Raw genomic sequence first — 108,660 nt, forward strand, 5'->3', positions numbered from 1 at the left:
TCGTGGTGCCTCACTGTCAAGTCCCCGGATAGTGGGGGGCCGTGCCTCACATAGTTTTCCCCGTGTAACGGGTTAGCTGGCTCGGGTCTTGAGGACACCGGGGGTGGGTGCTTTCCAGGTGATCTGGTCTTGGAGTCGCCGTGTTTTCCCGGCGGCGAGTCGGGTGAGTTCGTGTTGGATCTCGGTGATGGCGCGGGCGATCGCGGCGGGTTGCAGGGTGGCTTTGTAGGCGGCGAGTTCGGCTTCTTGGGCGGAGCTGAGGACGCCGGCGGCCAGCAGCCGCTGATACGGGGAGCGGGGCTGGTCGTAGAGCCTCTTGCGTCGCCCGATGGTGTCGGTGGACCAGCCGACGGGTTTCTTGGTCGGGGTGAAGAAGTTGAGTCGGTCGTTGACCAGGGTCCAGAGCTGGTTGAGCAGCGTCAGCTCGGTAGGGGTGTCGTAGCGGTGGTAGAAGCCGTAGCGGCGCACGAGGTGGTTGTTCTTCGACTCGATGGTGGCCTGGTCGTTCTTCTTGTAGGGCCTTGAGCGGGTGAAGAACACGTCGCGTTGGCCGGCCCAGTCGATGAGTTGGTGGTTGATGAACTCAGAGCCGTTGTCGCTGTCGATGCCGGTCACGGCGAACGGTACCTGGTCGATGAGCAGGTCGAACGCGCTCCGGATGTGGATGTGGGCGTTGTTGCGGATCGCGTGGGTGAAGGTCCAGCCGGTGTGCATGTCGGTGAAGTTGACGCTGCGGGCGAACTCTCCTTGCAGGGTGGGGCCGCAGTGGGCGACGGTGTCGACCTCGAAGAACCCGGGTTCGGCTTCGACCTCGTCACCGGCTTTGCGGATCTGGATCGAGTTGCGAAGCAGGCTTCCCTGCCTCGTGGCGGACTTCCCGCGGAGTGGGTCTGTGGCTCGGGCAGGGGCCAGGTAGCGGTCGATCGTGGCCGGCGACATCGACTCGAGTTCGGCTCTGACCTCAGCGCTGTACCGATCCTGGCCGGAGACCAGGGAGCCTTCGGTTTCCATTGCGTCGAGCCAGTCGGTCATCGCAACAGCGAGGTACTTGCCGCAGCTGCCCCCGGCAGTGGCCCAGACCAGTTGAAGGACCTTGATCGCATCGTAGGAGTACTTCCGCGGTTTGGTCTTGCGGCGGTCGATCACTGCGACGGTGGCAACCGCCCGACCGGGGGCCTGTTTCAGCCGGGCGACCAGCTGTTGACGGGCGTGATCACGGTTCCAGCCGGTGACCTCGACCACGTGGTCCAGGATCACGCTCTTGCCCTTCCTCGGGGCCGCGGCGTAGGCCTGGGCGTACTTCTTCGTGACTTCGAACCGGGCTGCCATCGACAGCTTCTCCTCAACCTCCACACCCCATCGTGGCCAGCCTCCACGTTCGCGGGGAAAAGTGTGTGAGGCACGGCCCCTACGTACGCGGGGACTATGTGTGAGTCTCGTCGCGATTTGGTTTGTCCGCAGACATTGACCTATAGTTGGTCGAGCGACGCGGGGTGGAGCAGCTCGGTAGCTCGCTGGGCTCATAACCCAGAGGTCACAGGTTCAAATCCTGTCCCCGCTACCACAACAAGGATCCGGATCGGCCATCAGGCCGGTCCGGATCCTTCGTCCCCCCGGAGCGCACCATGGATCGGGCCTCGCGGTTGAGGGCACTGGTCACCTCGCAGGCATCGTTCCCGGCCGGGTGCATCGCCCTACCTGCCGGAGGTCACCGAACCCTGACGCCGACCGCCCTCCACGCGTAGGCTGGAACGAAGCCGATACAAGGAGGATCACATGGATCTGTTGACCCGTTCGGACATCCAGTCGCTCGCCGTCTCGGAGGTTGACGGCATGCACGTCTCCCTTCTCATGCCGACGCACCGCTACGGCAGCGGCGTCCAAGCCGATCAGGTGCAGTGGAAGAACCTCGTCAGTGGCATGGAAGCCCTTCTCCTGCAGGAGATGCGTCGCCCGGACGTCGACGCACTGCTAGCTCCGGCCCGCGAACTGCAGGGCGACGGCCTGGCCTGGCAGTCCATGGGCGACGGTCTGGCGATGTTCATCAAACCCGGCCAGCACCGGATGGTCCGCATCCCGGCGTCGCTTCCCACGCTCGCCACGGCAGGCGACCGCTTCGTCACGGGCCCGCTGATGCGGCTGCTGTCCGGCGACGCCCACTTCCTGCTGCTCGCCATCAGCCAGGGCCACGTGCGCCTCATGGACGGCAGCCGGCACACGGTGCGCCAGATCGAACTCGACGATGTGCCCACCCAGATCTCCGACGTGGTGGAGCCCGAGGGTCCACGATCCGATGCCATGGCGCGCTCGCTCAGCGGGGGCCGCGGAGGGCGCTCCGTGTTCTACGGACACGGGGCCGGCGACGACGACGCCAAGAAGGACGACCTGATGCGTTTCCTCCGCGAGATGGCCGCGGGCCTGCACGACGTGCTGGCCGGCCAGACCGCGCCGCTGGTGCTCGTTGGGTTGGAGCAGAACGTAGCCGCCTACCGCGAGGTCAACACCTACGCCAATGTGCTCGACGAGGCCGTCCTGCGCAACCCCGACGACCTGTCGGGTGACGAGCTGCACCAGCTGGCGTGGCCCATCGTCGAGGCGCGGCTGCGCGCCGAGCGCAGCGCCACCATCGCCCGCTACCACGACATGAGCGGAGGGGAGCGGGTCTCCGACAGCCTCGAGCTGATCAGCGATGCCGCAGCCCAGGGCCGCGTGGACACGCTGTTCATGCACACCAACCCCTGGTGCTGGGAACGGGTGGCGGGGAGCGAGGTGCCGGTGGTGCGGCTCGGCCAGGACGACCGCTTCGCAGACTGCGAGACGGAGGACAAGGCGGCGGCGGACACTCTCGCCTTCGGGGGCATGGTGCACGCCACGTCCCAGGAAGTGTCGGAGGGCGCCGAGGTCGCGGCCATCCTGCGCTTCTGATCACTGCCCTGGGGTGTACTGCCAGTGCCTGGTCCGACAGGCACTGTTGCGGTACGTAGCGCGCCCGTAGCCTGAGGAACACCCCTGACCTCATCTAGGAGAAACGCATGTTGACACGCACTCTGGGCACCGGCCTGACGGTGTCCGCCCTCGGTCTCGGCTGCATGGGCATGAGCCAGAGCTTCCCGCCGTTCCCGCCGCACGACGACATGGTCACGATGCTGCGCACCGCCGTGGACCGCGGAGTGACGTTCTTCGACACCGCCCAGGTGTACGGGCCGTTCACCAACGAGGAGCTCGTCGGCGAGGCCCTGGAGCCTGTGAGGGACCAGGTGTCGATCGCCACGAAGTTCGGCTTCGAGCTGTCCACGGGGCAGGTGACCGGCCTCGACAGCCGGCCGGACACGATTCGTCGCTCGGTCGACGACTCGCTCGCCCGGCTCCGCACGGATCACATCGACCTGCTGTACCAGCACCGCGTGGATCCTGATGTTCCCATGGAGGACGTGGCCGGGGCGGTGAAGGAGCTCATCGAGGCGGGAAAGGTGCTCCACTTCGGGCTGTCCGAGGCCGGCGCCGCCAACATACGTCGCGCGCACGCCGTCCAGCCCGTGACGGCGCTGCAGAGCGAGTACTCGCTGTGGTGGAGGGAGCCGGAGGACTCGGTGCTGCCGACGCTGCGGGAGCTCGGCATCGGCTTCGTCCCGTTCAGCCCGCTGGGTAAGGGGTTCCTCACCGGCGCGATCAGCGACGACAAGGAGTTCGAGGCGGGTGACTTCCGCAACTCCATCCCGCGCTTCACGGACCCGGAGGCCCGACACGCCAACCGCGCCTTCGTCGAGCTGCTCGGCAGGATCGCGGAACGGCACGGGGCCACCCCCGCGCAGGTGGCGTTGGCGTGGATCCTCGCACAGGGCGACTTCATCGTGCCCATCCCAGGCACCACGAAGCTGCACCGGCTGGAGGAGAACATCGCCGCCACCGAGCTGGCGTTGAGCGACGACGACTTCAGTGAGATCGCCGGCGCCCAGCTCAGCGCCGTGGGGGACCGCTACTCGGAGGCCCAGCAGCGCCAGATCGACCGGTGAACCTGCGAATACACCAGACGCTACGCGAGCATGCGGCTGCCGCTGGGCGTGACCTCGTGTCGGTAGCCCGATGGAACTCGCGATCCAGGCCGAGCAGGATGGCCTTCTTCAACCGCACCGACGGCACGTACTGGTCCTCGGGCGGCATGTCGGGCAGGTCGATCACCGGCTGCACCGTCACGTCCAGGCCGGTCAACAGCTCGGCGAGCAGGGCGGTGGTGATGTGGCCGGCCTTCTCGACCCGCGCCACCCCGCTCAGATCTCCGACGGCGTCGGTGTGAATGTGGACGGCGAGCTCATCCGCCGCGGCATGCGGGAGGGTCGGCCAGGCCTCCGGCGGGTGTCAGATCGGTAACGATTCCTCCGGATTCGTTGACACCCCTTTCCGCAGGGTTGGACCATGGCGGCTACCTTGAACGATCAACGGAGGCCCGATGAAGAAGCCGACGCTCGCCAGCCTGGCGGCGGAGCTCAAAGTTTCGCGCCAGACGATCTCGAACGTCCTCAACTTCCCGGAGCGCGTCCGCGCCGAGACCAGAGCCCGCGTCCAGGACGCCATCGAAGCCTCCGGGTACCGCCCCTCGGCGGCCGCGCGCGCCCTGCGCAACCAGCGCGCCATGACGCTCGGGCTCAGGCTCAGCAACCCCCGCAACGGCATCTCCGGCTCGTTCATGGGGGACTTCGCCCGCGAGCTGATCACCGCCGCTGACCGGCGCGGCTACCGCGTCGTGGTGTTCCCGGCCACGTCGAACGAGGAGGAGATCGACACGCTCGTCGAGCTGCGCCGTACTCTCGCCATCGACGGGTGCGTCATCACCGACACATGGCCCGACGACGACCGCCCCGCCCGCCTGGCCGAGGCCGGGGTGCCGTTCTCGGCATTCGGACGGCCCTGGACCGGGCCGGACCACGGCCTGTGGGTCGACGTCGACGGCAGGGTCGGGGCCGCTGCCGCCGCACGCTTCCTCCGCCGCACCGGCCACGAGCACATCGGTTTCCTCGGCTGGTCGGACGGGTCGCCCGTGGGCGCGGATCGGCGCGCGGGCTGGCAGCAGGCGCTGGGCCTCACCGATGACGAGGCGGCGAGGCTCACCGTCGATGGGGAGGACACGGTCGCGGCTGGGGAACTTGGCATGGCGGAGCTGCTTGCCCGCGGAGCAACGGGGGCGGTGTGTGCGTCGGACAGCCTGGCGCTCGGCGCCTTCACCGCGGACAAGTCGGTGGCGCGAGGCGACGTGGTGGGCTTCGACGATACCCCCGTGGCCAGGGCCATCCGTCTGCCGAGCGTCCGGCAGCCGGTCGACGAGGTGGCCAGGATCGCGCTCGAGATGGTGTTGGCGCAGCTCACCAAGGCCGCGCCCCACGCAGGTGGCGGAGTGCTCGTGCACCCGATCGTCGAGACGCGGGAGGCCTGACAGGTCGACGGGCCGCTCAGTCCATGTCGGGCACCGCGTCGCGCGCGTCGGTGTAGTCCTCGCCGCAGAGCTCCATCAGGTCCACCAGCATGGACCTGACCTGCGCCAGCACCACCGTCGACGACAGTCTCGGCAGGATCGGCATGTGCGCCGAGCGCTCCGCGAGGGCACGCAGGTCCGCCAGCTTCGCCGTCGGCCTGCGCCGGGCGAACAGCTCTGCCGCACACTCGTCGGTCACCTGCGCGAACTCTGTCAGCAGCGTCAGGTACTCCTCGGGAACCTTCTCGTTCCGGTAGGTCGCGACCGCACCCCGCCGCGCCAGGACGCGCAGATTCCGGATCAGCCGGTCCAGTGGGACCACGAGATCGGAGATCTGCAACGCCTCGTCGCGGTGGCGGCGCAGGAACGGCGAGGACCGCACGACGGCGATGCCCTCCGACGCCGCCGTCAGCAGCGAGGACAGCTCGTCCTCCGTGGATCGCGCGCGCTCCAGGATCTGCTCGGCCGCGTCGACGTCACACGTACGCAGCGCGCCCACCATGGCGCGAACCGTCAGCGCCGCCTCGTGCAGGACCTTCGCGGCGATCATCCGGGGCCGGTCGATGGGGGTGGTGGGCGCCACCGTCGCGAAGAGCAGCGCCACCGCGCACCCCACCAAAGCGTCCTGCCACCGCGCGACCCCCGTGTCCGCGCCGGGCAGCACCGTCAGGACCGCGGCCGCCTGCACCGCCGCCTGCGTCACCATCAAGGTGCGGGCACCCATCCACGTGGTGATGGACATGGCGATGGCCACCACGAGCACGATCTGCCACGCCCCCGTGCCGAAGAAGTGCACGAACACGTCACCCAGGAACACCCCGACGGTGACCCCGACGGCCACCTCCGCCACGCGCCCCAGCCGCTGGCCGAACGAGAACCCCAGGCAGATGATCGCCGCGACCGTGGCCAGGAACGGCGCCTCATGCCCCAGCACATACCGCGCGATCCACCACGACGCTCCGGCCGCCAGCGAAATCTGCAGGATCATGAACAGCCGCGAGCGCCACCTCCCGACGCGCCGCTGCTGGGAGCGCCAGCCGCGCCGCGCGGTGCGCTCCGAGAGGTCGAACGCCCGGATCGACGCCCGCTGCAACGCCCTGCCAGTGCCGTGCCACGAGAAGCCGTGCCGGTGATCCTCTGTCATGGCGCCCATCCTGCCCAATCACGGCCGATTACGCCCCTCGTGAAGTGAAGGGAAAGGCGGAGGGTGCCGACGGGTACACTGAGCGGGCCGTTGACCGTTGCCGGAAGGGAACCGAAGAACATGCGCCGAGCCCGCACCCTGGGGATCGTGATGGTCCTCCTTCTGTCGGTGGCGTTGGGTGCGTGCACGCGCCCCCCGGCTGAGGGCGAGGAAACGCGAACGCTCAACATCGGTGCCACGGGGGAGCCCGCCGGCCTGGACATGATCACCGTCTCCGGCGCCGGCACCCCCTTCGTGCTGCTGTACAACGTGTACGAGACGCTCGTGAAGCTCGACGGCGAGGGCACCATCCGCCCGCTGCTGGCCTCCGAGTGGGTCGCCTCTGCGGACAACACGGTCTACACCTTCACCATCGATTCGGGCGCCCGCTTCTCGTCCGGCACGGACGTCACCGCGGAGGCCGTCGTCGAGAGCTTCGAACGCAACCGCGGCGCGGAAGCCACGGACCAGATCTCGGGCAAGTGGGCGGTCGTGGACACCATCGAGGCTGTGAACGAGAACACCGTCGAGGTCACCCTCACCCAGCCGTCGAACCAGTGGCTCTACGAGATGACCGGTCCCGCCGGCATCGTCACGGACCCCACCGGCGCCGCCAATCTCGACACCCAGCCCGCCGGCTCCGGACCTTTCCAGTTCGTGCAGTGGGAAGAGGGCTCCTTCGTCGAGCTGCGGGCGGACACCGGCTACTGGGCCACCCCCAGCCGGTTCGAATCGGTCTTCTTCCGCTACTACGCGGACCCCAACGCGATGAACACCGCCATGCTGGCCGGCCAGCTGGACATCGTGTCCAACCTGACTGTCCCGCAGGCCATCGAGCAGTTCGCCGACGAGGAGCGCTTCACCGTCCACGAGGGCACCACGGACGGGGAGGTGGTGCTCGGCTTCAACCATCGCACTGCCGCCCTGCAGGACCTCAGGGTGCGCCAGGCGATCAACCACGCCATCGACCGCGAGGCCCTCATCGACGCCGCGTGGGGCGGCAAGGGCACCCTGATCGGCTCCATGGTGCCGCCCACGGATCCCTGGTACGAGGACCTTGCCGACACCTACCCCTATGACCCGGACAAGGCTCGGGAGCTGCTCACGGAGGCCGGCCTGGCCGCCGGGCTCACCCTGAGGCTGCGCGTGCCCAACCTGCCCTACGGCCCGCCCGCCGGCCGGTTCATCGCGGCCCAGCTCAAGGAGGTGGGCATCGACGTCCAGCTCGACGAGCTCGAGTTCCCGGCCCGCTGGCTCGATCTGGTCTACACCCAGTACGACTACGACATGACCATCGTGGCCCACGTGGAGCCGCGCGACCTCGGGGCCTTCGCCAACCCCGAGTACTACTGGGGCTACGACAACCCGCGGTTCCAGCGTCTCGTCACGGAGGCAGACGCGGGCACCCCTGCCGAGCAGGTAGAGAAGCTGCAGGAAGCGGCCCGGATCCTGGCCGACGACGCGGCCGCGGACTGGCTGTTCCTGCTGCCCAACATCGTCATCACCACCCCCGAGATCTCCGGCATCCAGGCCAACCAGATCAGCCTCGCCTTCGATCTCACCACGATCGCCGCCAGGGGCTGACCCCCGTGGCCCTGCGCCGGGTGGGCGCGCGGGTGGGTTGGCTGCTCGCCAGCCTCCTGCTGGCATCCCTGCTGATCTTCGCGGCCACCAACGCACTCCCTGGCGACATCGCCCAGGTGATCCTCGGCACGAACGCCTCGCCTGGCGAGGCGGCGCGGCTGCGCGCGGAACTCGGGCTGGACCGGCCGTTCCTCACGCGCTACCTCGAGTGGCTGTGGGACGCGGTCCGGTTCGACTTCGGCGAGTCCTACCTCAGCCGCCGGCCCATCGCGCCCCTGATCGCGTCGCGGCTGGAGGTCTCGGTCTGGCTGATCCTGTTCGGGATGATCGCCGCCATCGTCATCGCGCTCCCGGTGGGGGCCTACGCGGCCGTGCGGCGCCGCCACCTCGACGGCGTGGCCGTGTCCGCCCTCTCGCAAGTGGGCCTTGCGGTGCCCGCGTTCTGGGCCGGCATCTGGCTGGTGGTCCTCTTCGCCGTCCAGCTGCGCTGGCTGCCCGCCGGCGGATACGTGTCCTACTGGGAGTCCGTGGGCGAGTGGATCCGGCACCTCATCCTGCCCGTGACGTCGCTGGCCATCGTGCAGGCCAGCGTCATATCGCGCTACGTGCGCAGCTCGGTGCTCGAGGTGCTCCATGAGGACTACTTCCGCACCGCCCGCGCCGTGGGATGGTCCCGCACCGGGGCACTGTGGCGCCATGGGCTGCGTAACACCGCCATCTCCCTGCTCACCGTCATCGGGCTGCAGCTCGCCACCCTCCTCGTCGGTGCCATCATCATCGAGCAGGTGTTCGCGCTCCCCGGACTGGGCTCGTCGCTGCTGCTGGCGGTGTCCCAGCGCGACCTCGGCGTGGTCCAGGCCATCGTGCTGCTGCTGGTGTGGGCGGTGCTGGCCATCAACTTCATCGTGGACATCGCCTACCAGGTGATCGACCCGCGCCTGCGCCGCAGCGGGGAGGCGCGATGAAGCGCGGCACCCTCTACGTGGGCGCGACCCTCATCGGGCTGGTGGTACTCATGGCGCTCGTCGGGGCCTTCTGGACCCCGTTCCCGCCGGACGCCGTCGTCTCCAGCGGGCTCCAGCCGCCCGGCTGGCCCTACCTGCTCGGGACAGACGGGCTCGGCGGCGACATCGCGTCGCGGGTGCTCAGCGGAGCCCGGATCATCCTGCTGGTGGGTATCGCCTCCGTGGCCGTGGCCGCCGGCATAGGGGTGCCGCTCGGCATCCTCGCCGGCATGGTGCGCGGCTGGGCCGGGGAGATCCCCGCGCGCCTCGCAGACATCCTCTACGGCTTCCCCGCCCTTCTGCTGGCCATCCTGTTCGCCGCCGCCCTCGGCGGCTCCACGTGGACGGCCATGATGGCCATCTCGCTGGCCTCCATCCCCGCGTTCGTGCGGATCTCGCGCGCCGCCACGCTGCAGGTGATGAGCCAGGGCTACGTGGAGGCGGCCCGCCTCAGTGGCATCCCGTACCTGGCCGTCGCATGGCGCCACGTCCTGCCCAACATCGCGCCTGTCGTCGGCGTCCAGGTGTCCGTCAGCATCGGCATCGCCATCCTCGCCGAAGCGGGGCTGTCCTACCTCGGGCTCGGCTCCGGCCCGGACTCGCCCACCTGGGGCCGGATGCTGCGCGAGGCGCAGGGCCACATCTTCAGCGACCCGCAGCTGGCGCTGTGGCCGGGGCTGGCCATCGCCGTGGCCACCATGGGGTTCAACCTGCTCGGCGACGGTCTCCGCGACCTCCTCGACCCGCGGCTGAGGGAGATCCGATGAGCTACCTCAAGGTCACGGACCTGCACGTCTCCTTCGGCCGGCGCCAGAAGCCGGCCCTGCGCGGGATCAGCTTCACCGTCGACGAGCGCGAGCGCCTGGGCATCATCGGCCAGTCCGGCTCCGGCAAGTCGGTCACCGCCCTCGCCATCATGGGCCTGCTGCCCGCGCACGCCCAGGTGACGGGCAGCATCCGGCTCGGCGGCCGCGAACTCGTCGGCCTCCCCGAGCGGGACCTGCAGAAGCTGCGCGGCGACGAGGTGTCCATGATCTTCCAGGAGCCCATGACCGCGCTGGACCCCACGATGAAGGTGGGGAGGCAGGTGGGCGAGGTGGTGGCGCTGCACCACATCGAGCGGCGCGGCACCATCCGCGACGAGGTCCTCACCTGGCTCGGGCGCGTCGGTATCTCGGAGCCCGAGCGGATCGCCGACTCCTACCCGCACGAACTCTCCGGCGGTCAGCGGCAGCGCGCGCTCATCGCGATGGCCCTGGCCAACCGGCCAGGCCTGGTGCTGTGCGACGAGCCCACCACCGCCCTCGACGTGCTCGTCCAGCGTCAGATCCTGGAACTCCTGGCCGTGCAGCTGGCGGACAGGGCGGCGGTGTTCGTCTCGCACGACCTCGCGGTGGTGCGGCAGGTGTGCCAGAGGGTCGCGGTGATGCTCGAAGGCGAGATCGTCGAGCAGGGCGCCATCGACGAGGTCATCGCACACCCCCGGCATCCCTACACGCAAGGGCTCATCGCGTCCGCCCGGATCGACCGGGTGCCGGTCGGGCAGCTGCTGCCCAGTGTCGCGGACTACTACCCGGGGGTCTCCGCATGAGCCTCGTCGAACTGCGCGACGCCGAGGTCACCTTCCGCCGGGCAGGCAGGCCGTTCGTCGCCCTGCACGGCGTGGACCTGGTGGTGGAGCATGGCGAGCGACTCGGCATCGTCGGCGGATCCGGCTCCGGCAAGACGACCATGGCGCGGCTGATGCTGGGGCTGCAACCCCCGTCGCGGGGGGACGTCCTGTTCGACGGCCGCTCCATCGTCGGGCTGCCCGAGAAGCGTCGCGGCTTCCTCCGGGCTTCGGCGTCCATGGTGTTCCAGGACCCCAACTCCTCCCTCAACCCGCGGATGCGGCTGCAGGACATCGTCGCGGAGCCGCTGCGCTCACCGGTGCTGCGGGGTCGCGGCGACATCCCCGAACCCACCCGCGAGGTCATCGCGGGAGCGCTGCACGGCGTGGGCCTGGCGGAGGAGATGCTGGACCGGTTCCCGCACCAACTCTCGGGCGGGCAAAGGCAGCGCGTGGCGATCGCCCGCGCGCTCATCAGCGACCCGTCGCTCCTCGTGGCCGACGAACCGGTCTCCGCGCTGGACGTCTCGGTGCGCGCGCAGGTGCTCAACCTGTTGAGCGGCGAGGTGCAGGAGCGGTCGCTGGCTCTGGTGCTGGTGTCGCACGATCTGGCCATCGTGCGTCACATGTGCGAGCGGGTGGTGGTGGTCAACGCCGGCCGCATCGTCGAGGAGGGCGACGTGGCCGCTGTACTCGGCTCACCGCAGCACCCGTACACCAACGCCCTCGTCGAGGCCACCCTCAGCCTCTGACCCGGGCACCGTACGCCGCTAGCGGACGCGTGCGGGCGCCGCCGTCGCGCAGCCGTAGAATGTCGCCTCGTGAAGGCACTGCTACTTGAGAACATCCACGCCGATGCCGTGAAGGCCCTCGAGGCCAAGGGCTACGAGGTCGACACCCGGGCGGGTGCGCTGGCAGAACGGGACCTCATGGCCGCGTTGGAGGGTGTCGACTATCTCGGCATCCGCTCGCGCACCCACGTGACGCGCCGCGTTCTCGATTCGGCGCCGCAGCTCAGCGCCATCGGCGCCTTCTGCATCGGCACCAACCAGATCGATCTCGATGCGGCCACGGACCACGGCGTCGCGGTGTTCAACGCCCCCTACTCCAACACCCGCTCCGTGGTGGAGCTGGCCATCGCCGAGATCATCTCCATGGCCCGCCGCCTGACGGACCGTAACCGCGACATGCACGCCGGCATCTGGGACAAGTCCGCCATCGGCTCGCACGAGGTGCGCGGCCGCACGCTGGGCATCATCGGCTACGGCAACATCGGCTCGCAGCTGTCCATCGTCGCGGAGGCGCTCGGCATGCGTGTGCTCTACTACGATCTGGTGGACCGCCTGGCGCTCGGCAACGCCCGCCGCGTGGACTCGCTCGAGGAGTTGCTGGCGCAGTCCGAGACCGTGTCGCTGCACGTCGACGGCCGGGCCGAGAACAAGGGCCTGTTCGGCGCCGAGCAGTTCGCGATGATGCGCCCGAGGTCCCTGTTCCTCAATCTGTGCCGCGGCGGCGTCGTGGATCTCGACGCCCTCTACGACAACCTCGTCTCCGGCCACATCGCAGGCGCCGCCATCGACGTTTTCCCGTCGGAGCCCAAGGCCAAGGACGAGCCGTTCGTGTCGAGGCTGCAGGGTCTCAGCAACGTGATCCTCACCCCCCACGTCGGCGGCTCGACGCAGGAGGCGCAGGTGGACATCGGCCGCTTCGTCGCCGGCAAGCTGCACGACTACGAGACCCTCGGCTCGACGTCGATGAGCGTGAACCTGCCCGAGGTGCCCGCGGGCCCCACCACCACCGCCCGGATCGTGCACCTGCACCACAACGTGCCCGGTGTGCTGGCGAGGCTCAACCAGTTGTTCGCCTCGCATTCGATGAACATCGGCTCCCAGACGCTGGCCACGCGCGGCCCGCTCGGCTATGTGGTCACCGACGTGCAGGGCGAGAAGTACGACGGTCTACTCGCCGAGCTCGAGTCCCTCGACGAGACGGTCCGCGTCCGCGTTCTCTAGGCGGTGGGGGAGCGGAGGTAGTCCAGGACGGCCTCGTGGAGGAGGCCGTTGGTGGCCACCGCCCCGGGGCCGTTGACGCCGTCGGCACCGTCGAGGTTGGTGAACCTGCCGCCCGCCTCGCGGACGATCACGTCCAGGGCGGCCATGTCGTAGAGGGCGAGGTCCGGTTCGCACGCCACGTCCACGCTGCCCTCCGCCACCAGCATGTAGCTCCAGAAGTCGCCGTAGGCTCGGGTGCGCCACGAGTCGCGCATCAGGTTGATGAACCCCTGCCCCCGGTCCGTCTCGACCCATTCCGCGATGTCCGAGTAGGACAGCGACGAATCCGCCAGGTCCGCCACGCGGCTGACCCGCAGCTCAGTGGCGCTGAGGATCGAGCGGCCCGTGTAGGCGCCGCCACCCGTGCTGGCCCACCAGCGGCGGCTGAGGGCGGGCGCCGAGACCACCGACGCCGCGATCCGCCCGTCCACCTCGAGGGCGATCAGCGTGGCCCACACCGGCACGCCCCGAAGGTAGTTCTTGGTGCCGTCGATCGGGTCGATGATCCACCGCCGTGACGACTCCCCGGTGTCGCTGAACTCCTCGCCGTGCACGGCGTCCCGCGGGCGGGTTCGCGCCAACGTGCGCCTGATCGCTTCCTCGACCGCGGTGTCCGCCTCGGTGACAGGGGTGTTGTCCGGCTTGCTGCTGAAGCGCAGGTCCTGCGCCTTGAACCTGTTCATCGACAACGAGTCCGCGTCGTCTGCCATGAGGTGCGCCAGGCGCAGATCGTCGGTGAGGTCCTTCGAGACAGCCATGGTCACCAACCTACCGGGTCGGCGCCGCGGTTCCGGCGAAGGCCCGGCCCATGCGGCGGAACGACGCCAGCCTCTCGGGCGCGAGCTTCCCCTCGGCGACGGCGTCGTCCAGCGCGCATTCGATGACGCCGGTGTCGTGCCGGCAACCGCGCGGACACCCTTCCGCCAGCTCCAGCAGGTCCGGGAACGCCCCCAGGATGGAGGTGGTCTGCACGTGGCTGATCCCGAAGGAGCGCACGCCCGGAGTGTCGACGATCCAGCCGCCGCCCGGCAGTTCCATCGCGATCGCCGAGGTGGAGGTGTGCCGACCCTTGCCGGTGAGCTCGCTCACCTCCGCGACGGCGCGGCCAGCGCCCGGGATGAGCCGGTTGACCAGCGTGGACTTGCCCACGCCCGAGTGACCGACGAACACCGTCACCCTGTCCTTCAGCGCCTCCCGGATGTGGGTGAGGTCCGCCTCCGGGTCCGTGACCAGGATGGGCACACCGAGCGGCTCGTAGGCGATGCGGAGCTCCTCCGGGCTGGCCAGATCAGCCTTGGTGAGGCACAGCACCGGGTCGATCCGCGCGTCGAACGCCGCCACCAGGATGCGGTCGATCATTCCCACCCTGGGGGGCGGGTCGGCCAGGGCCGTGACGATGAAGAGCTGGTTCGCGTTGGCCACGATCGGACGCTCGAATGTGTCCGCGTCGTCGGCGGACCGGCGCAGCACCGTCGAGCGCTCCAGCACCTCGACGATGCGCGACAGCGTGCCCTCCTGGCCGGTGCTGTCGCCATCCAGGCGCACGCGATCTCCGACGAGCACCCCACCCTTGCGGTCGATCAGCCGCCCCCGCACCGCCGTCACGTCCTGGCCGTCCAGCGTGCACCGGTAGCGGCCGCGATCCACGGAGATGACGCGCGCCACAGGCAGAGCCGAGTAGTCCGGGCGCTCCTTCGTGCGGGGCCGGGTCCGACGCCGTGGGCGGTCGAATCCGCTGTGGTCATCCTCGCGCAGGGACTTCACGGGCGCCTCATGGGCCGACGAGCCCGCGCCAGTCCCGGGCGAAGTGCGGCATGGTCTTGGACACGCACTCCAGATCCGTCACCGCGATCCCGCGTACCCGCAACGCCAGCAGCGCCGCGAAATGCACCATGCGGTGATCGGCGTAGGTGTGCAGGACCGCGGGCCTGAGATCCCCGCCCCCGACGATGCGCAGCCCGTCCTCGGTCTCCTCGGCCTCGGCACCGAGGCGGCGCAGCTCGGTCACGAGCGCCGCCAGACGATCCGTCTCGTGCCCGCGGATGTGGGCCACCCCCCGGACGGTGGTCACCCCCTCGGCCAGCGCCCCCAGGGCGGCCACCACCGGCGTCAGCTCGGAGGCCGTCGTCAGGTCCACGTCGATCCCCGCCAGCGAGCCCGGGCCGGAGACCGAGACGCGGTCCGGGGAGTGCTCGACGGTGGCGCCCATGGCCTGGATCACGTCGAGGAACAGCGCCCCAGGTTGGAGGCTGCGGGCCGGCCAGCCGGGAACCGTCACCCGGCCGCCCGTGACGGCAGCCGCGGCGAGGAAGACGGCCGCGTTGGTGAGGTCCGGCTCGATGGTGTGGCTGCGGGCCGCGATGCGCCCGGGCGACACCTGCCACGTGCGGTCGTCGAGCTCCGCCACCTGGACCCCGACGTCGCGCAGCATGGCGGCGGTCATGGCGATGTGGGGACGCGAGGGGAGCCGTTGCCCGGTGTGCCGAAGGGTCAGGCCACGAGGGAGCCTGGCGCCGACGAGCAGGAGACCCGAGATGAACTGGCTGGAGCCTGACGCATCGATGTTGGCGGTGCCGTGTGCCTCACGGGGCGGGGTGACCGTGAAGGGAAGCGCCTCGCCGGAGACCTGTGCGCCGAGTTGGCGCATGCCGTCGATCAGCGGCGCCATCGGCCGCTCGCTCGCGTGGGGATCCCCCGTGAAGGACGACGGGCCGTCTGCCAGCATCGCCAGGGGAGGAACAAAGCGCATGACCGTGCCCGCCAGACCGCAGTCGATGGAGGGCGCTCCGCTGAAGCGCTCGGGCGGCGTCACCACGACGCTGTCCCCGCGCTCGACCACCTGCACCCCGAGCGCTCTCAACGCGCCGATCATCAGCGCCGAGTCGCGCGATTCCAGGGCGCCGGTGAGGGTGCTGGGAGCGTCGGCGAGCGCGGCGATGACGAGCGCCCGGTTGGTCTCCGACTTCGAGCCGGGCACGACCACCTCGCCCCTGACGGGCGCCTGTGTGAACGGGAGCGGACTCGTCATCAGCTGACGGTTGCCTCGATCTTCCTGGTGAACGCCTTGGCCGACCTGCGCGCCTTCTTCGACAGCTGCCGGGCCTGCTTCTCGGCACGGGCGGCGGCCCGGTGGGCGGACCGGCTCACGTCGTCACCGATGGCCGCGGCCTTCTTCTCCGTCACCTTGGCGGCGTGATCCGCGCGCCACGACAGGCTGGGCCGGCCCTCGGTGTCCTGGGCCGCGAGCACAGCGGCGCCCAGCAGGGCCGCATTGCGCAGCACCTCGGGGCGCGAGGCGTCCTTGGCCACGGAGGAGGCTCCCTTGTCCGGCAGGGCGATGGCGAGATTGAGTACCGAGGCCTTGGCGAGCAGCAGCGCGCCGAGGCGCCTGCCGATGCCGGTGGCGTACATGGCGCCGCCGACGATCTGCGCGACACCCGAGATGCGCACCCACGTCTCGGCGTTCTCGGGGACATACGAGGCGATATCCGCGGGGACGACGCGCTGCAGGAGCGGGGACACCGCTGAGGTGAAGCGCTCCGCGTCGGGCGCGCTCTCGGCGGGCTTGGTGACAGCCTTGACGCCCTCCGCGATGAAGTAGCTGGCGAACAGACTCCGGGCAACGAACCGCAACAGACTCATGTCGTTACACTACTAGGCTTTGTGCATGTGCGGACGATACGCAGCCACCGCGAACCCTGACGAACTGGTGGAGGAGTTCGAGATCTCCTTCGTGGCCGACGAGATGGCCGAGGTGGCGCGCCCCCGTTTCAACATCGCCCCCACGGACCTCGTTCCAGGCGTCCTCGAGCGCGCATCGGGCGACGACGGTGTCACGCGGAAGCTGGTGCCGCTGCGGTGGGGCCTGGTCCCCAGCTGGGCGAAGGTCCCCGGTTCGACCATGATCAACGCCCGCGTCGAGACCCTCACCGAGAAGCCCGCCTACCGCAAGGCCGCCGCGGCCCGCCGCTGCCTGCTGCCCGCCGTCGGCTACTACGAGTGGCGCGCCGAGACGCCGGAGGGCGCCCCCAGGCCCGTCAAGCAGCCCTACTTCCTGTACCCGCAGACGGGGCTGTTCGTGATGGCCGGACTCTACGAGTTCTGGAAGGGTCCCGAAGGCTGGCTGTCGTCCACGACCATCATCACCACGGAGGCCACCGACGAACTCGGCTGGGTGCACGACCGGATGCCGATGACCGTGCCGCGCGACGCCTGGGACGAGTGGCTGGACCCGGGCCTGACGAACGCGACGGTGGCTGTGGCGCTGCTGCGGACACCCATCTCCCTGGGGCATCGGCGGGTTTCGCGCGCCGTGAACTCGGTGCGCAACGACGGACCGCAACTGATCGAACGGGAATAGACCCCCGGGGGTGTGTGTTGTCACGGGCATGAAGCCCGCCGCGCCAGCCCGCCTCCTGCACAGCGATTCGTCCGCTGCGCTGGCCTGCGCAGAGGCGATCGTGGACCAGGCGCTATTCTCTGTCCTGATGGACAGCGAGCTTGCCGCGGCCGAGGGGGCCGCCGAGATCCTCGACGCCGATGCGGAGGCGTTCGAGGAGGAAGCGCTGAGCCATCTGGACCGTCTCTTCGCCGCCGCCCTGCGGATGACCCGCAACCCCGCCGACGCGGAGGACGTGGTGCAGGAGACCTACGCCAAGGCGTTCGCGTCGCGGCACACGTTCACCCCCGGCACCAACCTCAAGGCCTGGCTGTACCGGATTCTCACCAACACCTACATCAACGCCTACCGCAAGGCGCAGCGGTCCCCGAAGTCCAGCGGCGACGAGGAGGTCTCGGACTGGCAGCTCGCCCGGGCCGCCTCACACGACTCGGCGGGCCTGCGCAGCGCTGAGATGGAGGCACTGGACCAGACGCCGGACGGCATCGTCGCCCAGGCCGTGGCCCAGCTCCCGGAGAACTTCCGGATGGCGGTGCTCCTCAGCGACGTGGAGGGATTCTCCTACAAGGAGATCGCCGAGATCATGGGCACCCCGATCGGCACGGTGATGAGCCGGCTCAACCGCGGCCGCGCGCAGCTGCGTGATCTTCTGGCCGAGTACGCGCGGGACAACGGCATCGGACGACGGAGCGGGGGACGGTGATGGCAGATCCCGACATGTACTCCCACGAGCACGACGAGATGGACGAGTGTGTACAGGCCCTGTCCCAGGTGCACTCGTTCCTGCACAACGAACTCCTGGAGCGCGACGCCGATCTCATCCGGCTCCACCTGCACGCCTGTGAGCGATGTATGGAGAACTTCGAGATCGAATCCACCATCACGGAGATGATCCAGCGCAGCCAGCCGACGGCACCGGCGCCGTCCACCCTCACCGCGCGGATCCAGACGCTGCGCGTGATGCACCGTCTCTGAAAGCCCCCCCGCATGCAACAGCCCCCGCAGAGAACCGCGGGGGCTGATTTGGCGTGGGCCTCGGTCAGGTGTTGGGACGCTTGCCGTGGTTGGCCTTGTTCTTGCGGCGAGCGCGACGCTTGCGTCCGGTCTTGCCCATGAGGATCTCCTTGTAGTTCAGTAGCTGCAGGACACCACATTGTGCCAGATCGACCCCCGCGCATGCTAAAGCCCATCCATGGCAAGCTGGGCCCGTGATGCGAGACCTCGGAAAGCTGACCGACGACGAGTGGTTGGACGCGTTCGTCACCCAGTGGCACCTCCTGGCTGACCTCAGCTTTTCCGACCTTGTGCTGTGGAAGCCGCTCACGGAGGAGGGCGACGTGTTCGCCTGCACCGCCCAGGTGCGCCCGGTGACGGGGCCGACGGCGCTGGAGGAGGACATCGTCGGCGAGCTGATCGAGTACGAGCCGGACCATCAGGTGACGGTGGCGTTCATGACCCACGCCATCGCCGAGACCAGCGACAACGAGATCGGCGCGGGCATCCCGGTGGACGTCTGGGCCATCCCCGTCCTGCGCCACGAGCGGCCGATCGCGGTCATCGAGCGGCACACCAACCAGATGGGGATGCGCGCCACGGGCGCGCTGGAGGAGAACTTCATCGAGGCCGCCGAGATCCTCACGCAGATGCTGATGCGCGGCGAGTTCCCGCTGGTGACGCCGTCGGACAAGGCGCTCGCCCCGCGTGCCGCCGACGGGGTGCTGCGGGTGCAGCCGGACGGCGTGATCTCGTATGCCAGCCCCAACGCCATCACCGGCTTCCGGCGGCTCGGCGCCGTCGGCGACATCGAGGGAGAGCACTTCCGCGACCTCACCAGGCAGCTGCGCACCGGCGTCGAGTCCATGGGGCAGACCGTCGACGCGGACCTCAACGGCCGGCTCACCCTGGAGTTCGACGTCGAGGCCCGCAACGCGTCCATGCGGTTCGTGCTGCTACCGCTGTGGCTGGAATACTCGTCGGCCGGCATGCTCGTGCTCTGCCGCGACACCACGGACCTCCGTCGCCGCGACCGCATGCTGGTCACCAAGGACGCCACCATCAGGGAGATCCACCACCGGGTGAAGAACAACCTGCAGACGGTCGCGGCGCTGCTACGGATGCAGTCGCGGCGCTTGTCGTCACCGGAGGGCAAGGAGGCCCTTCGTGACGCCACCCGGCGCGTGTCGTCGATCGCGATGGTGCACGAGACGCTGAGCTACAGCCTCGGCGAGGCCGTGGCCTTCGACGAGGTGTGCGACAAGATCCTGGACATGGTGGGGGATCTGGCCGCGTCCCACGGCACGGTGAAGGCGCGGCGCCGCGGGACCTTCGGGGTGATCCCGGCGGACATGGCCACCTCGTTGTCGATGGTGATCACCGAGCTGTGCCAGAACGCCGTCGAGCACGGCATGGACAGTTCCTCCGGCAACGTCGAGGTGCTGCCCGAGCGCGACGGGGACCTGCTCACCATCCGCATCGTCGACGCTGGGCACGGCCTGCCGGAGGACTTCCGGTTGGGCAACCAGACCTCGCTGGGCCTGGCGATCATCTCCACGCTCATCAAGGACCTGCGCGGGACGCTGACCATCGAGAACCGGGCCGACGCCCAGGGCGCCGTCGCCACCATCGCGCTGCCCGTGCCGCCTGTGGTGATCTGACGGCCGCGGTGCGCGCCTGAGTCAACGCAGCGGCACGAAGCTGAAGCGGCCCTTCGCCTGCCTGCGGGAGAGGGCGCCGTCAGCGGCGCGGTCCACGACCACCATGACGTGATCCGCGGGGATGACCATACGCCCACCGGGGGCGAGCTGATCCTCGAGGCCACCGGGGACGGCGCCGCCGTCGGCCGACACCAGGATGCGGTCGAAGGGGGCCGCCTCCGGCCACCCGAGAACGCCGTCGGCTCCCAGCTCGATGCGTACCCACGGCCAGCGCCCCGCCAGGTTCTCCCGGCCCATCGCCACCAGGGCAGGCACGATGTCCACACCGATCACCTCACCCGCCGGCCCGACGAGTTCCCCCAGCAGCGCGGTGGTCCAGCCCGAGCCGCTGCCCACGTCCAGCACGCGGTGCCCGGGGGCGACGTCCAGCAGGTCCAGCATGTAGGCCACCGTGGAGGGCTGCGAGTTCGTGGCGCCGTGACCGATGGACAGCGGGTAGTCGCCTGCCGCGTCGTAGCGCAGATCGGGGGGGAGGAACTGGACGCGCGGGACGGCGTCGAATGCAGCCTGAACCCTGATGGTCATGGGTCCAGTGTGCCGCGCCCGCTCAGGAGTTGCGCAACCGCGAGCGTGCCGCACGGCGCTTGATGGCGCGCCGCTCGTCCTCGCTCAGGCCGCCCCACACGCCATGGTCCTGGCCCGCCTCGAGGGCCCAGGACAGACACTGCTCACGCACGACGCACCGCAGGCAGATCTTCTTCGCTTCTTCGATCTGCTGCAGAGCGGGGCCCGTGTTTCCGACTGGAAAGAACAACTCGGGATCCTCCGTGAGGCAGGCGGCCTTATGGCGCCAATCCATAGTGGGGGCTCCTTCGTGTGGGGACAGGTCGAGGCAAGAATAGCCAGCAAGCTCAAGAAGGCTACTCCCGCGCTCCACCTTAGGCAATCAGGGCGCGTGGCGCGGGATCCACGCCCAAGGTTGACCCCAACTTTGCGTGAGAACTCCGCGTGCGGCAGGCTCGGGGGGTGCAAGCCGTCCTGCGTCGTCCCCTTCTCGCCATCTGCGTGGTGCTGACCGCCCTGACAGGCCTGGCCGGCATCGGGCTCGGAGCCGCGACACTCGTGGCCAACTCGAGGCTCTTCGGCGTCGGCGTCGCGGCGGTGCTGGTCGCCTACGGGGCCGGTCTGGTGCTGATCGCCTGGCTGGTCGTCCGGCGCGTGTCCTGGGCGCTGGGGCTCGTGGTGGCGTCGTCCCTGCTGCACCTCATGGTGGTGGGCAGCTTCCTGACCACGACGGACAGGGCGCAGTTCATCGGCAGCCTGATCGTGGCGCCGTTCGTGCTCGCGACGGTGGTCACCGCCGTCCTGGCCGTGGGCCGACGCGAGCTCGAACGCCTGGGCTGAGCGAACTCAGGCCTCGATCAACCGACCCGCGCCGGGGGCTGGGGTGGCGGAGAACCATTCCGGGGCCCCGTAGCCGGCTTCGGCGAACTCCGCCGCGATGGACCGGCCGATGCCGTCCGACTCCCCGGCGCGGGTGAGCGCGATGATGCAGCCGCCGAACCCGCCACCCGTCATGCGGGCGCCCAGGGCCCCGGCGCGGCGGGCAGCCTCCACGGCGAGGTCGACGGTGGGGGCAGTGATCTCGTAGTCGTCGCGCATCGAGGTGTGGGAGGCGTCGAGCAGGGGAGCCAGACCGACGAGGTCGCCGGCCTTGGCCAGCTCGAAGGCGTGCAGCACCCGCTCGTTCTCCGTCACCACGTGACGGACGCGACGGCGCAGCGTGTCGTCGTCCAGGCGGGCCAGGGCGTCGTCGAGGTCCGTGACGTCCCGCAGGGCGGGGACGCCGAGAATGGCGCACGCCTCCTCGCAGGAGGCGCGGCGCGCTCCGTACTCGCCGTCGACGTGGCTGTGGGGGGTCTTGGTGTCCAGCACCAGGATCTCGTAGCCCTGGTCCGCCATCGGCAGCGGCACCTGCTGCGTCTCGAGGGTGCGGCAGTCCAGGAACAGGCCCGAATCCTCTTCGCACAGGGTGCTGGCGGCCTGGTCCAGCAGCCCGGTGGGGGCGCCGACGTAGCTGTTCTCGGCCACGCGGGCCAGCTTGGCCCTGTCGATCTTGGCGATCTCGAGGCCGTAGAGGTCCGCCAGCGCCGCGACGGTGGCGCATTCGATGGCTGCCGAGCTCGACAGGCCCGCGCCCAGCGGCACGTCGGAGGTCATCACGAGCGTGGCTCCGCCGACGGGGTGGCCTGCCTCGCGCAGCGCCCACGCGACGCCGGCCAGGTAGGACGCCCACCCGTCGGTGCTGGGTTTCAGGTCCGCCAGCGCGACGTCCACCTCGTCGTCGAGTTCCAACGACACCATGACGAGACGCTCGTCGTCGCGACGGCCGGCGGCGATGACGGCCTTGCGCTCCAAGGCGAACGGCAGTACGAAGCCGTCGTTGTAGTCCGTGTGCTCCCCGATGAGGTTCACCCGCCCGGGCGCGAACCACAGGCCCTCCGGCTCGGCACCGGTCAGGTGCCGGTAGCGCCCGGTGAGCGCGTCAAGATCGAGCATCAGTCGTCCTCCTCGTCGTCGAGCCTGGCCAGCCAGGAGGCGAGCCGCTCCACCGGAGTCTCGAACTCCGGGTTCAGATCCACAAATGTGCGCAGCTGTTCGGCGAGCCATTCGAAGGTGATCTCCTCGTGGCCGCGCCGGTCGACGAGCTCCTCGAGCCCACGGTCGGTGAAGTACACCGGCTCAGCCTAGCGCCGCGTCGAGGAGCGCTTCCTCCTGGGTCTTGTGGACCTTGAGCGACCCGACCGACGGCGCTGACGACCACTCCCGCGTGACCCGCGTCATGCGCAGGTCGTACTCGGGGAAGTGGCGCTTGACGTCCGCGGGCAGGTGCGCGGAGAGGAACGGCCACCCGCCCTGGTTCTCCGGCTCGTCCTGCACGAAGCGGACGTCGGTGACGTGGGCGTACCGCTTGAGCACCGCGGCCAGTTCCTCGCTGGGGAGCGGGTACAACCGCTCCAGCGAGACGATGGCAACCTTGCCCGCCAGGCCCCGCTTGTCGCGGCTGGCCACCAGGTCCCACCGCACCTTGCCGGAGCAGAGGATGAGGCGATCCACCGTGGCCGGGTCCTCGACGGTGGGGTCGTCGAGCACCGGATGCCATGCCCCGGAGGTGAAGTCCTCCGGGGTGGAGGTGGCCAGCTTGTTGCGCAGCATGGACTTCGGCGTGGCGATCACCACTGGGCGGTGGAAGTTGACATAGGCGTGCTGCCGCAGCAGGTGGAAGTAGCTGGCCGGGGTGGACGGCTGGCACACGGCCAGCGCGTTCTCGGCGCAGAGCTGCAGCCACCGCTCGAGGCGGGCCGAGCTGTGATCCGGACCCTGCCCCTCGAAGCCGTGGGGGAGGAGCAGCACCACGCCGGACTTCTGGGTCCACTTGGCGTTGCCCGAGGCCACGAACTCGTCGGAGATGATCTGGGCACCGTTGACGAAGTCACCGAACTGCGCCTCCCACATCACCAGGGCGTCCGGCCGGGCCACCGAGTAGCCGTACTCGAAGCCCAGCGCCGCGTACTCGCTGAGCAGGGAGTCGAACACGTCGAAGGTGCCCTGGTCCTCCGTGAGGTGCTTGAGCGGCACCCATGCCTCGTTGGTCACCCGGTCCACGATCGCGGCGAACCGCTGCGAGAAGGTGCCCCGCCGCGAGTCCTGGCCGGCCAGCCGCACGGGGCGACGCTCCATGAGCAGGGAGCCGATGGCGATCATCTCCGCGGTGGCCCAGTCGATGGGGCCTTCCAGGATGGCCTGGGCGCGGCGCTCCAGCTGGGGCATCACCTTGGGGTGCACCATGAACCCGTCCGGGAACTGGGTGTGCACGTCGGCGATGGTCTTCAGCATCTCCTGCGTGATCTCGGTGAGGCGCGCATCCGGCTTGGTGGGGTAGTACGGCACCTTGCGGTAGTCGTCGTCCGCCTCGGTGCTCTCGCGGACCTCGCGGAACACGTTCTCCAGCCGCGACCGGAACCGGTTCATCACGTCTTCGGCGTCCGCCATCGAGATGTCGCCACGGCCGATCAGCGATTCGGTGTACAGGCGCCTCGTCGAGCGCTTCTGCTCGATGAGGTCGTACATGTTGGGCTGGGTGAAGCTGGGGTCGTCGCCCTCGTTGTGCCCGCGCCGGCGGTAGGAGATGAGGTCGATGACGACATCCTTGTGGTACTTCTGCCGGTAGTCGAAGGCCACGCGGGCCGCCCGGATGCAGGAGTCCGGGTCGTCGCCGTTGACGTGCAGCACAGGTGCGGAGATGGACTTGGCCACGTCCGTGCAGTAGGTGGAGCTGCGTGACTCCGTGGGCGCGGTGGTGAAGCCCACCTGGTTGTTGACCACCACGTGGATGGTGCCGCCGGTCTTGTAGCCGCGCAGCTGGCTCATCTGCAGGGTCTCGAACACCACTCCCTGGCCGGAGAAGGACGCGTCGCCGTGCAGGGTGAGGGGGAGCACGGGGTAGTCGTCCGCCCCGAGGGTGTCCTGTTTGGCCCGCGCAATGCCCTGAAGCACCGGGTTGACGGCCTCCAGGTGAGAGGGATTCGCGGCCACCGACGCCTTGATGGTGGCGCCGTTGGACGCCACGAACGTGCCCTCAGCACCCAGGTGGTACTTGACGTCGCCGGTGCCGCTGCGGTCCACCTGCCCGTCGAACTCCTTGAAGATGGAGGCATACTTCTTGCCCACCACGTTGGCCAGCACGTTGAGCCGGCCGCGGTGCGGCATGCCGATGCACACCTCGTCGAGGGAGTCGTGGGCGGCGCGCTGCGCGATCTCGTCGAGCAGCACGATGAGGGACTCCCCGCCCTCCAGCGAGAAGCGCTTCTGGCCCACGAACTTCGTCTGGAGGAAGGTCTCGAAGACCTCGGCCTCGTTGAGCTTGTCCAGGGCGTGCATGTGCTCCTCGTGCGTGAGCGGCTGGTGCGGCCGCTCCATCCGCTGCTGGAACCACTCCCGCTGGCGCGGGTCCGCGATGTGCATGTACTCCACGCCGACGGTGCGCGTGTAGGAGTCCTGCAGGATGCCGACGATGTCGCGCAGGGGGAGGTACACCCGCTCCTTCCCGCCGAAGGTGCCGACGGCGAACTCGCGGTCCAGGTCCCAGATGGACAGGCCGTGTGCCTCCAGCCGCAGGTCCTCGTGCGATCGCTGGCGGTACTCCAGGGGATCGGTGTCCGCCACGAGGTGGCCGAAGGTGCGGTACGCGTTGACCAGCTCCAGCACGCGGGCCGTCTTGCTCACCTGCGAATCGCGGTGGGCCGACACATCGGGCGACCAGCGCAGCGGCTCGTAGGGGATGCGCAGCGCCTCGTAGATCTCGTCGTAGAAGCGGTCCTGCCCGAGCAGCAGCTCGTGCATCTTCTTGAGGAACTCGCCGGAGGTGGCGCCCTGGATGACCCGGTGGTCGTACGTGCTGGTCAGCGTGGTGACCTTCGACACGCCCAGATCCGTCATCCGGGAGGGGCTCATGCCCTGGAACTCAGCGGGGTAGTCGATGTTGCCGACGCCGAGGATGACGCCCTGCCCCGTCATGAGGCGGGGGACCGAGTGGTTGGTGCCGATGCCGCCGGGGTTGGTGAGCGACGCGGTGGTGCCTGCGAAGTCGCTGACCTGGAGCTCGCCGTCGCGGGTCTTCTTGACCACGGACTCATAGGCGGACCAGAACTGGAAGAAGTTGAGGTTCTCGCAACCCTTGATGTTGGGCACCAGCAGCTGGCGGGTCTCGCCCTTGCGGATGTCGATGGCGATGCCCAGGTTGATCGACGGGTTCTCGATCAGGTTGGGCTTGCCGTCGATGATGTCGTAGGCGTTGTTCATGGACGGCATGGCCGCCAGCGCCTTCACCATCGCGTAGCCGATCAGGTGCGTGAAGGAGACCTTGCCGCCCTTGGAGGTGCGCAGGAAGTTGTTGATCACCGTGCGCTGGTCGATGACCAGCTTCATCGGCACGGAGCGCACCGAGGTGGCGGTGGGGACCGTCAGCGAGGTCTCCATGTTCTTCGCCGTGCGCATCGGCGCGCCGCGCAGGACGGTGTACTTCGGTGCCACGACCGACGGGGCGGGGCGCAGAGCCGGGTTGGGGGCGTTGGCCGACAACGTGGACCCGGTGCCCGGGTTGGCCGGGGCGTCGCCGCCCTTGCGCACGCGCTCCACCTGGCTCTTGGTCGACTTCGGGGCGTCGGGCGTCGTGGTCTCCGCCCTGGCTGCGGCTGGTTTCGGTGCGGACGGCTCCGCAGCCGCCGGTCTCGCTGGTGCCGGCTTCGCCTGCGGCGGAGGGGTGGGTTCCGGCGCGCTGGCCGGCGGCGGTGCCGCCGGGGCATCGTCGGTGGCGAAGAGTTCCCGCCACTCCTCAGCGACGGACTGTGGGTCCTCCTCGTACGCCTCCCGCATCTCGTCGATGAGCCAAGAATTAGCCCCGAAGGCGTCAAGTGAGTCAGGTGCTGACATGTGTGAGTGGCGGAGGCCACGATCCCCTCTGTGAGTCCTGGTGGCCGCAGACGTCTGCGGCTGCTCTTGGTGGCAGCTTACCCACATCACCGACGAGGTGCCGCCGACAGTCCGGGGCCCCGGCTCGCCAGGACGGTCAGGCCGAACGCGTAAGCGGTCAGGGCGACAAGCGCCATGTTGCGTAGCAGCAGCACGGATGTCTCGGGCCCGGACCCCAGGGGGATGGCCATGATGCCGTAGGCGCCCCAGGGGTAGGTGAGTTGGGTGAGCAGGCCCACTGCGATGAGGGACCCGGCGAGCACGATGAGGTGGCTGCGCAGCCATGCGCTCGTCTTGGCCACGAGCAGCGCGGCCACCGGACCGCCCAGCCACAGGACGTACTGCGGGGACAGGGTCTTGTTGGCGATCACGGTGGCAAGCACGATCGTCAGGATCGCCAGGAGGATGGCTTCGTGGAGACGCTCGTCATCGTCATGCAGGCGGCGCATGAGGCGGTAGCTGAGGAAGACCGCGGCGAGCAGTGAGAGCACCGTCAGCACCGTGGACACCGTGAGCAGCCCGCCGACGTAGGGTCCCTGCAATTCCAGCGCGTTGTAGGGCGACAGGAAGATGTTCCACGACGGATTGTCCGTGAAGGTGCGCAGGAACATCAGGGGTGACGCCGGTACGGACTCGATCTGCAGCCCGCGCTGCCCCTGCCAGGTCAGGGGGGAGGCGGACCGGGTCCATCCGCTGGTGACGAGCGAGGCGACGGCCAGCCCGAACCCCACCACGGCGAAACCGATCACTCTGCCCCGGGCCCGCGTGGAGCGCCAGGGGTGCGGCGAGAGCATGGGCCCGATGAGGAGCGCCGGCCACAGCTTGATGGCCGCGCCCAGGCCCACCAGGCCGCCGGCGAGCTTCGGGAACCTGGTCACGAACAGGCACGCCCAGGCGACGAGGGCGGCGGGAATGAGATCGAAGCGGTACCAGACGATCGGCCCCTGGACGCCGGTGAACAGGATCCAGAAGAGCGCGCCGGCGGCGTTGGAGCGGCGGTACAGGGTGATCGCCACGGCGGCGTCGAGGAGCACGAAGACGGCCACGTAGACGGCGGTCCACGTCTGCCAACCGCCGCCGAGCCGGTAGATGCCCTGCAGGATCCACACGGCAGGCACCGGGTACTCGGCCATCACGCCGGGTTCCCCTTCGTCGAGGCGGAAGAGGTGGTAGCCGTAGTAGGACACGTCGTTGGCCACGAAGGCGACCTGCTCCAGGCCCAGGATGAGGAAGGACACGGATCGCGTGAGGACAAACAGCGCGATGAGGCCAACGGCAGCGGGCCAGCGCGTGGGGGTGTCGGCAGCCGCCGTGAACCTGGTGTGGGTCATCGTCGGTCTCCTGCCAGCCGGCGCGAAGCGCCCCCGCGAGGATTCGAACCTCGGCTCCCGCCTCCGGAGGGCGGTGCTCTATCCCCTGAGCTACGGGGGCTGGACCCGGAAAGGTTAGCACCTCCCCGGGGACACCGTGATCCCCCGCTACGGTGGCCTGGTGCGCACGATCCTGTCCGCCGTCCTGGCCGTTGTTCTCCTCACCGCCTGCGTGGCGCGCCCCGAGCCCGCCCCCGCGGAGATGCGGCAGAGCCCTCCGCCGTGGGACGCGCCGCGCGACGCCGTGTCCTACATTCGCGCGGCAGGTCTGCCCGAGCAGCCGCTGGGCACCGACACCGACCCGTGGGTGCTCACGCTCGTCGTCACCGTCGAGGGTGAGCGGGTGGACATCCCCGCCTTCATCGGGGCGGACCGGCTGCGGGCCGTCCAGGCCCCGGTGCACACCCACGACCCGGGCGGCGAGGTGTGGCTGGAGGGCGACGGCAACCCTGAGATCACCCTGGGGGAATTCTTCACGCTCTGGGGCGTCCGGTTCGATGACGAGTGCCTCGGAGCAGTCTGCGGCGGGGTGAGGGTGACCGCCGACGGGGTCGAGGTGCCGGACCCGACCTCGCTCGTGCTGCGGGGCCTGGAGAGCGTCAGCGTCTCGGCCTGACGGCGCCGATGGCGCCGGGGCGCGGCGCTCTGGCAGGCTTGCGGCATGACGCACATGCACATCGCCGGGTCGATCCACGCGGACGCGGCGCACGGCGGGCCCCAGTGGCTCGACGTGCCCGCGGATCTCAACGCGCTCGACCTCAAGCTCTGGCCGCGCGGCACCTACCGCGACGACCAGGGCCGCATCGTCGTCGCCGGGCTCCCGCTCACCGAGATCGCCCACGAGCACGGCACCCCCGCCTACGTCATCGACGAGACGGACTTCCGGTCCCGCGCCGCGGACTTCCGCACCGCGTTCCCCGGCTGGGACGTCTACTACGCGGGCAAGGCGCTGCTGACCCGCACCGTCGCGCGGTGGGCCGCGGAGGAGGGCCTCAACCTCGACGTCACCACCATGGGCGAGATGCGCATCGCGTTGGCCGGAGGCATGCCCGCGGCCCGGCTCGGGCTGCACGGAAACAACAAGTCCGACGAGGAGATCGTGTTCGCGCTCGAGCAGGGCGTGGGCCGGATCATCGTGGACTCCTTCGACGAGATCGCCCGGCTCGAGCGCGCGTGCGCCGACGGCGGCCACCGCGCCCGCGTCATGGTGCGCGTCACCACCGGCGTCGAGGCCCACACGCACGAATACATCGCCACCGCCCACGAGGACCAGAAGTTCGGCCTGTCCATCACCGGCGGGCAGGCCCTCACCGCGCTGGTGCGCTGCCACAGCTCGCAGTACCTGGACCTGGCCGGCATCCACAGCCACATAGGCTCGCAGATCTTCGACACCCACGGCTTCGAGGTGGCGATCCGGCGCACCATGCGGCTGGCGTCGCAGTTCCGCACGGCCACCGGCGTCGAACTCGCGGAGCTGGACCTCGGCGGCGGCTTCGGCATCGCCTACACCTCCGCGGACACCCCGACGGCCACCTCGGACATCGCCGCGGCGTTCGAGGAGATGATCGAGCACGAGTGTCGCGGCTTCGGCCTCAAGCGTCCGCACCTGTCCATCGAGCCCGGCCGCGCCATCTGCGGTCCGGCCGGCGTGGCCATCTACCGCGTGGGCACCGTCAAGATCGTGGACCTGGAGGCCAACAGATCCCGCGTCTACGTCAGCGTCGACGGCGGGATGAGCGACAACATCCGCCCCGCCCTCTACGCCGCCGAGTACTCCGCCGCGATCGCCAACCGCAACTCGACGGCGGAGCCGGTCCTGAGCCGGGTGGTCGGGAAGCACTGCGAGGGCGGCGACATCCTGATCCGCGACGTATTCCTCCCGGCCGACGTGGCCATCGGCGATCTGATCGCCGTGCCCGGCTCGGGCGCCTACGCGCGCAGTATGGCCAGTAACTACAATCAGATCCCGAAGCCGCCCGTGCTCTCCGCCAAGGACGGCGTCACCCGTGTGATGCTGCGCCGCGAGACTCTGGAGGACCTGATGAGATTGGACGTGGGAGAGTGAGCAAGCCGCTCAAGGTGGCGCTGCTGGGCGCCGGTGTGGTGGGGTCGCAGGTGGCCCGCATCATCCTCAACGAGGGCGCCACGCTGGAGTCACGCATCGGGCGCCGGCTGGAACTGGTCGGCGTCGGCGTACGGCGCGCGGACACGCCGCGCCCGGGCATCGACCCCGCGCTGCTCACCACGGACCTGGAGGCGCTGGTGGCGCGCACGGACCTGGACATCGTCATCGAACTGATCGGCGGCATCGAACCCGCGCGGAGCCTCCTGCTCACGGCCATCGCCAACGGCGCCTCCGTCGTGTCGGCGAACAAAGCGCTCCTCGCGGACGACCTCGGTGAGCTGTCGCGGGCCGCGGACGCCAAGGGCGTGGACCTGTACTACGAGGCTGCCGTGGCTGGCGCCATTCCCATCGTCCGACCGCTCCGCGAGTCCCTCGTGGGCGACGACATCACGGCCGTGATGGGCATCGTCAACGGCACCACCAACTACATCCTGGACAAGATGGTCACCGACGGGAGCACCTTCGACGAGGCGCTCGCCGAGGCCCAGCAGCTGGGCTACGCGGAGGCGGATCCCACCGCGGACGTCGAGGGTCACGACGCGGCCGCCAAGGCAGCCATCCTCGCCGGGCTCGCCTTCCACACGGAGGTCAAGCGCGACGAGGTGTTCTGCGAGGGCATCACGGGGGTCACCGCCGGAGACATCGCCGCGGCCGAGCAGATGGGCTGCACCATCAAGCTGCTCGCCATCGCCAAGCTCACCGACGACGGCAGGGTGATCGTCAAGGTCCACCCCGCCATGGTGGCCAACAAGCACCCGCTGGCGTCGGTCTCCGGCGCCTACAACGCCATCTTCGTCAACTCCCGTGACGCCGGTGAGCTGATGTTCCTCGGCCAGGGGGCCGGCGGGTCGCCCACCGCGAGCGCCGTCATGGGCGACGTGGTGACCGTGGCGCGCAACCGGCACCGCGGCACCGCGAGCCATCAGGGATCCAGCGCGCTCAACCGCGTGGTGGCCCCCATCGGCGAGTCGCAGGCGCAGTTCTACGTCAGCTTCGACGTGGTGGACCGCCCGGGTGTCCTGGCCAAGTGCGCGGCCATCTTCGGCGAGCACGGCGTGTCCCTGCGGGTCGTGCAGCAGAGCTATCGCGAGGGCGGAGCGGCGGAGGCGGACTTCGCGGCCAGGCTGGGCGTGATGACCCACCTCACCAGGGAGAGCGACCTCGCGCTGGTCACCGAGGAGCTGCGACGGGCGGAGTTCGTGGGCTCCGAGGTTCGCGTCATGCGCGTCGAGGGCTTCTGACCCATGCGCCAGCTCACGGTCCGGGTCCCGGCCACCACCGCAAACCTGGGCTCGGGGTTCGACTGCGTCGGCATGGCGTTCGACTGGTACGACGAGCTCACCCTCGACCTGCTCGACGAACCGGGCCTCGACGTGGTGGTGACGGGTGAGGGCGCCGGCGACGTCGCGCTGGACGAGCGGCACCTCGTCGTCTCCTCGCTCCTCGACGGCCTGGCCGCCTTCGGCGCGAGCCGTCCCCCCGGCATGCGGCTGACCTGCCGCAACACTATTCCGCATTCCCGCGGGCTCGGCTCGTCCGCGGCGGCCATCGTCGCCGGCCTGACGCTGGCGTGGGGTGTCGCGCGGCCGGGGGAGCCCGTGGACCGAGCGTCAGTGACCAGGATGGCCACGCAGGCCGAGGGGCACCCGGACAACGCCGGCGCGGCCGTGTGGGGCGGCGCCATTCTCGCGTGGGCGCGCGAGGGCAAGGTGTCGTTGGTCCAGCTGCCGCTGCCGGTCGGGTTCCAGGCGGTGGCGTTCGTGCCGGATTTCGAGTGCCGCACCGACGAGGCCCGCAGGGTGCTCCCCGCGACGGTGGCCCGCACGGACGCCGTCGCGCAGGCGATCGCCGCGGCCGCGTTGCCGCTCGCGCTGACGCTGCGCCCGGACCTGCTGCTCGACGCGACCGCGGACCGGTTGCACCAGCGCTACCGCGCGGACCTGATGCGCCCGGCCTACGATCTGATGTCCCGCCTCCGCGACGCGGGCGTGCCGGCGGCCATCTCGGGGGCCGGGCCCACGGTGATCGCCGTCGGCCTCCCGGAGCAGCTGGCCGGGGTGGGTGCGGTGACCACCGACGGGTTCGCGATCCACGCGCTGCGCCCCGCCGGCGGTGTGGAACTCCTGGCCCGATGATGGCCATTCTTTGGCCGTGACCCGAACAGTTGCTAATGTGGTGACTGGTTTACCCCGAGGCGCCGCCGTGGCGATCCATTACACACCGGCTTTCTGGCGCTCAGTACTCCATCACTTATGACGCCGTCGGGCGCGCTACGTCAGCTGCCCCCACGGCTCCATGGAAGGAACTTTTCGTTGAGCCAATCCACTGACCTCTCCACCATGAAGCTGGTCGAGCTCAAATCCGTCGCCAGCAGCATGGGCATCAAGGGGGTCTCCGCGATGCGCAAGGGAGACCTGGTCAACGCCATCCAGGGCGGCAGCGCGCCGCAGGCTCAGACCCAGGCCCCGCCGTCGGCCTCCGGCGGCGAGCAGCCCGCCCGGCGCCAGCGCCGTCCCCGGCAGGAGGCGGCCGATCAGGCCCAGTCCGCGCCGCAGGCCCAGCCCCAGCCAGAGCCCCAGGCGCAGTCCGGGCAGCAGGTCCAGTCGGAGCAGCAGCCGCAGCGCGACGACGCAACCCGCGATCAGCAGGAGGGCGGCCGCAACAACCGTCGCCGCCGCAATCGCGAGCGTGGCCCGCTCCCGGAGACCATCAACGAGGTGGGCGAACTGCTGGAGGCCGCGATGGGCGGTGGCTCCAGGCCCGCAGCCACCACGACGGCCGCCCCGGCCGCCGCGGCCCCCTCGACCTCGGTGAGCATCGACCCCGGCACCTACGACGACGACCAGGGCAGCGGACGGCGCAGCCGCCGTCGGCGTAACAACCGCGACCGCCCGGAGCGTCAGGACCGCCAGAACCGCCGCCCCGTCCGCGGCGGCCAGGGCATGGAGCGCATGGAGGCCGAGCCGGTGGTCGGCGAGGGCGACGTGCTCGCCAACATCTCCGGCATCGTCGACATTCAGGACAACTACGCCTTCGTGCGCACCACGGGCTACCTGCCAGGGTCCACGGACGCCTACCTGTCCATGTCCACCGTCCGCCGCTACGGCGTGCGCCGCGGCGACGTCATCACGGGCGCCATCCGCACCCAGCGGGAGGGGGAGCGCAAGGAGAAGTACAGCCCGCTCGTCCGGCTGGACACGGTCAACGGCGAGGATCCCGAGAAGGCCAAGGGGCGCCCCGAGTTCGCCAAGCTCACCCCCCTGTACCCGCAGGAGCGCCTCCGCCTCGAGACGGTCCAGACCAACATCACGGGACGGATCATCGATCTGGTCTCGCCCATCGGCAAGGGCCAGCGCGGGCTGATCGTGTCGCCTCCGAAGGCCGGCAAGACGATGATCATGCAGACCATCGCCAACGCCATCGCGGCCAACAACCCCGAGGTGCACCTCATGGTGGTCCTCGTGGACGAGCGCCCCGAGGAGGTCACGGACTTCCAGCGCACCGTCTCCGGTGAGGTGATCGCCTCGACGTTCGACCGCCCCGCCGAGGACCACACCATGATCTCGGAGCTGGCCATCGAGCGGGCCAAGCGGCTGGTCGAGCTCGGCCACGACGTCGTCGTGCTCCTCGACGGGATCACCCGCCTGGGTCGTGCCTACAACCTGGCTGCACCCGCGTCGGGACGCATCCTGTCCGGTGGCGTGGACTCCGCGGCGCTGTACCCCCCGAAGAAGTTCTTCGGCGCCGCCCGCAACATCGAGAACGGCGGTTCGCTGACCATCCTCGCCACGGCGCTCATCGAGACCGGCTCCAAGATGGACGAGGTGATCTTCGAGGAGTTCAAGGGCACCGGCAACATGGAGCTGCGCCTGCGCCGCGAACTCGCGGACAAGCGGATCTTCCCGGCCATCGACGTGGACGCCTCCGGCACCCGCCGCGAGGACCTGCTGCTGGGCCGCGACGAGCTCAACATCATCTGGAAGCTGCGCCGCGCGTTGTCCGGCCTGGACGACCAGCAGGCACTGGAGACGCTCAAGTCCCGGATGACCAAGACGGGCAGCAACCACGAGTTCCTGCTCAGCGTCATGAAGACCACGCCCGCGTCGGACGGCTGACCCGCGGACTTGGAATTGGTGGGCCGGCGAGGCACAATTGGGGGTCGCGCCGGTTCACGCACTCTCCAGGTCCATCCGGACCAGCGACCCGGCCACTGAAACGAGGAGTTCCACCATGAAGCAGGGCATCCACCCTGAATACGTTGACACCCAGGTGCACTGCACCTGCGGCAACGCTTTCACCACCCGCAGCACCAGCAAGAAGCCGATGAGCGCGGACGTGTGCGCCGAGTGCCACCCGTTCTACACCGGCAAGCAGAAGATCCTCGACACCGGTGGCCGCGTGGCCCGCTTCGAGAAGCGCTACGCCAAGAAGCCCTAGCTTCGCACTCGGGCGTCGGGACGGGTATCCACCCGCCCGGCGCCCGTTTCGTTTGCCGCCACCCAAGGGAGCACCGCCATGTTCGACAACGCCCAACCCCTCGTCGACGAGTTCCGGGACCTGGAGCGGCAGCTGTCGGACCCGGACCTGCACGCGGACCTGGCCCGGTCCCGGAAGGTGGGACGGCGCTACTCGGCGCTCAAGCCCATCGTCGAGGGCATGGACCACTACCGGCGTCTCCTGGAGGACCGGGGGGCGGCGGCGGAACTGGCCGCGGACGAGCCGTCGTTCGCCGACGAGGTGGCGGACCTGGACGCCCAGCTCGAGGTGGCCACCGCCCGGCTCAGCAAGCTCCTTGCCCCGCGTGACCCCAACGACGACGCAGACGCGCTGCTGGAGATCAAGTCCGGGGAGGGTGGCGACGAATCGGCGCTGTTCGCCGCGGACCTGCTGAAGATGTACTCGAAGTACGCCGAGCAGACCGGGTGGAAGATCGAGGTGCTGGACTCCCAGGAGACGGACCTCGGCGGCTACAAGTCCGTCACAGTGGCCGTCAAGGGGACGGCCGCGCTGGAGTTCGGCCCCTACGGCCGGCTCAAGTTCGAGGGCGGCGTGCACCGCGTCCAGCGGGTGCCGGTCACCGAGTCCCAGGGCCGCATCCACACCTCCGCCGCCGGAGTGCTCGTGATGCCGGACGTGGAGGCCGACGAGGTCGAGATCAACGACGACGATCTCCGCATCGACGTGTTCCGCTCCTCCGGTCCCGGCGGGCAGGGCGTCAACACCACGGACTCGGCCGTGCGCATCACGCACCTGCCCACGAACACCGTCGTGTCGTGCCAGAACGAGAGATCGCAGCTGCAGAACCGCGACTCGGCGATGCGCATGCTGCGCGCCCGCCTGACGGCGCTGGCGGAGGCCCAGGCCGCGTCGGCCGCGTCCCAGGCCCGCAAGTCGCAGGTGCGCACGGTCGACAGGTCAGAGCGGATCCGCACCTACAACTACCCGGAGAACCGGATCACGGACCACCGCATCGGATACAAGGCGCACAACCTGGACCAGGTCCTCGAGGGCGCCCTCACCCCGCTGCTGGACGCCCTCGCGGAGCAGGACCTCGCCGAGCGCCTCTCCGGGGTGGGCGGGTGAGCGAGGCCGCCTTCGAGGTGGCGGGCCGACTGGCCAGGGCGGGATCGCCCAGCCCCGGGCCGGAGGCGCGCCAGATCGTCGCCCACGTCCTCGGTGTCGAGCCGTCGCAGCTCATCCTGGTCGACGGCGTCACGCCGGCCCAGCGCGCGGCCATCGACGACATGGCGCGGCGCCGGGCCTCGGGCATCCCGCTGCAGCACCTCACGGGGGTGGCGCACTTCCGCCACGAGACGCTCAAGGTGGGCCCAGGGGTGTTCATCCCGCGGCCGGAGACCGAGGAGATGGTGGGCTGGGCCCTCGCGCGCCTCGGCGAGCGGGGCGTGGGCCGGCGACGCGTCGTGGAGCTGTGCGCCGGATCCGGCGCCATCACCGCGGCGATCGGCCACGAGTTGGGTGGGGTGGAGCTGCACGCCGTGGAGCTGTCAGGCGAGGCCCTGCCGTACCTGACCCGCAACCTCGCCGGGCTGGTCGTGGACGTGGTGCACGGCGACATGGCCGGCGCCTTCACCCACCTCGACGGCACCGTCGACCTGGTCATCGCCAACCCCCCCTACATCCCCGAGTCCCATCGGGGACTCCTGCCCAGCGACGTCGTCGACCACGACCCTGGGATGGCGCTGTTCTCCGGGGCGGAGGGACTCGACGCGCTGCGCGTGGTCGTGAGGGTCGCGGCTCGGCTGCTGCGCCCGGGCGGGCTGCTGGCCACCGAACACGACGAGAGCCACGCGGCCGCCGTCGTCGCGCTCGTGACCTCCGCGGGCTTCGCCGATGTGGTGTCGCGGCCGGACCTCACCGGGCGCCCCCGGTTCGTCACGGGCGTGCGGCTCCCGACTAGTGGCAGGATTGCCCCGTGACGACAGCGTTCAACCTCAACACCCACAGGGAGGCCGGCCTCACGGAGGCCGTGACCGCCGTCCGCGCCGGGCAGTGCATCGTGCTGCCCACGGACACCGTCTACGGGATCGGCGCGGACGCCTTCGACGCCGCTGCGGTGCAGGGGCTGCTGGACGCCAAGGAGCGCGGCCGGGACATGCCCCCACCCGTGCTGATCGCGGAGCCGTCGATGCTGCGCGCCATCGCCGAGGAGGTGCCCGCTGCCGCGGCGGCGCTGGCCAAGGCGTTCTGGCCGGGGGCCCTCACCCTCATCCTCAAGGCCCAGTCCCGCTCCGGCATGTCGCTGGGCGAGACGAAGGGCACGGTGGCGGTCCGGGTCCCGGACCACGACGACGCCCGCGCCCTCCTGCGGCGCACCGGCCCGCTGGCGGTGAGCTCCGCCAATGTCTCAGGTCAGCCGGCAGCGCTAACCTGTGACGAGGCGGTGGCGCAGCTGGGAGACCGGGTCGCGGTCTACCTCGACGGCGGAGCGGCCGGAGGCGGAGTGGCCTCCACCATCGTGGACTTCGCCTCCGCACCGGAGGGCCGGGTCCTCCGCCTCGGCGCTATTCCCCTCGACGCGCTGCGCGAGGTGGCCCCGGAGATCGAAGCCCGGGGCTAGGCCGCGGATGCGCGAATACCTGCTGGTACTGCTGGTCGCCGCCGGCACGACGTATCTCCTCGCCGGCCCGGCCAGGAGCGTCGCGGTGCGCACCGGGGCTCTGGCTCGGGTCCGCAGCCGTGACGTGCACACCCAGCCCATCCCCTACTTCGGTGGCGTGGCCATGTTCGGGGGGCTGGCCGTGGCGTTCCTGCTGGCCCTGCAGATGCCGTTCCTGGGCCGCTACACCACCGTCGAGCACGACGCCTGGGCCGTGCTCTGGGCCGGGCTGGTGATCTGCGTCATCGGGGTTCTCGACGACATGTACGACCTGCCGGCCATGGTCAAGCTCGGCGGGCAGGTGCTCGCGGCGGGCGTCGCGGTGCTGCAGGGCGTGCGGATCTACTGGATCCCGCTGCCCACCAGCATCATCGCGCTCGACGACGCCAGCAGCATCCTCATCACCGTGTTCTTCATCGCCCTGTGCGTCAACGCCGTCAACTTCGTCGACGGCCTCGACGGGCTGGCCGCGGGCATCGTCGCCATCGGCTCCGGGGCGTTCTTCAGCTACACCTACGTGCTGGCCTACGAGCAGGAGCTGGTGCGCGCCACCACAGCCAGCCTCATCACGGTGGCCACCTGTGGCATCGCCATGGGCTTCCTGCTGCACAACTTCCATCCGGCGAAGATGTTCATGGGAGATTCCGGGGCCATGCTGCTGGGGCTCCTCATGGCCATGAGCGCCATCTCGTTCACGGGCCAACTGGATCCGGGCGCCACGGACCACCGCGACGGCAACCTGTTGCCGGCGCTGCTGCCGATCCTGCTTCCGCTCGCGGTCCTCGCTCTTCCGCTGCTGGACCTGGGCCTCGCCTGGATCCGCCGGACCTGGAACGGGCAGCACGTGTTCCATCCGGACAAGCAGCATCTGCACCACCGGCTCCTGGCCCGTGGTCACTCGCACTGGGGCGCGGTCCTGCTCATGTACGGCTGGACGGCCGTGGTCTCGGTGGGGCTGGTCGTCATGGCGCTGTCCAGTTGGCCGCACACCGGATGGGTGGTGGGCCTGGCTCTACTGCTGGTCCTGGGGCTGACGGTGCGGCCGGTGCGCCACGCGCCCTCGTCGCTAGGACCGGATCCAGACGTCGTCGACGGGGCGGGCCGTGGCTGAGCGCAGGCTGACGCCCGCCACGCGCCGCGCCCGGCAGATGATGCTGGGCGGCCTGGTCGGGGGCCACCTCGTCGGCGGCCTCATCATCCTGGCCGCCGCTCTGGCCGGTGGCGGAGGTGCCGTCCTCACCGCCGTGCTCGGGTTCGCCGCCGTCGTCATCTTCTACTCCGTTGGGCAGGCCATCGAAGTCGTGGCCTCGGAACTGGCCGACTTCCAGGGCATGGCGCTGGTGCTGGTCAGCTACGCCGTGCGCGTGGTGGGGATCGCGGCGGGGCTGTGGTTCATTCTCGGGCATCCGGCGGTGGCGCCGCTGGTCAGCGACGGCTGGCTCCTCCTCAGCGTCGCCGGGACGGTGCTGGCCTGGGTCACCGGCGTGGTGCTCGTGGCGTCGCGGCAGCGGGTCCCCATCTACGACACGGAATACCACCCCCCGGGTGAGGGCTGAGGGTCAGACAGAATATGATTCGCCGTCCCATTTCCGCTAGGCTCACACACGACATGGGCAACTCACCGTCAGAGAACGCGCCAGAAGGACCTGGGAGGCGCTCCGACGACGGCATGCTCGTGCTCAGCTATCTGCTCAGTGGGATCATCTTCTACGGTGGCCTCGGCTGGGTGGGGGACTACTTCCTGAACACCTCATGGATGTTGCCCCTGGGCCTGATCCTGGGCCTGGTGACCAGCATCTACATCATCATCAAGCGATACGGGAGCGGTACGTGACACTTGGACTACTTCCGATGGAGATCGACGGCGGTAGCGAATACCACCCCCCGGGCACGGAAGATTTCCTCTGGTACTCCGTCTGGCCGGGTGTGCTGCCCGACTGGGTGAACCGGCCGCTGGTGCAGGCGGTGATCGGCGCGGCCCTGGTGATGCTTCTCTGGTGGCTCGCCTCCCGCAACCTCAAGGTCAAGCCGTCCAAGGCGCAGTTCTTCGGTGAGTACGTCTACGAGTTCGTGCGCAACGGCATCGCCCGGGACATCCTCCACCACGACTTCAAGAAGTTCCTGCCCTACCTGCTCGCACTGTTCTCCTTCATCCTGGTCAACAACTGGTTCGGTGAGCTGTTCGTCTTCATGTACCCCACGTTCTCCAACGTCGGATACGCCTACGGCCTGGCCATTCTCTCGTGGCTCGTCTACGTCGGCGCCGGATTCGCCAAGTGGGGTTTCGGCGGCTTCCTCAAGAAGTCCCTCATCCCCGACGGCGTCCCCGGCTACCTGCTCGTCCTGGTCATTCCGCTCGAGTTCCTGGCCACGTTCATCACGCGCCCGATCACGCTGGCGCTGCGTCTGTTCGCCAACCTGTTCGCCGGCCACCTCGTGGTCATGGTGTTCGTGGTGGGAGGCGGCTACCTGATCTCGCAGGCGGACAACCTGTTCTACAACGTCGCCGGAGCCGTCTCGCTGGCGTTCAGCCTCATCATCCTCTGCCTGGAGCTGTTCATCGGCGCCCTGCAGGCCTATATCTTCACGGTCCTCACCGCCCAGTACGTGTCCACCTCGATCGCCGAGGCGCACTAAGTCAATCCGACTCCTTAGAAACAAGCCCGTTCTAAGAAGCCATCCGAAAGGAAAACAATGTCCCTCCTCGAAATCTCCGGCTCGCTGAACATGATCGGCTACGCGATCGCGACGATCGCCCCGGCCCTCGGCGTCGCCTGGATCTTCGCGTCGGTCATCAACGGCACCGCCCGTCAGCCCGAGGCCCGCGGCGCCATGATGGGCACCGCCTTCATCGGCTTCGCCGTCGTTGAAGCGCTCGCCATCATCGCCATCGCCCTCGCCTTCGTCCTCTGAGCAGCATCATGACCCCCTTCACCGGGGCGCTTCTCGAGATCGACCTGGGGCCGCTGATGCCCCACTATCTCTCGGAGATCGTCGTCGGCATCCTGTTGATGCTGCTGATCTACGCTCTCATGCGCAAGGCTGTGGTTCCGGCCTTCGAGAAGATGTACGAGGAGCGCTCGAACAAGATTGAGGGCGGCATGCAGCGTGCGGCACTGGCGGAAGCCAAGGCCGAGGCTGCGCTCGCCGAGTACAGCGACCAACTGGCCGCTGCCCGCGAAGAGGCCGCGCGCATCCGCGAGGATGCCAAGAACCAGTCGGCCACGATCGTGGCCGAGGCCCGCGACAACGCCGCCAAGGAATCCCACCGGATCCTCGAGGCCGGGCGCGCGCAGCTGGAGGCCGAGCGCTCGCAGGTCATGCAGGATCTGCGTGGCGAGGTCGGCGGCATGGCCACCGTCCTGGCGGGCAAGATCGTCGGCGAGTCCCTGAGCGACGACGAGTTCGCGATGCGGACCGTGGACCGGTTCCTGGCTGAGCTCGAGTCGGCAGGTCAGGCCCGATGAGGGCCCGCGACGCTGCACCCGCCGGGCTCGACGGCGCCGTGGACTCCATCGTCACCGATGCCACGACCGCCAGCGAGCTGTTCGCCGTCGTCGACCTGATCGACGGCCAACCGATGCTGCGTCGTTCCCTCTCAGACCCCTCCGCCTCGGTCGAGGACCGGTTGGGCCTGGCCGCCAGGCTGTTTCGGGGGCGGGTCTCCGAGGCCACGCTCACGGTGATCACGGAGGCCGTCAAGGCCTCGTGGAAAACTGGGGCGGACATGGTGGCGGGCCTCGAGAGGCAGGGCATCCGGCTGTCGCTCCAGCATGCTCACCGCGCCGGCGTCATCGACGAGGTGACGGATCAGCTGCACTCCCTGGCCTCCGCCATCGAGGGCAACAGGGAACTGGCCGCCACGCTGCGCAACCAGACCTACCCGGTCGCGGCCAAGCAGGAGCTCGTGGACACGCTGATCGCGGACAAGGTGGCACCGGCCACCCGCACACTCGCCGCACGCGCAGTCCGCGCCCGCCGTCGCAACATCGCTCAGACGGTGGACATCATCCTCGACATGGCCGCGGAGGTCTCGGGCGAGAAGATCGCCCGTGTCACCGTGGCCCGTCCGCTCGACGAGGCCCGCATCGCACGTCTTAAGGCGGCACTGGAGGCCCAGATCGGCCGCACGGTGTCACTGCAGATCGACGTGGACCCCTCCGTCCTCGGCGGCATGAATGTCGCCATCGACGATGACGTCATCGAATCCACCGTTGCCGCTCGGCTGGACCACGCCCGCCGGCAACTCTCCACCCTGTAGACGAAAGTAGAAACGCAATGGCTGAACTGACCATCAGTCCGGACGACATCCGCAGTGCGCTGGACGACTTCGTCCAGTCTTACCAGCCCCAGGCTGCCTCACGGACCGAGGTGGGCACCGTCGTGACCTCCGGTGACGGCATCGCCCGTGTCGAGGGCCTGCCCTCGGCGATGGCCAATGAGCTGTTGCGATTCGAGAACGGCACCCTGGGCATCGCCCTCAACCTGGACGAGCGCGAGATCGGCGTCGTCGTCCTCGGGGACTCGGAGGGCATCGACGAGGGCTCGCTGGTGCACGGCACCGGCGACGTGCTCTCGGTCCCGGTCGGAGACGGCTACCTCGGCCGCGTGGTGGACGCCATGGGCAATCCCATCGACGGACTCGGAGAGATCAGCGGCATCGAGGGACGCCGCGCTCTCGAGCTGCAGGCCGCCGGCGTCATGGACCGCCAGGAGGTGCGGGAGCCGCTGCAGACCGGCCTGAAGGCCATCGACGCGATGATCCCCATCGGCCGCGGCCAGCGTCAGCTGATCATCGGCGACCGCAAGACGGGCAAGACCGCCATCGCGATCGACACGATCATCAACCAGAAGGCCAACTGGGCCTCCGGCGACAAGAAGAAGCAGGTCCGCTGCATCTACGTCGCCATCGGCCAGAAGGGCTCCACCATCGCCGAGGTGCGCAGCACGCTGGAGGCTGCCGGCGCCCTGGAGTACACCACCATCGTCCACTCACCGGCCTCGGACCCGGCGGGCTTCAAGTACATCGCCCCCTACTCCGGGTCGGCCATCGGCCAGCACTGGATGTACGCGGGCAACCACGTTCTCATCGTGTTCGACGACCTCACCAAGCAGGCCGAGGCGTACCGCGCCATGTCTCTGCTGCTGCGCCGGCCCCCGGGCCGCGAGGCGTACCCCGGTGACGTCTTCTACCTCCACTCCCGCCTGCTGGAGCGCTGCGCCAAGCTCTCCAACGAGCTCGGCGGCGGGTCGATGACCGGCCTTCCGATCATCGAGACGAAGGCCAACGACGTGTCGGCCTACATCCCCACCAACGTCATCTCCATCACCGACGGCCAGATCTTCCTGCAGTCGGACCTGTTCAACGCCAACCAGCGCCCGGCGGTCGACGTCGGCGTGTCGGTCTCCCGCGTGGGCGGCGCCGCGCAGGTCAAGGCGATGAAGGCGGTGTCCGGGTCGCTGAAGATCAACCTCGCGCAGTACCGGGACATGCAGGCGTTCGCGATGTTCGCCTCGGATCTCGACGCCGCGAGCCGTCGTCAGCTGGATCGGGGTGCGCGTCTCACGGAGCTGCTGCGTCAGGGCCAGTACGCGCCCTACCCCGTCGAGGATCAGATCGTGTCCGTCTGGGCGGGTATCGAGGGCCACTTCGATGACGTCCCGGTCGACGACGTGCTGCGCTTCGAGCAGGAGTTCCTGGACTACCTGCGTCACAACTCCACCGTTCTGCAGTCCATTGCCGACACCTTCCTGTTCGGCGACGACCTCAAGGCCCCGACCCTGACGGCCCTGGCCGATTTCAAGCGCGTGTTCCGCACGTCCGAGGGCAAGCTGCTCGTCGGCCGCGAGGAGCACAAGCCGCTCGAGGACCAGGAGATCGGCCAGGAGACGATCGTCCGCCAGAAGCGGGGCTGATCCATGGCTAGCAGTCTGCGGGAGCTTCGCGAGCGCCGGAAGTCGGTGAGCACGACGAAGAAGATCACCCGTGCCATGGAACTGATCGCTGCGTCGCGGATCATCAAGGCCCAGCAGGCGGCCCGCTCGGCGGCGCCCTACGCTCGTGAACTGACCCGGGCCGTCTCGGCCCTGGCCAGCGCCCACGACCTGGAGCATCCCCTCCTGGTGGACGTGGAGGAGCCGCAGCGTTCGGCCATCCTGCTGATCACCTCTGACCGGGGCCTTGCGGGCGCCTACTCGGCCAACGTCATCAAGGCGGCCGAGCAGCTCCACACGAAGCTGAAGGGCGAGGGCCAGGACGTGGCCATGTACATCACGGGCCAGAAGGGCGTGGCGTACTACGAGTTCCGGAAGCGGCCCATCCAGCAGAGCTGGACGGGTTTCTCGGACCGGCCCAGCTACGCCGAGGCGCGGGAGATCTCCGACGTGTTGCTGAAGAAGTTCCTTCAGCCCACCGAGGAGGGCGGGGTGGACCAGCTCCACGTCGTCAACACGCGTTTCGTGTCCATGCTGACGCAGACGGCCGTGGCTCGCCGCCTCCTCCCGCTCGTCGTCGAGGACGCCCCCACGGATCCGGATCCGGATCCGGACCCGGAGGAGCTCAACCCGTTCTTCCGTTTCGAGCCGGACATCTCCACCGTGCTGGACTCGCTGCTGCCGCTGTTTGTGGCCAACCGCATCCACAGCGCGCTGCTGCAGTCGGCTGCCTCGGAGCTGGCCAGCCGTCAGCGGGCGATGAAATCGGCCACGGACAACGCACAGTCGCTCATCGAGGAACTCACCCGCGAGGCGAACCAGGCCCGACAGGCCGAGATCACCCAAGAAATCACTGAAATCGTCGGTGGCGCCTCGGCGCTGTCCGAGTAGCCGTCAAACGAATGAGGAACTAATGACTGCCACTGTTAGCGAGACGCAGCCGGCCACCACCGGTGGCGTCGGTCGAGTTGCCCGCGTCATCGGCCCCGTCGTGGACGTCGAGTTCGCGGCGGACCAGATCCCCGGCATCGGCAACGCCCTGCTCGTCGAGACGGAGGTGATGGGCGAACGGCGCACCATGACCATGGAGACCGCCCTGCACATCGGCGACAACCTGGTGCGCGCCATCGCGCTCAAGCCCACCGACGGCATGCGCCGCGGCGCCGAGGTGCGCGACACCGGTGCCCCCATCACGGTGCCGGTCGGCGACGTCACCAAGGGCCACGTGTGGAATGTGACCGGCGACGTGCTCAACGTTGATCCCTCCACCGTCGAGATCACGGAACGGTGGCCCATCCACCGCGCCGCGCCGAAGTTCGACGCCCTCGAGCCCCGCACCGAGATGCTGGAGACCGGCATCAAGGTGCTGGACCTCCTCACCCCCTACGTCAAGGGCGGCAAGATCGGGCTGTTCGGCGGCGCCGGTGTGGGCAAGACGGTCCTGATCCAGGAGATGATCTACCGCATTGCGCACAACTTCGGTGGCACCTCGGTGTTCGCCGGTGTGGGCGAGCGGACCCGTGAGGGCAACGACCTCATCAACGAGATGGAGGAGGCCGGCGTCCTCAAGGACACCGCGCTGGTGTTCGGCCAGATGGACGAGCCCCCGGGCACCCGTCTCCGCGTCGCCCTCTCGGCGCTGACCATGGCCGAGTACTTCCGCGACGTGCAGAACCAGGACGTGCTGCTCTTCATCGACAACATCTTCCGGTTCACCCAGGCGGGCTCCGAGGTGTCCACCCTGCTCGGCCGGATGCCGTCCGCGGTGGGCTATCAGCCCACCCTGGCGGACGAGATGGGGCAGTTGCAGGAGCGGATCACCTCCACCAAGGGTCACTCGATCACGTCGATGCAGGCCATCTACGTGCCCGCTGATGACTACACCGACCCGGCGCCGGCCACCACCTTCGCACACCTGGACGCCACGACGGAGCTGTCGCGTGAGATCGCCTCCCGCGGCCTCTACCCGGCCGTGGATCCGCTGACGTCGTCGAGCCGCATCCTGTCGCCGCAGTACATCGGCCAGGAGCACTACGACACCGCGGTGCGCGTGAAGCAGATCCTGCAGCGCAACAAGGAGCTCCAGGACATCATCGCCATCCTCGGCATCGACGAGCTGTCCGAAGAGGACAAGATCATGGTGAACCGCGCGCGTCGTCTGCAGCAGTTCCTCTCGCAGAACACCTACATGGCTGAGAAGTTCACCAACATCCCCGGCTCCACGGTCCCGCTGGCCGACACCATCGAGGCGTTCCAGATGATCACCCGCGGCGACGTGGACCACATCTCGGAGCAGGCGTTCTTCAACGTGGGCGGCATGGACGACGTGATGGCCAACTGGTCGAAGATCCAGAAGGAAAACTGATCGTGTCCCGACCCCCGCTCCACGTCGAGGTCGTCGCGGCGGACCGGCTGGTCTGGTCCGGCACGGCCATCAACATCATCGCGCGCACTGTAGAGGGCGACGTCGGCATCCTGCCCGGCCACGAGCCACTGATGGCGGTCCTGGTGCCGTGCGTCGTCGAGATCGTGACGGCAGACGGCCGCAGCGAGGCACTGGCGGTCGACGGCGGCTACATCTCCGTCGCCAACGGCCGGGTCTCCGTCCTGAGCCAGAGCGCGACGCTCGGTCACGAGGTGGGCCTCGAGGAGGCGCGCCGTGAGGCGTCCACGCTCGAGACCAAGGCCATGCATGGCGACGCGAACGATGACGAGCTGCATCACCTGCGCATCCTGCAGGCACAGATCCGGGCCGGTGAACGGGCCACGACCTAGCACGACGAACCGCTCAGGGCGGCTCTCCCTCATGGGGGAGCTGCCCTGAGTCGCATAATGGCTCAGGAGCCCAGGAGGGAGTGACCGGCAGATGGTGTGGCAGTTCGCGGTGACGACCCTGGTGGTGGTCGGTCTCCTACTGCTGCCCTTCGTGCTGCTCTACCTGCGCCGCCGGTGGCTCACGGGCCAAGGTGGCCTGTTCGACTGCGCGCGGCGGGTGCGCGACGATGCTCCCGGTGTGGGCTGGGTGCTCGGCATGGCCCGCTTCAGGGGCGAGAGCCTGGAGTGGTTCCGCTCGTTCTCGCTCGGGCTCTCCCCACACCTCGTTCTGCAGCGGGCCAGCACCACCTACCTGCACCAGCGCTCGCCGGAGGGCATCGAATCGATCGCGCTGTTCGACAACTCGCTCATCGTCACGGTGAAGGACCGCGTGACCGGGCGCGTCCACACGCTGGCGATGGCCAGCGACGAGGTGCTGGCCCTGATGAGCTGGCTGGAGTCGGCGCCGCCCGGGAGCCACTACATCCCCAGCAGCGCCGACTCGCCGCGCTAGTTCGACGCGCGGCCAGGCTTGACCCGGTCCGTCCCCGGTACCCACAGGATCTCGCCGTCGGTGCCGTTGGCTGAGCGGGACATGATGAACAGCAGGTCCGAGAGCCGGTTGAGGTAGGTGATGGCCAGCACGTTGACGCCGCCCTCGGGATCCGTGCCGTGGGCCTCCACGCAGCGCCACGCGGCCCGCTCGGCCCGCCGCGTCACGGTGCGGGCCACGTGCAGCTGGGCACCCGCATGCGTGCCCCCGGGGAGGATGAAGCTGCGCAGCACGGGCAACGTCTCCTGGAGTTCGTCACAGAAGCCCTCAATCCGGTCCACGGATGCCTGCTCGATGCGGAGCGGTGGCCAGGCGGGAGACGGGTTCAGGGGCGTCGAGAGGTCCGCCCCCACGTCGAACAGTTCGTTGCGGATCAGGGCCAGCATCTCCACCAGCCGCTCCGGCAGCCCTCCGACGGCCACGGCCACCCCGATGACGGAGTTGGCCTCGTCGACGTGACCGTACGCCTCCACGCGGAGGTCCGTCTTCGGCACCTCCGAGTTGTCGGAGAGCCGGGTGGTGCCGGCGTCGCCGGTGCGGGTGTAGATCTTGGAGAGTGTGACCATGCGCCCAATCTATGCCAAGCTGTCCTGCGTGCGCACACGACCCCTGACGCTCGTGACCGTCGCGGCGATGGTTGCCCTCGGCGGCTGCCAGAACGCCAACGAGTCCAACACCGGCCCCGTCGAGGCGGCCAGCGGAGTGACTTGTGAGTACCCCTCCGACGGCCAGCCGGCCCGCCCCGTCGACCCGCCGCCCAGCGGCAACGTGTCCGATCAGGGCACGGTCGGGGTGACGCTGCACATGACCGCCGGTGACGTGAACCTGACGCTGGACCGGGCCACTGCGCCCTGCACGGTCAACTCCTTCGTCTCCCTCGCGGAGCAGGGATACTTCGACGACACCGCCTGCCATCGCCTGGTGGACTACGGCATCTTCATCCTGCAGTGCGGTGACCCCACGGCCACCGGCACGGGTGGCCCCGGCTACACCATTCCTGATGAGCTCGTGCCGCCGCCCACGTATCCGGCGGGCACCGTGGCCATGGCCAAGCGGCAGCCGCCGGACACGGGGGGCTCGCAGTTCTTCCTGGTCTGGGCGGACACGCCGCTGCCGCCCGAGTACACCGTGTTCGCCTCGATGGATCAGGCCGGCCTGGACGTGGTGGCGGGCATCGCGGCGCAGGGCGTCGACGGGGGAGACCTGACCTCGCCGATCGCGGAGGCGCGGATCTCCTCGGTCACGCTCGGCTGATCCGGGGTCAGCGGCCGTCGGTGAGGAAGTGGCGGGCCACCGTCACGAATCCGTCCGGGTCGTCTGAGTGGACCCAGTGCCCGGCGCGCTTCAGCGTGAGCTGCAGCACCCGCGGGAAGAGTCGCCGCATGGGCTCGAGGTGCTCCGGCAGCACGTAGGGGGAACGTCCTCCGTTGACCCACAGGACCGGGCCGTCGAAGGTGCCCTCGATGGGGGGCCAGCCGCCCACGGCGTGGAGGGAATCGCCCAGCAGGTCCAGGTTGGCCTGCCAGGACCAGTGCGCGCCCTTTCGCCTGAGGTTCTGCAGGAGGAACCGGCGTACGACGTCCGAGGGGATGAGCTCGCGGAGCTCGTCGTCGGCTTCGGTTCGGCTGCGGACCGTGTCCAGGTCCAGCGTGCGCAGGGCCGCCACCAGGTTGACGAACTGGGCCGCCGCGACGTTTCGGGCCGGCGAGATGTCCAGGACCATCATTCGGTCCACCAGTTCGCTGCGGCGCAGCGCCAGCCGCATCGCGATCTTGCCGCCCAACGAGTGCCCGATCAGCGCCACGGGACCTTGGAACCGGGACTCGAGCCAGCCGGCGACCACGTCCGCCTGGCCGTCCAGGGAGAACTCCTCGGTCCAGGACGAGCGGCCGTGGTTGGGCAGGTCGACGAGGTGGCAGGTGGCCACGTCCCCGAGGCGGGCCGCGACGGTGCCGAAGTTCTTCCCCTGACCGAACAGCCCGTGGAGGAACACGGCCTCCACGGGGCCCGAGCCGACGACCATCTCGTGCAGGGTCATCGGAAGGACGTCCAGCAGTGCGTGTGCCAATGCCGTCGGACCTCCAGCCCGGAATCGGCGCCCAGCGGAGGCGTGTCAGGCCACGCCACGATGTGCGCCACACCCACCGGGATCCGCTGCTGGCAGCCGGGGCAACGGTAGTCCTTGGTGGCCCGTTGGGCGGACACGTCGCGTGCGATGTAGTCCGTCCCCGCCTTCCTGACCCGGCGCTGCGCCCCGCCCGCCAACAGTGGCCGGGGGGCGCGCAGGTGCTTGGAGGGGCGCCTGGCCACTAGAAGAGCCGCTCGTCCGAGTTGTCCAGGCCGCGCAGGGCGTCGTAGTCGATGAGGCGGCAGTCGATGCCGCGGTCCGTGGCCAATGTCCGGGCCTGCGGCTTGATCTGCTGCCCGGCGAAGATGCCCCGCACCGGAGCCAGGTGGGGGTCGCGGTTCATCAGGTCCAGGTAGCGGGTGAGCTGCTCCACACCGTCGATCTCCCCGCGGCGCTTGACCTCCACGGCCACATAGCCGCCCGCCTCGTCGCGCAGCAGCAGGTCGACGGGGCCGATGGGGGTGAGGTACTCGCGCTGGATGAGGGTCAGCCCCCGGCCGAGGGTGGCCGGGTGCTCGGCCAGGAGGGCCTGGAGGTGGGCCTCCACGCCGTCCTTCTGCAGGCCGGGGTCCACACCCAGGTCGTGGGCGGAATCGTGCAGCACCTCCGCCAGCGAGATGCGCAGCGTGTCTCCGTCCCGGGCCCGCACCTGCCACACCTCGGTGACGCCGAGCGCGTCGACGGCCTCGGCATCCGGGTGGTCGACGGTGATGGTGCAGGGCGGGCTCATCCAGTTGAGGGGCTTGTACGCCCTGTCATCGGCGTGCACCGACACGGACCCGTCGGCCTTGACCAGGATCAACCGGGTGGCCATCGGAAGGTGGGCCGTCAGCCTGCCGACGTAATCCACCTGACACTTCGCTACCACCAAACGCACTGGGCCAACATACCGTGGTCTCAGGCGGCGTCCAGCGCCGGCTGAGCGATCTCACGGTAGAGCAGCAGCATCGCGGCCGTCGTCGGGATGGCTATCACGGCCCCGATCACCCCGAAGAGCATGCCTCCGATGATGGCGGACAGGACCACCAGCGCGCCTGGCACCTTGACGGTGCGCTTCAACACGGTGGGGTAGAGGACGTAGGCGTCGAACTGCTGGTAGATGAGGAAGTAGATGATGGTGGCGATGCCGATCGCGGGGTCCACGGCGAACGCCACGATGGCCACGGATGCCATCGCCAGCGACGAGCCCACCAGGGGGATGAAGCAGAACAGGGCCACGACGAAGGCCAGCGCCAGCGAGTAGCTGCCCAGCCCGGCGAGGTTCATGAACACGAAGGCGCAGACGGAGGCCACGGACACGATGACGAACATGCCGGTGATGTAGCCGGAGACACCGCGGAAGATCTCGTCGGCGAGATACCTCGTGCGGGCCCGCCGGCTCCTGGGTGAGAAGGCGTAGAGGGTTTCCTTGATGGTGGGAAGCGAGGCCAGGAAGTAGATGGTGAGCACCAGGGTGACGATCACGGAGAACACCAGGTTGGCCACCAGCCTGCCCGCCCCCCACAGGCCACCGAAGAGGTTGTTGAGCAGCGCGCCCGAGGAGAAGAACTCCGTGATGGTGGCGGTGATGCCGTACTGCTCCTCCCAGGCGGCGATCTGCGGGTGCCGGGCGAGGTTCTGCAGGAGTCCGGGCATGTTGCGGGTGAGCGTGGCGGTCTGCTCGGTCAGGACCGGCACCAGGGCGGTGACGCCGAGCGCGATGACCGCCAGTAGGCCGATGGTGATGATCGTCACGGCCAGGGGGCGCGGCACCCGGCGCCGGGTCAGGAACTCGACGGCGGGGCTGAGCCCGAGGGCGAGGAACAGGGCCATCACCACGAGGATCAGCACGCTCTGCACCGTGATGACCGCCTGGGCGAGCGCGACGGCCACCAGGACTCCGAGGGCACCCATGAAGCCGAACATGAACGGCGAGGGCCACGGGGACCGGTCCTGCGGGTCCAATGGCGACGGCGGCACCGGTATGACGACGGGCTCGGGGGTGGGGGTGAGGATGCTGCGGGCGCCGCGGGCGACGGAGCGGGCGCCGCGCAGAAGAAGGTGACGACGCCTGGGGGTGCGAGCGGGAGCCGGGGCCGGCTCCTGGAGTTCGTCGGGGGGTTCGGTCACTGGGGCGCGTCATCCTTCCGGATCACGGTGGTGATGTCGTCCTCGAAGCGGCTGGACTCCTCGGCGAGCGCCCGGAGGTTGCTCAGCTGGGCGAGCGCCGTGGTGCGGCGGCCCTCCAGCGCGGCGATCTCCCGCTCGAGCTGCTCCTTGCGCCAGGCGGTCTTCTCCTCGAGCGCCGTCTCCGCCTCCTGGGCCCGGGCACGCATCGTGGCGATGGTCTCCTCGCTCTGACGGGTGGCCGCGAGGCGGATCTCCTCCGCCGACGCGATCGCCTGCGCCCGGATCCGCTGCGCCTCGTCGCGGGCCTCCGCCGCACGCGCGGCCGCGTCCGAGGACTCCTTGTCCGCCTGCGCCAGCCGCTCCACGACGGCCTTCTCGGATTCCCGCGCGGTGGCGGAGGCGGCGGCGAGCGTCTCCTCCGCGGAGCGCTCAGCGGCGAGGCGGATCTCGCCGGCGGCGCGTGCCGCCTCCTGGGCGCGGCGGGCTCCCTCGATCTTGGCCGATTCGAGCAGCGACGTGGCCTGCAGCTGGGCGGCCTCGACCAGCGACGTGGCCTTCATCCGCGCGTCGGCGACGATGAGGTCCGCGTCTCGCCGGGCCATCTCCAGCGCCGACTTCCCCGCGTCCGCCTGCTGTTGGCGCAGCTCACGCAGGCCGGCCAGGCCGGTGAGCCGCACGTCGTCCGCCTCCTGCTGGGCCGATTCGCGAAGGGTGGCCGCGGTTCGGCGGGCCTCGGCCTTGATCCGCTCGGCCTCCTTCTGCGCCTGCGTGACGATCTCCCCGGCCTGGGCTTCGGCGGACCGGAGGAGCCCGGTGGCGTGGGCGCCCAACCTGGTGAAGTCCGTGGTGCCCTGCTCGGCCTTGATGAAAGCGATCTCCCGGGTGCGTTCGCGCACCTGCATCTTCAACTGGCTGACCCTGGTCTCGACCTCGCGGACGTAGGTGTCCACGGCGTGCTTGTCGTAGCCGAGCATGGAGTGCGGGAAACTCCCTGCTGCCGTGGCTCGGTCGTCGAACAGGTTGAGACCGGTCTCTTCGGTGTCGGAGTCACTGCCTGGTGCGGACACCACCACATCCTCTCGTCGACGGAGCTGTCAGGTCCGAGCGTAGTCGCTCGCACAGACAACGGAGGGCAGGGTGCGCGCACCCTGCCCTCCGTTGTCGCGGCCGGACTCAGTGCCCGGCGGGCTCCTTCGGCAGCTCGACGAGCTCGAGCAGCACGCCGCGGGCGTCCTTGGGGTGCACGAAGTTGATCCGGGAGCCGCCGGTGCCGCGCTTGGGCTCCGGGTAGAGCAGGCGCAGGCCGCGCTCGCGCAGCACCGCCGAGACGTGGTCCAGATCGGCGACGCGGTAGGCCAGCTGCTGGATGCCCTGGCCGTTCTTGGCGATGAACCTGCCGATGGCCGAATCCTCGCGCAGCGGTGCCAGAAGCTGGATCTTGGCGTTCTCCTCGCCCTGCTCGCCGGTGCCCATCATGGCCTCCTCGACGCCCTGCTCCTCGTTGACCTCGCGGTGGAGTTCGCGCCACCCGAAGGCCTCGGTGTGGAACTTGACGGCCTCATCGAGGTCCGGGACGGCCAGGCCGACGTGATCGATGCAGATGAAGAGATCTGAGTTGTCCATGGGCGCCAGTTTTCCACACCGCGGGCCATGGGAGACCGTCGGGGTCTCCCAAGATGGGGCGCCGTCGGCGCGTCGGAGGCGGTACCGCGGCGGGATGCTGCAGACTGACAGCCGACGCGAGGAGGACGCCGTGATTGGTTGGCTGAAGAAGGCCCTGTTGGTGCTGGTGGCCGCATTCGTGCTGTTCTACCTGTTCACGCGCCCGGAGGACGCCGCCCAGGCGGTTCGCACCTTCTTCGGGGCCTTCGAGGCGATCGGACGGTTCTTCACCTCCCTGGCCGCCTGAGGTGACCTTCTTCCGGAGCCTCGTGGAGCCCGATGTGCAGGGGCACCTCCTGGTGGAGGAGGGGGAGGTGATCATCGACGAGGTCCGCAAGCACTGGGCGGCCACCTTCTGGTGGTACGCCCTGGCCGCGCTGGGCATCCCGCTCCTCGTCGCCGCCCTCGGCGCGCGGGACCTCTGGCTCATCCCGGTCGTCCTGGGGGCTTCGGCTCTGGCCGTGGGCCTGTGGAAGGTGCACGTGGCGCACATGGACCGCTTCGTCATCACCAACATGCGGGTGTTCCGCGTCCACGGCGTGTTCGACCGGTCGCTGGCCACCATGCCGATGACACGGATCCTCGACATCTCGATGTACCGCTCCCTGGTGGGCCAGGTGCTGGGGTACGGCCACTTCGTCTTCGAGTCCGCTGCCCAGGGGCAAGGGCTGCGCGAGATCCGCTACGTGGGGGACCCAGACCGCCGCGACCTCACCATCCAGCGCGTGATCCAGCGCTCCGGCCTGCGGCAGACCATGCGGATGGACCCGGTCTCCCTGGACAGCCCCAATGAGGCCGACGGGATCTGACCGGGCCCACCCGCTTTCGTCAGCCGGCGAGCGCCTGATCGACGAGGACCTTGGCCTCGGCCTGCATGGCCGCCAGGTGCTCGGCGCTCTTGAGGGACTCGGCGTAGATCTTGTACTTGTCCTCGGTGCCTGACGGGCGGGCGGCGAACCAGCCGCTCGGGGTGGTCACCTTGATTCCGCCGATGGCAGCGTTGTTGCCGGGCGCGTGCGACAGCACGGCGGTGATCTCCTCGCCGGCCAGGTCGGTGACCGTCACGTCCGCCGCGCCCAGGTTGCCCAGGCGGGCCTTCTGCTCCCGGCTCGCGTCCGCGTCGACCCGCGCGTAGTAGGAGCGGCCGAACTCTGCCTCCAACTCGGCGTAGTGCTCCGAGGGGCTCTTGCCGGTGACCGCGATGATCTCGGAGGCGAGCAGGGCGAGCAGGAGCCCGTCCTTGTCCGTGGTCCAGGTGGAGCCGTCCATGGCCAGGAACGACGCGCCGGCCGACTCCTCGCCGCCGAATCCGATGGAGCCGTCGGTGAGGCCGGGGACGAACCACTTGAATCCCACGGGCACCTCGACCAGCCGGCGCCCGAGCTTGGCGGCCACCTTGTCGATGATCGACGACGACACCAGCGTCTTGCCGATGCCCGCGTCGGCCGACCACCCGGGGCGGTGGGCGAACAGGTAGTTGATCGCCACGGCCAGGTAGGCGTTGGGGTTCATCAGCCCGGCGTCGGGCGTGACGATGCCGTGCCGGTCCGAGTCCGCGTCGTTGCCGGTGGCGACGGTGAACCGGTCGCGCTGGTTGACCAGGGAGGCCATGGCGTTGGGCGAGGAGCAGTCCATGCGGATCTTGCCGTCGGTGTCCAGCGTCATGAAGCTCCACCGCGGGTCCACCGTGGGGTTGACCACCGTGATCGGCAGACCGAGCTCGGCCAGGTGCTCCCAGTACTGCACCGACGCACCGCCCATGGGATCCGCGCCGTGGACGAGCCCGGAGGCCTTGATGGCGTCGAAGTCCAGCGCGGTGGACAGCTCCTGGCAGTAGGGCGTGCGGTAGTCGTAGCGGTTGACCTCTGCCGACTCGTAGCGGCTCCGCCGGATCTCCGACGGGGTGGCCATGAGCTCATTGGCGCGCGCGGCGATGACCTTGGTGGCGTCCGAATCGGCCGGCCCGCCGTTGGGCGGGTTGTACTTGAAGCCGCCGTCGCGGGGCGGGTTGTGCGACGGGGTGACGACGATGCCGTCGGCCAGCGCGGTGTGCTCGCGGTTGTAGCGGATGATGGCCCGCGACACGGCTGGGGTGGGTGTGTACTCGTCCTCCCGCTCGGCGCAGATCTCGACGCCGTTGGCGCTCAGCACCTCGATGGCCGTCTTCCACGCCGGCAGTGAGAGAGCGTGGGTGTCCTTGCCGATGAACAGGGGACCCGTGGTGCCCTGCGCCGCGCGGTACTCGACGATGGCCTGCGTGGTGGCCGCGATGTGGAGATCCTGGAACGCGGTGTCCAGCGAGGACCCACGGTGCCCGGACGTGCCGAACACCACCATCTCGTCGGGGTTGGTGGGGTCCGGGGTGCGGTCGTAGTAGGCGGCGAGAAGTTCGTCGACATTGATCAGATCCTGGTCCTGGGCCGGCTGCCCGGCGCGCTCATGTGCCATGGGCTCATCGTAGTGGCGCGGCACCCGGACGTCCGGGGCTCAGAACAAGACGCTGGCCAGCCGCCGCCGCGCCTTCAGGACGGCCGGCTCGGCTCGCCCGGCCACCTCGAACAGCTCCAGGAGCCGCACGCGGATGGCGTCGCGGTCCTCGGGCCCGGACTGGGCCGCCAGGCCCAGTAGACGCTCGAACGCCTCGTCGTAGCGGCCGTTGATGACCTCCAGGTCCGCGGCGTCCAGCTGGGCCGCCAGGTCGTCGGGGTGCGACTCGGCGCGCTGGGTGATCTGAGCAGGGTCGAACGTGGTGCTGCGGTCCAGGAGCGCCGACTGCGCGCGCCCGGCCAACACCTCGGCGTCGCCCGGGGTCTCCTTGAGCAGCGCGTCGAACTCGCGCACCGCGGCGGCGAAGTCTCCGGCCTCGAGCGCCGCGTCGGCCTTGGCGAAGCGCGGGTTGGCGGCGGGCTCGGCCGCCGCGGCGCCGGCCGGGTTGGCCCCCGACGTGGGCTGCGCCCGGCCCGTCATGCCGTTGGCCACGGCGAGCTGCGCGATCTGGTCCAGGATCGCGGAGATCTCCTCACGCGTCTTGGTGCCCTGGAACAGCGGTGCCATCTGGCCGCCGATCACCGCGACGACGGTGGGCACCGCCTGGATCTGGAGGGCCTGCGCGAGGCGGGGCTCGGCGTCGACGTCGACCCGCCCCAGCTGGAAGCGGCCACCGGCGGCGTTGACCAGATCCACCAGCGCGGCGGTGACCCCCTGCCCCGCCGGGTCCCGGGGGGAGTGGAACTCGAGGATGACGGGATGCTGCGCCGAGCGTGCCGCCAACCCCTGGAAGTCCGCCTCCGTCACCGTCACCACGTAGCCGCCGCCGGTGGCCACGGGCTGGGAAAGGGAGGAGAGGTCCACGGCGCCGGGGCGCGAGAAGTTCACATCAGTCATGGTGCCCATCTTGGCCGCACACCAGCCCCGGTTCAACCGCGGACGACCACCGCCCCCGGGCCGCGACCCTCGGGCCCGGGCCACGAGGCCAGGATCTCGCCGCTCACGGGCACGGGCGCGGTGCCCCGGGTGGCGATGATCCGCACGTCGCCGCGGTGCAGCGCGACGGTGTCCGCGTCGAGCACCTCGACGCGGGTGGTCCCCAGGTCCGGCGAGCGGAGCGCGGGTTCGCTGCGGCGCAGCTCGATCAGCCGGCGGTACCAGGCGAGCATCCGGGCGTGGGGCTCGTCGCCGCGCTCCTCCCACCGCAGCACGGCCGAGCGCCACGTGGCCTCGGCCTGCGGATCCGGCGTGGGCGCGCTCCAGCCGGTGGCCTTGAACTCGCGGGCGCGGCCCACGGTCACGAACGGTCCGAGGTCCGGTCCGAGGTGGCTGAAGTAGGGAAACGGCGTGGAGGCCGCCCACTCCTCGCCCATGAACAGCATCGGCGTGTACGGGGCCAGCAGGTAGAGGGCGGCCGCGGCCGCCTGCAGGTCCACCGACGCGTGCGCGGCGAACCGGTCACCCACGGCGCGGTTGCCCACCTGGTCGTGGTTCTGCAGGGACACCACGAAGGAGTGCCCGTCGTAGTGCGGGCTGTCCGGGTCCACCGGGGCGCCCCAGTCCTGCCCGCGGAAGGTCGAGAGGGTGCCGTCGTGGACGAAGACCCGGCTCAGCGCCTTGGCCAGGACGTCCGCGGCGCCGAAGTCCACGTAGTAGCCCTGCGTCTCGCCGGAGAAGAAGCTGTGCAGCGCGTGGTGCACGTCGTCGGCCCACTGCGCGTCCATGCCCCTGGCCCCGGGCATCGAGCCGACCGGGGAGACCATGGCCGGTTGGTTGAGGTCCGACTCGGCGATGAGGGTCAGCTCGCGGCCCACCTCCTGGGACCAGCGGTCCGCGTGCTGCGCCAGCTCCGCCAGGAAGTGCAGGTCCGAGTCGTCGCGCAAGGCGTGCACGGCGTCGAGGCGCAGGCCGTCCGCCCCGACGTCGACCAGCCAGTGCCGGGCCGACCCGAGGAGGAAGCGGCGCACCTCGTCGCTGCCGGGGCCGTCGAGGTTCACCGCGTCGCCCCACGGCGTGGAGTGGCGGTCCGTGAGATAGGGGCCGAACTGTCCGAGGTAGTTGCCCTCCGGCCCGAAGTGGTTGTGCACCACGTCGATCAGCACGCCCAGGCCGCGCTCGTGGCACGCGTCGACGAGCCGCACCAGCCCGGCGATCCCGCCGTACGCCTCGTGCGCGGCGTAGAGCGCCACGCCGTCGTAGCCCCAGCCCCGCTCGCCGGGGAAGGCGGCCACGGGCATCAGCTCGACGGCGTCGACGCCCAGCTCGACGACGTGGTCCAGGCGCCCGATGGCGCCGTCGAAGGTGCCGGCTTCGCTGAATGTGCCCACGTGCAGCTCGTAGAGCACACCCCCGCGGAGGGTTCGGCCCTGCCACGTCGTCCGCCGGTTCAGGAGGGACGGGTCGACGACGGCGGCGCTCCCATGGACGCCGTCGGGCAGTGACAGGGCGCGGGGGTCCGGCAGCGGATCCCCGCCGTCCAGGCGGAACGCGTACCTGTCGCCGTGGGTGAGCTCCGCGGTGGCCGTGAACCAGCCGTCGCCCCTGGCGGCCATCGGCTGGTCGCCTCGCAGAGTGACCAGGTCCACGCGCGTGGCCCGTGGGGCCCACACCTGCGGCCTCATCGGGCCACCAGGAGGGCGACGGGGAGCGTGGCCAGCACCTCGGCCAGGGCGGTGGAGCCGCCGGCGAACTCGCGCCCGGTGAGGGCGTCGACGAACGCAACCTCAGGCAGGATCACCTGGTGCTCGCCCCAGCCGCCGCGCTCGGCCAGCAGGGCCGGGAGCCGGGTGGCGACGGCCACGGCGCGCACGCCCCCGTCGCTGGTGCCGCGCGCGAACGCGACGGCGTGGCCGCTGGTGCTCGGCACCGGCGCGTACGTGGCGTGCTCCCCCCGGAACGCGTCCGGGAACTCGCGCCGGACACGCAGGGCGCGGCTGGTGACCAGCAGCTTCTCCGCGTCCAGGCTCTGCTGCGTGGAGGAGTCCACGGCGGCCAACAGGTCCGCACGGGCGGTGAAGTCCACCGGGCGCCGGTTGTCGGGATCCACCAGCGACAGGTCCACCACCTCGCAGCCCTGATAGACGTCCGGGACACCCGGCATGGCCAGCTGGATGAGTTTGGTGCCCAGCACCACGCAGCGGACGGAGTCCGCGACCGTCGCGGTGAAGGCGTCCAACGCGGCGCCGCAGCGCTCGTCGGTCAGCGCGGTGTGGGCGAGCCCCAGCACGGCCTCCTCGTAGGCCGAGTCGGGAGCCGCCCACGTGGTGTGCGCCTTGGCCTCGCGCATCGCCTTGGTGAGGTACCCGTCGAGGCGCTCGGCGGTGATCGGAGCCGCCCCCGCCGCGGTGCCGGCCAGCCGCCAGGTGGCGGCGACCGTCTGCCACAGCAGGAGCTCGGTGGCGCCGTCGACGGCGGTGCGCTGCATCTCGGTGGCGGCGCGCAGCTCCGCCACGCAGGCCTCCCATGATTTGGCGTGCTCGAGCATTGCCGCCAGCCGCGCCCGCACGTCCTCGGAGCGCTTCGTGTCGTGGGTGGACAGGGTGGTCATGGTGGAGGGCCAGGTGGCGCTCATCTGTTCGCAGAAGCTGTGGAACCCGTCGACGGAGACGCCTACCAGCGTGGGCTCGCTGCCCACCTCGTTGACCCCCACGAACCGGTTCCAGCGGTAGAACGCGGTGTCCTCCTTGGACTTGGCCATCACGGGGCCGCAGGTCTGCGCGAAGCGGATCATGAACTCGGCGCGCAGCTCCGCGAAGCCCTGATCCTCCTCGGGCAGCTCGGTGGTCACCGTCGTGGCGCCCACGGGTGGCAGGTCCTCGGAACCGCCGGGCTCCCCGGGGCGGATGTCGCCGCAGGCCAACGCGACGACGAGGTCCAGGGTGGCCTGCTCGTCCGCGGTCAGATCCGGCCGGGCGCGGTCCGCGGCCTCCGTGATCACCGCGCGCTCCTCCGAGGAGGCCGGCAGGCCGGGTTCCACGTAGGCGCGGTAGCGGTCCATGTTGACCAGCAGCGCCGTGATGGCGTGCTCGAGCTCCCGCCGCGTGTGGTCGCGCAGGGCCACGTCGGATTCACAGATGGCCACCGCGATTGACACCAGGCGGTTCACCTCGGCGAACAGCATGGTGCGCACCACCTCGTCCTTGGCCTGCTGCAGCGTTGCGCCGAACCAGCCCTCGGCGCCGGCGACGCGCTCCCACAGCTCGTTGAGCCGTGGGAGCTGACCGGGGTCGTGGAACAGGCCGGCAACCCGCAGGAGTGCGTCGTAGCCGGTGGTGCCGGCGCAGCGCGAGCCCGCGGGCAGCGTCTCGTGCGGCTCGAGGATCTTCTCCACCACCACCCAGCAGCCACCGGTGGCGCGCTGCAGCTTCTGCAGGTAGCCGCGTGGTGTGGCGAGGCCGTCGGGGTGGTCGATCCGGAAGCCGTCGATGAGGCCCTCGTCGAACAACCGGATGAGGAGGGCGTGGCTGGCATCGAAGACGTCCTGGTCCTCGACGCGGATGGCGGCCAGGGTGTCGACGTCGAAGAATCGTCGGTAGTTGAGCTCCTCGTTGCCCACCTTCCAGTACGCCAGGCGGTACCACTGCTGATCCAGCAGCTCGCGCAGCGGGAGCCCCTCGGTGCCGGGCCGGATGGGAAACACGTGGTCGTGGTAGGCCACCACCGGCTGCGGGCGGCCGTCGATCTCACGCTCCGCCAGGGCGATGGTGCCCTCGGCCAGCTCGTCACCGATCCGGCGCCCGAGGACGGGCATGAGGATGGCGCGGTCGCGGCTGAGGTCGATGTCGAACCAGCCGGCGTGCGCGGACTGGGGGCCGGAGCGGAGCACGTCCCACAGGGCCCGGTTCAGCCACAGCGGGGTCGGTACCGCCATGTGGTTGGGCACCACATCCACCACCAGGCCGAGCCCGTGTTCCTTCGCCGCCGTCGCCAGGCGCCGGAAGCCGTCCTCGCCGCCGCACTCCTCGGAGAGGCGGCTGTGGTCCACCACGTCGTAGCCGTGGACCGAGCCGGGAGCCGCCTGGAGGATGGGTGAGCAGAAGAGGTGGCTCACCCCCAGCGTCGCGAGGTAGGGCACCTGCGCGGCGGCGTCGGCGAAAGTGAAACCGGCGTTGAGCTGCAGCCGGTACGTGGACACGGGAAGTTCAGGCACGTCGTCCACCCTAAGCGGTGGTCAGGGAGAGCGTCGACCCCGAGCGGCGCCGCGTCGGAGGATCTTGACGGCCTCCTCGAATGCCAGGACGGTCGCACCCGCGGTGAGAGCGAGTGCCCAGTGCTGCCACCCCAGGGCCACCGTTCCGAACGCGTGCTGGAGGAACGGCACGTAGACCACCAGCACCTGGGCGAGCGCGGCCGCGCCCAGCGACAGCCACAGCCAGCCGTTGGTGAAGAGGTGATCGAAGGCGCTGAGGAGATCGGAGCGGCTGTTGAGCGCGTTGAACAGCTGCATGGCCACCAGCGCCGTGAAGGCGGTCGTGCGCGCGGTGGCCAGCTGGGTCCGGGCAGGGGCGAGATGTTCCAGGCCGCCGATCAGGCCACCGGGGAGGGTGAGGTCGAACACCACCAGGCTGAGCACGCCCATCAGCGCGCCGATGAAGACGATGCGCTGCCACATGTGCGCGTCGATGATGCGGTCGTCGTGGCGCCGCGGCGGGCGGGCCATCACGTCGTCGATCTCCGGGTCCACGCCCATGGCCAGCGCCGGGCCGGAATCGGTGACCAGGTTGATCCACAGGATCTGCGTGGCGAGCAGCGGCACGACGGTGGCCGCGGGATCGGCAGGATCCGCCAGGCCGATGAACATGCCCAGCGTCACACCGAGGAACACGGTGGCGATCTCGCCCATGTTGGAACTCAGCAGATAGCGCATGAACTTGCGGATGTTGTCGAAGATCACCCGGCCCTGGCGCACCGCGGCCACGATCGTGGCGTAGTTGTCGTCGCCGAGAATCATCTTCCCGGCCTCCTTGGTGACCTCGGTGCCGGTGATGCCCATCGCCACGCCGATGTCGGCGGACTTCAGGGCGGGGGCGTCGTTGACGCCGTCGCCGGTCATCGCCACGATGTGCCGGTCCGCCTGGAGGGCGTCGACCACCTGGAGCTTGTGCTCCGGGGCCACGCGGGCGTAGACGCGGGCGTGCCGGGTCGCGGCGGCGAGGTCCCCGGCCTCGATGAGGTCCAACTGTTCCCCGGTGACCACCACCGGCTGGTGGCCCTCCTCGGCGATCCCCAGGTCCGCCGCGATGCGGGCGGCCGTGACCGGATGGTCTCCGGTGATCATCACCGTGCGGATGCCGGCCCGGTGGGCTTCGGCGATGGCGGCCGCGGCCTCGCTGCGGGGCGGGTCGATGATGCCGACGATGCCGCCGAACGTGAGGTCGCGCTCGGCGTCCTCGTCGAAGGTGTGGTGCTCGGAGGGGTCCGCGTCGCGCCAGGCCACCGCCAGCGTGCGGTAGCCCTGGCCGCTCAGCTCCACGACGGCGTCAGCGAGCTCCACGCGCCGGGCCTCGGTCAGCGGAACCGCGTCGCCGCCCACCTGTTCGGCGGTGCAGCGCTCCACCAGCACGTCGGGGGCGCCCTTGGCGAAGACCAGGTGTCTGGGGCGATGCGTGGGGTGGCTGGTGAGGACCGACATCATCTTCCGCTCGGAGCTGAACGGCACCTGCGCGGTGCGGGTGTAGCCTTCCGTCGGCTCACCCCCGGTGAGCTTGCGGGCCGCGACGAGGAACGCGGCCTCCGTGGGGTCGCCCTGGATCTGCCAGGCGTCGTCCACGAGGGCCAGCTGCGCGTCGTTGGCCACCGACCCGCCCAGGAGGACGCGGCGGGCCTCGGCGAGGGCAGTGTCGCGGCTTCCGTGGACGGTCACCTCACCCTCGGGCGCGTAGCCGGTGCCGCCCAGCACCACTCGCCCGGAGGCGGTGACGATCTCGCGCAGCGTCATCTCATTGCGGGTGAGGGTGCCGGTCTTGTCCGAGCAGATCACCGAGACCGACCCGAGGGTCTCCACGGAATGGAGATCCTTCATGACGGCGTTGCGGCGGGCCATGGCCTGCACGCCGATGGCGAGGACGAGCGAGAGGATGGCGGGGAGTCCCTCGGGGACGGCGGCCACGGCGAGAGAGACGCCCATGAGGAGAATGTCGACCGCGCCGTCGAGGGTGTCGACACGGTTGACCAGTGCGGTGGTCACCATCACGATCACGGCGATGGCCACCACGAGGAGGCCGAGCGTCGTGGAGATCTTCGCGATCTCCACCTGCAGCGGCGAGGGTTCGGCCTCGGTCTCGTCGAGCAGGGTGGCGATCCGGCCCATCTCGGTGGCCATGCCCGTGGTGGTGACGACGGCGCGGCCGACCCCGTGGGCCACGGCGGTGCCCTTGAACACCATGTTGGCGCGGTCGCCGACGAGGGTGGCCTCCTCCAGCGCGGCCGGCGACTTCTCCGCCGCCTCCGACTCGCCGGTGAGGGAGGCCTCCTGGACCCGCAGCGACGACGCGGTGAGCAGCCGCGCGTCGGCGCCGACGGCGTCGCCCTCGGCGAGGACAAGCACGTCGCCGGGGACCAGCTCGGCGGAGGGGACGACGGTGAGGAGGCCGTCGCGCAGAACGGTGGAGCGGGTGGCGGTCATGTCCGCCAACGCGGCGACGGCACGCTCGGCCCGGTTCTCCTGCACGTACCCGATGACGGCGTTGGCCAGCACGATGACCGCGATCACCAGCGCGTCGACCGGCACACCGGTGGCGCCCTCCACCGCCCACGCGACCACGGAGATGACGATGGCGGCGAGGAGCAGGTAGATGAGCGGATCGGCGAACTGTCGCACGAGCCGTCGCCACGCCGGCTCCGGGGGAGTGGAGCGCAGCTCGTTGCGGCCATAGAGGTCCTGCCGTGCCGCCACCTCGCCGGCGCTGAGGCCCGAGGCAGGGTCGACGCCCAGTGCGAGCGTCACTTCGTCAGCAGGGAGAAGTGTCACGTCGCGCACAGCGTCGGCCATGTGTCCATTGTGTCCCTCCGCCTACCCCCGCCGCTGACTCATGTCGGGGTGGCGGGAACTTCGGCAGGGGTCAGGGGAGGGGGGCCACCGGGTGGCCGTTCTCGGTCATGCCGCGGTAGCCGGCCAGCATCAAGGCGATCCGGCGGGCTGAGAGCTCCGTGACGTGCAGGGCGACGCCCTCCGGCTCCACCCAGTGGATGGCGCGGATCTCGCGGTCATCGGTGCCCAGCTCCGCCGCGACCTCCGGGCCCAGCGTCCCGCCGTCGAAGATGAACTCCACCGCGTCGGACCAGCCGAGATAGGGCGGCATCCAGTCCACCAGCAGCGGTTGCCCGAAGGTGACCTCGATGCCCAGCTCCTCCAGGGTCTCGCGCTCCCCTCCGGCGCGCGGCGCCTCGAACGGCTCGACGATGCCGCCGGGCAGTTCCCAGTCCTCCTTGTAGGAGGTCTCCAGCAGCAGCACGCGGCCCTGCTGGTCGCGGAACAGGGCATGCGCGATGACGCGCTTGGTGGGCAGGATCGAATCCAGCACACCGGAGAAGCCGTGCGGACCGTACACGGTGTCGACGGCGAGGCGCGAGTAGATGAGGATGTCGCGGAACACGCCGGGCTCCGCTTCCACGGCCGCCCTCAGGCGTCCCTCCAGCCGGAAGCCGCAGCGGTGCAGCGCCACCCGGGCGGCGGTGTCCCACTCGGGCAGCTCCACCTGGAGCCGGCGGAGGTCGTGGGCGAGGATGGCGTCGTCGGAGGCCAGCGACAGCGCACGCTGCAGTGTGTCGACGTCGACCTCCTGCTCAGCCCAGCGCAGCGTACCCACGCCGCCGGCGATGTCCACGGACACCTTGAAGTCGCTCACCCGGCCGACCGTACCCGGTGCCCGCCACGGCCACCACCCCGGGTGACCGCAGCGGACTGCGACGGGCTGTTATGCGTTCGTGGCGTCCTCGCCCTGGACCGGTGCCGGGCGCACGGCGGCCTTGGCCTCACGGCGCAGCCAGACGGAGCCGAGCGGCGGGACGGTGACGAGCGCGCGGGCCGGGAAGTGGCCCCATGGTTCTTCGTGGGCGGTCACCTCACCGAGGTTGCCGAACTCGCCGGACCCGTCGTAGACGGGAGCGTCGGTGTTGAGGATCTCCTCCCACGCACCGGCCTCCGGGAGGCCGATCTCGTAGTCGATCAGCGGCTCGGGGGAGAAGTTCGTCACGCACGCGATGTGGTTGTAGTCCTCGTCGTGGCGCACCCATGCGATGGTGTTGCGGCCCGCGTCGTCGGCGTTGATCCAGCTGAATCCCTTGGGTGAGTTGTCCAGCTCGAACAGTGGGCGGTTGGCGCGGTAGATGTGGTTGAGGTCGCGGAAGAGCCGCTGCAGGCCGCCGTGGCCCCACAGCTCGGTGACCCACCACTCGAGGGACACCGACTCACTGAACTCCGGCCGCTGCCCGAACTCGCAGCCCATGAAGACCAGCTGCTTGCCTGGGAAGCTCCACATGAACGAGTAGTAGGCGCGCAGCGTGGCGAACTTGCGCCAGTCGTCCTGCGGGACCTTGTTGATCATGGAGCCCTTGCCGTGGACCACCTCGTCGTGGCTGATGGGCAGCATGAAGTTCTCGGAGTAGGCGTAGACCATGCCGAAGGTGAGGAGGTTGTGCTCGTACTGGCGGTACACCGGGTCCAGCTGCAGGTACCGCAGCGTGTCGTTCATCCAGCCCATGTTCCACTTGAAGCCGAAGCCGAGGCCGCCCTCGTGGACGGGCTTGGTGACGCCGGCGAAGCTGGTGGACTCCTCGGCGATCATCAGCACGCCCGGCTCACGCTCGTACAGGTGGCGGTTGCAGTAGCTGAGGAAGTCGATGGCGTCGAGGTTCTCGCGGCCGCCGTACTGGTTGGGCACCCATTGACCGTCCTCGCGGGAGTAGTCCAGGTACAGCATGGAGGCGACGGCGTCCACGCGCAGGCCGTCGATGTGGAACTCCTGGATCCAGTACAGCGCGTTGGACACGAGGAAGCTCTTCACCTCGTTGCGTCCGTAGTTGAAGATGTAGGTGCCCCAGTCCTGGTGCTCGCCCTGCCGGGGATCCGCGTGCTCGTAGAGCGCGGTGCCGTCGAAGCGGCCCAGTGCCCAGTCGTCCTTGGGGAAGTGCCCGGGCACCCAGTCCATGATGACGCCGATGCCTGCCTGGTGCAGCCTGTCGACGAGGTAGCGCAGGTCATCGGGCTTGCCGAAGCGCGACGTGGGGGAGAAGTACCCGGAGATCTGGTAGCCCCAGCTGGGCTCGAACGGGTGCTCAGCCAGCGGCATGAACTCGACGTGGGTGTAGCCCTGCCACTTGACGTAGCTGACCAGCTCCTCCGCCAGATCCAGGTAGCTCTTGCCCTTGCGCCAGCCGCCCAGGTGCACCTCGTAGACGCTCATCGGCTCCGCGTGGGCCTTCGAGGCGCGGCGCTTGGCCAGCCACTCGTCGTCCGACCAGGCGTACTTCGACTCGTAGACGATCGACGCGTTCGCCGGCGCCTGCTCGCTGAACCTGGCCATGGGGTCGACCTTCTCGATCCACTGGCCGTCCTGCGTCTCGATGCGGTACTTGTACAGCGTGCCTTCGCCGAGGCCCTCGATGAACGTGCCCCAGACGCCCGAGCCGGGGATCAGCTCCAGGGCGTCGCCGGTCCACCAGTTGAAGTTTCCGATGACCTGCACGGACTTCGCGTTGGGTGCCCAGACGGCGAATCGGACGCCCGTGACGCTGCCACGCTCCTCGTCGTCCACCGTGACCACGGTGCTGCCGAGGCGCTTCCACAGCTCGGTGTCGCCACCGCTGTGAAACCCTTCGAAGTCCCAGCCGGTCAGTCCACCGAAGCGGTCGTGCGCCATTTTCTTGACTCCTTCGAAGCGATGTCTGTGCGCGCCAATCTAGCGTGCCGGGGGCCGCTGCGGGTGCGGACGGCCCAGTGCGGGGGATCCCGCCATCAGGGTTACGGGATCGTTATCAACGTGGCCAGGTGCTGCAGCGGCACCGACAGCAGGTGCGGACGGAAGCGCGCCTCGTAGACGGCTTCGTAGCCCGCCTTGTCCGTCTCGTACGCCGCCAGGACCGGGTCCTCCGCGTGCGGGTCGAGCCCGTAGCCGCTCAGGAACGCCTCGCGGCACCCGGCCAGCCACTGCGCCGACGCGCCGCCCGCAGCCTGGGCGTAGGCGAAGGAGCGCAGCATGCCGGCCACGTCCCGCAGCGGCGAATCCGGGAGGCGCCGCTCCGCCATGGTCTTGAGGGGTTCCCCCTCGAAGTCCACGTAGCGCCACCGGCCCTCACTGAGCAGCACCTGCCCGAGGTGGCAGTCGCCGTGCACGCGCTGCGCGGGGAGGCGAGCGTCGGAGATGGCGGCGAAGGCCGCGTCGGCGGCCTCCCGGTAGGGGGCCACCTCGGGCACCTCGTCGGCCACGGCGGCGAAGCGTGCGCGGCAGTCCGCTGCCAGTTGCGCGCCGTCGACGGTGCCCGTCGCCAGGCGCTGCGCAAGCACCGTGTGCACGGTGGCGAGCGCCTCCCCCAACGCGCGGGCGTGGTCGGTGAAGTCGCGGCCTTCTCCGGCGTACTCGCAGGCCAGCACGTAACCGTCGGTCGGCTGCGGCAGCGCCTCGAGGAACACGGCAAGATCCGTGCCGTCCCAGGTCCAGGCGCCGTACAGCTCGGCGACCACCCCGGTGCCCGCCAGTGCGGCGTGCAGTTCGACGTCCACGGAGCGCCCCGGCTCCAGGCGGCGGAACACCTTGACCAGCAGCTGGTCGCCGAAGAACACCGACGTGTTGGACTGCTCCCCGGCGTAGCGACGGGCGGTCAGGTTGTTGGCCACCGCCCGGTACCGCTCGAATCCGGGGGCCTCGTCATACAGGGCCCGCAACAGCATGCCGCCCTCGTCGCACGCGTCGATGGGGGCGCCGTCGCGGTAGAGGAGCGGCACGTGGAAGCGCTCGCGGTGCCCGTCGTCGAACTCCACCACAAGCAGCGCGGGGCGCAGCGTCGGACCGGCCCAGGGACCCAGCTCGACGTCCACCGGACGCCCGCCGCGGCCCGAGAACCAACGCGACGACACCGCCAGGTTCCACAGCTGCTGCAGGAGTGCGGAGTCCTCCGAGGTCACTGAGCCACCACGTGGAAGATGTGCGCGGGCTTGCCGGGCCACAGCTGCACCCAGGAACGCTCGCCCCAGACGTACTCCTCGCCGGTCAGCTCGTCGACCACCCGGATGTTCTCCCGGCCCTCCACGCCCAGGGCGGCGAAGTCCAGCATCACGTCCGAGGACACCGTGTTGTCCGGGTCCAGGGAGCACACCACCAGCACGGTGTCCGCGCCGTCGTTCTTGGAGAAGACGATCACCTGATCGTGCGGGGCGTGATGGAAGTGGATGTCGCGCAGCTGCTGCAGCGACGGGTGCGCCTCGCGGATCTCGTTGAGCTTGCCGAGCAGCAGGTTGAGGTTGGGCTGGGCGGTGAAGTCGCGTGGCCGGAACTCGTATTTCTCGGAGTTGAGGTACTCCTCCCTGCCCGGGGCCAGCGCCTCGTGCTCGAACAGCTCGAAGCCGGAGTAGATGCCCCACGTGGGCGCGAGTGTCGCGGCGAGGATGGCGCGGATGGAGAACGCCGCCGGGTTGCCGGACTGCAGGTGGAACGGGTTGATGTCCGGGGTGGTGACGAAGAAGTTGGGCCGGTAGAACGACGCCATCTCCTGCGACAGCTCGGTGAGGTACTCGGTGAGCTCCCACTTCTGGGTGCGCCACGTGAAGTAGGTGTAGCTCTGCTGGAAGCCCACCTTCCCGAGGGCCGCCATCATCTGCGGCTTGGTGAACGCCTCGGCCAGGAAGATGACCTCAGGGTTGGTCTCGTGCACCTTCGACATCAGCCAGTCCCAGAACTCGACCGGCTTGGTGTGCGGGTTGTCGATGCGGAAGATCGAGACGCCGTGGTCGATCCAGAACCGCACGATCCGCAGCACCTCGTGGTAGATGCCCACGGGGTCGTTGTCGAAGTTGATCGGGTAGATGTCCTGGTACTTCTTCGGGGGGTTCTCCGCGTAGGCGATGGTGCCGTCGAGACGCGTGGTGAACCACTCCGGGTGCTCCACCACCCACGGGTGGTCCGGCGAGGCCTGCAGCGCGAAGTCCAGTGCCACCTCCAGCCCCAGCGAACGGGCCTTGGAGACGAAGGCGTCGAAGTCCTCGAAGTCGCCCAGATCAGGGTGGATGGCGTCGTGGCCGCCGTCGGGCGAGCCGATGGCCCACGGCGAGCCCGGGTCCTCCGGGCCAGGCTCCAGGCTGTTGTTCTTACCCTTGCGGAACGCGGTGCCGATGGGGTGGATGGGCGGCAGGTACACCACGTGGAAGCCCATCGCGGCGGCGGCCTCGAGGCGCTCGTGCGAGGAGTTGAACGTGCCGGAGTGCCAGTGCCCGTCGTCGTCCACCCAGGCGCCCTGCGAGCGGGGGAAGAACTCGTACCACGAGGAGTACAGCGCCCGGCGGCGCTCCACGCGGATGGGGAACTCGGCCGTGGGGGAGACGAATTCGCGCGGGCCGAAGCGGGCCATGGCGCGCGTAATGGGGGCCGAGGTGATGAGCTCCAGGACCTCCTCGACGTCCGTGTACCCGGTCAGGGTCTCCGCGGCGCCGCGCAACAGGCTGGCCGCGCCCGGGACGCGCATGGCCTCCGCCTGCTGGGCGGAGCGGGTCAGAAGCTCGCGCCCCTCCATGCACACCAGGTCCACGTCCATGGCGACGGGGAGCTTCGCCTCGGCGTTGTGCCGCCACGTGCCCCACGGGTCGCTCCAGCCCTCGACGCGGAAGGTCCAGTCGCCCTCGGCGGCCATCCGAACGTAGGCCTGCCAGATGTCGAGGCCCTGTGGGTCGACCTGCTTCATGTCGACGCGGCGCTGCGTGCCACCCGGCGAGGTGAGGATGACGGAGGCGTTCACCGCGTCATGGCCCTCCCGGAACACGTTGGCCTGGATGAGGATGCGTTCGTGAACCACGGCCTTGACCGGATACACACCGCCTTCGATGGTGGGGGTCACGCCGGTCACCGGGATGCGGCCGAAGCCGCCGTCGGTCCGAACGATGCGCTTGAGGGTCATGGCTGGGATATCCGCACTCACGGGCGTCAGCCTAGCCGGACCGCCCCCAGGCCGCACCGTTCAGGACAGCAGGTCCAGCGACGACGGCTCGGCCTCGGCCTGCAGCGCCAGCAGCTCGCGGGCGCTCATGGGCACCTGCACCCGCATCACGACGACGGACCGCGCCGGCATGGTCAGCTCCGCCAGGGCCGGGAGGACGCCGTCGGGCACCTCGTCGGCATCCGCGCTGTGCCACACCACCTCGTAGCCGTAGCCCCACGGGATGGTGGGGAGCGTCAGCGGCAGGGGTTCGGCGGACGAGTTGAACCAGGTGAGGAACGCCTCCGTCTCGTTGGAGACGTACATGCCCAACAGCCGGCGAGCACCGTCGTGCCAGGCGTCGTGGCTCATCTCGCCGAACTGGCCGTCCATCCACGTGAGGTCCACGCGCTGCAGGTTCTCGCCGTCGTCGTTGATGATCTCGGTGTGGTACGCGAAGTCCACCGGCCGCAGGACCGTGTGGGACTGTCGCAGCTTGATCAGCGCCGCGATCCGGCTCTGCACCTCGAGCCACTCGAACGGGATGTCCCAGCTCACCCAGGACAGAGGTGAGTCCTGGCAGTAGGCGTTGTTGTTGCCCTTCTGCGTGCGGCCGAACTCGTCGCCTGCCGTGATCATCGGGGTGCCGGCGGCCAGCAGCTGGGTGGCCATCAGGTTGAGCACCTGGCGGCGGCGCAGCGCGTTGATCCCGGGGTCCTCCGTCTCACCCTCCCAGCCGTGGTTCCAGGAGCGGTTGTTGTCCGAGCCGTCGCGGTTGGCCTCGCCGTTGTCCAGGTTGTGCTTGACGTCGTAGCTCACCAGGTCACGCATCGTGAACCCGTCGTGGGCGGTGACGAAGTTGATGCTGGACTGCGGCGAGCGGCCGGGCTCGTCGAAGATGTCCGGCGATCCCGCGAGCCGGGTGGCCAGCTCCTGAACGCCGTGCACGGCGCCGCGCCAATAGTCGCGGATGTGGTCGCGGAAGCGGTCGTTCCACTCGTACCAGCCCGGACCCCAGGCGCCCACCTGGTAGCCGTACGGGCCGATGTCCCACGGCTCGGTGATCATCTTGACGCCGGTGAACGTGTGATCCGCGGCCACCAGAGCCTTGAAGGCGTGGTTGTGGTCCACGTGGTGGTGCTCGTCGCGGATCATCGTGGTGGCCAGGTCGAAGCGGAAGCCGTCCACCCCCATCTCGGTGACCCAGTAGCGCATCGAGTCCAGCACCAGCTGCAGCACCATCGGGTGCGAGGTGTTGACCGAGTTGCCGCAGCCGGTGACGTCGTAGTCGTCGCGGCGGTCGTTGGTGAGGCGGTAGTAGGCGTCGTGGTCCAGGCCGCGCATCGACAGCGTCGGGCCCTCGTGGCCGCCTTCTCCGGTGTGGTTGTACACCACGTCGAGGATCACCTCGATGCCCGCCTCGTGCAGGGCGGAGACCATCTGCTTGAAGTCCGCCACCTGGTTGCCGACGGTGCCGCGGGTGGCGTAGTAGGCGTGCGGGGCGAAGAAGCCCAGCGTGTTGTAGCCCCAGAAGTTGCGCAGGCCCTTCGTCGCGACGAAGGGCTCGGACACGAAGTGGTGCACCGGCAGCAGCTCGACGGCCGTGATCCCCAGGCCGGTGAGGTACTCGATGACGGAGGGGTCCGCCAGCGCCAGGTAGGAGCCACGCAGGTGCTCGGGCACCTGGGGGTGGAGCTTGGTGAAGCCGCGCAGGTGCGCCTCGTAGATGATGGTCTCCGACATGGGCCGCCGGCGCGCGATGGGCGTGGGCGGCGGGGTGTCGGCCACGACGACGCTGAGCGGGACGGCACCGAACGAATCCGACGGCGAGATGGAGAACGGGTTGCCGGGGATGTGATCCAGGATGGGGCCGCGGAAGTCCACGCCTCCGCTGATGGCGCGGGCGTAGGGATCCAGCAGGAGGCGGGCCGGGTTGAAGCGGCTGCCCGACGACGGGTCCCACGGGCCGTGTACGCGGTAACCGTAGTGCTGCTCGGCGTCGACGCGCGGCACCTCGACGGTCCAGATCCCGTGCTCGTCGCGCGTCATGTCGATGTTGTGCTGCTGGTTGAGCGGATCGATGAGCGCCAGTTCGACCCCGGAGGCGCGTGGGGCCCAGAGGCCGAAGCGGACGCCATGGGGGGTGATGCGTGCGCCGAGGGCGCTCGTATCAGGCGTGGTGGGTGGGGTCATCGTCAGCTTCCGCGGGGTTCACAGGGGGCAGCGCCCTATTGTGCCACTTTCTGGACCAAAACCCCACTTCGCTGGGGGGTTTGCCGAGGGTGCGGCGTGGCTAGCATGGACGCTGCGCCCGCCGTCGCCGGGGCGCCTGAATGCAGAAGAGGTCCGTTGTGGAGTCCGCCTATCTCGACCACGCCGCCACCACGCCGTTGCGACCGCAGGCCCTGGACGCGTTCGTCTCGGCTGCGGGTGTGCACGGCAACGCGTCGTCGCTGCATCGGCCGGGGCAGCGGGCCCGGGCTCGGCTGGAGGAGGCGCGGGAAGAACTCGCCGCGGCCGTGGGGGCACATCCGACGGAGGTCATCTTCACCTCAGGCGGCTCGGAGGCGGACACGATCGCGGTGGTGGGTGGCTGGGAGGCGGGTCGGTCGCGGGGACGGTCGCGGTGCCTGGTGTCGGCCGTGGAGCATCCGGCGGTGCTCGGTGCCGTGAGGCGGGGAGCGGAGGTTCTCCCGGTGACCGGTGAGGGCGTCGTGTCCCTGGATGCCGCTTCGGCAATGCTGGATGCCGCTGTTGCGGTGGTGTCCGTCATGGCGGTGAACAACGAGACGGGCGTTCTTCAGCCGGTGTCTGCCGTCGCGGAACTGGCGTCGGCGGTGGGGGCGTGGACGCACTCCGACGCGGTGCAGGCGTTGGGGCACGTGCCGGTGGACTTCTCGTCGAGTGGCCTGGATCTGATGAGCCTGTCGGCGCACAAGATCGGCGGGCCGGTGGGCATCGGCGCGCTGCTGGCGCGGCGCTCGGTGGCACCCGCGGCGGTCGGTCTGGGGGGAGGGCAGGAGCGCGAGGTGCGGTCCGGTACCCAGCCGGTGGCGCTGGCGGCTGCGTTCGCGCGGGCGGCGAGTGTCGCGGTGGGGGAGTTGGGTGTCGAGTCGTCCCGCCTGGCTGCGCTGCGGGACTGGGTGGCGGAGGCGTGCGTGGCGGCGGGTGGTCGGCTGAACAGCCGACCGGACGGGGCGCCGCACATCGTCAATGTGACGTTCGACGGGGTGCGGGCCGACGACCTGTTGTTCCTGCTGGACCAGCGAGGCGTGCACGCGTCGGTCGGGAGCGCCTGTCGGGCGGGGGTGCACCAGCCCAGCGAGGTGCTTCTCGCGATGGGACGGACGGCCGACGAGGCGACTCAGTCGCTGCGGTTCTCGTTGGGCTGGACCACGACGACTTCCGACATCTCACGCCTGGTGGAGGTCCTCCCGGAGGCCTTGAGCGTCGCCCGCTCCGCATTCTGACCCCTTGCTCGCTCCCTGAGGAGGCCGGCGTCGCGAAGCGACCGGCGGCTGTCTCGAAGGGTCGTGACGCAACACTGCCGCTGACCGCCCGCGGTGTTTGTGGCGCGCAGGGACGCTCAGCTGGCGAGGGCGAGCAGTGACAAGGGCGGCGTCCGGTCCGGCAGCCGATCCCAGGCGGGGTCGTCGCGGGGTGGGTCGTCTCCGCGCGGTAGAACGGGTGGGGCAGGTCCTCGGACTGGCCGGGGAGCCGAGATCCTGGTGGTGCCCTGGGAGGTTACGAGGTACTCGTACCCGGCAGGGGAGCGCCAATGGAACAGGCCCGGCTCCGGTTGGGTGAGCCGCCAACCGCCGTGAGTCTTCCCACGATGGGTGAAGCGCGAGAGCGGTCCAAGGTTGTCCGGCGACGTCTGGCCGCGGGGTCCGTCGTCGACGAAGGGCTGGGTGTGGTCCGCGTCGCATCCGCGCGCAACCCGGGTGCCGAAGGGAAAGACGTCCACCGGATTCCGCACCTCCATGGCCAGGCGCATGAGACCTGTGGGGTTGTGGTGGTCCACAGCGGGGATCGAGTTGGGGTCCAGGACGGGGCGCACGATTACGCGTGAATCGGCAAGCAGTTCCCGGAGACGATCGGTGGGGAGACAGCCCCAGCGTTCGACGCGGGCGATGCCGGTGGCCGAACCGTCGGGCAGCAGTTCCAGACCGGGAGTGGGGTCTCCGGTGAGCCAAGGATCCGAGCCGGTGATGTGGACGAACAACTGATGGGTGGGCAGGATGTCTTGCCCGAAAGTGCGTCGGGCGAGTTCCCCGACCGCGGCGGCGCGGCGGGTTTGGAGATCTGCCTTGGCGAGGGCTTCCGTGGAGAGGTCTGCCAGGAGCGGGTGTGCCGGATCGAGGTGGGCAGGCATCGCCTTGGCGATCTCGTTGATGGCCTGATCAAACGCGAGCGCATCGGCCGGGGCGAGGCGTCCCCAGATCTCGATGTGACCGTCCCGGATCTGGTTGAGCACGACCTTTCGCTCGGTGCGATGCCGGGCTTCGGCGTCAGCAGCGGTCTGGGGATCCGCGGCAAGGATCCAGCCATCGAGATTCCGCAGGACCCGGGCCCAAGGCATCAGTGCCAGGGCGTGCGCGAGCTTGCGGTCCAGCAGCGCGACGGCGGCGGCGCTGAGATGCTGGGCCCGGCCGGCTGCGTCGGCTGCCTGCCACCAGCGCACCCGCCCGGCGAGCACCGCCTCCCAGAGAGCGGGGTGGCGGTGGCGCACATTGAGTACGTCTGCGATTCGACCCATCGCCGAGAGCGGGGAGATGCCCAGAAGCGCCCCGATCTCCAACGAGAGGAACTCGCCGATACCGGGGGTGCCGTCCGCGCCGGGCTGGATCAGGTCCTCCATTCCGACCTGGACCGCGGCGTCGTCGATGCGGTACACGTCGGTGAGGTGCGCGATGGCGACCACCTCGGCGACCTCGGCTGCGACGAGGTGCTGGTGGGCGTGATCAAGCGCGGCATATCCCTCGGCCACCGTGACCGGGACCAGGGGAGCAGGCGCGTTGTCGAGCATGACCCAAGACTATTCGACCACACGGACAATTACGAGGGGGGCGCGACTGGGTGTGGATAAGTCTGACGGGCGGATCGGTAGAGTGGAGCACTGCTGAGCAGAGGGGCACGAAGTGCGCGAGGGTTGTCCGGGTGGCGTCGCGACGACGTAGTCTCGCAGCTGGAGTCGCTTCTTTTCGGGTTGGTGCCCGCCCGTCCGGACCCCACGGGGTGGGGCTGCTTCTTCGGCCAGATGTTCCACCTGATCCTGATTGGGGTGAGTCCCCATCGCAGAGCAGCCCTTGGCTCACCCCGCTGGGCACCGATCGTGCTACTTGCTGCGAGCACTCCATCAGGGATGCGTGAGACCGCGGGTCTGATGCTTCTGGCTGAGTGGTAGGCGCCCGGCCCTTGGCGAGGGCCGGGCGCCATGGCGCTATTTCTTGCCGCGGGAGAGTTGAACGGCGCTCTCGGAATACCCGTCGGCGCATTCGAGGGCTCCACAGACGAAGGCCAGGGTCAGGCTTGCTGCCTTCCCTCCGGCGAAGTAGCCGTTGTCGGAGGTCACGTAGGCCTCCCAGGGGTAGGTTCCGCCGTCGCAGTTCAGATCGGTGAGGTAGAAGTAACCCTTGATCTTCATCCGCCCCACCCGCTGGGTCAGCGTGCCGCCGAGCTCGAAGTAGTCGGCGTCCGTGCAGGTGTAGGTACCCGTGATCATCGCGTCACCGTTCTTGTACGCGGTGCCGCGGGGGTCGACAGACACGGACGCGGTCGGTGTCTCCGGCGCTTCGAGGACCTGGAGGGTGAGGTTGCCTCCCACGGGATCATCTGCGTTAGCGGTGAACGCCATGATGTAGTAGGTCACGCCTTCGGTGCTGTAGGCGGCCGTCTTCATCGGACCGCAGGCGACCAGTCCGCCGCCGGCTGCGGGGTCCCCGTCGAAGATCATGAGGCCGAGGTCGTAGTCGGTGCCGGTACCGTCGACAAGGAACCCCAAGCCCTCTGACCCATCAGAGGTGTAGGTGTACCAGACGCTTCCTCGCACGGCGGGGGCGCCGCAGTAATCATTCAGCGTGGCGTCAGTAGCCTCGGTCTGCGCGTCGGTGGTGTCCAGGCTGTAGGTCTCCCCGAGTGAGGTGGGGGTCGCCTGGTCGGTGGTGTCGTTAGTGACGGCGGCGCTTGCGGTGAGCGTTGTGACGCCTAAGAGGGAGGCGGCGAGGAGCAGGGCCAGGGAGGCCCGCAGGGACGATTTCATTCGAACTCCTTCGTTCGTCAGGCCCCGACCTGGGTGCCTTGGCATGATCAAAGCACGCGCGAGGTTCACAGGAACGAAGCCAGCTGGCCCCGCCCATGCCCGGTGACATGGACGTCCGAGTGTGGTGGCTCGGCAGGGCGGCGTTTGGTTGGGCTTGATCCTGGGCGGCGGGCCAGTTCACTGTTCGTCGGGTTGGGCTTCACCGCGCGATGCCGCCTTGCCGTGCTTGCCGATCGCTACCCCCGTGGTCGGCGAGCGCCCGCGCGAACGGCGGGTCCGGTCAGATGAGCCCCGGGACGAACATCCTTGTCTCACGCATGTATGAGCGGAACTCAGGAAGGTGCGCCGCCAGCAGTCGCTCTTCCTGCACAGCTCGATATGCCTGCAAAGCGGCAGCCAGGACCAGGATCGCCAATTTCTCCCACGACGGTGCCACCCAGACCGCTCCTGCCAGGGATGCGATCTCACCGACGTAAAGGGGGTGACGAATGAACCGGTACGGTCCCGTGCGGACCAGCGTCCGCACTTGCGGCTCCACACCGAAGCTCCGCCGGAGTACGGCGAGCGAGTAGATGGAGAAGATCAGCCCGACCGATTGAAGCGAGACGGCGGCCATGGATTGCCCGAGGCTCACTGGTTCACCTCCAGCGAAAGCCAGGAGGAACGGTGCGAAGGTCCCGGCGTACGCGGCCACCCGTGGCAAGATCCGGTCGCTCTTTGCCGTGGCATCGCTTCGGATGAGCAGCAGCAGCACCGCCAGGACGTAAAAGGCCAAGAGCATCACGCGGTGGGGGAGCCCGAGAAGCGCAATCAGCCCACCGGTGGCGAAATCGGCGCCAGAAAACAATGAGATAGCGGACGCCATGAAAAGCAGGAAAAGGATGGGGACCAGGAAGACCCGTTCCCAGTCCACCATCCTGAGCAGTTTTGATTCGCTCACAGCGGGATCGCCCTTCAGCGGTTGCGCTCACCGGGAGCGGACGCACACGGTTGCCGCAGCCTAGCCGAAAATTCTGAGAGTTCATTCGATCGAATGGGCTCAAAGACCGGACGAGGGCGGTGGCACCTGGCTGTTCGGTAGAGTGGAGGGCTGTTGAGCTGAGGAGGGGCTGTGCGTGTCTTGGCCGCGATGTCGGGCGGAGTGGACTCCGCCGTCGCCGCCGCGCGCCTCGTCGCCGCCGGGCATGACGTGACAGGGGTGCACCTCGCGCTCTCCAAGAACCCCGCGTCCTACAGGTCCGGCGCACGCGGCTGCTGTTCGTTGGAGGATTCGCACGATGCCAGGCGGGTGGCGGACAAGCTGGACATCCCGTTCTACGTGTGGGACTTCGCCGAGGAGTTCCATGAGGCCGTCGTCGACGACTTCATCGCCGAGTACCGCGCCGGCCGCACGCCGAATCCCTGCTTGCGCTGCAACGAGAAGATCAAGTTCGCGGCAGTGCTGGATCGCGGCGTGGCTCTGGGATTCGACGCCGTGGCCACTGGTCACTACGCCGACCTGCGGCGCCAAGACGACGGTACGGTCTCGCTGCACCGCGCGGCGGATGCGGCCAAGGACCAGTCCTACGTGCTGGGGATGCTCACGCAGGAGCAACTCGCCCGGTGCCTGTTCCCCCTCAACGACGTGGAGAAGCCGGTGGTGCGCGCCGAGGCGCAGGCACTCGGGTTGGGTGTGGCGAAGAAGCCCGACAGCCACGACATCTGCTTCATCGCCGACGGTGACACGCAGGGATTCCTCGGCCGATACCTCGACGATGCACCGGGTCCGATCGTCGACGCCCAAGGGGCGCTGCTGGGGGAGCACCGGGGGACGCACCGCTACACCGTCGGGCAACGCAAGGGACTGGACCTGCGGGTTCCGGCGCCGTCGGGGGAGCCCCGCTACGTGCTGCGCATCGAGCCGGTGGCCAACACCGTCGTGGTGGGCGCCAGGGAGGACCTGGCGGTCACGCACCTCAGCGGCATTCGTGCCACATGGACCGGGCAACCCGTTCGTGGTGCATGGCGGGGGCAGGCGCAGTACCGGGCACACGGCGTGCCGCAGGACGCGACGATCTCGGCCACCGACGGAGGGCTCACGGTGCGCTTGGACGAACCGGGCCACGGCGTCGCGCCCGGACAGACCGTCGTCGTGTACGACGGCGACCGCGTGGTGGGCAGCGCCGTGATCGCCGAGGCACTCAGATGCTGATCACCGCCGCGGGCTCCCTGCCTGGCACCGATTTCCGCGGCGCGCTGAGCGCCATGGCGCAGGCGCTGCCGGAGGTGTTGCCGCTGCCGGAACTGCCGGGCCGCGGGGTTGGATCGGACATGATCGGGCGGGCGCTGGGGCTCATCTCCGGCCTCGGGTTCGACATGCAGCCTGCCGGATGGCGGCTCTCGCCGCACTCTGGCGCCGAGCATCGCGCGGCCCGCGCCCAGTGGCGACGCGACCTCGACGACACCGAGGAACTCCTTCAGGGGTTCGACGGTGTGCTCAAGGTGGCCGTCGCGGGGCCATGGACGCTCGCGTCCTCCGTCGAGCGACCCATGGGGGACCGTCTCCTCGCCGACCACGGGGCCCGGCGCGAACTGGCGCAGGCCTTGGTGGAGGGGGTGGCGGGACTGCGGGCGGAAGTGTCGCGGCGGGTTCCGGGCGCCACGCTGTGGCTGCAGGTGGACGAGCCTTCGATGATGGCGGTGGCGGAGGGGCGCGTGCCCACGGCGAGCGGATTCTCCCGGCATCGGCGGGTGGACCCGCCCGGAATCGTGGAGACGCTCCGTCCGCTGGCCGACGGCGCGTGGCTGCACTGCTGTGCGCCGGGCCGCTGGCTGGACCTGGCGCGGCGGGCGGGTTTCGCCGGGGCTTCCGTGGATGCTGCCTTGGTGGATCTGGACGAGCTGGCTCAGTGGCGCGACGAGGGTCGCGGGTTGATCCTCGGGGTCGTCGACACGGCGCGCGCGCTGCAGAGCACCGACGACCTCATCCGCGCCGCGCTCAAGGTGCTGCGAGCGATCCAGGTGGACTCGTTCGATGGGTTGCTCCTCGGCACTGCGTGCGGGATGGGCGGGTGGCGGCGTGAGGACGTGGTCCCGCAGTTGGAGTCGCTGCGGAAGGCCGCTGAGCTGGTGGAGGAGTCGCTTACGCGGGGCTGACTCTCAAAGCTCGCCTAAGCTGGGACCGTGCGCATCTTCTCCGACCTCAACCTCAACGGTGACGCCCCCGTGCGGGCGCAGGTGGGTCGCGGCTCCTGGGGGCCGACGGGGGTGCCCAGCACGAGGTGGAAGAAGATTCAGCGCATCCTGATCCCGTTCGTCGTGGTCGCCATCGCGGTGGGGCTCTTCTTCCTTGGCCGGATGTTCTACCTGATTCTCACCGGGGCGTGAGGGTCGGCCGTCACCAGCCGAGGAGGTTGGCGGCAGCGGGGGCGACGAGGACGCCCAGCACCATGAAGGGTCCGAAGGCTATCTCCGCATCCCGCTTGATTCTCCTGGTGGCGAGCAGGAGGCCGCTGATCACTGCCATGAGGATGAATGCGGCTCCCAACCCGAGGAGCGCTGTCCCTAGTCCGAACCAGCCGAGTGCGGCTCCAGTACTGAGTCCTAGCTTCACGTCCCCGAGCCCGAACCCGTTGGGATTGATGTAGGCGAGTGCGAACAGGATGGCTGCGGTCAGCACAGCACCCGAGAGCGCTTGCATGAGCCGGCCCCACTCACCGGAGCCTGCAAGCCCCGGCAGTTGCAGCAGGAGGAACGCCGGCAATGGTCCGAGGGTGGTGACGTCGGGGAGACGATGCTCCACAAGGTCGACGGCAACGCCCGCCCCCCACGCCACTGAGAACGCCACGAACCCAGCCAGAGCCAACGGGGGTACTAGCATCGCCGCCCATGCGATGACGGCCAGAGCCGCAACGCTGGCCACCCACCACTCGGCACGCCGGCAGAGACGAAGAGCGAGCACGGGTGCCATTATCGAACCCATGAGTGAAACGAGCACAACCCAAGGAATCACGTCACTCGTGCCTGAACGTCCGCGCTGGCGAGGGCCAACTGTGCGACGCTCATCCGAGCGAGGGGAAGAGCGTTTCCATCATCGAGATCACCGCAGGACCGAGGATGACGATGAAGATCACGGGCAGGATGCAGAGGATCAGCGGGAAGACCACCTTGACGGGGATCTCCATGGCCTTTCGTTCCGCCCGCTGCCGTCGCGCGATGCGCATTTCGTCCGCCTGGGCATTGAGCACGTCGGCCAGCGGGATGCCGTAGGACTCAGCCTGGATCACTGTTCGAACAAATCGGCGCAAGGGTATTGACCCGGTGCGTTCCGCAAGGTCTTCATAGGCGTTTCGTCGACTCTGACCAACCTGAATGTCCTGCATGGTCCGTAACAGTTCTCGAGCCAGTATACCTCGTCCGTTCCGTGCCACGCGTAGCATGGCGGCGTCGAAACCCAGACCAGCCTGGACGGCGATGCTCATCTGGTCCAGCGTGTCTGCGAGTTCCAGGTCAACCTGCTCGCGTCGCTTCTGGTAGGTGTTGGCCAGCAGCAGGTCTGGGAGGAAGAACACTCCCACGGTGACTGCGATGCCGAGAAGGAACAAAAGCGGTGACCTGTTACCTACCCACAACAACATCCACAGAAGGCCGGTCAACAACGTCGCTAGCACCTTGACGGAGAGCAATTGATCCACTGTCCACCCCCCCGGGAAGCCAGCCCGTGCCAACGAGCGCTCCAGGCGTGACCTTCGCGGCGGGGAGTCGAGCAACCGACCGACGCGCAGGTGGCCCTGTTCGTGCCGCTGTCGAGCGCCTGCGACTGCCATCCCCCGAGAAAGATTTTCGAGCGCGCGAGATCGTATCGGATCTGGTCCGGCGCTGACGAGCCACACGAGCACTCCAAAACCCAGGGCGAAGGCAGCGAGCGCGGCCACTACGGAGGGTGTCACGGAACCACCCCTAGAACTTGATCTGCACGGTCTTGTGCAGCCAGAAGCCACCGACCAACAGCAACAGCAGAGCCGTAGCGAGCATGAGCCATCCCATGGGGCGCGTGAAGAGGAGGCTCAAGTATCCGGGGTTGGCGAAGAGCAGCAGCGCCACGATCACGAAGGGCAGGCCTATCAAGATGATGGCTGAGAGCCGCCCTTCCGCACTCAGTGCAGCGACCTGGCGGCGGAGTTGGGCGCGCTCACGGATGGTGTGAGATACGCCCTCCAAAACGTCCGCCAGGTTGCCACCCACCTCCCTGTTGATCGCCACGGCCTGGGAGATCCACGTGAAGTCCTCGCTGCGCATCCGCTCTGCGGTGTGTTCCATCGCTTCGGACAGCGGCCGTCCGACCCGAAGCTCATTGCTGATCCTGGCAAATTCCTCAGCGGTAGGTGAGGCCGCCTCGCGGCCGACCATCGCCATTGCTTGCGTGAACGAATAACCCGACCGCAGACTCCCACCAAGCATCTGCGCAGTCTCGTCAAGTTGGAGCGCGAAGGTGGTGCGCCGCCGTCCAGTCCGCACTGAGACGTACGCCACCACACAGAGCGGCACCAGTACGAGCAGCGCAATCCCGACCGCCGGCATGCTGAGCAGAAGTCCTACGATCAGGGCCACCACGGAGATGCAGATGACGAGAACGACGAGCTGCGCGGCCGGCATGGCGATGCCTGCCACGTCGAGACGTTCCGCGAGCGTGAGTCTGTGGCTCGCGAGCATTCGGTCGACGCCACGCGTGGCTGCGTCAGCTAAGCCTGACAGCGCGGTACGGCTCTGGTGATCCGCCGGTCGACGACGGTGAAGCGGTACTTCACTCGCATTAGGGCGCAGAAGCAGCATCATGAAGATGACGAACGCCAAGCCGGCCGCGATCGATGCTACGGCCAGCAGGCTCGGCGTCTGGTTCAGCATCAGCGCATCCGGAGTTCTGTGCCGAACACGCGCGGCGACAGCTGGATGCCCAGGTCGGCGAACTTTTCGGTGAACTGAGGGCGCACGCCGGTAGGCTGCACGTGGCCGAGGAAGCGGCCGTCGCGATCCACGCCGGCTGCGTAGTCGAAGAGGAACACGTCCTGCATCGTGACGGTCTGGCCCTCCATACCGTGCACCTCGGTGACCGCAACGATGCGTCGCGTTCCGTCGCGGAGTCGTCCGAGCTGGACGATGAGGTCGATGGCGCTCGCCACCTGTTCGCGGATCGCCCGCAGCGGGAGTTCCATGCCGGCCATCAGCACGAGCGTCTCCAAACGCGATAGGGCGTCGCGGGGGGAGTTGGCGTGGATGGTGGACAGAGACCCGTCGTGTCCCGTGTTCATCGCCTGCAGCATGTCCAAGGCCTCCGCACCGCGCACCTCGCCGACGATGATGCGGTCAGGGCGCATGCGGAGCGAGTTGCGCACCAGGTCACGAATGGAGACTTCGCCTTTACCCTCGATGTTGGGTGGGCGCGACTCGAGCCGGACGACGTGCTCTTGCTGCAGCTGCAACTCGACCGCATCCTCAATGGAAATGACGCGTTCGCCCTGCGGGATGAAGGACGAAACCACATTCAGCAGGGTGGTCTTTCCAGTGCCGGTGCCGCCCGAGATGAGGATGTTCAGCCTTGCTTTGACGCATGCGGCGAGAAGCTCCGCGATCTCCGGCGACATGGTGTCCAGCCGGATGAGATCTGGGATGGTGAGGGCATCGTGGCTGAACTTACGGATGGTGAGCGTCGAGCCGGTGAACGCCAGTGGCGGGATGATCGCGTTGACGCGCGATCCGTCCTCGAGTCGCGCATCCACGAGGGGAGACGACTCGTCGATCCGTCGTCCGATTCTTCCCACGATGCGATCGATGATCTGGCGCAGGTGGCTCTCGTCTCTGAAGGTCACGTCTGAGCGGTACAACCGCCCACTGTGCTCCACATAGACATTGCCCGGCCCGTTCACCATCACTTCAGTGACCGAGGGGTCGTTGAGCAGACCCTCGATGGGACCGAGGCCCAGTACATCCGACTGCACCTCCTCAACGAAGCGGCGGCGCTCGGAGCCGGTCATGGCGAGGCTCTCGCCCTCGATCACGGCAGTCAGCTCCTGCTGCACCATCTGGCGTAGTTGTTCATCAGTCAGTGAGGGGTCATTCAGCCGAGTGCCGAGTCGGTCGTAGAGCGCCTCCGTGGTGCGCTCTTTGAGCGCACGCATCGCGTCCTGGGTGGCGGCGCGTGGTACGCCTGCACGTTGCGCCAATGCTGCCGCGGAGGGCTGCGGAACAGATCCGTCGAGCTCGGCAGACACTCCCATTCCGCGCGCGGGCGCAGATGAATCCGATGGCGGCCCGTACGCGACGGCCACGGGCAGTCCCGTTGCGCGAGTTGGCTCCTGAGTTGGGCTGGGGACCTGCGTGGCAGTTGTCTCCACACCTCGCGCGGCGCGGAGACGGTCAGCTAGGCCCATCGACCGATCCCTTTCCTCGTCCAAACAGTCTGCCTCGTGCGCGTCCGGGCTCTTGGCGCTTGGCAATTCGACCGACCAGGAGGCTCAGCTGTTTGGTCAGTGGGTCTTTTCCGCCGGTCTGGAGGAGGGGTATCCCCTGGTTGACCGAGATGGGCACGAGCTTGGCGGTGGGAAGGGCCACGTCGACCTTCGCGTTGATCGTGGCCTCGACATCCGCGATGGTAAGACCTCGGGAGGCATCCGCGAAGTTGATCACGACGTGCCGAGATTCGAGCAGCAGAGAGAGCTGGTTCAGAGTCTCGATCTCCTTCCGCAGCCCCCGCACGCCCGGTACGTCTAGGCCCGTGACCAGCACCAACTCGCTTGTGAGGTCGAGTGCGGCGAGCGTGTGTTCCGACAGGCCGGGCGCAGTGTCCACCACAACGTACTCAAAGGACTGCGCCAAGGCCCGGAGCAGGGCGGTTGCGTCGTCGGGGGTCACGGCGTCCGAGGCGGCCGGTGAGTCTGACCCAGGTACGACCCAGAGAGCGGTTTCGTGCCTCGTCAAATACGGCTTGAGCGCCAAGGGGTCTCCACCTGCGGCAGGACGGATGGCGTCGGGCAGCGTGTACGGTGGATTCAGGTTGAGAGCGCTCGCCACGTCGCCGAAGTGCAGATCGAGATCCACGAGCACCACGCGGTCCGGGAGAAGTTTGGCAAGTCCGACGGCGATGTTGGTGGCCACCGTTGTCTTGCCGACACCGCCTTTGGGGGAGGCGACGGTCACGATCCTTCCGCGCTGGGACGGAGTGGTGGCTTCGACCGCCGCGGGACGGCGGTTGCGGGCGATAGCCTCACGGAACGATTCCACGCCCGCGTCGGGGGAGATCATGTCCCGAACGCCGGTCCGCATGGCTTGGAGGGCGATGGCGGAGGGATCCTCGATGACGACTACCACTCGGGCCCAATCTCCGATTGCAAGAGCGCCCTGCGGATCTGGACTCGCATCGATGATCAGTAGCTCTGGCCCGGGCTGCGCAGAGAGCGCCCGCCCCAGGGCATCCGCGTCCTCGCCGGTGAACGTCGTGAGTTGACCGCCGGTAGCAAGCGACACCTGATCGACTAGGCGCGCGTCCCGTGCGACAAGGATGACGGCGCTCATGAGCCCACGTTCTCCACGTCGACGCGCTTGGTGCCGTCAACCGTGGAGCCGACTCGCTCAAGGGTTAGCCACAGGGTGCCGTGCTCGGCCCCCCACACCACTCGTTCGGCCTCCGCGGAACTGATCGCCAGCGTGATGTATTGCGCCCCTGGCGGTGGCGACGCCGCGTCCTCGCTTTGTTGTTCCTCGGTGGTCACCTGCTCAGCCGCCTGCACTCGGCCGACGAGCGCGCGGTGGAGAATCGTCTGGGACCAGTAGGGGCCCACATCGGGGGAAACCGACAGCACGATTCCCACGGTGTCACCCGCGACGAGCTTTCCTCCGAGCACCCGTTCCGGAGGCAGCAATAGGGTCACCTGGACAAGTTCCGGGGGGATCTCCACGACGTCACCGCTGAGGTTCTCGCGCGTGGTGAAGCGCTGCGGCACCAACTGCTCGCCAGGGACGATCGACCCTGCGGCAACGAGGTCCGCCACAGGGTCGGCTGCGGCCAGTGCCCCCGGGACCACGGCCACGAGAGGAATCTCGCGAACCTCGGCGTTCTCCCCGACCACCAGCGTGCCGCCAGTGGGGATCTCCGTGGTGACGACGAGCACCGGTGTGGGCTCCAACTTGGCGAGGGCACGTGCGTCCGCGCTCGCAACATAGGCCGCAATGAGAGTGGCGCCAATCAGAGCAAGGAGAGTGGCCACGATAGCGGCGATGACGCGTCTTCTCATATGGGGGTTTTCTCGTCCTTCAAGTCACTTGGTCAACTGCACCGTGGTGGCGCCGTAGTTGGGGCCGCCGCCATCGCTGGCGAGGTTGACGCGCTCCACGAACGTGCCAGTCACGTAGCGTTCGGCGCCGGTGCACTGGCCTGTGCCTCCGTACCACCCGGCACCTTTGTTCAGGCAATAGCCGGTCACTTGCAGGACGGCGTACCCGACGATGTGGTACTCCCCGCCCCCCGTTCCGGTGGCCTGGTCGAACAGGGGAATGAGGATCTCCTCGCCCACCATCCCGGTGAGGAGGGTGTTGCAGGCGCTGTTGTTGGGGCCGTCGTTGCCGGGAGATCCACCAGCCCAGGCGTCGAGACTCGTGGGCACGGTGCAGTCCGCGCTGCCAGCGGTGTCCAGCCAGTTCATCCCACCGGGCACCGTGTGCGGAGGATTGCCGGCGATGCAGTCCACTTTGTCGCCCTTGATGATCATCTGCACGGTGTCGCCCTGAAGCACGTCCGTGAGATGGCACAGCGACACGGTGAAAGGTGACACATGGGCTCCACCGATCCCGTCCCAGGTCGCGGTGGCGGAAGCGCCGACCTCGGACGAGTTGTTCCCGAGGACCGGGGCGAACCAGTGCTCACGGATGCTCCGGACCGTGACGGTCACCGAGGTGGGGCCATCCTCTCCCGGGCTCTGAACCACGACGCTGTCAATCTTGGCGTCTCGCTTGTTGCCCCGCGCGTAGCTGGTCGCCATCGCCGGTTGGTCCGCCTCGCAGGCGCCCTGTGCGCAACTCTGGGCCAGTGCCAGGGCTGCCGCATCAGCCCCATTCTGGAGTTCCTTGCGGTCCATGTACAGCGTTCCGACGTCGACCGCGATGGCGGTGAAGCCAACGAGTGAGACCATCAGGAATGCCACAGTGATGGCCACGGCGCCGCGCTCGGACTTCAGCCTCCACATCGCATCTCCCCCGTTCCGCTTGCTGTGAAATTCGCCCCGAAGAATCGCGTCAGTGTCGGGTATGTGTACGCCACTGTGACTACGACCGGAGCTCCCGGGCTGCATAAGCCGGGAACACTGACCGATGTGGGTGCGTGGCCCGTCGTGCTGCTGAATGCGGATGAGGCCACTCCTTGGGCCTGGGTCTGCTTTGCGGAGATGGCCATCTCACGGGCACCCTCGCGCGCGGCGCCCGCGGCAGAAGCATTGAGGAACGTCAGAAAGCCGAATTCGACCATCCCAAGAACCAGAATGAGGAGAATGGGCAATACCAATGCGAACTCAACCGCTGCGGCACCTGATTCCTTCTCACCAGTCATTTCGGTCCCCGGCCTCATATTTGGCGAGAGGGGTTGATCGGTGAACCGACCTACCCCTCTCCGGAGTAGTGCTTGATCAGAGGTTGAGTGCCGCGCCGACGTTGTCGAACACCGCATCGAGGTTCGTGCCAATCAGGGTGACTGCGGCGATGATGACCACAGCGATCAGCGCGACCATGATGCCGTACTCGACGGCGGTGGCGCCCTTGGTCTTGTCGGCGAAGCGACGGCCGACCACGTGGAGGAGCGCGGAGAGGTGGGAGAACAGTGCAACCATGGCGGTTGCCCCCTTTCAAGGAGAAGTCAAGGGGAAAATCCAGGTCCCCTGAGGAGGACAAACGCTTGTTCCCCCCGTCGGTTAAAGCAGTGGTCGGGGTGACCCCCCGTCAATGTACAATCCACGCGCGTAGCGCCGTGGGACGGGTCAGTCAAGTTCGGGGGACATGTGAAGGGGCTCAGAGCGACACTCGCGGTGCTAGTCAGCCTACTATATACCGTAGTAGGAGGCCTGTCGGCGGCCGCTGACGAGCAACTCGACACCCTCGCCGCGACACTCGGCATCCAGGACCAAGCCACAGACTTCATCCTCATGGTTGACACCTCCGTCTCCATGAAGGACGACGGCCGCTGGGGCCGCGCCCGGGAGGCGCTCAGCGGACTGTTCGAGTCACTCACCCCAGACGACCACGTCACCCTCATCACCTTCGACGACGGCGCCCAGACCGTCTTCGAAGGAACAGACCCCAACCCCGCGACACTCCTCGCCACGCTCCCCGACATACCCGAGGGCACGCAGACCGACATCGGCGCAGCCATCGACGAGGGCGTCGAGGCCCTCACCCGCGACGGCGCCTCGGAGGTGGCCGCGTTCGTGCTGCTCACCGACGGCGGGCTCGACGCCGCGGAGGGTTCCGCCTACGAGACCCCCGAGGCCCCGGCATGGGCCGCGCTCCGGAGCACCGCAGCCGCCGCGACCACGGGCCGTCAGGTGGGCGCCTTCGCCCTCTCGCTGGGCCCCGAGTCCGACGCCGGCCTCCTGACCCAGGTGTTCCCCGACGCCGACGTGGCGACCCCTGGGGACATCGTCGGCTTCCTTTCCGGCCTCTCCGAGGAGATCAAGCGGTTCCGCATCGGCGAGGTCCTCGCCCCGGATCTCGAGCAGCCCGTCACCGTGGCCGTCTCGGAGCCGCAGTTCACCGACGCCCGGGCCACCTTCACCGCGACCTGGACCTCCACGGCCACCCACCTGCCCACGACGGTTGCCGCCGTCCAGCTGACGCCGGGCGTCGACGGCGCCGCCGTCGGCATGGAACCTGCGACCCTCGAGCTCGCACCCGGACAGACTCAGACGAGCACCGTCACGCTCACGCTGCCCCCGGGCACGGACGCCGCAGTCGCCCTCGCCGCGACAGTCACGTCCCCCTGGCAGCCGCAGCTCGCCCAGCTCGGGCTCGCCCAGACGTTCCAGGCCACATCGCAGCCCGTGACCCTCACGACGGCCGCCGTCTCGCAGGCCCAGCCCAGCGCCACGGCGACGCCCACCGGCGGCCCCGTCGACGAGGGTCAGCCCGCACCGAGCCTCCTGGGCGCCCTTCCGTCCTGGGCGCTTCCCGCCGCCGCGGGCGTCCTCGCCGCCGTCGTCCTCCTGGCCCTCATCGCCGGCGCGATCCGCAGGCGCATGCCCCAGCTCGACGGTTCCCTGGCCCTCATCACGCCCCAGGGGGATGTGGCCGACGAGTTCCTCGTCACCGGAACCTCCACCAGGGCCGACCGCAGCGGGCTCACCGTCAAGGCCACACCCGCCAAGGGGGAGGCCATCCGCCTCAACGGCCACCTCGGCAAGGAGCGATTCGCCGCGACCCTCACAGACGGACAACAGCTAAAACTCCCCGACGGCCGAACCCTCCGCTACACCACGGAGCGCTCACGGATGCTCGAGATGATCAACGCCGGCGGCGCTGGGGCCCGCCGCCCGGAGCCTGACGGCCCCACGCACCCGTAACCCGCCGGGTCCTAAGATGGGGCGAGCCGCCGCCGCGGCACCCGTCGACTGAAGGAGCACCGTGGGTATCACCGCCGACGACGTGGCCCGGTTGGGCAGCCTCGCCCGCATCCAGCTCACCGAGCAGGAATGCGCGGAGCTGGCCCCCGAGCTCAACGTCATCCTCGAGTCCGTCCGCCGCGTCTCCGAGGTGGCCGGCGCGGACGTGCCCATGGCCACCCACGCCATGCCGCTGACCAATGTGTTCCGTGACGACGTGGTCACCGCGTCGCTCACGCAGGACCAGGCGCTCTCCGGTGCCCCCGACAGCGAGGACGGCCGCTTCCGCGTGCCCCAGATCCTGGGGGAGGAGTGAGCATGAACCCCCTCCTCGCCAAGCCCGCCCACGAGCTGGCCGCCCTCATGGCCGACGGCGCCCTCACCTCCGAGGACCTGACCGGCGCCTGCCTCGAGCGGATCGCGGAGCTCAACGGCGCCCTCAACGTCTTCCTCTCCATCGACGCCGAGAACGCGCTGAACCAGGCCAGAGCCATCGACGCCCGCCGCGCGGCAGGGGAGGTGCTCGGCCCGCTGGCCGGCATCCCCATCGGCGTCAAGGACAACTTCTGCACCACCGACCACCCCACCACCTGCGGTTCCCGCATGTTGGAGGGGTGGGTGCCGCCCTACGACGCCACCGTCGTGACGCGCCTCCGCGACGCCGGGCTGGTCATCGTCGGCAAGACCAACATGGACGAGTTCGCCATGGGCTCGTCGACGGAGACCTCCTACTTCGGCCCCACCCGCAATCCCTGGGACACCGAGCGCATCCCCGGCGGCTCCGGCGGCGGCTCGGCCGCGGCCGTGGCGTCGTTCATGGTGCCGCTCGCCGTGGGCTCGGACACCGGCGGCTCCATCCGCCAGCCGGGCTCCGTGACCGGGACCGTCGGCGTGAAGCCCACCTACGGCGGAGTGTCGCGCTACGGCCTGGTGGCCATGGCCTCCAGCCTGGACCAGCCCGGCCCCTGCGCCCGCACCGCCCTCGACGCCGCTCTCCTGCAGCAGGTGATCGGCGGCTACGACGCCCACGATTCGGCCTCCATCGACCAGCCCGTGGGCGACCTCGCCGGCGCCGCCACGGCCCCCGACCTCAACGGCGTGCGCGTCGGCGTGGTGAAGGAGCTCGGCGGCGAGGGCTACGAGCAGGGCGTCCTGGACCGCTTCGTGGAGGCCGTCGACCTCCTCCGCGAGGCCGGCGCCGAGGTGGTGGAGGTGTCCTGCCCCGCCTTCAGCTACGCGCTGCCCGCCTACTACCTCATCCAGCCCGCCGAGCTCTCCAGCAACCTCGCACGCTTCGACGGCATGCGCTACGGCCTGCGCGTCGGCGACGACGGCACCCGCTCCGCCGAAGAGGTGATGAACATCTCCCGGGACGCCGGCTTCGGCAAGGAGGCCAAGCGCCGCATCATCATCGGTACCTATGCCCTCTCGGCCGGCTACTACGACGCCTACTACGGCTCCGCGCAGCGCGTCCGCACCCTCATTCAACAGGACTTCGACAAGGCCTTCGAGGCCTGTGACGTCCTCGTCTCGCCCACCACGCCCACGGTCGCTTTCAAGATCGGCGAGCGCATGGCGGACCCCATGAGCATGTACATGGCGGACCTCTGCACCATCCCGTCGAACATGGCGGGCAACGCCTCGGCGTCGTTCCCCATCGGCCTGAGCGACGGGCTCCCCGTCGGCCTGCAGGTGATGGCCCCTCCCATGGAGGATCCGCGGCTGTACCGCGTGGGCGGCGTCGTCGAGCGGGCGCTCGAAGCCACGTGGGGCGCGCCTCTCCTGACGACAATGACCGACGGCCAGAAGGCGGTGTCCGCATGAGCGACACGGTGGACTACGACGACCTCCTCACCCGCTACGAGCCCGTCCTCGGGCTCGAGGTGCACGTGGAGCTCAACACCAACTCCAAGATGTTTTGCGGCTGCACCGTCGAGTTCGGCGGCGAGCCCAACACCCAGGTCTGCCCGGTGTGCCTCGGCCTGCCCGGCTCGCTGCCGGTGATCAACGGCAAGGCGGTGGAGTCCGCCATCCGGATCGGCCTGGCGCTCAACTGCCAGATCGCTGACTGGTGCCGGATGGCCAGGAAGAACTACTTCTACCCGGACATGACCAAGAACTTCCAGACCTCCCAGTACGACGAGCCGATCGCGTTCGACGGCTACGTGGACCTCGAGCTCGACGGCCGGACCTATCGGGTGGAGATCGAGCGCGCCCACATGGAGGAGGACGCCGGTAAGGCCCTCCACATGGGCGGCGCCACCGGCCGCATCCACGGCGCCAGCCACTCGCTGATCGACTACAACCGCGCCGGCGTGCCCCTCATCGAGATCGTCACCCGGCCCGTGAGGGGCGCCGGGGACAAGGCGCCGGAGGTGGCGAAGGCCTACGTGTCCTACCTGCGCGACCTGCTGCGGGCCCTCGGCGTCTCGGACGTGCGCATGGAGCAGGGGTCCCTGCGTTGCGACGCCAACATCTCGCTCATGCCCATCGGTGCCCAGGTGCTCGGCACCCGCACCGAGACGAAGAACGTCAACTCGCTGCGCTCGGTCGAGCGGGCCATCCGCTACGAGATGACCCGCCAGGCGGCCATCCTCGACGGTGGGGGCCGCGTGAAGCAGGAGACGCGCCACTTCCACGAGGCCACCGGCACCACGTCGCCGGGCCGCTCGAAGGAGGAGGCGGAGGACTACCGCTACTTCGCCGAGCCGGACCTCATGCCCATCGCGCCATCGCGCGAGTGGGTGGAGGAGCTGCGCGCCACGCTCCCAGAGCGGCCGTCCGAGCACCGCCGTCGGCTCCAGGATCAATGGGGCTTCAGCGACATCGACTTCGGCAGCATCGTCTCGTCCGGCGCGCTGTCGCTCGTCGAGGCGACGGTGGCTGCCGGCGCCTCGCCCGGCGCGGCGCGCAAGTGGTGGGTCACGGAGCTGGCGCGGCGCGCCAACGAGGCCGGCGTCGAGCTTGAGGAGCTCTCCATCACCCCGGCCCAGGTGGCCGCGGTGCAGGGGCTGGTGGACGACGGCAAGGTCAACGACAAGCTGGCCCGGCAGGTGATCGAGGGCGTGCTGGCGGGGGAGGGCGAGCCGTCCGACGTCGTTGCGGCGCGTGGGCTTGCCGTGGTGTCCGACGAGGGCGAGCTGAGCGCCGCCGTCGACCTGGTGATCGCGGCGAACGCGGATGTCGCGGCGAAGATCCGCGACGGCAAGGTCCAGGCCGCCGGTGCCCTCATCGGCCAGGTCATGAAGGCGATGCGCGGCCAGGCCGACGCGGCCAAGGTCCGCGACCTGATCCTGTCGAAGCTGTCCTGAGGAGGACCGATGTACCTGTTCCACGCCTACGTCACTGTCGCGGCCGGAGCTGAGGACGAGTTCGCCGAGGCGTGCGTCGTCAACAGCCGCGCGTCGCTGCAGGAGCCGGGATGCCTGAGGTTCGACGTGCTCCAGCAGGCCGACGACCCCACCCGGTTCACCCTGGTCGAGGCCTACCGCACCGAGGACGACCTGGCCGCACACAAGACGACCGACCACTACAAGGCGTGGGCCGAGGTGGCGAACCGGGTGCAGGTGGAGCCGCGTTCGAAGACTGTGTTCACCGTCGTCGCCGGCTGACCTCCGGGTCCCTGCTCACCGACCCGGAGGGGGCTGCTCAGCCCGCCCGGGTCAGCCCAGTGCGGCCCAGGTGGCTGGGCCCACGACGCCGTCGGCGGCCAGGCCCTGGCTTCGCTGGAAGCTGCGCACCTGGGATTCGGTCCCCGGGCCGAACTGGCCGTCGACCGTGAGCACGTAGCCGAAGTCCGTCAGGCGCTTCTGCAGGTACTGCACGTGCTCGCCGCGGTCGCCGCGGCGCAGCGTCGGGCGGGCCTGCGTGCCCTGGCCGCCGCCGCCCTGGTTGCTCGGTTCGCCGCCCCAACCACCGCTGGAGCCGCCCTGGTTGCTCGGTTCGCCCTGGTTGCCGCCCGTGGGCTCGTTCCATCCACCGTTCCACCCGCCGGACCCGCCGCCGCCCCAAGAGCCGGAGCCGCCGCCCGAACCTCCTCCCGTGGAGGTGCCGCCGCCGGTCCCGCCGCCGGACGAGCCTCCCCCCTCCAGCGCGGCCCACGTCTGCGGGCCCACCACGCCGTCGGCAGTCAGGCCGTTCCGCGACTGGAACGCGCGCACGGCGTTGGCCGTGGCGGGTCCGAAGCGCCCGTCGATGCTCAGCCACGCGCCGCCGTCGACCAGTTTCTGCTGCAGGTAGCGGACATCCTCGCCGCTGTCGCCCTGGCGCAGCGTCCGGCGGGTGGTGCCCGTCTGGCCACCACCCTGGCCACCGCCCCAGCCTCCTGGGTCGACCGGGACGGAGAGCGGCGGCGCCGTGATCGTGAACGGCCTCTGCGCCTGGAACGAGGCGCTCACGTTGCCCACCGTGTAGTAGTTGGGCACCTGGTCCATGGGCATCCGCCGCACGATGGTGCTGTGGAAGGCGCGGTAGTCGCCGCTGAACGACCCGTTTCCCCAGACCCCCAACAGCGCCTCGGTGAACAGGCCGTTGACGTCGCCGTCGCTGGAGAGCTGGTTGTCCTGGCAGCCGGAGATGAGGATCACCTCCGCCGCGATGTCGGTGCTGCGCGTGTGCCCGGCCACGGCCTGCGCGGCGCTGTAGACGTCCCGGCGCCGCACCGCGTCCGCCGCCGCGACACTGGGTGCCAACGCCCGCGGGCGCAGCTTCGTGAGGTGCACGTCCTCCGGCCAGTACTCCTGGCCGAGCGGGTTGCGCACCAGCGCCTCGCGGGTGGCGATGGCCAGGATGCTGCGCGCCACGGTGCCGGAGTGGCACGAGTCCGAGGTGACGACGATCCGCACGCGGGCCGGGAACTGCGCCCACATGCGGTGCAGTTCGTCGTCGAGCACCTGGCGGTCGTAGAGGCACCAGGTCTCGTCGAGCCGGTCCTCCTCGTCGCCGTTGGTGTCGCCGATCTGGCCGCCGTGGCCGGAGAAGGTGATCAGCGCGATGTCCCCGGCGACGGTGGCGCGGGCCATGTCGCCGAGCGCGGACAGCAGCGCCGACGACGTGGCGGCCCCGTCGAGCATCGTGCGGGTGCGGAACCCCTGCCCACCGGCGAGGCGTTCCATGTCGTTGGCGTCGTTGACGCAGCCGGCGAGCACGGCGGGCGCCGGGATGTAGCTGGAGGTGTCGACCACGTTGAGTCCGACGTGGAGCGAGTAACCGGTCATGGGAGTGTCCTTTCGTCAAGCGCTGTGGCTCAGGGCTGCGGTACGGGTGTGGGAATGGGGACGAGAACGCCGCGGGTGCGCACCGGCCAGTCGACCGGTGGAGCTGCGGTGCGGGTGCCGTCCGAGGCCACCGCGGTGACGGTGAAGATCACGGCGGGGTCGGTGGCGTAGGTGGTCAGCGGGAGCACGAACTGACGCTCGGCCTGCCGCTGGGTGCGGGTCAGGGTGATGGGGTCCGCGGCGGCGCCGAGGAACGTGGCCTCGATCTCCAGCCCCGCCATCTGGGCCAGGTCCCCGGTGGCGACGAACGTGACGCCCAGGTGAAGATCCTCGATGTAGCTGCGGGTCTCGTCCAGGCTCTCCATGCCGGGTTCGACGGAGTGGTCCAGCGCCAGCTCGCCAGTCGTTCCAGGTGACAGCGACACGGTGGCCTCCTGCCCGGGCGCGAGGAGCAGCGACGGTGAGGCCACGACGGCGCCGTCGGCGACCACCCGGTTCACCGATACGCGCCGGTCAAGCCGGTTGGCCAGCCGCACCTCGTCGCCTATCCGCTCCGCGGTCACCGGCCCCCCGGCCGGCCCGACGACGCGGCTCAGGTCGAGCCGCAGCGTGCTGACCGCGGAATCTCCACCCGGGATGGCGTACCGGGCCGACCCGACGAGCCCGCCGCGCCGCAGCAGGGTTCGGAGGGTGAGCAGGCCGGGGATGTCGGTGGTGAGCATGAAGGTGAACCCGGTGTCGATCAGCACGCAGTCCACGCGGTCCGAGCCCGGCACCGCCCAGCTGATCTCGGGCGCGACGCCCGCCTGCCACGGCCCGACGAGCTCCACCGGCCGGCCCAGCCGCTGGCGCAGCTCACCGGCAAGGAGCGAGAAGTCCGCCGCGTCAGGCTCGGGCTCCAGCGCCGCCGCCAGCACGCAGCGGATGTTGGCCGGGTTCTCCACGTCGATGGTGGAGGTGAGCAGCAGCGTGGGCTCGTACGCCCGCTCCGGGTCGTCTGCCGGGTAGCGGCCGACGGCGTAGTTCTCGGGGATGACCAGGAACCTGCCGGGCTGGGTCAGCGAGCGGAAGACCCTGACCCCGGCGGTGCTGACCGGCTCCGGCTGCCACGGCCGGTACTGCGTCTCGCCCAGGCGCAGCGCGGGCCGGCATCCGACGGCCTCCCATCCGTCGCCGCCGCGCTGCCGGTACAGCTGCGGGTGGTCGGCGCACGCTAGCAGCGCGGGGAGCCTCGTGGTGGCGGTGGCGCTCACCTTCACGTGCTTGACGACGCCTAGCTGGGTCAGGTCGAACTTCTCGAGGGCGATCGCCGGCGTCAGGCGGATCTGCGCCTTGGCCATGGCCAGCAGTTGCGTGGCCGCGATCGGGCGGGTGGCGTCATCGCCTCGCCTCAGCGCCATGATCTTCGGGGCGGTGAGACGATCGACAGTCAGCATGGACTGCGTCCGCTCGGTCCGCCAGCCGCTGTGTGCCAGGCCCACCTCGACGACGGCGGGTTCCGCCTGGAACCCAGGGGTTGACAGCGCCCCGTAGGCGAGGCGGGCCCAGTTGTTCTGCAGCACGAACGTGGCCGTGATCCTCGAGCCGTCCTCGCCCAGCACTCCGGTGACCTGAACCGAGTTCGCGGTGACCAGCTCGGTGCGTGCGGCGCCGTGGTCATCGCGGAAGGGCAGATGCAGCCCGATCTGGGGCACGCAGGGCACTGGCTTCAGGGTGGGCCGTCCCGCGCTCTCCCAGGGTGCGAGGGTGGCGGCGGAGGGCCGGGCGAGCAGGGTCACCACGACGGTGGCCTCCAGCGCGGGGGAGCCGTCGGCCTGGTGACCCACCTGGACCAGATCGAACCGGAAGGGCGAGGAGTCAGGGTCCTGTCCCGGGGATGGGACGTCGAGCAGGATCTCGGGGAGGTACCAGCGGTTGTCGCCCTGCCGGTCAGCCAGCAGCGGCCTGCCGTCCAGCACCGGCCCCGTCTCCTGGGGCGCCAGCGGCGTGGCCAGCACCAGACTCTCGGCCAGCAGCGGCCGGATCACCGCGGCCTGCGGGCGGATGGCCTGCATCAGGGGGACCGCCTCGTTCCGGCGCAGTGTCAGCAGCTCCCGGCCCGGGCCCCGGGTGCGAGCGGTGGAGCGGGCCGGAAAGACGTCGCGCACGGTGCCGCCCTCGGCGGTCACCAGGTGCACGATCCGGTCCGGGTTCTCCGCCATGAGCGGAGTGATCAGCTCGGCGACCGGCCGCCGCCACTGGCCGGCGAGGTCGTCGGTGCGGCGGGCGCGGATCACCAGGTCCGGCCCTCCGCCTCGCCCGGCCAGGGCGGTGAGCAGGCTTCGGGCCTCATCACCGGTCAGGGTCGTGGCCAGCGCCGCCGTGCCGAACGGTCCCCGGGACTCGGCGCGAACGGGCTCGGCCCCGTCCAGGCTGAACTCCACCCAGGCCAGGTCCTCGAGCTCGCAGTGCAGTTCGACGGCGAGGGTGGCGGTGACGACGAGGTCCGCTATGGCCTCGTGCGGCGCCGGGGTGCGGCTGAGCAGGAAGGTCACTGAGCACGACGGCGCCCCCGATGGGTCCCGTCTGACCGCGGCGATGCTGGCCATGACCGCATCCTCAGAGCGGGTAGGACAGGAAGGTGGCCGGTGTCCCGCGCGCCTCGCGGGACTCGGGGGCCGCCTGGGGCTGGGCGTCGGCCTCGGGGGCCGCCTCGGGCTGGGCGTCGGCCTCGGGGGCCTCGTCCGCCACCGCCGCGAGCGCGTAGACCTGGTCGTCGGCGGCAAGCTCCCGGCTCGACGGCGCGGCCAGCTCGCGGAGCCTGCGGACCCGATCCTCGGTCAGCGAGCGCGTGACCACGCCCTCGGCGTCCGGCGGGGGCACGTCCACGATCAGGGGACCGTTGCCGTTGGCGTTGACCCACGGCCCCGTCCAGCTCTGCCCCTTGCGGAAAAGGGTGCCCTTGACGGTGGCGGAGACCTGATAGCGGTAGTAGGGCAACATCTCGGGATCACCGGAGAAGATGGTCCAGCTGCGGTCCGCGTCGACGTCCTCGAATCCCCACCGGAACCGCACCGGCGCCAGGCCGAGCGGCCGGTACTCCCGGTCCGTGGCCTCCATCACCACCTCGACGGTCTGCGAGCGGTCCTCCAGCATCACGCCCAGGCCGATGGGACCCACCGCGATCCGGCCGGCGTTGTCCGCGCGAACCTCCAGCGTGGTGTCGTTGAGCAGGGTGCCGTTGGGTTCGGGATCCAGGTCGATCACGTTGCGCTCGATCTGCACCCGGTGGTACGGGTTGAGCGCCTCGCTGGGCGGCTCGGCCAGGTGCACCTTGCGCTTGACGTAGGTGAGGTCCGGCGTCCAGCCGGCCGGCGGGTTGCTGACATCGCCGGCCACCTTCTTGGCGGTCTGGAACTTCCACGTGGGGTCGTTGCCGTCGCTGCCGGAGAAGCTGTGGCCCTGCCAGTTCAGCTCGCCGCCGGTGTTGGGGTATCCGATCTGCACCGACAGGAACTGCACGGTGCGGTCCTCCCAACTCGCCACGGGGCGCACCACGCGGGCGAGGCGCTGCGGCCAGTCGTCGAGGTAGACGGTGAGGAAGTACTTGCGCTCCGCCTCCGGATCCGCCTTGATCTCATCGGCCATGCCGGCCAGGGAGCTGGAGATGGTGTGGTCCTGCAGGTAGGCGAACTGCCGGGTCTCTTCGTAGTGCAGGTCCAGGTGGCTCTCGTCGCGGCGGTACTTCAGCGACAGCCCCACGCCCCAGGGCGAGAAGAACGAGCCGCCGGAGGAGGCCTGCGCGGCCTCCACGTCCGGCTGAGGTTGATCGAAGATGGTCTTCTGTGCCATCTCCATGAACTTGTTGAACACCAGATCCGAACGCTCATCCATCTTCCGTGCGATCTCGTCGGCGCCGGGCAACGTGGTGTCCACCTTGACGTCGACCTTGATCGTGCCGGACTTGCGCATGTTGTTGAACTCGGCCTGCGCGTCCACCTTAGCCCACAGGTAGCGGCCCGACGCGGCGGCCGAGAAGTGCGTGAACACCGAGTCCCAGTTGCCGTCGATCTTGATGGTGCACACCGGGGACCAGACCTTCAGCTTGAAGTTCTGGATGACGATGAGCGGGCTGGCGGTGCCGTGGAAGGCGGCCCAGGCGATGTTGGCCGGGTAGACGCCCAGCAGGCCGGAGAAGGCGTGCGTGCCCGTGGGGTCGATCGAGCCGCTGCCCTGGCCCTGCATCATGGAGTACCACGGGTCCAGGTTGTTGTCGGTGGCCGGGGTGTCGCCGGGCTCCGGGTCGCGGGTGAGCGCCCGGTTGGCGGGCATGCCGACGGTGCGGAAGCCGCGCGGCCGGGCGCCGCGGGTGGGCTGGTCGGCCGTCGGAAAGCCGGTGGGTGTGGGAGCCATGTTGGACACGCTGGTGGTCGTCTGCGCGATCACCGCGGGGCGGAACATCGGTGGCTTGCGGGCGTTCTTGATGCCCCAGAACACGTCGGTGCTGTCGACCATCTGGGCGGTGATGGCGGCCTCGGCCTGCCGCCTGGTCTGCTCCGGCAGCGCGCCGGTGACGGAGAAGGTGAGGATGCCGCCGGCCACGTCCCCGCCCCCGCCGATCACGCCCTCGCCGCCGGTGCCCGAGAACCGCACCAGGTTGAACAGGTAATCGCCCTTGTCCGGCCCCTCCTTGCGGGCCATCCGGATGCGGTTGGGGATGTAGTAGAAGACCGGGGCCTCGCCTTGGGCGATCAGCTCGTGGTTGTTGACGTCGGGCAGGTAGAGCACGTCGTACCCGTCCTTGGTGATGGGTTGGGTGCCGCCGGCGTAGGTGGGACCCATTGCCTGAACCATGGTTGCGCCTTTCCTAGTCAGTCTCGATGCGCAGTGCACCGTCGATGAGACAGGAGGGCCAACGGCGCACTGTGATACGTCGCGACTCCGGTCAGACGGTGGCGCGCCACGGGGCGCCGAAGCACACGAAGGCGCCCGCGCTCGGGTGGGAGTGCGTGGCGCTGGCGAGCGCCGTCGCTGCGTCGGCCCCGCCGCAGAGCTCGGCGTGGTAGGCGGCCATCACGGCGGCCGCCAACTCGTCGCCGATGGGGGCGACGGGGGCGATGACGCAGACGGCGCCCGCGGACAGGAGGGTCGCGGTGAGGCCGAGGGGCTGGTCGCCGGGCCGGTGCGTGGCGCGCCCCACCTCGCACGCGGACAGCACCACGTGGCTGGCCCGCAGCGCGATGTCCTCCAATTCGTGGGCGAACACCGGGCCGTCGGCGAGCAGGAGGCTGGAGAACTGAGGGTTGTCGCCGCGGTGCTCGCCGTGCGCCGCCACGTGCACCACGTCGTCGGCGGCCAGCGCCTCGGGGAATCCCACGGCCCGCACCAACGGCCAGCAACCCGAGATGGCGTCCGCCTCCTGGGCCGCGAACGGCAGCGCCGGCCCGATCAGCACGCTCACCCGCGGGCGGTGCACCACCCTGCCGGAGGCAGCCCAGCTGGAGGCGGTGGGCGCGACGGTGACGGGCCGGCCCCGCAGCTGCGGCAGAGCCAGCCAGGGCACGCCGGCGAGCACGCGGGTGGGGACCACGACGAGTTGGCCGGGCAGGGCCTCCAGCGGCGCCGCGACCTGGCCGCCGAGTTCGGCCAGGCGGGCGTCCAGGGACGCCGCGACCGCTCCCGCCAGCGGGTGGGCCGGATGCAGGTTCGCCTGGGCGGTGAGGTCCGCCCGCGCGGCCTCCACCAGCTCCGCGGCCCGCTCGGCCGAGCCCAGGGACAGCACGACATCCGGGCCCTCGCCCAGCACCACAGCCATCACGGTGTCGCCCCGCCGGATGGTGACCACCAGGCTGCAGCCGTGCGCGCGTGCTGCGCGGCGCAGGGCCGCCGCGGTCAGTGTGGTGGCGGTGGGCGGCAGGTCTGTGACCGCGCCCCAGGTGAGGGAGCGGAGTTCGCGCTCGCCCGCGACGATGGCCCGCGTGTCATCCTCGACGCTGGGCCCCGCGGGATCGAATTCGGCGCGCAGCCGCCGCAGTACTGTGGCTGCCTCCCGGACGCGGGGGTCCGCCGCCGGGCTGACCCGCGGCTGGGGCCGGGTGGCGGCGCGCCACCGCTCGGCGGCCTCGACGAGGGCGCTGGGCCCGCGGGGCGCGGCCAGTTCCAGGTCCAACGCCGCGGCCGCCTCCCCGTGGAGGGCGGACGCGGTGCGGAGGTCCAGGCTGGCCAGCCCGAGCTGTGAGTGGACCAGCGTGGCGTTGGCCCGTCTCAGCACCCGGCGCGCCTCGTCGGCGTCGCCACGGCGGGCGGCGGCGGTGGCCAGCGCCACCAGCCCGGCCAGCCGCAGCGAGACGACGGGGGAGCGCGAGAGCCACGCCACGTCGGGGGTGAGATCCGCGACGTCGGCGTCCTTGGCAGACGGGGCACGCATGCCGGCCGCCGCCGCCTGCGCGGCCGTCAGCCTGTCGCCGACCTCGAGGGACGCCTCCCACAGCGCCCGGGCCGCCGCGATCCGCGGCCGGGCCATGAGTTGGAGCAGCACCGCCCGGCGGTGCCAGCCGTCGGCGCCGCGGCGCCGGAAGACGCGGGCCGCGGCCCGGCTGCGCTCCAGCGCCTCGTCGGGGTGTCCCAGCAGCAGTGCGCAGCGGGCGAGATCCAGGTCCACCTCAGCCGTCTGCTGGGCGCCCGGACGGCCCTCGCGGGCCATCAGCAGGAGTTCGTGGGCGTCGTCGATGAGGCCGGCCTCCACCAGCGCCCTCGCCCGGTCCTGGCGGGCCACGGAGCGATCCAGGTCCACGTCGAGGGCCTCGGCGTCATGCATCTCCCGCAGCGCGGCGGGCAGGTCGCCGCGCAGGAACCGGACCCAGCCCAGGTTGTGCCGCGCCATGAACGACACGGGGCGGACGCCGAGCTCGTCCGCCAGGTCCGCGGCCAGCGAGAGGTCCGCGGCGGCCTCGTCGAAGCGGCGCAACTCGGAGGCGATGGTGCCGCGGTTGAGCAGCAGCCTCATCCGGTCCGGCGCGGCCAGGGAGTCCGGGTCGATGCCGCGCAGGGCGCGCCAGGCGGCCGGGCGGTCACCGGAGCGGGCGAGCAGGCTGCCGGCCTGGACCTCCGCGGTGCGCGCGACGTGCGGCAACCCGCGCGCGCGGGCCTCCGCCGCGGCCGCGCTGAGCGCCTCCAGCGCCGGCGCGCAGCCCTGCTCCTCGAACGTGATCCACGCCCTCGAGATCCGGATCCGCAGCGCCAGCTCCACATCGGAGGGCGGGCATGCGCCCGCGGCCCGGCTCAGGAGCGCACTCGCCTCAGCCGTGCGGTGCTCCGCGAGCGTCGCACGGGCCCGTTCATAGAGCTCCGGTGCGGAATCGATCACCTACACCTCGATCGTGGGCGTGACGACGGGGCGCTGGTCGGGGCGGGTGGGTTGGATGAGGAAGCGCAGCGGGCCGTGGGGGACCAACGGCCAGACCAGGCGCCCGGTGGCGTCGGAGACGCGGACGTCGACGGTGTCCGACGTGCGGGCCTCGACCGTGACGCCGCCTCCGGTGACCCAGCCGTCCACCCGGACCCCACCGTCGACCTCGCTCAGCACCACCATGAGGCTGAGGGTAGAGGCCGTGAAGGTGACGGTGTCGGTCACCGCCGGGTCCAGGCCCCGGGCCGCCAGCAGCGGCCGGCCGTCCAGGGCGGCAAGCTCGGCGTTCATCAGCGCCAGCGACAGCGCGAACGTGAGGCGTTCCATCATGCCGATGGGCAGCGGGTCCAGCTCGGCCTGCGCGGTGGCGAGTGCGCCGAAGATGGCGACGTCGTCCGCGTCGAGGGGCTGCAGGGCGTCGTTGGTGGTCATGCGGTGCTCCAGGAGGGATCGTCGGCGAGCGCGCGGCGCAGCGTGGCCAGGCACCGTCCCCGGGTGGGGCCGATGGAGCCGACCGGCATGCCGAGCGCGGCCGAAATGGTGGCGTAATCAGGTGCGGCGGCATACGCGATGACGCGCAGCAGCGCCTGGCAGCGGGGGCTGAGCTGCCTGACGTGGGCCCAGAGGCGGCGGCTGAGGTCGTGGTTCTCGGCCACCGCATCAGGCGTGGGGGCGCGCGCCGCCACGGCGTCGCTCAGCTCGGCCGTGGCGGGCACGCGCGCCGCGCGCCAGGCCTCCCGCTTCGTCGTGGTCAGGAGCCACGCGAAGACGGCCTGGGGCTCGACGATGGTCGACGCTTTGCTCACGAGCGCGAGCCACGCCGTCTGCACCACATCCTCCGCCTGCGCAGGGGTGAGGCCCGAGGACCGGGCCACCGCCCACAGCGGCGGGGTGAGGAGGGCCACGAGTTCGCCCAACCGGGCAGTGTCTCCCTCGCGGAAAGCGACGAACGCTTCGGCGGCGGATGTGGCCAGCGTCGCCGTCACGGCGCCCGACCGGCCGGGGCCAGGGACGTCGCGGGTCTGGAAGGCCGCCGGGCCGAGCCGTAGTAGGGCATGGGCACGTAGTAGGGCATCGGCACGTAGTAGGGCATGGGGACGTAGTAGGGCTGCGGCGCGAACGTCCCGCGATGGGGAGCGCGGCGCGCAGGGGCGTGAGCATCGAGGATGCAGCGCGGTGAGGGTGACATGGGGCACCTCCGGGGATCGGACCTCAGGACTTCACCGGTAAAGAGCGAGCCGTCGCGTCCCTGATACCTCATCTTCCACCGCGGACCGAGCAGACGCGAGCCGCCTTCCGGTCAGAGGACCGAGACGGCGTCCCGCCAGGCCTCGATGGCGTCCGGCTCACCTCCCACCGCGACGTCCGCGTCACGCCCGCTGAGCAGCAGCACCAGCTCCGACGGCAGGCCGGAGAGATGGATGGGGCGGTTGCCCTGCCCGAGCGCACTTTGTTGCGCGGTGTCCGTGCGGGTGATCAGTACGCGCCCGCCGTAGGCCACCTGCGCCTTGCGGGCAAGCAACTTCGCCACCGGCCACAACTCCTGCTGCTCCGCGGCGGTGAGCTCCTGGCCGCCGTCGTTGGCGCGCAGCACGTCCTCGTGGTGGATGAACAGCTCGCTGGTGTTGACCAGCTTGTCCAGCGGCCGCATGATCCAACCCGGGCGGGCCACGGCGTCGACCACCGCCGGGTAGCCGAGGCGGTGCAGTTCCTCGGTCTGGATCCGCTCGGTGCGCCCGGCCAACTGCGGCACCGCGATGCCCGGCAGCGCGTCGAGGCGGTGCTCGCGCACGTAGAGGTGCGCGGCGAGGTCCTGGGTCTGCCACCCCCCGCATCGGGTGGGGGCGAAGGGGCCGAGGTCACGCAGGAGGTCGACGAGGGCGGCGCGCTGGCGCTGGGCGAAGGTCATGGCCCCCAGCTTAGGCAGGGCAGAATGTCACCCATGACTGCCACCATCGCGTACAACTCCGACGGACTCGTGCCCGCCGTCGCCCAGGACGCCGAGACGGGGGAGGTGCTCATGCTGGCGTGGATGGACGCCGAGGCGTTGCGCCGCACCCTCACCACCGGCCGGGCGACGTACTGGTCGAGGTCGCGGCAGGAGTACTGGGTCAAGGGGGAGACCTCGGGTCACACGCAGGAGGTGGTGGACGTCGCCCTGGACTGTGACGGCGACACGCTGCTGCTGCGCGTCCACCAGGTCGGGGCCGCCTGCCACACCGGCAACCGGACGTGCTTCTTCACCCCCCTCACGGCTGGGGAGCTCTGATGAGGATCACCCCGTCGCTGGAGGAGTTCACCGAACTCGCCCCGGACCGCCGGGTGATCAGCGTGTACGCCAAGCTGCTGGCGGACGACGTCACCCCGGTGGGTGTGTACCAGGCGCTGTGCGGCGCCCGCGAGGGCACCTTCCTGCTGGAGTCCGCCGAGGCCGGCGTGTGGTCGCGGTACTCCTTCATCGGGGTCCGCACCGCCGCCACCCTCACGGAGCAGGACGGCAAGGCGCACTGGATCGGGCACCACCTCGTCGGCGTCGGAGACGGCGACCCGCTGGAGGTGCTGCGCGCCACCCTGCTCGAGCTGGCCACCCCCATCGTCGAGGGCCTGCCGCCCTTCCACGCGGGCATGGTGGGCTACCTCGGCTACGACGTGGTCCGCCGCCTCGAGCGGCTACCGGACAGCACCGTCGACGACCTCGAGCTGCCGGAGCTGGTGATGATGCTCACCAGCGAGGTGGCGGTGCTGGACCACCACACGGGAGACCTGTGGCTGATCGCCAACGCCATCAACTTCGACGGCACCGACGAGGGCGTGGAGCGGGCGTACTACGGGGCGGTCGCGGCCGTGGAGGACATGGCGGAGAAGGTGCGCGCCCCCCGGCCGTCGTTGGCCGCGCAGGAGGGCGCGCCGGTGACGCCCGAGATCCGTCGCCAGCGCACGTCCGCCGAGTACATGGCCATGGTGGAGGAGGCCAAGGAGGAGATCCGCGCCGGGGAGGCGTTCCAGATCGTGGTGTCCCAACGCTTCGACGTCGCCGTCACCTCCGACGCGCTGGAGGTGTACCGGGCGCTGCGGCTCACCAACCCCAGCCCGTACCTGTACCTGCTGCGGCTGCCCGGCTTCGACGTCGTCGGATCCAGCCCGGAGGCGTTGGTGACCGTGCAGGACGGCCTGGTCACCACGCGCCCCATCGCCGGCTCGCGGCCCCGCGGCGCGACGCCGGAGGACGACCGCAGGCTGGGCGAGGAGCTCCTGGCGGACCCCAAGGAGAAGGCCGAACACCTCATGCTGGTGGACCTGGGCCGCAACGACCTCGGCCGGATCTGCAAGCCCGGCAGCGTCACGGTGCACGAGTTCATGAACATCCACCGCTACAGCCACATCATGCACCTCGAGGCCGCCGTCTCAGGGCGCCTGTCGCCTGGCCGCAGCGCGCTGGACGCGGTGCTGGCCTGCTTTCCCGCCGGCACCCTCTCGGGCGCCCCGAAGGTCCGTGCCATGGAGATCATCGACAGGCTGGAGGTGTCGCGGCGGGGGTTGTACGGCGGGGTCGTCGGGTACTTCGACTTCGCGGGCAACTCGGATGTCGCCATCGCCATCCGCACCGCGGTGCTCTCCGACGGCGTGGCCCACGTGCAGGCCGGTGCGGGCATCGTCGCGGATTCGGTGCCGGAGACCGAGGACGCCGAGTGCCGGCACAAGGCGCAGGCCGTGATCACGGCGCTGGCGCGTGCCGAGGCGATGGGCACCGCGTGACGCGACGGTGGCCGGTGACGCTGCTGGCGCTGGCCGGTGCGCTGACCGCGGGCTTCTCGGCGCAGGCCGGCGGCAGCGGGGTGGCCTCCCTGGCCTGGGCGGTGGCCGCCGGGCTGGGCCTGTCGCTGATGCTGCGAGGCGTGCCGCTCCGGGTCCTCGGGACCTCCTTGGTGGTGCTCGCCGTGGCCTCCGCCGGGTGGGCGGGTCAGGCCGGGCAGTGGGTGGCGCTCGTCGGGTTCCTGGTGGCGCTGGTGGGTCTGCTGGCCATGGCCTGGTGGGGGCCCGGCTGGGTGGCGCGACCGCGGACCGCCGGGGAGCACCCCGTCGATCTCTGGAAGGCGATGGACGAGGGCGCGGACCCGACAGGTGAACAGGACGTGCACCGCGCGGGGCCCGCAGGGTAGTCTCGCCACGAGCACGAGTAGCGACGAAAGGCCCGGCAATGGCGCGTACCCCGCAGTACTACCACCACGGCAAGAGCCCCATGGCCTGGACCGCCGCGGGCATCGCCGCCCTCGGGTTCATCATCGCGGCAGCCGGATCGCTGATGGGTCCCAATTGGGCGCTCGTCATCGCCGGTGGAGTGATCGTCCTCATCGCCGGCGTGGTCGCCATGGTCATGAAGGCCATGGGCTACGGGCAGCCGTGACCGTCCTCGACGACATCATCGCCGGAGTCCGGCTGGATCTTGAAGACCGGAGGGCGCGCGTCCCCTTCGCGGACGTGATGCGCGAGGCCGAGCTGGCCGCGCCCGCGCTGGACCCCATGGCGCGGTTCCGGGCGCCGGGACTCGCCGTGATCGCCGAGGTGAAGCGGTCCTCGCCCTCCAAGGGCGCGCTGGCGGACATCGCTGACCCGGCGGCGCTCGCCGCGTCGTACGAGGCCGGGGGCGCGGCCGCCATCTCCGTGCTCACCGAACGACGGCGGTTCAGCGGGTCCCTGGCGGACCTGGACGCCGTGCGCGCCGCCGTCGGTATCCCCGTGCTGCGCAAGGACTTCATGGTGGAGGAGTACCAGTTCCTCGAGGCCCGCGCGCACGGCGCGGACCTGGTGCTGCTCATCGTCGCGGCGCTCACAGACGCGCAGCTCACCCGCTTCGGCGCCCTGACCGCAGACCTGGGCATGACCCCGCTGGTCGAGACGCACACCGTCGACGAGGTGGACCGGGCGCTGGCGCTCGGGTTCGAGCTGATCGGCGTCAACAACCGCAACCTCAAGACCCTCGACGTGGACCTGGCCACCTTCGGCGCGTTGTCGGCGCACATCGGGGGCGGGCCGGTGCGGGTGGCCGAATCCGGCATCCTCCGCCCGGACGATGCCGCGACGGTCGCGGCGCAGGGCGCCGACGTCATCCTCGTCGGCGAGGCCCTGGTCCGGCACGGGGACCCCAGCCGAGCCATCGCAGACTTCATGACCGCCGCAGAAAGGTCTCCCGCATGAACATGCCAGACGAGAAGGGCCACTTCGGGCGCTACGGCGGCCGCTTCGTCCCCGAGGCGCTGCAGGCCGCGCTGACTGAGCTCACCGTCGCGTTCGAGGACGCTCAGGCGGACCCGGCGTACCGGGCCGAGCTGGCCCGGCTGCAGCGCGACTACTCCGGCCGCCCCACGCCCATCACGGTGGCGGACAACTTCTCGAAGTTGTGCGGCAACGCCCGGATCCTGCTCAAGCGCGAGGACCTCAACCACACCGGAGCGCACAAGATCAACAATGTGCTCGGGCAGGCGCTGCTCACCAAGCGGATGGGCAAGACGCGCGTCATCGCCGAGACCGGCGCGGGGCAGCACGGCGTGGCGACGGCGACGGCGGCGGCGTTGCTGGGGCTCGAGTGTCGCGTCTACATGGGCGAGGTGGACACCAGACGCCAGGCGCTGAACGTGGCGCGCATGCAGCTGCTGGGCGCCGAGGTGTTCGCGGTCGCGGCCGGCTCCCGCACGCTCAAGGACGCCATGAACGAGGCCATGCGCGACTGGGTCACCACCGTCGACACCACGCACTACCTCATCGGCACCGTCGGCGGCCCCCACCCGTTCCCGTACCTGGTGCGCGAGTTGCAGCGGGTCATCTCCACCGAGGCTCGCGGGCAGATGCTTGCGGACCACGGCGCACTGCCGGACTATGTCGCGGCGTGCGTGGGTGGCGGCTCCAACGCCATCGGCATGTTCTACGACTTCATCCCCGACGAGTCCGTGAAGCTCTACGGCTTCGAGGCCGAAGGGGAGGGCGTGGCGACGGGGCGGCATGCGGCGACGATCGTCGCGGGGTCGCTGGGCGTGCTGCACGGCGCCCGCACCATGGTGCTGCAGGACGAGGACGGGCAGACCATCGAGTCGCACTCCATCTCCGCGGGCCTGGACTATCCCGGCGTCGGCCCCGAGCACGCCTGGCTGGCGGAGACCGGACGCGCCGTCTACGAGGGCGTCACCGACGACGAGGCCATGGACGCCTTCAAGCAGCTCAGCCGCACCGAGGGCATCATCCCGGCCATCGAGACGGCGCACGCGCTGGCCGGCGCCCGACGCCTCGGCCTGCGGATCGCGGCCGAGGACCCGTCGGCACGGCCCTCCATCCTGGTGTGCCTGTCGGGTCGCGGTGACAAGGACGTGGCCACCGCCGTCGAATACTTCGGCCTGACCGGCGTGCCGGACCAGACCGTGGGGGGAATGGAATGAGCCAGTTCACGGACCCGGCGCGGTTGGGGATCTCCGGCCGGGTCGTCGCGAGGGCGCTCGACACGGGGCGCCCGGCGCTGGTGGGGTATCTGCCGGTCGGGTACCCGAGTGTCGCGGATTCGATCCTGGCGGTCAGGGCCATCACCGAGGGCACCGAGGGTCGCGGCGTGGACATCGTCGAGATCGGCATCCCGTACTCGGACCCGCTCATGGACGGGCTGGTCATCCAGCAGGCCACCGCCAAAGCCCGCGCGCGCGGCGTGCGAACGAAGGACGCCTTCCTCGCAGTGGAGGCTGTGGCGCAGACCACAGCCACGCCCATGGTGATGACGTACTGGAACCTCATCGAGGCCTACGGGCCGGACGCGTTCGCCCGGGACCTGGCAGCCGCCGGCGGCGCCGGCGTGATCACCCCGGACCTGCCGCCGGACGACTGCCCGGAGTGGTTCGACGCCACCGACGCCCACGGCCTGGACCGGGTGTTCCTCATCGCGCCGTCGTCGACGGAGGAGCGGATCGCCCTCACCATGGCCTCCTGTCGCGGCTGGGTCTACGCCTCCAGCGTCATGGGCGTCACGGGAGCCCGGGCCGCCACCTCGGACGCCGCCCCGGTGATCACCGCCCGGGCCCGCGCCGTCGACCCGGGGCTCCCGGTGGGCATCGGTCTCGGCGTGTCCAACGGGGATCAGGCGGCCGAGGTGGGTCGGTACGCGGACCTGGTCATCGTCGGCTCGGCCCTGCTCAAGTGCCTGGACTCCGACGGCCTGGAGCTGCAGACGGACCTGGCCCGTCTGCGCCGGCTGACCGACGAGCTGGCCGAGGGCGTGGAGCGGGCGCGCCGGTGATCGGTCGGCGGTCCGTGCTCGGCCTGGGCGTGCTCGGCCTGGTGGCGGGATGCTCACCCGCCGACGACGGGCCGGTGGCCAGCGTCAACACCGGGCAAGGGGAGTGGCATGGCACGTCGCTGGCCGACGGCGGGAACCCGCTGCCGGACGTGACGCTCACGGACCAGTTTGGTCAGCCCTACAACCTGGCCACCGGTCCCACCACCACAGCGGTGGCGCTGTTCTTCGGCTACACCAACTGTCCTGACGTGTGCCCCGGCATCATGGCGGACATGGCCACGGCCAGGCGCCGGCTGCCTGAGGACCTCGTCGACGACATCACCCTCATCGTGGTCACCACGGACCCGGCGCGCGACACCCCCGAGGTGCTGAAGACCTACCTGTCCCGCGTCGACGACTCGTTCGTGGGGCTCACCGGCAGCCTCGACGACATCAAGCCAGCGGCGCTCAGCCTGGGCATCGACATCGCCGACGGCAAGCAGCTGCCGTCCGGCGGCTACGAGGTGGACCACGGCACCTACGTGCTTGGCTTCGGCGAGGACCGGCTGCTGCGCGTGGTGTGGAACGGGTTGTCCGCCGGCGAATTGAAGGACGACTTCCAGCGGCTCATCGCCGGCTGACGCGCGGTGTCGCGGCTTCCCGTCTCGTCGGGTTCTGGCCGGTAGCGGGGTTGAGCCGGACACGGCTTCTAGTTTCATTGACGGTAGATCGGGTCTTGGCCGAGACTCGGTTCAGGTGTCCGGGGTGGTCGCTCTCGTTCGCGGCTGTCCACGTAGTTCGCGCGTGTGACTCTCAATTGGACTGCGCTGCCCCGGTCACCGAAGACGGGCGGGAGAGGCTCAAGAAGGGAATGCTCTGCTCGTAGAAGCGGTGCCCTCCCCATGCCCGAACCAAGGTCGGATTCGACAGGCTCCGGGAAAGGGGGCAGATGCGATGAGTGAGAACATGCCACGGGTGGTGATCGGGATGGATCCGCACAAGCGGACCGCCACCATCGAGGTGATGA

104 protein-coding genes, 2 tRNA genes and 2 pseudogenes are annotated in these 108,660 nt (G+C 69.7%); 57 read left to right on the plus strand and 51 right to left on the minus strand.

From position 1 onward, the window contains the following. Positions 1 to 72 precede the first annotated feature (72 nt). Entirely contained in the window at positions 73 to 1,329 is a 1,257-nt protein-coding gene (locus tag ACZK5N_RS11490; RefSeq protein ID WP_459017860.1) for an integrase catalytic domain-containing protein, read from the minus strand. A gap of 158 nt (positions 1,330 to 1,487) precedes the next feature. On the opposite strand from ACZK5N_RS11490, the gene ACZK5N_RS11495 reads away from it, so the two are divergent. The 5 genes from ACZK5N_RS11495 (at position 1,488) to ACZK5N_RS11515 (ending at position 5,428) form a co-directional block, all read left to right on the plus strand. Next, positions 1,488 to 1,564, plus strand: a tRNA-Met gene (locus tag ACZK5N_RS11495). A 212-nt stretch (positions 1,565 to 1,776) separates the two neighbouring features. Beyond that, the gene (locus ACZK5N_RS11500; protein WP_459019576.1) at positions 1,777 to 2,925 is read left to right on the plus strand and encodes a baeRF3 domain-containing protein; all 1,149 of its coding nucleotides are present in this window, start codon (positions 1,777 to 1,779) and stop codon (positions 2,923 to 2,925) included. A 107-nt stretch (positions 2,926 to 3,032) separates the two neighbouring features. Then, positions 3,033 to 4,013, plus strand: coding sequence for an aldo/keto reductase (locus tag ACZK5N_RS11505; RefSeq protein ID WP_459019577.1), 981 nt, complete (start codon positions 3,033 to 3,035; stop codon positions 4,011 to 4,013). 98 nt (positions 4,014 to 4,111) lie between these two features. Beyond that, on the plus strand, positions 4,112 to 4,294 hold the full coding sequence (locus ACZK5N_RS11510) for a hypothetical protein (protein WP_459019578.1): 183 nt from the start codon (positions 4,112 to 4,114) through the stop codon (positions 4,292 to 4,294). A 153-nt stretch (positions 4,295 to 4,447) separates the two neighbouring features. Next, positions 4,448 to 5,428, plus strand: coding sequence for a LacI family DNA-binding transcriptional regulator (locus ACZK5N_RS11515; RefSeq protein WP_459019579.1), 981 nt, complete (start codon positions 4,448 to 4,450; stop codon positions 5,426 to 5,428). A gap of 16 nt (positions 5,429 to 5,444) precedes the next feature. On the opposite strand, the gene ACZK5N_RS11520 is transcribed toward ACZK5N_RS11515, so the two are convergent. Further along, positions 5,445 to 6,611 (minus strand): FUSC family protein, encoded by a 1,167-nt coding sequence (locus tag ACZK5N_RS11520; RefSeq protein ID WP_459019580.1) that lies wholly within the window; start codon positions 6,609 to 6,611, stop codon positions 5,445 to 5,447. Between the two features lie 150 nt (positions 6,612 to 6,761). Between ACZK5N_RS11520 and ACZK5N_RS11525 the strand changes: the two genes are divergently transcribed. The 6 genes and pseudogenes from ACZK5N_RS11525 to serA form a co-directional block, all read left to right on the plus strand. Beyond that, complete coding sequence (locus tag ACZK5N_RS11525) at positions 6,762 to 8,234, plus strand: ABC transporter substrate-binding protein (RefSeq protein WP_463625020.1); 1,473 nt, start codon at positions 6,762 to 6,764, stop codon at positions 8,232 to 8,234. 5 nt (positions 8,235 to 8,239) lie between these two features. After that, the gene (locus ACZK5N_RS11530; RefSeq protein ID WP_459019582.1) at positions 8,240 to 9,199 is read left to right on the plus strand and encodes an ABC transporter permease; all 960 of its coding nucleotides are present in this window, start codon (positions 8,240 to 8,242) and stop codon (positions 9,197 to 9,199) included. Beyond that, a complete protein-coding gene (locus ACZK5N_RS11535) occupies positions 9,196 to 10,005 on the plus strand; it encodes an ABC transporter permease (protein WP_459019583.1) in 810 nt (269 codons plus the stop codon). The genes ACZK5N_RS11530 and ACZK5N_RS11535 overlap by 4 nt, the downstream gene beginning before the upstream one ends. Continuing rightward, positions 10,002 to 10,829, plus strand: coding sequence for an ABC transporter ATP-binding protein (locus ACZK5N_RS11540; protein WP_459019584.1), 828 nt, complete (start codon positions 10,002 to 10,004; stop codon positions 10,827 to 10,829). Before ACZK5N_RS11535 ends, ACZK5N_RS11540 begins: the two co-directional genes overlap by 4 nt. Next, the gene (locus ACZK5N_RS11545; RefSeq protein WP_459019585.1) at positions 10,826 to 11,599 is read left to right on the plus strand and encodes an ABC transporter ATP-binding protein; all 774 of its coding nucleotides are present in this window, start codon (positions 10,826 to 10,828) and stop codon (positions 11,597 to 11,599) included. Before ACZK5N_RS11540 ends, ACZK5N_RS11545 begins: the two co-directional genes overlap by 4 nt. Before the next feature lie 66 nt (positions 11,600 to 11,665). Then, positions 11,666 to 12,859: pseudogene (gene serA / locus ACZK5N_RS11550) on the plus strand (phosphoglycerate dehydrogenase); the annotation flags it as partial. Here the strand turns inward: serA and ACZK5N_RS11555 are convergent. Genes ACZK5N_RS11555 through ACZK5N_RS11570 form a run of 4 tightly spaced genes read right to left on the minus strand, consistent with a single transcriptional unit; the run spans position 12,856 to position 16,540 of the window. Further along, positions 12,856 to 13,656, minus strand: coding sequence for an inositol monophosphatase family protein (locus ACZK5N_RS11555; protein WP_459019586.1), 801 nt, complete (start codon positions 13,654 to 13,656; stop codon positions 12,856 to 12,858). The pseudogene serA and the gene ACZK5N_RS11555 sit on opposite strands and share 4 nt — an antisense overlap. 10 nt (positions 13,657 to 13,666) lie before the next feature. Next, positions 13,667 to 14,662 carry a ribosome small subunit-dependent GTPase A gene (rsgA, locus tag ACZK5N_RS11560; RefSeq protein WP_459019587.1) on the minus strand — a complete coding sequence of 332 codons (996 nt, stop codon included), beginning with the start codon at positions 14,660 to 14,662 and terminating at the stop codon, positions 13,667 to 13,669. A gap of 7 nt (positions 14,663 to 14,669) precedes the next feature. Beyond that, complete coding sequence (gene aroA, locus ACZK5N_RS11565) at positions 14,670 to 15,926, minus strand: 3-phosphoshikimate 1-carboxyvinyltransferase (RefSeq protein ID WP_459019588.1); 1,257 nt, start codon at positions 15,924 to 15,926, stop codon at positions 14,670 to 14,672. After that, positions 15,926 to 16,540, minus strand: a complete 615-nt coding sequence (locus ACZK5N_RS11570) for a DoxX family membrane protein (RefSeq protein WP_459019589.1) — start codon at positions 16,538 to 16,540, stop codon at positions 15,926 to 15,928. The genes aroA and ACZK5N_RS11570 overlap by 1 nt, the downstream gene beginning before the upstream one ends. Positions 16,541 to 16,565: 25 nt before the next feature. Between ACZK5N_RS11570 and ACZK5N_RS11575 the strand changes: the two genes are divergently transcribed. The 3 genes from ACZK5N_RS11575 to ACZK5N_RS11585 all read left to right on the plus strand — a co-directional run bounded on the left by ACZK5N_RS11575 (position 16,566) and on the right by ACZK5N_RS11585 (position 18,272). Further along, complete coding sequence (locus tag ACZK5N_RS11575; protein WP_459019590.1) at positions 16,566 to 17,258, plus strand: SOS response-associated peptidase; 693 nt, start codon at positions 16,566 to 16,568, stop codon at positions 17,256 to 17,258. Positions 17,259 to 17,385: 127 nt separating this feature from the next. Further along, a complete protein-coding gene (locus tag ACZK5N_RS11580) occupies positions 17,386 to 18,000 on the plus strand; it encodes a sigma-70 family RNA polymerase sigma factor (RefSeq protein WP_459020378.1) in 615 nt (204 codons plus the stop codon). Then, complete coding sequence (locus ACZK5N_RS11585; RefSeq protein WP_459019591.1) at positions 18,000 to 18,272, plus strand: anti-sigma factor; 273 nt, start codon at positions 18,000 to 18,002, stop codon at positions 18,270 to 18,272. The genes ACZK5N_RS11580 and ACZK5N_RS11585 overlap by 1 nt, the downstream gene beginning before the upstream one ends. A 64-nt stretch (positions 18,273 to 18,336) precedes the next feature. Here ACZK5N_RS11585 and ACZK5N_RS11590 read toward each other — a convergent pair whose 3' ends face one another. Next, a complete protein-coding gene (locus tag ACZK5N_RS11590) occupies positions 18,337 to 18,411 on the minus strand; it encodes a 50S ribosomal protein bL37 (protein ID WP_370585812.1) in 75 nt (24 codons plus the stop codon). 97 nt (positions 18,412 to 18,508) lie between these two features. Between ACZK5N_RS11590 and ACZK5N_RS11595 the strand changes: the two genes are divergently transcribed. Then, complete coding sequence (locus ACZK5N_RS11595; RefSeq protein ID WP_459020379.1) at positions 18,509 to 19,951, plus strand: sensor histidine kinase; 1,443 nt, start codon at positions 18,509 to 18,511, stop codon at positions 19,949 to 19,951. Between the two features lie 21 nt (positions 19,952 to 19,972). Here ACZK5N_RS11595 and ACZK5N_RS11600 read toward each other — a convergent pair whose 3' ends face one another. Both ACZK5N_RS11600 and ACZK5N_RS11605 read right to left on the minus strand, forming a co-directional pair. Continuing rightward, positions 19,973 to 20,536: a protein-L-isoaspartate O-methyltransferase family protein gene (locus ACZK5N_RS11600; RefSeq protein WP_459019592.1), complete on the minus strand. Its 564-nt coding sequence runs from the start codon at positions 20,534 to 20,536 to the stop codon at positions 19,973 to 19,975. Between the two features lie 22 nt (positions 20,537 to 20,558). Beyond that, a complete protein-coding gene (locus tag ACZK5N_RS11605; protein ID WP_459019593.1) occupies positions 20,559 to 20,810 on the minus strand; it encodes a WhiB family transcriptional regulator in 252 nt (83 codons plus the stop codon). 167 nt (positions 20,811 to 20,977) lie between these two features. Between ACZK5N_RS11605 and ACZK5N_RS11610 the strand changes: the two genes are divergently transcribed. Continuing rightward, a complete protein-coding gene (locus ACZK5N_RS11610; RefSeq protein WP_459019594.1) occupies positions 20,978 to 21,355 on the plus strand; it encodes a hypothetical protein in 378 nt (125 codons plus the stop codon). 6 nt (positions 21,356 to 21,361) lie between these two features. On the opposite strand, the gene galK is transcribed toward ACZK5N_RS11610, so the two are convergent. The 5 genes from galK to ACZK5N_RS11635 form a co-directional block, all read right to left on the minus strand. After that, positions 21,362 to 22,510, minus strand: coding sequence for a galactokinase (gene galK, locus ACZK5N_RS11615; protein WP_459019595.1), 1,149 nt, complete (start codon positions 22,508 to 22,510; stop codon positions 21,362 to 21,364). Next, a complete protein-coding gene (locus ACZK5N_RS11620) occupies positions 22,510 to 22,689 on the minus strand; it encodes a DUF6104 family protein (protein ID WP_459019596.1) in 180 nt (59 codons plus the stop codon). The genes galK and ACZK5N_RS11620 overlap by 1 nt, the downstream gene beginning before the upstream one ends. 4 nt (positions 22,690 to 22,693) lie before the next feature. Next, complete coding sequence (locus tag ACZK5N_RS11625) at positions 22,694 to 26,443, minus strand: multifunctional oxoglutarate decarboxylase/oxoglutarate dehydrogenase thiamine pyrophosphate-binding subunit/dihydrolipoyllysine-residue succinyltransferase subunit (protein ID WP_459019597.1); 3,750 nt, start codon at positions 26,441 to 26,443, stop codon at positions 22,694 to 22,696. 86 nt (positions 26,444 to 26,529) lie between these two features. Beyond that, positions 26,530 to 27,813, minus strand: a complete 1,284-nt coding sequence (locus ACZK5N_RS11630; RefSeq protein WP_459019598.1) for a glycosyltransferase 87 family protein — start codon at positions 27,811 to 27,813, stop codon at positions 26,530 to 26,532. Positions 27,814 to 27,841: 28 nt separating this feature from the next. Then, positions 27,842 to 27,913, minus strand: a tRNA-Arg gene (locus tag ACZK5N_RS11635). A gap of 60 nt (positions 27,914 to 27,973) precedes the next feature. Here ACZK5N_RS11635 and ACZK5N_RS11640 point away from each other — a divergent pair. From ACZK5N_RS11640 to ACZK5N_RS11740, 21 genes and pseudogenes are all read left to right on the plus strand, one after another. Beyond that, positions 27,974 to 28,468, plus strand: coding sequence for a hypothetical protein (locus tag ACZK5N_RS11640; RefSeq protein ID WP_459019599.1), 495 nt, complete (start codon positions 27,974 to 27,976; stop codon positions 28,466 to 28,468). A 45-nt stretch (positions 28,469 to 28,513) separates the two neighbouring features. Then, the gene (lysA, locus tag ACZK5N_RS11645) at positions 28,514 to 29,917 is read left to right on the plus strand and encodes a diaminopimelate decarboxylase (protein ID WP_459019600.1); all 1,404 of its coding nucleotides are present in this window, start codon (positions 28,514 to 28,516) and stop codon (positions 29,915 to 29,917) included. Then, positions 29,914 to 31,218 (plus strand): homoserine dehydrogenase, encoded by a 1,305-nt coding sequence (locus ACZK5N_RS11650; protein ID WP_459019601.1) that lies wholly within the window; start codon positions 29,914 to 29,916, stop codon positions 31,216 to 31,218. Before lysA ends, ACZK5N_RS11650 begins: the two co-directional genes overlap by 4 nt. Before the next feature lie 3 nt (positions 31,219 to 31,221). Then, positions 31,222 to 32,112 carry a homoserine kinase gene (thrB, locus tag ACZK5N_RS11655; protein WP_459019602.1) on the plus strand — a complete coding sequence of 297 codons (891 nt, stop codon included), beginning with the start codon at positions 31,222 to 31,224 and terminating at the stop codon, positions 32,110 to 32,112. A 240-nt stretch (positions 32,113 to 32,352) separates the two neighbouring features. After that, positions 32,353 to 34,092, plus strand: a complete 1,740-nt coding sequence (gene rho / locus ACZK5N_RS11660; protein ID WP_459020380.1) for a transcription termination factor Rho — start codon at positions 32,353 to 32,355, stop codon at positions 34,090 to 34,092. 115 nt (positions 34,093 to 34,207) lie between these two features. Next, positions 34,208 to 34,414 (plus strand): 50S ribosomal protein L31, encoded by a 207-nt coding sequence (rpmE, locus tag ACZK5N_RS11665; protein WP_459019603.1) that lies wholly within the window; start codon positions 34,208 to 34,210, stop codon positions 34,412 to 34,414. Positions 34,415 to 34,492: 78 nt separating this feature from the next. Further along, entirely contained in the window at positions 34,493 to 35,560 is a 1,068-nt protein-coding gene (gene prfA / locus ACZK5N_RS11670; protein ID WP_459019604.1) for a peptide chain release factor 1, read from the plus strand. Beyond that, positions 35,557 to 36,414: a peptide chain release factor N(5)-glutamine methyltransferase gene (gene prmC, locus ACZK5N_RS11675; RefSeq protein ID WP_459019605.1), complete on the plus strand. Its 858-nt coding sequence runs from the start codon at positions 35,557 to 35,559 to the stop codon at positions 36,412 to 36,414. The genes prfA and prmC overlap by 4 nt, the downstream gene beginning before the upstream one ends. 29 nt (positions 36,415 to 36,443) lie before the next feature. Beyond that, positions 36,444 to 37,040 (plus strand): annotated as a pseudogene (locus tag ACZK5N_RS11680) (L-threonylcarbamoyladenylate synthase); the annotation flags it as partial. Between the two features lie 22 nt (positions 37,041 to 37,062). After that, entirely contained in the window at positions 37,063 to 38,205 is a 1,143-nt protein-coding gene (locus tag ACZK5N_RS11685) for a glycosyltransferase family 4 protein (RefSeq protein ID WP_459019606.1), read from the plus strand. Continuing rightward, positions 38,198 to 38,650: a hypothetical protein gene (locus tag ACZK5N_RS11690; RefSeq protein ID WP_459019607.1), complete on the plus strand. Its 453-nt coding sequence runs from the start codon at positions 38,198 to 38,200 to the stop codon at positions 38,648 to 38,650. The genes ACZK5N_RS11685 and ACZK5N_RS11690 overlap by 8 nt, the downstream gene beginning before the upstream one ends. Before the next feature lie 53 nt (positions 38,651 to 38,703). After that, a complete protein-coding gene (locus ACZK5N_RS11695) occupies positions 38,704 to 38,928 on the plus strand; it encodes a hypothetical protein (protein ID WP_459019608.1) in 225 nt (74 codons plus the stop codon). A 17-nt stretch (positions 38,929 to 38,945) separates the two neighbouring features. Continuing rightward, entirely contained in the window at positions 38,946 to 39,731 is a 786-nt protein-coding gene (gene atpB, locus ACZK5N_RS11700) for a F0F1 ATP synthase subunit A (RefSeq protein WP_459019609.1), read from the plus strand. Positions 39,732 to 39,788: 57 nt separating this feature from the next. Further along, a complete protein-coding gene (locus tag ACZK5N_RS11705; protein WP_068751291.1) occupies positions 39,789 to 40,007 on the plus strand; it encodes an ATP synthase F0 subunit c in 219 nt (72 codons plus the stop codon). Between the two features lie 8 nt (positions 40,008 to 40,015). Then, positions 40,016 to 40,561 carry a F0F1 ATP synthase subunit B gene (locus tag ACZK5N_RS11710; RefSeq protein ID WP_463624984.1) on the plus strand — a complete coding sequence of 182 codons (546 nt, stop codon included), beginning with the start codon at positions 40,016 to 40,018 and terminating at the stop codon, positions 40,559 to 40,561. Beyond that, positions 40,558 to 41,355, plus strand: coding sequence for a F0F1 ATP synthase subunit delta (locus tag ACZK5N_RS11715; RefSeq protein ID WP_463624985.1), 798 nt, complete (start codon positions 40,558 to 40,560; stop codon positions 41,353 to 41,355). Before ACZK5N_RS11710 ends, ACZK5N_RS11715 begins: the two co-directional genes overlap by 4 nt. Before the next feature lie 17 nt (positions 41,356 to 41,372). Next, positions 41,373 to 43,010 (plus strand): F0F1 ATP synthase subunit alpha, encoded by a 1,638-nt coding sequence (gene atpA, locus ACZK5N_RS11720; protein ID WP_463624986.1) that lies wholly within the window; start codon positions 41,373 to 41,375, stop codon positions 43,008 to 43,010. Between the two features lie 3 nt (positions 43,011 to 43,013). Beyond that, on the plus strand, positions 43,014 to 43,919 hold the full coding sequence (locus ACZK5N_RS11725; RefSeq protein ID WP_459019613.1) for a F0F1 ATP synthase subunit gamma: 906 nt from the start codon (positions 43,014 to 43,016) through the stop codon (positions 43,917 to 43,919). A 22-nt stretch (positions 43,920 to 43,941) separates the two neighbouring features. Beyond that, entirely contained in the window at positions 43,942 to 45,393 is a 1,452-nt protein-coding gene (atpD, locus tag ACZK5N_RS11730; protein ID WP_459019614.1) for a F0F1 ATP synthase subunit beta, read from the plus strand. A 2-nt stretch (positions 45,394 to 45,395) separates the two neighbouring features. Further along, a complete protein-coding gene (locus tag ACZK5N_RS11735) occupies positions 45,396 to 45,803 on the plus strand; it encodes a F0F1 ATP synthase subunit epsilon (protein WP_459019615.1) in 408 nt (135 codons plus the stop codon). Positions 45,804 to 45,894: 91 nt separating this feature from the next. Then, positions 45,895 to 46,356: a DUF2550 domain-containing protein gene (locus tag ACZK5N_RS11740; protein ID WP_459019616.1), complete on the plus strand. Its 462-nt coding sequence runs from the start codon at positions 45,895 to 45,897 to the stop codon at positions 46,354 to 46,356. On the opposite strand, the gene ACZK5N_RS11745 is transcribed toward ACZK5N_RS11740, so the two are convergent. Beyond that, entirely contained in the window at positions 46,353 to 46,961 is a 609-nt protein-coding gene (locus ACZK5N_RS11745; RefSeq protein ID WP_463624987.1) for a cob(I)yrinic acid a,c-diamide adenosyltransferase, read from the minus strand. The two genes, ACZK5N_RS11740 and ACZK5N_RS11745, sit on opposite strands and share 4 nt — an antisense overlap. Between ACZK5N_RS11745 and ACZK5N_RS11750 the strand changes: the two genes are divergently transcribed. Beyond that, positions 46,960 to 47,649 carry a peptidylprolyl isomerase gene (locus ACZK5N_RS11750; protein WP_459019618.1) on the plus strand — a complete coding sequence of 230 codons (690 nt, stop codon included), beginning with the start codon at positions 46,960 to 46,962 and terminating at the stop codon, positions 47,647 to 47,649. The two genes, ACZK5N_RS11745 and ACZK5N_RS11750, sit on opposite strands and share 2 nt — an antisense overlap. Before the next feature lie 7 nt (positions 47,650 to 47,656). Here ACZK5N_RS11750 and ACZK5N_RS11755 read toward each other — a convergent pair whose 3' ends face one another. The 6 genes from ACZK5N_RS11755 to mce all read right to left on the minus strand — a co-directional run bounded on the left by ACZK5N_RS11755 (position 47,657) and on the right by mce (position 52,255). Continuing rightward, positions 47,657 to 48,433 (minus strand): alpha/beta fold hydrolase, encoded by a 777-nt coding sequence (locus ACZK5N_RS11755; protein ID WP_463625021.1) that lies wholly within the window; start codon positions 48,431 to 48,433, stop codon positions 47,657 to 47,659. After that, entirely contained in the window at positions 48,430 to 48,705 is a 276-nt protein-coding gene (locus ACZK5N_RS11760) for an Rv1322 family protein (RefSeq protein WP_459019619.1), read from the minus strand. Before ACZK5N_RS11760 ends, ACZK5N_RS11755 begins: the two co-directional genes overlap by 4 nt. Continuing rightward, positions 48,705 to 49,400 (minus strand): endonuclease NucS, encoded by a 696-nt coding sequence (gene nucS / locus ACZK5N_RS11765; protein ID WP_459019620.1) that lies wholly within the window; start codon positions 49,398 to 49,400, stop codon positions 48,705 to 48,707. Before nucS ends, ACZK5N_RS11760 begins: the two co-directional genes overlap by 1 nt. Positions 49,401 to 49,420: 20 nt before the next feature. Then, the gene (locus tag ACZK5N_RS11770) at positions 49,421 to 50,632 is read right to left on the minus strand and encodes an AI-2E family transporter (protein ID WP_463624988.1); all 1,212 of its coding nucleotides are present in this window, start codon (positions 50,630 to 50,632) and stop codon (positions 49,421 to 49,423) included. Then, a complete protein-coding gene (locus tag ACZK5N_RS11775; RefSeq protein WP_463624989.1) occupies positions 50,629 to 51,699 on the minus strand; it encodes a DivIVA domain-containing protein in 1,071 nt (356 codons plus the stop codon). The genes ACZK5N_RS11770 and ACZK5N_RS11775 overlap by 4 nt, the downstream gene beginning before the upstream one ends. A 106-nt stretch (positions 51,700 to 51,805) precedes the next feature. Next, positions 51,806 to 52,255 (minus strand): methylmalonyl-CoA epimerase, encoded by a 450-nt coding sequence (gene mce, locus ACZK5N_RS11780; RefSeq protein ID WP_459019623.1) that lies wholly within the window; start codon positions 52,253 to 52,255, stop codon positions 51,806 to 51,808. A gap of 94 nt (positions 52,256 to 52,349) precedes the next feature. Between mce and ACZK5N_RS11785 the strand changes: the two genes are divergently transcribed. Continuing rightward, positions 52,350 to 52,541, plus strand: coding sequence for a hypothetical protein (locus ACZK5N_RS11785; protein ID WP_459019624.1), 192 nt, complete (start codon positions 52,350 to 52,352; stop codon positions 52,539 to 52,541). Between the two features lie 34 nt (positions 52,542 to 52,575). Further along, positions 52,576 to 53,103: a PH domain-containing protein gene (locus tag ACZK5N_RS11790; RefSeq protein ID WP_459019625.1), complete on the plus strand. Its 528-nt coding sequence runs from the start codon at positions 52,576 to 52,578 to the stop codon at positions 53,101 to 53,103. 19 nt (positions 53,104 to 53,122) lie between these two features. Here the strand turns inward: ACZK5N_RS11790 and pgm are convergent, their stop codons facing one another. The 10 genes from pgm to glgX all read right to left on the minus strand — a co-directional run bounded on the left by pgm (position 53,123) and on the right by glgX (position 71,101). After that, the gene (gene pgm / locus ACZK5N_RS11795; RefSeq protein ID WP_459019626.1) at positions 53,123 to 54,742 is read right to left on the minus strand and encodes a phosphoglucomutase (alpha-D-glucose-1,6-bisphosphate-dependent); all 1,620 of its coding nucleotides are present in this window, start codon (positions 54,740 to 54,742) and stop codon (positions 53,123 to 53,125) included. Between the two features lie 39 nt (positions 54,743 to 54,781). Further along, positions 54,782 to 55,678, minus strand: a complete 897-nt coding sequence (locus tag ACZK5N_RS11800) for a tetratricopeptide repeat protein (RefSeq protein WP_459019627.1) — start codon at positions 55,676 to 55,678, stop codon at positions 54,782 to 54,784. 32 nt (positions 55,679 to 55,710) lie between these two features. Further along, positions 55,711 to 57,402: a malto-oligosyltrehalose trehalohydrolase gene (gene treZ, locus ACZK5N_RS11805; RefSeq protein ID WP_463624990.1), complete on the minus strand. Its 1,692-nt coding sequence runs from the start codon at positions 57,400 to 57,402 to the stop codon at positions 55,711 to 55,713. Continuing rightward, positions 57,399 to 59,930, minus strand: a complete 2,532-nt coding sequence (gene treY, locus ACZK5N_RS11810; RefSeq protein WP_463624991.1) for a malto-oligosyltrehalose synthase — start codon at positions 59,928 to 59,930, stop codon at positions 57,399 to 57,401. The genes treZ and treY overlap by 4 nt, the downstream gene beginning before the upstream one ends. A gap of 21 nt (positions 59,931 to 59,951) precedes the next feature. Next, entirely contained in the window at positions 59,952 to 62,771 is a 2,820-nt protein-coding gene (locus ACZK5N_RS11815; RefSeq protein ID WP_459019630.1) for a cation-translocating P-type ATPase, read from the minus strand. A 70-nt stretch (positions 62,772 to 62,841) separates the two neighbouring features. Then, the gene (locus ACZK5N_RS11820; RefSeq protein WP_463624992.1) at positions 62,842 to 63,627 is read right to left on the minus strand and encodes an NUDIX hydrolase; all 786 of its coding nucleotides are present in this window, start codon (positions 63,625 to 63,627) and stop codon (positions 62,842 to 62,844) included. A 69-nt stretch (positions 63,628 to 63,696) separates the two neighbouring features. Beyond that, complete coding sequence (gene glgB / locus ACZK5N_RS11825) at positions 63,697 to 65,640, minus strand: 1,4-alpha-glucan branching protein GlgB (protein WP_459019632.1); 1,944 nt, start codon at positions 65,638 to 65,640, stop codon at positions 63,697 to 63,699. 101 nt (positions 65,641 to 65,741) lie between these two features. Further along, on the minus strand, positions 65,742 to 66,902 hold the full coding sequence (locus tag ACZK5N_RS11830) for a phosphotransferase (RefSeq protein ID WP_463624993.1): 1,161 nt from the start codon (positions 66,900 to 66,902) through the stop codon (positions 65,742 to 65,744). Next, the gene (locus tag ACZK5N_RS11835) at positions 66,899 to 68,884 is read right to left on the minus strand and encodes an alpha-1,4-glucan--maltose-1-phosphate maltosyltransferase (RefSeq protein WP_463625022.1); all 1,986 of its coding nucleotides are present in this window, start codon (positions 68,882 to 68,884) and stop codon (positions 66,899 to 66,901) included. The genes ACZK5N_RS11830 and ACZK5N_RS11835 overlap by 4 nt, the downstream gene beginning before the upstream one ends. 60 nt (positions 68,885 to 68,944) lie before the next feature. Further along, positions 68,945 to 71,101: a glycogen debranching protein GlgX gene (gene glgX / locus ACZK5N_RS11840; RefSeq protein ID WP_463625023.1), complete on the minus strand. Its 2,157-nt coding sequence runs from the start codon at positions 71,099 to 71,101 to the stop codon at positions 68,945 to 68,947. Between the two features lie 134 nt (positions 71,102 to 71,235). Here glgX and ACZK5N_RS11845 point away from each other — a divergent pair, with 134 nt between their 5' ends. Then, the gene (locus tag ACZK5N_RS11845; protein WP_463624994.1) at positions 71,236 to 72,372 is read left to right on the plus strand and encodes a cysteine desulfurase family protein; all 1,137 of its coding nucleotides are present in this window, start codon (positions 71,236 to 71,238) and stop codon (positions 72,370 to 72,372) included. Between the two features lie 116 nt (positions 72,373 to 72,488). Here ACZK5N_RS11845 and ACZK5N_RS11850 read toward each other — a convergent pair whose 3' ends face one another. The 3 genes from ACZK5N_RS11850 to ACZK5N_RS11860 all read right to left on the minus strand — a co-directional run bounded on the left by ACZK5N_RS11850 (position 72,489) and on the right by ACZK5N_RS11860 (position 76,104). Then, positions 72,489 to 73,931, minus strand: a complete 1,443-nt coding sequence (locus ACZK5N_RS11850; RefSeq protein ID WP_463624995.1) for a DUF222 domain-containing protein — start codon at positions 73,929 to 73,931, stop codon at positions 72,489 to 72,491. A gap of 414 nt (positions 73,932 to 74,345) precedes the next feature. Beyond that, entirely contained in the window at positions 74,346 to 75,164 is an 819-nt protein-coding gene (locus ACZK5N_RS11855) for a hypothetical protein (RefSeq protein WP_463624996.1), read from the minus strand. A 280-nt stretch (positions 75,165 to 75,444) separates the two neighbouring features. Next, complete coding sequence (locus ACZK5N_RS11860) at positions 75,445 to 76,104, minus strand: methyltransferase family protein (RefSeq protein ID WP_463624997.1); 660 nt, start codon at positions 76,102 to 76,104, stop codon at positions 75,445 to 75,447. Between the two features lie 171 nt (positions 76,105 to 76,275). Between ACZK5N_RS11860 and mnmA the strand changes: the two genes are divergently transcribed. From mnmA to ACZK5N_RS11875, 3 genes are read left to right on the plus strand one after another with little or no spacing between them, the layout of a single operon-like run. Then, positions 76,276 to 77,355, plus strand: a complete 1,080-nt coding sequence (gene mnmA / locus ACZK5N_RS11865; protein WP_463624998.1) for a tRNA 2-thiouridine(34) synthase MnmA — start codon at positions 76,276 to 76,278, stop codon at positions 77,353 to 77,355. Continuing rightward, positions 77,349 to 78,299, plus strand: coding sequence for a uroporphyrinogen decarboxylase/cobalamine-independent methonine synthase family protein (locus ACZK5N_RS11870; RefSeq protein WP_463624999.1), 951 nt, complete (start codon positions 77,349 to 77,351; stop codon positions 78,297 to 78,299). The genes mnmA and ACZK5N_RS11870 overlap by 7 nt, the downstream gene beginning before the upstream one ends. Positions 78,300 to 78,326: 27 nt before the next feature. Further along, positions 78,327 to 78,530, plus strand: coding sequence for a hypothetical protein (locus tag ACZK5N_RS11875; RefSeq protein ID WP_463625000.1), 204 nt, complete (start codon positions 78,327 to 78,329; stop codon positions 78,528 to 78,530). 10 nt (positions 78,531 to 78,540) lie between these two features. On the opposite strand, the gene ACZK5N_RS11880 is transcribed toward ACZK5N_RS11875, so the two are convergent. From ACZK5N_RS11880 to ACZK5N_RS11920, 9 genes are all read right to left on the minus strand, one after another. Continuing rightward, positions 78,541 to 79,104: a prepilin peptidase gene (locus tag ACZK5N_RS11880; protein WP_463625001.1), complete on the minus strand. Its 564-nt coding sequence runs from the start codon at positions 79,102 to 79,104 to the stop codon at positions 78,541 to 78,543. A gap of 100 nt (positions 79,105 to 79,204) precedes the next feature. Then, positions 79,205 to 79,837 carry a type II secretion system F family protein gene (locus ACZK5N_RS11885; protein ID WP_463625002.1) on the minus strand — a complete coding sequence of 211 codons (633 nt, stop codon included), beginning with the start codon at positions 79,835 to 79,837 and terminating at the stop codon, positions 79,205 to 79,207. Positions 79,838 to 80,102: 265 nt separating this feature from the next. After that, complete coding sequence (locus tag ACZK5N_RS11890) at positions 80,103 to 81,047, minus strand: type II secretion system F family protein (protein WP_463625003.1); 945 nt, start codon at positions 81,045 to 81,047, stop codon at positions 80,103 to 80,105. Beyond that, positions 81,047 to 82,468: a TadA family conjugal transfer-associated ATPase gene (locus ACZK5N_RS11895; protein ID WP_463625004.1), complete on the minus strand. Its 1,422-nt coding sequence runs from the start codon at positions 82,466 to 82,468 to the stop codon at positions 81,047 to 81,049. Before ACZK5N_RS11895 ends, ACZK5N_RS11890 begins: the two co-directional genes overlap by 1 nt. A gap of 88 nt (positions 82,469 to 82,556) precedes the next feature. Next, entirely contained in the window at positions 82,557 to 83,711 is a 1,155-nt protein-coding gene (locus ACZK5N_RS11900) for a CpaE/TadZ family protein (RefSeq protein WP_463625005.1), read from the minus strand. Next, positions 83,708 to 84,430 carry a Flp pilus assembly protein CpaB gene (locus ACZK5N_RS11905; protein ID WP_463625006.1) on the minus strand — a complete coding sequence of 241 codons (723 nt, stop codon included), beginning with the start codon at positions 84,428 to 84,430 and terminating at the stop codon, positions 83,708 to 83,710. The genes ACZK5N_RS11900 and ACZK5N_RS11905 overlap by 4 nt, the downstream gene beginning before the upstream one ends. Positions 84,431 to 84,454: 24 nt before the next feature. Further along, the gene (locus tag ACZK5N_RS11910; RefSeq protein ID WP_463625007.1) at positions 84,455 to 85,378 is read right to left on the minus strand and encodes a pilus assembly protein TadG-related protein; all 924 of its coding nucleotides are present in this window, start codon (positions 85,376 to 85,378) and stop codon (positions 84,455 to 84,457) included. Then, a complete protein-coding gene (locus ACZK5N_RS11915; protein ID WP_463625008.1) occupies positions 85,366 to 85,854 on the minus strand; it encodes a TadE/TadG family type IV pilus assembly protein in 489 nt (162 codons plus the stop codon). The genes ACZK5N_RS11910 and ACZK5N_RS11915 overlap by 13 nt, the downstream gene beginning before the upstream one ends. Beyond that, positions 85,814 to 86,014 (minus strand): Flp family type IVb pilin, encoded by a 201-nt coding sequence (locus ACZK5N_RS11920; protein ID WP_463625009.1) that lies wholly within the window; start codon positions 86,012 to 86,014, stop codon positions 85,814 to 85,816. The genes ACZK5N_RS11915 and ACZK5N_RS11920 overlap by 41 nt, the downstream gene beginning before the upstream one ends. A 195-nt stretch (positions 86,015 to 86,209) precedes the next feature. Between ACZK5N_RS11920 and ACZK5N_RS11925 the strand changes: the two genes are divergently transcribed. The 5 genes from ACZK5N_RS11925 (at position 86,210) to ACZK5N_RS11945 (ending at position 91,389) form a co-directional block, all read left to right on the plus strand. Then, complete coding sequence (locus tag ACZK5N_RS11925) at positions 86,210 to 87,739, plus strand: vWA domain-containing protein (protein WP_463625010.1); 1,530 nt, start codon at positions 86,210 to 86,212, stop codon at positions 87,737 to 87,739. A gap of 61 nt (positions 87,740 to 87,800) precedes the next feature. After that, the gene (gene gatC / locus ACZK5N_RS11930; protein WP_459019650.1) at positions 87,801 to 88,094 is read left to right on the plus strand and encodes an Asp-tRNA(Asn)/Glu-tRNA(Gln) amidotransferase subunit GatC; all 294 of its coding nucleotides are present in this window, start codon (positions 87,801 to 87,803) and stop codon (positions 88,092 to 88,094) included. 2 nt (positions 88,095 to 88,096) lie between these two features. Further along, on the plus strand, positions 88,097 to 89,602 hold the full coding sequence (gene gatA / locus ACZK5N_RS11935) for an Asp-tRNA(Asn)/Glu-tRNA(Gln) amidotransferase subunit GatA (protein WP_463625011.1): 1,506 nt from the start codon (positions 88,097 to 88,099) through the stop codon (positions 89,600 to 89,602). Next, positions 89,599 to 91,089 (plus strand): Asp-tRNA(Asn)/Glu-tRNA(Gln) amidotransferase subunit GatB, encoded by a 1,491-nt coding sequence (gene gatB, locus ACZK5N_RS11940; RefSeq protein ID WP_459019652.1) that lies wholly within the window; start codon positions 89,599 to 89,601, stop codon positions 91,087 to 91,089. The genes gatA and gatB overlap by 4 nt, the downstream gene beginning before the upstream one ends. A 9-nt stretch (positions 91,090 to 91,098) precedes the next feature. Continuing rightward, positions 91,099 to 91,389 carry an antibiotic biosynthesis monooxygenase gene (locus ACZK5N_RS11945; protein ID WP_459019653.1) on the plus strand — a complete coding sequence of 97 codons (291 nt, stop codon included), beginning with the start codon at positions 91,099 to 91,101 and terminating at the stop codon, positions 91,387 to 91,389. Positions 91,390 to 91,440: 51 nt separating this feature from the next. Here ACZK5N_RS11945 and ACZK5N_RS11950 read toward each other — a convergent pair whose 3' ends face one another. From ACZK5N_RS11950 to ACZK5N_RS11985, 8 genes are all read right to left on the minus strand, one after another. Beyond that, positions 91,441 to 92,994 carry a peptidoglycan-binding protein gene (locus ACZK5N_RS11950; RefSeq protein ID WP_459019654.1) on the minus strand — a complete coding sequence of 518 codons (1,554 nt, stop codon included), beginning with the start codon at positions 92,992 to 92,994 and terminating at the stop codon, positions 91,441 to 91,443. A 29-nt stretch (positions 92,995 to 93,023) separates the two neighbouring features. Then, positions 93,024 to 95,582 (minus strand): hypothetical protein, encoded by a 2,559-nt coding sequence (locus ACZK5N_RS11955; RefSeq protein ID WP_459019655.1) that lies wholly within the window; start codon positions 95,580 to 95,582, stop codon positions 93,024 to 93,026. Between the two features lie 10 nt (positions 95,583 to 95,592). After that, positions 95,593 to 97,827 (minus strand): hypothetical protein, encoded by a 2,235-nt coding sequence (locus ACZK5N_RS11960; RefSeq protein WP_459019656.1) that lies wholly within the window; start codon positions 97,825 to 97,827, stop codon positions 95,593 to 95,595. Between the two features lie 91 nt (positions 97,828 to 97,918). Further along, positions 97,919 to 100,339 (minus strand): CHAT domain-containing protein, encoded by a 2,421-nt coding sequence (locus ACZK5N_RS11965; protein WP_463625012.1) that lies wholly within the window; start codon positions 100,337 to 100,339, stop codon positions 97,919 to 97,921. Next, positions 100,340 to 100,813 (minus strand): hypothetical protein, encoded by a 474-nt coding sequence (locus ACZK5N_RS11970; RefSeq protein WP_463625013.1) that lies wholly within the window; start codon positions 100,811 to 100,813, stop codon positions 100,340 to 100,342. Continuing rightward, positions 100,810 to 101,367, minus strand: a complete 558-nt coding sequence (locus ACZK5N_RS11975; RefSeq protein ID WP_463625014.1) for an RNA polymerase sigma factor — start codon at positions 101,365 to 101,367, stop codon at positions 100,810 to 100,812. The genes ACZK5N_RS11970 and ACZK5N_RS11975 overlap by 4 nt, the downstream gene beginning before the upstream one ends. Further along, complete coding sequence (locus ACZK5N_RS11980; RefSeq protein ID WP_459019660.1) at positions 101,364 to 101,570, minus strand: hypothetical protein; 207 nt, start codon at positions 101,568 to 101,570, stop codon at positions 101,364 to 101,366. The genes ACZK5N_RS11975 and ACZK5N_RS11980 overlap by 4 nt, the downstream gene beginning before the upstream one ends. A 111-nt stretch (positions 101,571 to 101,681) precedes the next feature. Further along, entirely contained in the window at positions 101,682 to 102,290 is a 609-nt protein-coding gene (locus tag ACZK5N_RS11985; RefSeq protein WP_459019661.1) for a TIGR03085 family metal-binding protein, read from the minus strand. A gap of 24 nt (positions 102,291 to 102,314) precedes the next feature. Here ACZK5N_RS11985 and hisI point away from each other — a divergent pair, with 24 nt between their 5' ends. From hisI to ACZK5N_RS12025, 8 genes are read left to right on the plus strand one after another with little or no spacing between them, the layout of a single operon-like run. Further along, positions 102,315 to 102,650, plus strand: a complete 336-nt coding sequence (gene hisI, locus ACZK5N_RS11990; protein ID WP_459019662.1) for a phosphoribosyl-AMP cyclohydrolase — start codon at positions 102,315 to 102,317, stop codon at positions 102,648 to 102,650. After that, positions 102,650 to 104,137, plus strand: coding sequence for an anthranilate synthase component I (locus ACZK5N_RS11995; protein WP_463625015.1), 1,488 nt, complete (start codon positions 102,650 to 102,652; stop codon positions 104,135 to 104,137). The genes hisI and ACZK5N_RS11995 overlap by 1 nt, the downstream gene beginning before the upstream one ends. Then, positions 104,134 to 104,541: a hypothetical protein gene (locus ACZK5N_RS12000; protein ID WP_463625016.1), complete on the plus strand. Its 408-nt coding sequence runs from the start codon at positions 104,134 to 104,136 to the stop codon at positions 104,539 to 104,541. Before ACZK5N_RS11995 ends, ACZK5N_RS12000 begins: the two co-directional genes overlap by 4 nt. A gap of 38 nt (positions 104,542 to 104,579) precedes the next feature. Further along, positions 104,580 to 104,786: an HGxxPAAW family protein gene (locus tag ACZK5N_RS12005; RefSeq protein WP_459019665.1), complete on the plus strand. Its 207-nt coding sequence runs from the start codon at positions 104,580 to 104,582 to the stop codon at positions 104,784 to 104,786. Further along, positions 104,783 to 105,577, plus strand: a complete 795-nt coding sequence (gene trpC / locus ACZK5N_RS12010; protein WP_463625017.1) for an indole-3-glycerol phosphate synthase TrpC — start codon at positions 104,783 to 104,785, stop codon at positions 105,575 to 105,577. Before ACZK5N_RS12005 ends, trpC begins: the two co-directional genes overlap by 4 nt. Further along, on the plus strand, positions 105,574 to 106,809 hold the full coding sequence (gene trpB, locus ACZK5N_RS12015) for a tryptophan synthase subunit beta (RefSeq protein ID WP_463625018.1): 1,236 nt from the start codon (positions 105,574 to 105,576) through the stop codon (positions 106,807 to 106,809). Before trpC ends, trpB begins: the two co-directional genes overlap by 4 nt. Continuing rightward, positions 106,806 to 107,654 carry a tryptophan synthase subunit alpha gene (gene trpA, locus ACZK5N_RS12020; protein WP_459019668.1) on the plus strand — a complete coding sequence of 283 codons (849 nt, stop codon included), beginning with the start codon at positions 106,806 to 106,808 and terminating at the stop codon, positions 107,652 to 107,654. The genes trpB and trpA overlap by 4 nt, the downstream gene beginning before the upstream one ends. After that, on the plus strand, positions 107,651 to 108,274 hold the full coding sequence (locus ACZK5N_RS12025; protein ID WP_463625019.1) for an SCO family protein: 624 nt from the start codon (positions 107,651 to 107,653) through the stop codon (positions 108,272 to 108,274). Before trpA ends, ACZK5N_RS12025 begins: the two co-directional genes overlap by 4 nt. Positions 108,275 to 108,660 lie beyond the last annotated feature (386 nt).

The sequence above is a fragment of the Tessaracoccus pujii genome (genome assembly GCF_055326215.1).

Bases quoted from the DNA above. Each gene is read 5' to 3' on its own strand.
- ACZK5N_RS11490 (WP_459017860.1), bottom strand. From the start codon at position 1,329: ATGGCAGCCCGGTTCGAAGTCACGAAGAAGTACGCCCAGGCCTACGCC.
- ACZK5N_RS11500 (WP_459019576.1), top strand. From the start codon at position 1,777: ATGGATCTGTTGACCCGTTCGGACATCCAGTCGCTCGCCGTCTCGGAG.
- ACZK5N_RS11505 (WP_459019577.1), top strand. From the start codon at position 3,033: ATGTTGACACGCACTCTGGGCACCGGCCTGACGGTGTCCGCCCTCGGT.
- ACZK5N_RS11510 (WP_459019578.1), top strand. From the start codon at position 4,112: ATGGCCTTCTTCAACCGCACCGACGGCACGTACTGGTCCTCGGGCGGC.
- ACZK5N_RS11515 (WP_459019579.1), top strand. From the start codon at position 4,448: ATGAAGAAGCCGACGCTCGCCAGCCTGGCGGCGGAGCTCAAAGTTTCG.
- ACZK5N_RS11520 (WP_459019580.1), bottom strand. From the start codon at position 6,611: ATGACAGAGGATCACCGGCACGGCTTCTCGTGGCACGGCACTGGCAGG.
- ACZK5N_RS11525 (WP_463625020.1), top strand. From the start codon at position 6,762: ATGGTCCTCCTTCTGTCGGTGGCGTTGGGTGCGTGCACGCGCCCCCCG.
- ACZK5N_RS11535 (WP_459019583.1), top strand. From the start codon at position 9,196: ATGAAGCGCGGCACCCTCTACGTGGGCGCGACCCTCATCGGGCTGGTG.
- ACZK5N_RS11540 (WP_459019584.1), top strand. From the start codon at position 10,002: ATGAGCTACCTCAAGGTCACGGACCTGCACGTCTCCTTCGGCCGGCGC.
- ACZK5N_RS11545 (WP_459019585.1), top strand. From the start codon at position 10,826: ATGAGCCTCGTCGAACTGCGCGACGCCGAGGTCACCTTCCGCCGGGCA.
- ACZK5N_RS11555 (WP_459019586.1), bottom strand. From the start codon at position 13,656: ATGGCTGTCTCGAAGGACCTCACCGACGATCTGCGCCTGGCGCACCTC.
- aroA (WP_459019588.1), bottom strand. From the start codon at position 15,926: ATGACGAGTCCGCTCCCGTTCACACAGGCGCCCGTCAGGGGCGAGGTG.
- ACZK5N_RS11570 (WP_459019589.1), bottom strand. From the start codon at position 16,540: ATGAGTCTGTTGCGGTTCGTTGCCCGGAGTCTGTTCGCCAGCTACTTC.
- ACZK5N_RS11575 (WP_459019590.1), top strand. From the start codon at position 16,566: ATGTGCGGACGATACGCAGCCACCGCGAACCCTGACGAACTGGTGGAG.
- ACZK5N_RS11580 (WP_459020378.1), top strand. From the start codon at position 17,386: ATGGACAGCGAGCTTGCCGCGGCCGAGGGGGCCGCCGAGATCCTCGAC.
- ACZK5N_RS11585 (WP_459019591.1), top strand. From the start codon at position 18,000: ATGGCAGATCCCGACATGTACTCCCACGAGCACGACGAGATGGACGAG.
- ACZK5N_RS11595 (WP_459020379.1), top strand. From the start codon at position 18,509: ATGCGAGACCTCGGAAAGCTGACCGACGACGAGTGGTTGGACGCGTTC.
- ACZK5N_RS11600 (WP_459019592.1), bottom strand. From the start codon at position 20,536: ATGACCATCAGGGTTCAGGCTGCATTCGACGCCGTCCCGCGCGTCCAG.
- ACZK5N_RS11605 (WP_459019593.1), bottom strand. From the start codon at position 20,810: ATGGATTGGCGCCATAAGGCCGCCTGCCTCACGGAGGATCCCGAGTTG.
- galK (WP_459019595.1), bottom strand. From the start codon at position 22,510: ATGCTCGATCTTGACGCGCTCACCGGGCGCTACCGGCACCTGACCGGT.
- ACZK5N_RS11625 (WP_459019597.1), bottom strand. From the start codon at position 26,443: ATGTCAGCACCTGACTCACTTGACGCCTTCGGGGCTAATTCTTGGCTC.
- ACZK5N_RS11630 (WP_459019598.1), bottom strand. From the start codon at position 27,813: ATGACCCACACCAGGTTCACGGCGGCTGCCGACACCCCCACGCGCTGG.
- lysA (WP_459019600.1), top strand. From the start codon at position 28,514: ATGACGCACATGCACATCGCCGGGTCGATCCACGCGGACGCGGCGCAC.
- thrB (WP_459019602.1), top strand. From the start codon at position 31,222: ATGCGCCAGCTCACGGTCCGGGTCCCGGCCACCACCGCAAACCTGGGC.
- rho (WP_459020380.1), top strand. From the start codon at position 32,353: ATGGGCATCAAGGGGGTCTCCGCGATGCGCAAGGGAGACCTGGTCAAC.
- rpmE (WP_459019603.1), top strand. From the start codon at position 34,208: ATGAAGCAGGGCATCCACCCTGAATACGTTGACACCCAGGTGCACTGC.
- prfA (WP_459019604.1), top strand. From the start codon at position 34,493: ATGTTCGACAACGCCCAACCCCTCGTCGACGAGTTCCGGGACCTGGAG.
- ACZK5N_RS11685 (WP_459019606.1), top strand. From the start codon at position 37,063: ATGCGCGAATACCTGCTGGTACTGCTGGTCGCCGCCGGCACGACGTAT.
- ACZK5N_RS11695 (WP_459019608.1), top strand. From the start codon at position 38,704: ATGGGCAACTCACCGTCAGAGAACGCGCCAGAAGGACCTGGGAGGCGC.
- atpB (WP_459019609.1), top strand. From the start codon at position 38,946: ATGGAGATCGACGGCGGTAGCGAATACCACCCCCCGGGCACGGAAGAT.
- ACZK5N_RS11705 (WP_068751291.1), top strand. From the start codon at position 39,789: ATGTCCCTCCTCGAAATCTCCGGCTCGCTGAACATGATCGGCTACGCG.
- ACZK5N_RS11710 (WP_463624984.1), top strand. From the start codon at position 40,016: ATGACCCCCTTCACCGGGGCGCTTCTCGAGATCGACCTGGGGCCGCTG.
- ACZK5N_RS11715 (WP_463624985.1), top strand. From the start codon at position 40,558: ATGAGGGCCCGCGACGCTGCACCCGCCGGGCTCGACGGCGCCGTGGAC.
- atpA (WP_463624986.1), top strand. From the start codon at position 41,373: ATGGCTGAACTGACCATCAGTCCGGACGACATCCGCAGTGCGCTGGAC.
- ACZK5N_RS11725 (WP_459019613.1), top strand. From the start codon at position 43,014: ATGGCTAGCAGTCTGCGGGAGCTTCGCGAGCGCCGGAAGTCGGTGAGC.
- atpD (WP_459019614.1), top strand. From the start codon at position 43,942: ATGACTGCCACTGTTAGCGAGACGCAGCCGGCCACCACCGGTGGCGTC.
- ACZK5N_RS11740 (WP_459019616.1), top strand. From the start codon at position 45,895: ATGGTGTGGCAGTTCGCGGTGACGACCCTGGTGGTGGTCGGTCTCCTA.
- ACZK5N_RS11750 (WP_459019618.1), top strand. From the start codon at position 46,960: ATGCGCCCAATCTATGCCAAGCTGTCCTGCGTGCGCACACGACCCCTG.
- ACZK5N_RS11745 (WP_463624987.1), bottom strand. From the start codon at position 46,961: ATGGTCACACTCTCCAAGATCTACACCCGCACCGGCGACGCCGGCACC.
- ACZK5N_RS11755 (WP_463625021.1), bottom strand. From the start codon at position 48,433: ATGACCCTGCACGAGATGGTCGTCGGCTCGGGCCCCGTGGAGGCCGTG.
- mce (WP_459019623.1), bottom strand. From the start codon at position 52,255: ATGGACAACTCAGATCTCTTCATCTGCATCGATCACGTCGGCCTGGCC.
- ACZK5N_RS11785 (WP_459019624.1), top strand. From the start codon at position 52,350: ATGCTGCAGACTGACAGCCGACGCGAGGAGGACGCCGTGATTGGTTGG.
- pgm (WP_459019626.1), bottom strand. From the start codon at position 54,742: ATGGCACATGAGCGCGCCGGGCAGCCGGCCCAGGACCAGGATCTGATC.
- ACZK5N_RS11800 (WP_459019627.1), bottom strand. From the start codon at position 55,678: ATGACTGATGTGAACTTCTCGCGCCCCGGCGCCGTGGACCTCTCCTCC.
- treZ (WP_463624990.1), bottom strand. From the start codon at position 57,402: ATGAGGCCGCAGGTGTGGGCCCCACGGGCCACGCGCGTGGACCTGGTC.
- ACZK5N_RS11815 (WP_459019630.1), bottom strand. From the start codon at position 62,771: ATGGCCGACGCTGTGCGCGACGTGACACTTCTCCCTGCTGACGAAGTG.
- glgB (WP_459019632.1), bottom strand. From the start codon at position 65,640: ATGGCGCACGACCGCTTCGGTGGACTGACCGGCTGGGACTTCGAAGGG.
- ACZK5N_RS11835 (WP_463625022.1), bottom strand. From the start codon at position 68,884: ATGACCCTCAAGCGCATCGTTCGGACCGACGGCGGCTTCGGCCGCATC.
- ACZK5N_RS11845 (WP_463624994.1), top strand. From the start codon at position 71,236: ATGCAGAAGAGGTCCGTTGTGGAGTCCGCCTATCTCGACCACGCCGCC.
- ACZK5N_RS11850 (WP_463624995.1), bottom strand. From the start codon at position 73,931: ATGCTCGACAACGCGCCTGCTCCCCTGGTCCCGGTCACGGTGGCCGAG.
- ACZK5N_RS11855 (WP_463624996.1), bottom strand. From the start codon at position 75,164: ATGAAATCGTCCCTGCGGGCCTCCCTGGCCCTGCTCCTCGCCGCCTCC.
- ACZK5N_RS11870 (WP_463624999.1), top strand. From the start codon at position 77,349: ATGCTGATCACCGCCGCGGGCTCCCTGCCTGGCACCGATTTCCGCGGC.
- ACZK5N_RS11890 (WP_463625003.1), bottom strand. From the start codon at position 81,047: ATGCTGAACCAGACGCCGAGCCTGCTGGCCGTAGCATCGATCGCGGCC.
- ACZK5N_RS11900 (WP_463625005.1), bottom strand. From the start codon at position 83,711: ATGAGCGCCGTCATCCTTGTCGCACGGGACGCGCGCCTAGTCGATCAG.
- ACZK5N_RS11905 (WP_463625006.1), bottom strand. From the start codon at position 84,430: ATGAGAAGACGCGTCATCGCCGCTATCGTGGCCACTCTCCTTGCTCTG.
- ACZK5N_RS11910 (WP_463625007.1), bottom strand. From the start codon at position 85,378: ATGTGGAGGCTGAAGTCCGAGCGCGGCGCCGTGGCCATCACTGTGGCA.
- ACZK5N_RS11915 (WP_463625008.1), bottom strand. From the start codon at position 85,854: ATGCGGTGTTCGACAACGTCGGCGCGGCACTCAACCTCTGATCAAGCA.
- ACZK5N_RS11920 (WP_463625009.1), bottom strand. From the start codon at position 86,014: ATGGTTGCACTGTTCTCCCACCTCTCCGCGCTCCTCCACGTGGTCGGC.
- gatA (WP_463625011.1), top strand. From the start codon at position 88,097: ATGAACCCCCTCCTCGCCAAGCCCGCCCACGAGCTGGCCGCCCTCATG.
- gatB (WP_459019652.1), top strand. From the start codon at position 89,599: ATGAGCGACACGGTGGACTACGACGACCTCCTCACCCGCTACGAGCCC.
- ACZK5N_RS11945 (WP_459019653.1), top strand. From the start codon at position 91,099: ATGTACCTGTTCCACGCCTACGTCACTGTCGCGGCCGGAGCTGAGGAC.
- ACZK5N_RS11950 (WP_459019654.1), bottom strand. From the start codon at position 92,994: ATGACCGGTTACTCGCTCCACGTCGGACTCAACGTGGTCGACACCTCC.
- ACZK5N_RS11955 (WP_459019655.1), bottom strand. From the start codon at position 95,582: ATGGCCAGCATCGCCGCGGTCAGACGGGACCCATCGGGGGCGCCGTCG.
- ACZK5N_RS11960 (WP_459019656.1), bottom strand. From the start codon at position 97,827: ATGGTTCAGGCAATGGGTCCCACCTACGCCGGCGGCACCCAACCCATC.
- ACZK5N_RS11970 (WP_463625013.1), bottom strand. From the start codon at position 100,813: ATGACCACCAACGACGCCCTGCAGCCCCTCGACGCGGACGACGTCGCC.
- ACZK5N_RS11980 (WP_459019660.1), bottom strand. From the start codon at position 101,570: ATGTCACCCTCACCGCGCTGCATCCTCGATGCTCACGCCCCTGCGCGC.
- ACZK5N_RS11985 (WP_459019661.1), bottom strand. From the start codon at position 102,290: ATGACCTTCGCCCAGCGCCAGCGCGCCGCCCTCGTCGACCTCCTGCGT.
- hisI (WP_459019662.1), top strand. From the start codon at position 102,315: ATGTCACCCATGACTGCCACCATCGCGTACAACTCCGACGGACTCGTG.
- ACZK5N_RS11995 (WP_463625015.1), top strand. From the start codon at position 102,650: ATGAGGATCACCCCGTCGCTGGAGGAGTTCACCGAACTCGCCCCGGAC.
- ACZK5N_RS12005 (WP_459019665.1), top strand. From the start codon at position 104,580: ATGGCGCGTACCCCGCAGTACTACCACCACGGCAAGAGCCCCATGGCC.
- trpB (WP_463625018.1), top strand. From the start codon at position 105,574: ATGAACATGCCAGACGAGAAGGGCCACTTCGGGCGCTACGGCGGCCGC.
- trpA (WP_459019668.1), top strand. From the start codon at position 106,806: ATGAGCCAGTTCACGGACCCGGCGCGGTTGGGGATCTCCGGCCGGGTC.